The following is a 115,343-nucleotide window of genomic DNA, read 5'->3' as shown; positions in this document are numbered from 1 at the left end:
CCCGAGGGCGCATGGGGACGTGAAGCGGACGGCGAAGGTGTCTGGCAGCCCGCCTGGCAGCTGGCACCCGACGACATTGTGGGCAGCGTCGGAGCGGGTGATGCATTTTGTGCGGGCGTGCTGTTTGCCAGCCATGAAGGCGAGGATATGGTCTCGACGCTGAAACTGGCCCATACCTGCGCCTGTTTTAATCTGCGTGCCGCCAATGCGACAGACGGCATTCGCCCCTTGCGCGACATGCGTGAATGGATGGCTCAGGCGGTTTGTGTGGAAAGTCCCAGCCCTTCAGGTTTGACCACATCGGCAGAAAAAACATAGCCCAGCCCGCGGATAGTGCGGATCAGGCCGGGCTGATGCGGATTGGCTTCAATTTTACGGCGTAACCGCATGATCAGCACATCGATCGTGCGGTCAAAGACATCCATCGTCTCGCTGTGGGTCAGTTCTAATAACTGATCGCGCGTCAGGACCTTGCGTGCATGCCGTACCATGGCGCGTAACAAAGTATATTCCCCCTGCGTCAGAGGAACCGTTTCGCGTTGAGGATTGAGTAACTGGCAGCGTGCTTCATCAAGCACCCAGCCATTGAAGCGCCAGCCTGACTGCGCGTCATCACTGGTTGCGGCACGTCCGCTGCGTCTGAGGGCGGCGCGTGCGCGGGCCACGACCACGCGGGGATTGAATGGTTTAGCAATATAGTCGTCCGCGCCCATCTCCAGACCCACGACCATCTCCGATTCCGATCCCATGCCGGTCAGCATGATTACGAGGATATCAGGCCGTTGACGCTGCAACTGCTGGAGCACCAGCAATCCATTGGTATCAGGCAACATCATATCCAACATTACCAGCGCGATGTCCGGGTGAGCACTGACCATCGCCAGCGCCTCTTTACCCTGATGACAACGATAAACCCGTAAAGCATGTTCACTGAGCGCGTCCTGCAACAGATCGCAGACCGCAGGATCATCATCCACCACCAGAACTGCTGGCTTCATTGTGTGACCTCAATGTTACTAAAGAGTTAATTTCGAGTTTACACATTCCCCTTTTGCCTGCAGGTTAATGCGGCTGAAACGTGACCAGCGTCGCCTCACAAAGTGTTGAAGCGTGCGTCAGCACCCTTTTTTCGCCTTTTCGGCACCGAAAGGAAAACGTTTGCGCATTTAGGGGGCAATGCACCATAATCGCGCCCTGATTCGGTTCAGAATTCTCTTAAGGCTCGTTTGCGCTTATTCAGGTAATCGATTGCGTGTCGGACTGGCACAGCAATTGCTTAAGCCTTAGCAATTGCTCACATGACAAAGGAAAGCAACCCCGGTTTTTAACAGGCCTGCAACGGCGCGGGCCAGCCGTCGGCATTACCACAAACAGCATGATAATAACTTTGGCAAGAGAGCACGTACCTGAGTGACGTCTCTATCATCGAGAGATAATGATGTTAGAAAAACTATTTAAATTAAAAGCGCACAACACAACGGTTCGCACCGAAATCATCGCCGGGATCACGACCTTTCTGGCAATGGCTTATATCCTGTTCGTTAACCCCAGTATTTTAGGGGCGACCGGCATGGACAAAGGTGCGGTCTTCGTCGCGACCTGTCTGGCGGCAGCAATTGGTTCTGTGTTGATGGGACTGATTGCCAACTATCCTATCGCCCTGGCACCGGGAATGGGCCTGAATGCCTTCTTCACGTATACCGTTGTGCTGCACATGGGCTACACCTGGCAGATTGCGCTGGGCGCGGTATTCCTGTCTGCGGTTATCTTCTTTGCGTTATCAATCTTTAAAATTCGCGAATGGATTATCAAAAGCATTCCGTTGCCGTTGCGTGCGGGGATTGCCGCCGGTATTGGTCTGTTCCTGGCGATTATCGCGCTGGAAGGGGCGGGAATCGTCGTCGACAATCCGGCCACGCTGGTAGGAATTGGTGATTTGACCAAGCCTGGACCACTGATGGCGGTGTTAGGTTTTATCATCATCGTCGTGCTGGAGGCGCGCCGTGTGACGGGCGCGGTTTTGATTGGCATTCTGATCATTACCTTTATCTCCATGGGAATTGGCCTGACGCCGTTTGGCGGCGTATTTTCTGCCCCGCCGTCCATCGCCCCGACGTTTATGCATCTGGATATCGCGGGTGCGTTTAACGTGGGTCTGATTAGCGTGATTTTTGCGTTCCTGTTTGTCGACGTGTTTGATAACACGGGAACGCTGCTGGGCGTGACCAAACGTGCCGGACTGGCTGACGAAGAGGGCAACGTGCCTAAAATGGGGCGCGCGCTTGTGGCGGACAGTGCGGCGGCGCTGTTTGGTTCTCTGCTGGGAACGTCCACGACCACCAGCTATGTCGAATCGGCTGCAGGCGTCAGCGCCGGTGGCCGTACCGGATTAACGGCTGTGGTGGTGGCGGTGCTGTTTTTACTGGCGCTGTTCTTTTCACCCCTGGCTTCCAGCGTGCCGGTTTACGCCACGGCACCCGCACTGCTCTTTGTGGCTGTGCTGATGACCTCAGGCCTGGCCGAGATCGACTGGAAAGACATTACTACTGCGGCTCCTGTTACGGTGACGGCCCTGACCATGCCATTAACGTATTCCATTGCAAACGGTATCGCTTTCGGCTTTATCACCTGGACCGTGGTGAAACTGCTGAGTGGACGGACGAAAGAAATTAATGCGGCGCTGATTATTCTTTCCCTGCTGTTTGTCATTAAGCTCGGCTGGTTGAGTGCATAATTAACTTCACCGTTACAGCATAGTTAATATGCTGTAACGGTTTTAGCGTTATATTTCGCGTCGATGCATCACCAGGCTGCCTCAGCTTTTTCAATCGTTGTGCATTCTCTTCCAAAATGAATATGAACTGCCTTTTCTTCACGCCTTTCACCTCTTACTCTTCGACAACACCTTCTGAATAAGGCGGCACGCTGGTTTTATTTTGCGTTCTTATTCAATCAGGTAATGTTTATTGTGCGGGACTTTGCTTCAATAACGTCGAAGCAGGTCGTGAATAACGTTAACGGATGCATGTAATCCGCCTGTCAGGGACCGATAATGGGCAACCTTTGTATAAAACGGGATCGCGGAAAGCCAAACGTAATCGACCGTCATTGCGGGACGGGAGGCAAAACAATGGAAAATTTTGAAAAGCGCTTTGAGCGACTGGAGCAAGACAGCCATCAGATGAAAATTGATCTGGCGCTGTTCAGTGGGCGCGCGACGGCATTTGCGACGAAAACTGATCTTGAAATACTGCGCTCAGAGCAAACGCTGTTTCACGTTGAAATGCTTCAGCGATTCACTGGCCTGGAAGAAAATGTAGGACACGTCGCGAGTCAGTTTGCCGGTATTGAGAACAGGCAGGATCGTATTGACAGCAAAATTTTTGAAATCAATAAGGTATTAGTCGACGTTACTAACCGGTTTAACAGCATTGACGCCAGCTTCTCGGTTGTCATAGCGAAATTTGATGATACTGACAGCCGATTTGATGGGACAGATAAGCGGCTGGACGGACTTGGCTGTCGGTTCGAGGGTGTGGACAAGCGGTTCGACGGACTTGACTGTCGACTTGATGGCGTGGATAAGCGGTTCGACGGACTCGACTGTCGGCTTGATGGCGTGGATAAGCGGCTGGACGGACTCGACTGTCGGCTTGATGGTGTGGATAAGCGGCTGGACGGCATCGACAGTCGGCTTGATGGCGTGGATAAGCGGCTGGACGGACTCGACAGCCGGCTTGATGGCGTGGATAAGCGGCTGGACGGACTCGACAGTCGGCTTGATGGTGTGGATAAGCGGCTGGACGGCATCGACAGTCGGCTTGATGGCGTGGATAAGCGGCTGGACGGACTCGACTGTCGGCTCGATGGCGTGGATAAGCGGCTAGACGGAATCGACTATCGCCTTGATGGCATTGATAAACGACTCGACGGAATGGATCGTCGCTTCGACAAGGTGGATCAGCGATTCGACAAGGTGGATGAGCGATTCGATAAGCTGGATGCGCGATTTGAAAGCCTGAATAATCGCCTTATCTGGACATTTATGGTCCCGGCTATTCTGGCTGTGTTTGCCTGGTTTATAAATACTGCCGTACTGAACGCAGCCTGATTCAGCAGAAACGGAGAAGGGATGACGGCATTAATGTGAAAGAGACTCACCCTTAATACCGTCTTTGATTTTACTCTTTAACGGAACGGGGGTTCGTTAAACGTTCGCAGTTTACGCGAATGTAACTTGTCACCCTCAGCCCGTAACAGCTCTACCGCCTGAATCCCAATCTGCAGGTGTTCAGAGATGGCGCCGTCGTAAAAGCGATTCGCCTGACCGGGCAGCTTAATTTCGCCATGTAACGGTTTATCGGAAACACAGAGTAACGTGCCATAAGGCACCCGGAAGCGGTAACCCTGGGCGGCAATGGTGGCACTTTCCATATCCACCGCCACGGCGCGGCTGAGATTAAAGCGCAGGGCAGAAGCCGAGTAACGCAGCTCCCAGTTACGGTCATCGGTGGTGACGACAGTACCGGTGCGCAGGCGCTCTTTGACTTCTTCGCCGGGCATACCGCTGACCGATTTGGTGGCATCGTAGAGGGCGCGCTGAACTTCGGCGATGCTGGGAATCGGGATATCCGGTGGCAGCACGCTATCCAGTACATGATCGTCACGCAAATACGCATGGGCCAGCACGTAATCCCCAATACGCTGACTTTCGCGCAGGCCGCCGCAGTGACCTATCATCAGCCAGGCATGAGGGCGAATGACGGCAAGGTGATCGCAGATGGTTTTGGCATTGGAAGGACCCACACCGATATTGATCAGCGTGATGCCGCGACGATGCGGTGACGTCAGATGCCAGGCAGGCATCTGATGTTTTTTCCAGGCCAGATCGGACAGCATCGCGTCATTGTTTTCCGTGTCAGCCGTCAGGATGACATCTCCGGCGCATACCAGGCTGTCAAACGGGGTTGACGGATCGCGTACCTGTTCGATGGCCCAGCGGACGAATTCATCCACATAACGCGTGTAGTTGGTAAACAATACGAACGGCTGAAAATACTCCACAGCCGTGCCGGTATAGTGGCGCAGGCGTGCCAGCGAAAAGTCGGTGCGCAGCGCATCAAAGTGGGAAAGGGGAAAGGTGGCGTCAGCATGAAACAAGCCATCTGCCGTCTCATCCCCAATCTGCGAGAGTTCAGTCGTGGGAAAATGACGGGCTATGCCGGCGCTCATGGTCCGGTCCAGCGACAGGTCAGAGCCGTCTATTACATACGGGTAGGGAATCTCCTGCTGTGACGGGCCGACTTCGATGTCCACGTCGTACTCTTTTTCCAGCATCGCCAGCTGTTCTGAAATGTAATGACGAAGCAAAGCGGGGCGGGTGACGGTGGTGCTGTAACTGCCTGTATGTGTAAAACGGCCCCATGCACGCGTGCGATTCTGTTGCGGTCCGTCTCCCTGCCAGGTAATGCGTAATTCAGGATAAACAAACAGGCCTTGCTCACGCGCGGCGGGGTCCGGCAGCACGCCTTCTTCCGTGTAGGCCTTGATGGACGCACGAAGCGCATCGACGGCGTCATTGTAAAGTTGCTCAAGCGCATCGAGTGCCTGTTCGCGTGTCAGCTTTTTCCGTTGGGCTGGCATAACTTCTCCTTTCAGGTTCTTACCACAATGCTCCTCAGCTTAGCGGTTTTAACAACGGATTGGGTGAAGAATCTATGATCGCGCGCATTTTGCGGCTGCCTGTTATGGGCGAGGCTAGTGGGCATCATGCGGCACTGAGTAAAAAAACGGATTAACCCGACAACAGCAGGATGTGCACGGCAGCAATGGCTTTCGCTAAGGCAAGAGGGTGGACCGGAGCATGGCAGCACCGATTCGGCGCGACTAAAGGCGAGAGCAGAAAAGTGTGTAACGATGATTTAACAGGAATGCAAAACGTTTTGCATATTTCACTTTACGCTACCATCATTAGAGTTCTTTCCCGACATGTTCATATTTGGTACTCCTTTGCAAAATCCCGGCGTAGCAGTGGTGCAGGCGATTAAGCGCACGGCGTGGTATCCGAAACGTCGCGCTTACCGCACGCTGTACTGGCGTGAAATTTCGCCTCTTGCAGTTCCTATCTTTTTTGAAAATGCCTGTGTGCTACTGATGGGCGTGTTAAGTACCTTCCTAGTGAGCTGGCTGGGCAAAGAAGCCATGGCCGGCGTCGGGCTGGCAGACAGCTTCAACATGGTCGTCATCTCCTTTTTTGCCGCCATCGACCTGGGAACCACGGTAGTGGTCGCGTTTAGCCTGGCCAGACGTAATGGTAAACGGGCCCGCGCCGCAACACGGCAGTCGCTGGCAATGATGACGGTATTAGCCCTGGTGCTGGTTATCGCCATTGAGTTCTGGGGGCATCTGATTATTGACGCCATCGCAGGCGCAGCAGAACCGAAAGTGAAAGCGCTGGCACTCAGCTATCTGCAGGTTTCCGCATGGAGTTATCCGGCGGCGGCCATTACGCTGATTGGTAGCGGTGCGCTGCGTGGGGCAGGGAACACGAAAATACCGATGCTGATTAACGGTGGGATGAATATCCTTAACATCGTTATCAGCAGTGTGCTGATTTATGGCTGTTTTTCGTGGAAGGGACTGGGCTTTGTGGGGGCCGGATTAGGGCTGACAATTACCCGTTACATTGGCGCAATAGCGGTCATCTACGTGTTAATGATTGGCTTCAACGCCTCACTGAGAATTTCGCTGTCCAGCTATTTCAGGCGCTGGAACAGCAGTATTTTATTTGAAGTCTTAAGCATCGGTGTGCCGGCCAGTATTGAATCCGTGCTGTTTAACGGCGGGAAGTTACTGACACAGGTCTTTGTGGCGGGCATGGGTACCAACGAAATTGCCGGCAATTTTATCGCGTTTTCAATCGCCTCACTGATTAACCTGCCTGGTAATGCGCTGGGATCGGCGTCGACCATTATTACGGGAAAACGCTTAGGTAAATACCAGGTTTTTCAGGCAGAGCGGCAAATCAAGCACGTCTATCTGTTGGCTACAATCTGTCTGACAGGCGTTGCTGCACTGACCATACCGCTGGCGGGGCTGCTGGCACGCTTCTACACCAGCGATCCGGAAGTGATTAGCGTCACCAAACACCTTATCTGGCTGAATGCCCTGTTTATGCCGATTTGGGCCGCCTCCTGGGTGCTCCCCGCCGGCCTGAAGGGCGCGCGTGATGCCCGTTATACGATGTATGTATCGATGTTCAGTATGTGGTGCGCAAGGGTTGTTATTGGTTATCTGCTGGGCATTGAACTCGGTATGGGCGTGATTGGTGTCTGGCTGGGCATGTTCCTTGACTGGACGGTGCGCGGCGGATTTTTCTGGTGGCGACTGAAAAGCGGAAAATGGCTTAATAACTACCGCAAGATGCTCGCCAGGGCAGAATCCACCTGAATACCTTCAGCCACGCGTTTGTGAGAGGGGATGATGCGTGGCAGCTTCGCGCCGCGCATCATCACAGTCTGTTTTAATACTGCCACGCTTTTCATTTACCTGCCTCTACACAGGTTTCGTCATTCGTCAGGACGGTTCTGTGCCCAGTTTTCCCGCAAAGCGGACGAAATGCGTTCGAATCCAGGGCCGCGCGTATCGCCTTTGGGTAGGAATACTCTTAAATTTAACGCCATTGCTTCGTTTAACTCTTTGATTAATATGGGTTATTGATTTTGTTTCAGAAAGACCAGGCAGCCAAATTTGACTTAATTCCTCTTTTCAACTTACGCATCGCGTTTGAGCTGACGGTTTTCTCAGCGTTCAGGGCCATCCGGCACCTTAAAATATTCATCTGGCTTAAGCTTTTATACTAAAGGATAGGGGCGCTGAGACCATAGATGAGTATCAGACGTACGAAATGTGCAGGTTTCACCGTATTGTCATCTGTTTGAGTTAGTAAAAAACATAAATACTATTACTTAGTTACGTAACTGGGAGCTGTATTGAATTTTTCAAGGCAATATGTAAAGCTGTGTAAGATGTTAATAAATGGAAAAGAACTTTACACAGGCGAGCAGGATGTACAGGCTCGTGCGGTAGCTATGGTGCTGCATATTTTTTTGTAACCCATTGATTTATTGCTATTTGTGTGAGATCGACTGGAATTTAAGCAGGATGTTACCATTCTCCCCACACGAATAACGATTAACCAGCCCCGTTAAGTTTAACGATTACCTAACAAAAATCGTGTCTTACCAAAACATAATCAGGCTGCTTTAATACCGTTTGCTTTTAGGAATGGGTCAGTTTGCTGAATGTATTTGGTGAAATTCAGCCGACCCGCTTCTCCGGTCATCAGGTTTTATGAACTGTGCCTATACTGTTCATGCTCATCGTATAAAATTTACACTCAATCAACGCTCCTATTCAGGCAACTTGTATTGTTAATCAATGACTTGGCGTTATCTGGCGTCCAGTTGACGTTGTGCAACAATATGACGCGCTGACCACCGGCCAATGGCCACTTTTTTGGGTATTAATGGAACTAAATATGAAAAAAATGGTGAACTTTCGAATTGCATTAAGCCTGATGTTTGTTTTTGCTGTTGCAGGCTGTAAAACACCGCCAAAAATGACAGATGACACAATGGTCACCAATACCGTTGATGGCACTACCCTGATTCACCGTCATGCCGTAGCTGCGCCTGCACAGTTCACCGCCGTCAATGAGAGTTACCGTGCCCTGTATCCTGCCTCTGTGATGACACGCCCGGATTTTGGCGGCAAGGTCGTGGAAACGCTGAAAACGGGTGAAACCTATACCGTTGTGGGTCAGGTAGAAAATAACTGGCTGGCACTGGGCGAAGAAGCTGACGCGGTTTCACCACCCGCAACTGACGCGAAAGCCACCGACAGTAAGGGCGCCGCGCCTCAGGCACCGACTAATGCGGTCAAAGTCATTGGCTATGTGCCTTTCCGTGCAGTGGTAAAAAGCGATTTATACGACCAAACCATCAAAGCCGATCAGCCTAAGCGTCGTGCGCGTGCCGCCGCGAAGAAAAAGACCTGCGTCTCTGTTGATGGCAACAGCCAGGCCTGCCAGAACAGCAATAACGGTACCTGGATCATTAACTAAGTCAGGGGCAGGGAGGGGCAGATATGGCACATACCCACTTGCGCGCTGGCCTGAAAAAATGGCTCTGGCCCTTCCTGCTACTTCTGCTGACCGCATGCAGTAGCAGTAAGCCCGATATCGCGCGCTACAACCTGAATTTTCAGGCGCATCCCCCCATCAACGCCGGCGCGCCGCTCAAAGTGCGCGTCATGCTGTTGACGTCGGATGCCGAGTTTATGTCCGCTGATTTCTTCACATTACAGAATCAACCCGCGACCGCATTAGGCAATACGCTGCTCAACAGTCAGCAGTTTTTCCTGATGTCCGGTCAGCTCAGTAAAACGCTGAGTGCGAAAAGCCTGCCTGAGGCACGGTTTATCGGCATCATGGCGGAATATCAAAAGCTGGATGGCAAAGTGTGGCGGCTGGCGCTGCCTTTCCCGGACAGCGACAGCAGTTCATTCTGGCAGTTCTGGAAAAGCAATGATGGTGAGCTAAACGCCAACATTATTGTTGACGATGCCGGTATGCGTCCCGTTAAGCAATAACACCGTCCTCAAAGGATGATTATGAACAGAGCCGAAAAGGTTGTTTGGGCGGAAGGGATGTTTTTGCGTCCTCACCATTTCCAGCAGGCAGAAAATTTTCTGCAAAGCTCGCTGCGTGAATGGGGCCAGTCGCAACGTCCTTACATTTGGGGATTTTTCGATCTCGAATTTGATGAAGCGCTGTTACGGCAGGGCAAGCTGGCGCTCAATGCCGCCAGTGGATGTCTGCCGGATGGGACGTTTTTTGCTTTCAGCCAGCCCCAGCAAGGTCCAGCCCCATTAGACGTGCCCGCGAATATTGACCGGGCGAAAGTGGTGCTGGCCATCCCCGCGCGGCGTAATGGCCGCGAAGCGGTAACGTTTGAAGATGCGCCAGATTCTCTGGCGCGCTACCTCGCCTGGGAAGCGGAAGTCGAAGATGACAACGCGCAGGCTGTTGGCACCGCCACCGTCCAGTTTGGCAAGCTTCGCCTGCGGTTAATGCTGGAGCAGGATCTGACCGCAGAGTGGACGGCCATGGGCGTGGCGCAGATTGTTGAAAAACGCAGTGACAACCACATTCGTTTAGACAATGACTACATCCCTCCTACCTTAACGCTTGCAGGCAGTCGTCCGCTTCAGAGCATGATGACGGATTTGCACGGTATGATTCAGCAGCGCAGCCAGCAACTGAGCCAGCGCGCGCCAGGTACCGGGCGTTTTAACAGTGCAGATATGGTGGATTTCATGCTGCTGGCGCTCCTTAATCGCCAGTTGGGGCTGCACGCTCATCTGCAGCACCTGCCGTTACTGCATCCTGAAACGCTCTACAGCCACTGGTTACAACTGGCCGCGGAACTGGCAACCTGGACGCAGGCCCGTACGCCTGACGCGCTTCCCCTTTACGATCACGATGATCTGCAAGGTTGCTTTTCGCGCCTCACCCTGTTGCTGCGTCAGGGGCTGTCGCAGGTCATGGAAGAGAGCGCCATTCAGCTGCCACTGACGCAGCGTTCACACGGCCTGAACGTCGCCACCGTGCCAGACAACAGCATGGTGCGTGAATTTGGCTTTGTGCTGGCCGTCAAGGCAAGCGTTCCCGCCGATGCACTCAAAACCCATTTCCCGGCACAGATGAAGGTCGCGCCTGTGACCAAAATTCGCGATCTCGTGCAGTTGCAGCTTCCGGGGCTGGCCCTGAGAGCCATGCCTGGCGCGCCCCCGCAAATCCCCTGGCACGCGGGATACAGCTATTTTGAGTTGGATAAAAACAGCGAGCTGTGGCAGGAGATGGAACGATCGGGTGCCTTCGCGCTGCACCTTGCCGGTGAGTTTCCGGGCCTGAACATGGAGTTCTGGGCCATTCGCAGTCAGTCAGAATAATTCAAACTGAGCAGGCATGATGCAGGAACAAAACAAACCGAACAGTGATGCTTTTCAGCAGGAGTTAAGTCTGAGCCATCAGAACACGCTGGTGGCCGCAGCTAATCCGCTGATCAACGCCATTCCCCAGATTCGTCACTCGGTATCGCATGACGATCCAGCCCGTTTACGCCAGCAACTTATCGAACAGATTCGTCGTTTCGAGCTGGCCTGTCAGCAGTCGGGTCTGAGCTACGAAGTGATCGTTGGCGCACGTTACTGCCTGTGTACGGCGCTGGACGAAGCCGCTGCGCTGACGCCCTGGGGCAGCCGCGGTGTGTGGACCAGTAATGGCTTGCTGGTAACTTTTCACAACGAAACCTGGGGTGGCGAAAAGTTTTTCCAGCTGCTGGCTAAACTGTCACAAAATCCGCGACAGCATATTCTGTTACTGGAGCTAATTTATTTCTGTCTGGTGCTGGGGTTCGAAGGGCGCTACCGCGTACTCGACAACGGGCGTTCACAGCTGGACACCATTAAACAGCGCCTGCTGCAGATGATCCGAAGCGTCAGAGGAAGTTTTGCCGCTGCGCTTTCGCCGCATCCTACCGATCAACCGGTGTTGCGCAAACTGTGGCGACCGATGATTCCGCTGTGGGCCTGCGCCGCGCTGGCGGGCCTGGCGGCCTGCCTGTTCTACATTGTGCTTAACTGGCGGCTGGGGGATTACACCTCGCCGGTGCTGGCCAAAATTTATCAGACGACACTGCCCGAAGTGCAGATTCGAAATCCGGCACCGCCGCCGCCGCCGTCACTGAACCTGAAGTCCTTCCTCAAACCAGAAATCGATGAAGGCCTGGTCGCGGTGCGTGACGAGGCCGATCAGAGCGTGGTGACGCTGAAAGGAGACGGCTTATTCGCCTCTGGATCAACGGAAGTTCGTGGCCGTTATGATGCGGTGATTCAGCGCATTGCCGAGGCCATGAACAACGTCAGCGGGAAAATCCTGGTCGTGGGATACAGCGATAACGTGCCGATTCGCAGTGCACGTTTTGCGTCGAACTACGAGCTGTCGCTGGCTCGCGCTCAGTCCGTTCAGAACCTGTTGCAAAAACAGCTGGCCAATCCGTCACGTGTCAAAGCAGAAGGGCGGGGCGAAACGCACCCGCTGGTGCCTAATAACAGTGCAGAGAACCGCGCCCGCAACCGTCGTGTTGAAATCACGCTGCAGGTCGCACCTGACACGACGAAAGCTGAACTTAACGGCCTGGCAAGAGGGAACTAATCCATGCTGAATGTCCTGTTTTCGATACTGACCAGTCGCCTGGCGTGGGGCTTCGTCGGTATCACAGCGTTATCATTTATCATTTGGGTCATCGGCCCGGTGTTCTCGATAGTGGATTCCCGGCCGCTGGAGTCTGAACAGAACCGCATGATCAGTATTGCGCTGCTGTATGTGGTCTGGGGCCTGAGTCAGGCGATTCCACGTCTGTATAACTACTGGCTGAACCGCAAACTGATGTCCAGTCTGGAGACCAGCAAACCGGACGCACCTGAGGAAGAGCGCAAACGCCTGACCAGTGAGGATCAGGTGCTTGCCAGCCGCTTCTCTGAAGCGACAGAAATGCTAAAAAAGGCGCATTTTCAGCGCCAGAGCAGCAAAGGCGCCCCTTTCTGGGCGCAGCGCTTCAGCCATCAGTACCTGTACCAACTGCCGTGGTACATGATTATCGGTGCGCCTGGCGCGGGTAAAACGACGGCGCTGGTGAATTCCGGTTTGCAGTTTCCGTTGGCCGATAAATTTGGCAAAGCGGCCTTACGCGGTATTGGCGGAACACGAAACTGCGACTGGTGGTTTACAAATGAAGCTGTCCTGCTGGATACCGCAGGACGCTATACCACGCAGGAAAGTCAGCAGGAGCGTGATGCCAGTGAATGGCACCATTTTCTGGCGCTGCTGCGCAAATACCGTGGCCGTCAGCCTGTAAACGGCGTCATTGTGACACTCAGCGTGGCTGATCTGTTGTCGCAATCGCCCGACGCCATGCGTAATCAGGCGATGGCGCTGCGTCAGCGCCTGATGGAACTTCACGATCAACTGGGCATTCGCTTTCCGGTTTATGTGCTGGTCACTAAAGCTGACCTGTTAAAGGGTTTCCGCAGTTATTTTGCCAGCCTGGATAAAACACAGCGCGAACAGATCTGGGGATTTACCTTCCCATGGGCGAAAGCGTCGACAGCGGATTTCGAACTGAGCAGCCAGTTCCAGCAGGAATATGCTCTGTTGCAACAGCGGCTGGATGCCGGGCTGGCGGATGTTCTGCTGGCGGAAAGTGATGCGCAGGCGCGGGCAGAAAGTTATCTGTTCCCACAAGAATTTGCCGCGCTGCGCCCACAGTTGGCTGAAGCGCTGGATATTCTCTTTGCCCGTTCTGATTTCGAAACGCAGTTTGCGCCGCGCGGGATCTATTTCGCCAGCGGCACCCAGGAAGGGCTGCCATTTGACCGTGTGATGGGCGAACTGACGCGTGCACTGCACTTGCCGGGCCAGCAGCAGGGCGAGTCAGGTAGCTGGGACAAGGTGGATAAAGAGGCCCCGATTCCGCAGAACAAAGGCCAGAGTTTCTTCCTGAAAGGGGTGCTGGAAAACGTCATCTTTCAGGAGTCGGGCCTGGCGGGCAGCAATCGCTGGTGGGAACTCCGTAATCGCGTAGGGCTCTGGTCGGGCTACCTGGCCTTGCTTATCCTGGTGCTGATTGCGGGGACATTGTGGCTGATCAGCTATAACAAAAATAAAACTTATCTGCAGGAGATGGCGGCCAAAACGCCGCAGGTCGAGCAACTGGGTGACAAACTGCAAAAAGAGGTGAACGGTAACCTGTTTGCGCTGGTCCCTTATCTCAACACGCTGTTGCACCTGCCGGAAAGCGCGTCTTTTTCCCTGGAGCATCCGCCGCTGACGCGTCGCATGGGGCTGTATCGGGGTACCGAAGTGAGTGACGCCACGCAGGCGTTATACGATCGCGCACTTAAACAACTGTTGATGCCACAAGTGGCGCAAAATATTACCCGCTGGTTACGCAATGACAACGGCAGCGATGCCGATTACAGCTATGAAGCCCTGAAGGCTTATCAGATGCTGTATCAGCCAAAGCACTATGACGGTAAGTTTCTTCAGGCGTGGATGATGTTAAATATCTCCCGTGAACTGCCTCAGGATGTGACGCAGGCGGAGGTGAAACAACTGGCGTGGCACCTGCAGCAGTTGCTGGAAACACAGATCCAGTCCTCGCCCTATGCTAAGGATGACGCGCTGGTAAAGCGCGAGCAGGCGCTGATTAGTCAGATGCCGCTGTCACAGCGCGTTTACGGACGCCTGAAACGCCTGCTGGAACGCGATAGTGCATTGTCACCCGTGACCCTGGCTGCCCTGGGTGGGCCGCAAAGCGAACTGGTGTTCTCACGTAAAAGCGGTAAATCCGTGAATGAAGGCGTATCCGGACTTTTCACGCCCGACGGCTACTGGAACCACGTTGATAAAGAGATCGCCCCCGTTACGGATGCCCTCTACAAGGATGATATCTGGGTGCTGGGCGGCGAAACGGCCCATGAAGACAGCAAACAAACCGATATGGCGGTGCGTCAGCTGTATATTCAGGACTATATTCGCCAGTGGGAGCAGTTTCTCAGCGATATCCAGCTCAACAGCAGTGCCGATTTAACGCAGCGTATTAATACCGCACGTCTGTTATCCAGTAACCATTCCCCGCTGCGGCAACTGGTTATTAATTTGAGTAAACAGCTCACGCTGACGCGGGCACAACCTGACGACAAGAGCGCGAAAAATGCCGCAGCCGCGTCAGATAACAGTGCCACGCGCACGTTACAGGCACTGTTTACCTCGCCGCGCTCGAATGGTGAACAGGGTGCGGTGCAGCAAACGCCTGAACAAGCGGTAACGGCCCATTTCGCACCGATTATCGAACTGGCACAGCCATTACAGCAGGGCAGCAAAGTGCTGGCCGTGGATGATTTCCTGAAGCAGATTGACGACCTCTATCGTTACCTCACGGCCGTACAGGACGCGGCGAACAGCGGAATGCCACCGCCCTCCAGTGATGCGATCAGCCGTCTGCAGGCCAGCGCAGGCCGTTTGCCTGGCTCGCTGCAAAATATGGTCTCCGGTATGGCTGTCGGTGCCAGCAGTGATGCACAGCGTCGCGATATGGATAACGTCCGCAAGCGCATTACCATGGAAGTTGGCAGTTTCTGTCGCCAGGCGATTGCCGGCCGCTATCCTTTAGTGCGCAACGCGCGAAGTGAAGTCACGCCTGACGACCTGGCGCGCATGTTTGCGCCAGGCAGCGGACTGATGGACAGCTTCTTCCGGGACAATCTGGCCAGTAAAGTGGATACCACCCGCGCGGCATGGCGTTTCACGCCGGGCATTGATGGTAAAACGTTACCGGGGGGCGAAGCGCTGCTGCGTCCGTTCCAGCAGGCTCAGTCGATTCGCGATGCGTTTTTTGCCAATGGTGCCACCACGCCTTCTTTCCGCGTGACGTTGCGCACGGTAAAAATGGACAACGACATTCTTAATATGACGCTGGACGTGGACGGGCAAATCTTACGCTACAGTCATGGTCCACAGGCGGTGCAGTTAGTCAGCTGGCCCGGTCCGGGGGGAACCAGTCAGGTGCGCATGCAACTGGGCCTGACGAATGGCACGACCTCCACGCTGACCACCAGCGGGCCATGGGCGCTTAATCGCTTCTTTGACCGCGCACAGGTAACCTCGGTCGGTGGACTGACGCGCGAAGCCAGCTTTAATGTGGACGGCCATAATGTGACGTTGTCCTTTACGCCGGGCAGCATCAGGAACCCCTTCCAGCTCCCTGCATTTAGCTGTCCCTGAAACAGGATCTGACTATGACTCAATACGCAGCACCTGGCTGGTACGGCAAACTGCCCAGTTCGGGTGATTTCGTAAAACGACGTTTCCCCGATACCCTGCAGCGCCAGTGGTCGAACTGGTTTCAGGTAGGATTGCATCACTGGCAAACCAGTGCGGAAGGCGAGCATTCCGCGTCCCGGGCCTTTCTTAAAGCGCCCGTATGGAATTTTGTCATACCGCCCATGTTAGGTACGCAGCTGATTCAGATGGGCTGTCTGACCGCCGCCCGCGACAGCGTCGGGCGACATTATCCGCTCTGTGCGTTGCGCTACTTTACGCCGACGGAATGGGCCCCGTTACTGCTGGCCCGCGCCGGTGACTGGTATCACCAGATGGGCAATACCTTGTTGCGGGCGGTTCAGGAGGGTGGCACGCCCGAGCAGTTTGATCAGGCGTTGTTAAGTATTCCCCTTCCACAGCCTCAGGAAGGCGAAGCCTCATCGGATATCTTATCGGTGATCGGCAGCGGGGAGAATAATGCCTCCACCCTGAGCTGGAATTTGCCATCACAGAGTTTTGATCCCCAGTTTCAAAGCAGTTTTTGGTGGACCAATCAGAGCGACGGTTTTCCGCTTTATACCCATGTCCACAGCGGCAACCTGACAGCGCAGTTATTTTCGCTGTTATTCGATCCGGCGGGCGGTGCAAAGCCCGGGCGAAATGGACTTTATCCTCCTATGTTTGAATCCTGAGGCGAAACGGATGAGTATTGATATTGACACGTTGCTGATACCGGTAAGCCACGATAATCCCTGCGGGGATAACCTGGAATACGATGCGGATTTTCAGGCGATGGAACAGGCCAGCGTAGGCAAAGCCGAGCAGCAGTTCGGCAATACCATCATTCCGGCCGAACCGGCTGACTGGAACAAGGTCGAAAAGCTGGCACTGGATTTAATGAGCCGCAGCAAAGATTTACGCGTCATGCTCACGCTAACGCACGCCTGGACTCGTCTCAAAGGGTTGCCCGGCTATGCACAGGGGTTGCAACTGATTGAGCAGGCCATGTCGCAATACTGGGAAACCTTGTGGCCACGTCTGGAAGAAGATGGCCAGCCCGATCCCTTTTACCGCATCAATGCCCTGGCCGTGCTGGGCGACCAGTCAGCCCTGGCGGGCGCGGTGCGCCAGTCGTGGCTGCTGCGTTATGCTTCCGACGGGATTACGCTTCGCGATGCCGCTGCATTATGTGACGGCAGTAAAACGGAAGTGCCAGACTACCCTGGCGGCCTGCCGCGTCTTAATGATGAACTGGCGCGAGGCGAGCAACCCGGCGTTGCGGCCATTCAGGACATTGGCGAACGTTTGCAGCGCATTCGTAGCCTGGTGACTGAAAAGCTGGATGAAACGGCCTTACCGGATATGAGTCAGCTTCAGCGCAGCTTCGCCATGCTGAATGAGCGTTGCCAGGCCACCGATATCGGCGCGTTACAGTCTCTGGCAGCGGCCGTACAGTCTGCACCGGAAACTGAAAACCCAACCGCGCCCAGGGCAGCGTCGCGCGCCGCTACAGACTGGCGCAGTGCTCAGCTTAACTCGCGTGCTGAAGCGCAGTTAATGCTGGAAAAAGTGAAACAGTACTTTACGCAGCACGAGCCCAGCCATCCGGCACCGTTGATGATTGACCGTGTACAGCGCCTGATCGAACTCGACTTTATGGACATCATTCGCGACCTTGCGCCGGATGGTGTACATCAGTTAGAAAACATTTTTGGACGCCGCGACTAAGCTATCAGTGAAGTCTTAACGCAGCGAGACCTGCGCGCCTCCTGCGAGCCAGTAACCGCGCATTATTTATGGAGAGAACCATGCCAACAATGAAGTCCAGTGGGCAGAAATTTATCGCCCGCAATCGCGCGCCACGCGTTCAGATTGAATATGACGTGGAAGTTTATGGTGCAGAACGAAAAATTCAGCTGCCCTTCATCATGGGCGTACTGGCCGATTTAGCCGGTAAGCCGCTGGAGCCGCAGGCCAGCGTTGACGACCGCAAATTCCTGGAAATCGACATCGATAACTTCGATGAGCGCATGAAAGCCATGAAGCCACGCGCTGCATTCCAGGTCGACAATACGCTGAACGGCGACGGCAAACTGAATATTGACCTGACTTTTGAAAGCATGGACGATTTCTCCCCGGATGCCATTGCCCGTAAAGTCGAACCACTTAACAGCCTGCTGGAAGCACGTACTCAGCTTTCAAATCTGCTGACCTATATGGATGGCAAAAATGGCGCTGAAGAGCTTATCGGCAAAATTCTTCAGGATCCGACCCTGCTGCAGGCGCTGACGCATGTGCCTAAGCAGGCGGATGCCGCAGAAGGGAAGGAGGAGCAATAATGAATCAGACTTCTCAACAACCCCAGTCACAGGGCGATGCCAGTTTTAGTCAGGACGAGTTTAGTGCCTTACTGAACAAAGAGTTTCGTCCAAAGAGTGATCAGGCGCGCGAAGCGGTAGAAAGCGCGGTGAAAACGCTGGCACAGCAGGCGCTGGAAAATACGGTGACCGTTTCCAGCGATGCTTACCGCACCATTCAGGCACTGATTGCTGAGATTGATGAAAAGCTGTCTCAGCAGGTCAATCAGATTATTCACCATGAAGAGTTTCAGAAGCTGGAAAGCGCCTGGCGCGGTCTGAGCTATCTGGTGAATAACACGGAAACCGATGAGATGCTGAAGATTCGTTTCATGAGCATCTCTAAACAGGAGCTGGGCCGCACGCTCAAGCGCTATAAAGGCGTGGGCTGGGATCAAAGTCCGCTGTTTAAGAAAATCTATGAACAGGAATACGGCCAGTTCGGTGGCGAGCCGTTCGGTTGCCTGGTCGGCGATTACTACTTCGACCACAGCCCGCAGGACGTTGAGCTGCTGGGCGAGATGGCCCGCATCGGTGCGGCCGCGCACTGCCCGTTTATCACCGGTACCGCGCCAGGCGTTATGCAGATGGAATCCTGGCAGGAGCTGGCGAATCCACGCGATCTGACCAAAATCTTCCAGAATACCGAATATGCTGCCTGGCGCAGCCTGCGCGAATCGGAAGATGCGCGTTACCTGGGCCTGGTAATGCCGCGCTTCCTGTCTCGTCTGCCTTACGGCATTCGTACCAATCCGGTTGACAGCTTCGATTTTGAAGAGCAGACCGATGGCTCGGATCACAGCAACTACAGCTGGACCAACGCGGCTTATGCGATGGCGGCCAACATCAACCGTTCATTTAAAGAGTACGGCTGGTGTACCTCCATCCGTGGCGTGGAATCAGGTGGCGCAGTGGAAAACCTGCCCTGCCATACGTTCCCCAGCGATGACGGCGGCGTGGACATGAAGTGCCCGACCGAGATCGCCATCAGCGATCGCCGTGAAGCCGAACTGGCGAAAAATGGCTTTATGCCGCTGGTCCACCGTAAAAACTCAGACTTCGCCGCGTTTATTGGCGCACAGTCGCTGCAAAAACCGGCGGAATACCATGATGCGGACGCTACCGCGAATGCCCGTCTGGCTGCCCGTCTGCCGTACCTGTTCGCCTGCTGCCGTTTCGCTCACTACCTGAAGTGCATTGTGCGCGACAAAATTGGTTCATTCCGTGAGCGTGACGATATGGAACGCTGGCTGAATGACTGGATAATGAACTATGTCGATGGTGACCCGGCTAACTCTTCACAGGAAACCAAATCACGCAAGCCACTGGCTGCGGCGGAGGTGAATGTGGAAGAGCAGGAAGACAACCCTGGCTACTATGCAGCGAAATTCTTTCTGCGCCCGCATTATCAGCTGGAAGGATTAACAGTGTCGCTGCGTCTGGTATCGAAGTTGCCTTCGCTGAAGTCGAACGAGAATTAAATTTTTTTGCAATGTAAAGCACGTCCAGGTGGCGTGCTTTTCAGACGATTAAGCATGACTTTTTTCACTTCCAAAATTCTGTTGTCTGCAAAATAAACCTTTTCTGAAAATACGGGCTCCGGTAGAAGGTCTACGGGTTTCGACCGGGCTATAAAGGTATAATTGCAGGCTGCCTAATCAGATATTTTGCTGTTCCAGGTCGGCCAGATAAATAATTAGCTTAACTGTTCTGTTATCGCTGTGAGAATGGATAGGGGTTAAGTCATCAGCCTGCAACAGAATGAACGACATAATTAAATTTAGCGTATATACGACGGACGCCTTGTGTGCGTCAGCATTCATTTGACATACCGATACGGCAAAAAAATCTCCTGCTGTTGCAGTTTATTGTAGTGGGATCCTTCGGGAAGCCTGTAGCACTCCCGAAGTCGAGGCAAAAGTAAAATATGGACTGTTTTATTCAGCCCCATGCTTTTCTCTTTGCCATATAGATGCTTTTTCGAAAGCGACAACTTTTTCCATAACGAAGAGTAAATATTATGGCTATTGATATGTATTTGAAGGTAGACGGCATTACGGGTGAATCTAAAGATTCTAACCATACCGGCTGGATTGATATTACCTCTTTCTCTTGGGGCGCTAATCAGCCGGGTAATATGAGCGTGGGCGGCGGTGGCGGTGCTGGTAAAGTTAACTTCAACGACCTGCACATTAATGCCAAAATCGACAAAGCGGTAACTGCACTGCTGAAAAACTGTGCCAGCGGTAAGCACGTTTCTAAAGTTGAAGTGTCAGTTTGTAAAGCGGGCGGCACGCAAATCGAATACACCCGAATCACCCTGGAAGATGTGCTGGTAACCAACGTTCAGTTCGTGGGTTCAGAGCACGATGACACCCTGGGCGTAACTTATGCATTCCAGGCTGCGAAAGTGAAACAGCAGTACTGGGAGCAGAGCTCTTCTGGTGGTAAAGGTGCAGAAACCAGCGCGGGCTGGAACATCAAAGAGAATAAAGAAGCGTAAGAAAAAACGCCTCCTTATCGGGAGGCGTTTCTCGCTAAGTGGTTTTTTCTTTTTATGCGTTAGGCTCCCAGCCAATTTACAAGGATTTCTCTGGATCAGATTCATTGGGTGGAGATAGTAAATGAGTATTACAGGGTCAGTTGGTATAGGTGGCCGTAATAATTACGGCGATGTAAAAACGGTACAACGGCTTTTACAAAATAATGGTTTTCCCCAGCTTCGTGATGACGGCAGAATTGGGCCAAAAACTATCGAAGCTATCAAAAGTTACCAATCACGTTTCATGTCACGGCCAGATGGTTTGGTTGATGTTCATGGTCGGACCTGGAATAAATTATCTAATTCTGAAAAAACTAACCGAACGCAGCCCACACCAGAAGAAAATCGCCATCTCAATTCAGGTCGCTTAACTGTAAATGCAGGGCAAATAACTTTTGATGCAGAAGGTAATGATTGGCCTAACAGCCCAGGATTTAGTCGTCATATCCATTGGCCTAAAGGGGCTTCTGGCGTAACAATCGGACGTGGTTATGATATGGGTGGGCGTTCTGGTGAGACGGTGAAAATAGACTTGATCCAGGCTGGTGTTCCGCAGGAACAAGCTATTCTTCTGGCAAGAGGCGCTCGATTATCACCTTCACAGTCAGACAAGTTCGTAAAAGAACACCGTAATGAGTGTGGTATTATTACTCGTGAGGCTCAAGCTAAATTATTTGAAATGATATACCCTAAATATCTGGTTAGAGGGCAATCAATTTATCTTAGTAAAACTTCTGGCTTCCCAGAAAGAACCCCTTGGGAAAACCTTAAACCTCCTATAAAAGATATAGCTGTAGACTTTGTATATCAAGGGCTGGGTTTTGAAAGAACCATGAAAGCCTGCATGTACAACGATATCGATAAGTTAATAGATTTTATTGAAAATAATGCCCAAGTAAAAAGTTATGAGGGTGGACGCCAACGAGCAAATTATCTGAGAAAACATAAATAGGCGGGAGTTTTTATGTGCAAGCAATATATTTATAGTTTGGCTTTTGTTTTTTTTATATTTGGTCATTCAGCTTATGCGATGGATGATTGCTCTAAGGAAACAAGTGATCCTGCAGTGTTTACTTGTGCTGAAAAAAACAAAAACACTGCAGAGCAAAAGTTAAATAATGAGTACTCGGCGGCAAAGAAACGCATCGATAAAGTCTTTCAAAACGAAGCGGAAGTCAAAAAAGAATATTTGAATATATTTCTTGAGTCACAGCGAAGCTGGCTAAAATATCGCGATGGGCAGTGTAAGTTATTTGCGCATGTTGCCGATAAAAACAGTAATCCTTATACGGTATTTACGAATAATTGTATTGCAGAACTTGATGAGGCAAGAACTAAACAGTTGGAACAGATCCCATACGATTGATTTTTTTAATATGCACCTATTGTAATCCAGGTGCATATTATATTGTAACGCTTTAGTAACTCTATCTATTTTTATATCCCGCCTTTCTCCCCGAGAGACGCGCGATATAGATGTCGAAAAGCTAACCGCAGGAATCCGTGATGCGCTTTACGATAATAACCGCTAAACCCGGCCATCAACCGCCGCAAACCAGTTTTGATTTTCTTCCTCCCGGCGGCACAATTGGTCGTGGCGTGGATAACAATCTGGTACTGCCCGACGACGATCGCACGATTTCCCACCTGCAGGCGATTGTGCATATCACTGCTGAAGGTGAATGCCGCCTGACGAATAGCGGTAACGTGACGCGTGTGCTGTTAAACGATATCCCACTGGAGCAGAGCTCTTCTGGTAAAGGTGCAGAAACCAGCGCGGGCTGGAACATCAAAGAGAATAAAGAAGCTTAATAAGATGGGCCTCCATCAGGAGGCGCCCTTTACACTAATCTGTTAAAGCTGAGTCGAGAGGGATTTGACGTGACTACAATACAGATAAGCCAGTGCGTTGGTTTAAGACAACCTAATAAATCACGTGATGTTAAAACCGTTTAATCATTATTAAATTCCAATAAGTCTGTTACATCTCCTGGTAGTGAATTAAAAGTTGATGGTTTTTTGGGACCAAAAACTATTGATAAAATAAAAATACTCAAGGAAAAGATTGTGGGTCTTCGCAACCCGGACGGTATTGTTTCACCCCGGGGGCCTACAATGCGTAGGTTACATGGAAATATTACGCCGGTCAGCAATATAAAAATTAAGCCTCGATACTACAGCCTCTGCTGTTACTGATGAAATGTATGTTAGTATGGCGAAAGCATTAAATTGCGAACCAGCAGCAATAAAAGCAGTTGTGATGTCGGAAACCAAGCAAAGTCCATTCGATTCATCAGGTCGGCCGACAATTCTATATGAAAGGCACTATTTCAGTAGATTAACAAATCACAAATATGATGCAACTCATCCTGAAATATCAGGAAAGCCATACAATCATTATGGTAAATTTAGTGAACAATACGACAAATTAAACAAAGCAATAGCACTTGATCGTGCAGCAGCGCTCCAGTCAGCTTACTGGGGAGCATTTCAAATTATGGGTAGTAATTATGTCACTTCGGGTTACGAAAATATCGAAGAGTTTGTCAAAGGAATGAATACTATTCCGGGGCAGGTATACGCTTTTGTTAATCATGTTTCTCATACGCCGACTCTTTTGAATGCAATCCGAACGAAGAACTGATCAAGTTTTGCCAGATACAACAATGGTAGTGATTATAAAAAGAATAATTATGATGTTCATTTATCAAGAAATTATGACAGAGCCATGCATAATTAATTCAGGATTTTATATAATATGAAAATCTTCAATCTGGTATTGTCTTTACTTGTTATTAGCCCTATAGCGAATGCTTCCATAACTCTTTCTAAACCTCATTCAAATGATTATGAAAAGACTATTATTCAGGAAGCTCAGCATGAAGGTCTTGAGCGAGTTGAATTAGATAAAAATCAAACTTTCGATTTAATCAAAAATGGCAAAGTATTAGGTACTCTTGTACAAGGAAAAGGATGGGTAAGAGAAGTTCAGCCTGTATGTTTTATTGCCTGGACAAAGGATAGTAAAAAATCTGATCAGTTTATCCAAACAATCGGTCAAGGGGATTGGGAAACAGTAGGTTGCCATAAAGTTGATTCAGTTGGCCTTATTTCAAAAAAAGACGATCCTGCTACGAAAGTTGCGGTTATTTATACCACTGAAGCCCCTGATCACTATGCAAATGATTATTACATTTTGGGATTAAAAAGTGGTGATAACAGCATCTATTACGATCAGAGTGTTACTGAAAAGTTTCAAAATTCATATATAAAAAATCTCTCTGAACTGCGTAAGGCTTATCAAAAGTAATTTTAATTAAACCTCTTTAGCAAACCAATCAAGGTTATATGTTAATTTTAATTAAAGGGGTTTGCATATGAGATGTATGATTAAACTCCTTTGTACTATTAGTTGAAATTGATGAATTTTCCGCTATAGAAAATTTCTGCAACGATAGCAACGAGCAGTAAGTATACGCTTGTACAGAAAGAATCATTAATAAGACGAGAGGCAATTTAACAAAGAATGCCAGGCAATAAAATTAAGGATCAATGATTTTATTATAGCCCTTTCAAAAGCTAAGATAAGTCTCTGCAGCTTTTTACTGAATCACAGCGTCCATGGCTTAAATACCGCCATGAAGGATTGCGCGTTCGCCTCACTGACGGCGGATAAGAACTCTGCCGCGAGCATGGCATACAAAACACCTGTGAAGCAAGTCTGGACAAACAAATCATTAATAAGTTGAGAAGAATCCCTTACAGTTAATGTTGTATTTTGAAATATTTTCTTTTACTTTATCCCACTTTCAGGTGTCCATCATGCAGAGAACCGGTTATTTGTTACTTTTTATCGCGTCGTTGGTCATGTCCTTAAAGTGTTTTTCTGAACAGGAATATTCTTTAAATCTTAATGGTAAGTGGAAAGTTGAACATGTATATGTTGACGAGGATGTTGCCTCTGCGAAGCTGATAACGCTAATTCCTGATGATCCGAATCTAAAAGGACGTATATTTGAATTCACGTCGGATAAAATAAAGACGTCTATACAGCCAGATAGTGGCTGCGAGTTCCCAGATTATCATTCTATGAATGTGACAATATTAAATCATTTGATGAGCAGTACGACAGAAGGGGTGCAATACGACCCTGCTAAAAGCTATTCTCTGCCGGTCAAAGGAACGCTGAATATACATCCTTATAGTATTCATTGTCAGAATGGGAAGATCAGTCCTTCAGATGAGCATATTGAACACTGGCTTGTGAAACTTGATGTTAATTTGGTATTACTGAACTGGGATAACCAGTCTTATATATTACTAAAAAAGTTATCAGATAATGCCAGATTTTCACCTTCGTTCGCGTGCGAAAGGGCAACGAATGATAGTGAAAAAACGATTTGCCATGATCCAGATTTGTCTTCCTGGGATGTGAGTGTCGCCGAGGCATATAATATTGTATTAAAGCAAATTACAAATACAGGTTTAGATGCCAAGATACGTTTAGCTCAGTTCCATCAAAACCAAAAGCACTGGCTTGACGCCAGAAATGCGTGTTCTGCTAATTCTACCTGTATAAAGAAAAAAATGCAGGCTCGTGTTGCCGAACTTATTGAGCTTGCGAAGTCATAAATAAATGCCTTTTTAAACAAGCACGTTTCATGTCACGGTCAGATGGTTTGGTTAATGTTCATTGAAAAAATGGAGTGTACTCTCTCGCTCAGGTAACAATACCAGTAAAGTTTTACCTCTTGGGAAAGTCGATGATCCAAATGTTAATTCTGGCCGTCTTACCGTTAATGCGGGACAAATTACATTTGATGCCGAAGGTAATGACAACATTCATAGTCCTTATTTCAGTAGGCATATACATTGGCCAGGATATAACTCAGGGGTAACCATCGGAAGATGGTTACGAAATGGGCGGAAGAAGTTCAGGTTAAATTTATTCTGATCTTTTGACGGTGGGGGTTGAGCAAGCGCAGGCAGGGCGTCTTTCTTTAGGCTCTACAAAAAAAGGAAGTGCGGCACATGCCTGGGTTAAAAAATACAGGGATGAATGCGGCATCATATCACGTGAGTCGCAGGCAAGGCTCTTTGAGATTATTTACCCAATCTATGTAAGTCGTGGTAAATCTTCTTATCTATCTAAAACTGCCAGTCATCATGAAAGAACGGATTGGGATAAGCTGAAGCCCGCAATCAAAGATATTATTGTGGATTTAATTTATCAAGGTGCAGATTCGAAGATAAATATGCAGGCGGCTATGCATAATGATATCAATAAATTGACAGATTTTATTGATAGCTCAGCATATCTCCAAAAGTTTGAAAAGGGTCGTCATCGTGCTCGTTATCTCAGAAGTAGACGATAGATAAGAGGTTACATGAAAAAGATATTGCTTTCTACTTTGCTCATAGTTGGTATGCAAGTGCTTAATCCGGTTTATGCTTTAAGTGATTGCTCACAAGGAAATAATGATCAAGAAGTTTACTCCTGTGCAGAAAAGAATAAATCTGAAACAGAAGTGATGTTGAATAAGGAATATAAAGCGGCTAAATCAAGGGTTCAGGAGCTTTATAAAGGCAATGATGAGGAGCTTAATAAGTACATAAGCACGTTAACTGAAGCACAACGGGCATGGTTAAAGTACAGAGAAAATGATTGTGAACTTGCCTCTTTTGCAGCGGATAAAGGTAGTGATGCAAGTCTTTCTTATATCAATATCTGCCTGTATGAGCACAATGAACAAAGAATTAAAAAGTTAAAGATGATACCTTATCGTTAATTAAATTATAATAATCAATTCCTCTGGGGTGCATTTTTATTTTCAGCTGTCGTCAACTGAATATAGCATAGGATAAGTGATGTCTTTTAAAAGATTTGACCTTATTAATGCTTAAAAATAGATCGTAAATGTATGCACCTCTTTTTGGCAAGGCAAGGTTGGATGTTTTAGCTCGTATTAAAAATTTTACAGAGGCACCCTTGCAGTTCATGCTTTAAATCTTTCAAGTTCATCAATAGTCCATGAGTGGCAAACGGCAGGTGTAGGTGCTATTCGAGGATACTCAACTTACGTTGATGCAGCAGCTAAGGCCGCAAGATTCATGAAGTATGGAGGTTGGGTTGCTATCGGTTTCAGTGCATTGAACACAACTAATGATGTCTATAAAGGATGCACAGTTGATCGCGAGAATGAGTGTACAAAAGTTGCTGTAAAAGAATATTCGAAGTTTGCAGGAAGTACAGTGGCTGGTTTTTATGGTGGGGCGTTGTCAGCTTCACTTGCCACAGGCGCATGCGTTGCGTTGGGAGTGGCAACTGGCGGAGTGGGTGCCTTGGCTTGTGGTATAGTTGGTGGTGCCGCAGGTGGATATGGTTTTGGTGAAGCCGGTGGAAAAGCCGTGGACTTTATCATGGATAAGATCTTATGACATTATATGATATCACCATGTATACGATTATTTTTTTATTTTTCCTTATTGGTTTTTTGCATATTTATGCCTCTTTTCTTTTTAAGAAAAACAGTGAAAAATACGCTAAGATAATTCGTGACTTTAATAATGCAGGTCTCCAGCTTGATACTACTACTAAATTTTCAAGTAACTTGGGGTTTTATGCAAATTATCAAAAGATTTCATATTTATATCGCCTTCAAAAAGGTGTGAAAATGAAATTCAGACAAAATGAAGAAGTAAGGGAGGAAGCTTATAATTTTATTCAGTCGCAACCAAAAAATATGACAGCGTGGATCGCTGATTTAGTTGTTTTTTATAAAGTTATATTTGCCCTGACTGCGGTTTTTGGTTTTCTTTTGTTCTTCTTTGTTTACATGCTCAATTAGTTTGCAGAATAATTAAAGTGAGAAAATAAATCTCGAGCTGGTAATGATGTTTTTTTAGGTGTTTACGTTTTGCGGGCTTTACACTTTCACCTTTTAGGTCATTCCCGGATGATAGCGTTCTACTTCCGAAAATTAAAATTCATAACTTGGGTTAACAAGTATGTTGATATTAACCATAGTCAAACATTCCATCTTAACGACAGTAAAGAAGTTGAAGCGCTTATTCAGGAAAGCGCCTGAGTTAATACGACGTAATCTGTTTGTTTCATCGCTTGGTCTGAAAATGGAAAAGTTATAGACCATTTTATTGAGAAAATAGGCCCGGGTAAATGACTGTAGGCTGCCATTAGTAATAATGAGCAAGAAGCCTGCACATGTTTTAATGATGAAATGAACGTTACTGAGTTATCATTTAAACAATGAAGACCAGGCAGCACAATCCACTAAGCCTCTATATCCCGCCTTTCTCCCCGAGAGACGCGCGATATAGATGTCGAACAGCTAACCGCAGGAATCCGTGATGCGCTTTACGATAATAACCGCTAAACCCGGCCATCAACCGCCGCAAACCAGTTTTGATTTTCTTCCTCCCGGCGGCACAATTGGTCGTGGAGTGGATAACAATCTGGTACTGCCCGACGACGATCGCACGATTTCCCGCCTGCAGGCGATTGTGCATATCACTGCTGAAGGTGAATGCCGCCTGACGAATCGCGGTAACGTGACGCGCGTGCTGTTAAACGATATCCCACTGGAGCGGGGACGCCAGGTGGAATTGCAGGATGGCGACGTGCTGGGTATTGATGACTACCGCCTGCTGGTTAACGATCTTAATGGTGAACAGCAACCCCAGCCGTCGCCTGTGGTGACGGCTGCACCAGCCAAAGCGCCGGTCATGAACGATGCGCCACCGGTCGCTGCACCAGTCACTGCCACAGCAAGCACGGCGGCCATTCCGAGTGAAATCTGGGACAGCCTGGCAAAAGAGTTTTCCATTTCGGATGATTTGTCGAAGCGTAAAACGCCGGCCCCCGATATGCCAGATGCCAATCCGTTAACTTCGACGGCGGCGAACCGTAATCCGGAAGATCCGCTGGCACAGTTAATCAGCGATAAGCCGCTGGATATCGGGCAACAGCCTAAAACCAGCAGTCTGTTTGATGAAGGCGATGCGCTCTTTGCACAGGAAAGCATCTTTGATGATCGTACGCCGAGCACCTTATCAGCCCAGCAAAATGCTCAGGGACAGCCGAAAGTCGAGGCGCCATCGGGCGATCTGGATCCCCTGAATCTGTTTGGCAGTCAGAATACGTCCGACCCACGTCATCATGACGATCCCCTTGGATTAATGATGAGCGGCGCGGTACCGCTGGCGCAACCTGAGGTGCCGGTTACACAACCTGAAGCACGGCCAGCCCCGCAGAAACCGGCCCCGCAAACGCCTGAGCCTGCTCCCGAACCGCGTGACAGCGCGCCGGTTGAGCTGGCCGAGTTAAGCAGCTCACCGCTGTTTGATCACACTGAAACGCAGCCCACTCACGATCCCGTATTCGAAACCGAGCCGGAGCCTGCGCAGCCTGAAGGGGCGCAGAGTCCAATTGATTACGGTGGCATTACGTTACCGACGCCGCAGGCGGTTCAGCGTGCGCCTTCGCCGACGCCAAAAGGACGACTGCGTATTGATCCGGTTGCCTCGCACAACAATAACGGTGGGGCAGAGCAGACGACAGGAAACAGCAGTAGCGGTGATGCGTTGAAAGGTGAATTGCTGGATGCGTTGCTCGAAGGCATGGGTCTGCAGGATCTGCAACCAACCCCGCAATTCGACCGTGAGCAGATGCGGCAATTTGGCCAGATGCTGAGCATGTTTTCACAGGGAACGGTCGCGCTGCTCTCGTCGCGCTCAATTTTGAAACGCGGCGTGAAGGCGGATATGACGGTTATTCTCGACGACGCGAATAACCCGTTTAAACTGTTGCCCTCGGGCAAGACCGTGCTGATGCAGATGTTTGGAAGCCGCATGCCAGGCTTTATGCCACCACGTCAGGCGGTACGCGATGCGCTGATTGATTTGCAGGCCCACCAGTTGGGTATGATTGCCGGTATTCGTGCGATTATCGCCTCCATGCTGCAATCGTTTAATCCCGACCAGCTGGAAGAAGAGGCGCGTCAGAACGGATCAATCTCACGCATTGGTCTGCTCGGTAATCGCAAAGCCGCGCTGTGGGAACATTTTGTTCAGCGCTATGGCGAAACCGCCGGTGAAATCGAAGATGACTTCCATACCTTGTTTGGCGAAGCCTTCTTGCACGCGTACGACATGGAAGTAAATCAGTATAAAGACTCACAAACCCACACGGATGACGCATGAATATCTCTACTGCTTCCACGTCGAATCAGGGCGACCGCGCCACCAATCAGGATCAAACCGGTGAGCGCATCGGTGAACGTTCGGCCTGCTTTGTGGTGTGCGATGGTGTGGCAGGGTTTCCTGGCGGTGATGTGGCAGCGAAAATTGCGCGCAGCAGCCTGATGGAAGCCTTCGATGGCAATGCGCACCTGGATGCGCAAACTATCCGCGATTACGTCAATTATGCCAACGACGCAATCCGGCAACAGCAAAAAGCCAACAGTCAGCACAGTCGCATGGGCACCACGCTGGTGAGTTTGTTTATCGACAGAGACTATGAGCTGGCTTACTGGGCCCACGCAGGCGACAGCCGCCTGTATCTGTTTCGCCGAGGCTATCTCTATCATGTCACCACCGATCACAGCCTGGTGCAGCAAATGAAAGATGCCGGTCATCAGACCGAAGGCATCAACAGTAACCTGCTTTATTTCGCCCTCGGCATGGGCGATGAACAGCGTGATGCCAGCTATAGCGACGTGGTGCCTATTGAAGACGGCGACGCCTTTCTGCTGTGCACGGACGGCTTCTGGCATGGCGTCACGCTGGAACAAATGCAGCAATCGTTGCATATGGTGAACACGCCAGAAGAGTGGCTGACCCTGATGCAACAAATTATCAAAAACAGCCAACCGCAGGGTGGTCAGCAGGACAACTTCAGCGCCATGGCTGTCTGGGTAGGTTCCCCGGAAGACACCACTTTATTGCACTCGCTGTCAGATGCGGCGCAGTTTTTCCCTCTTCGAGATTGAGAACGCCAACATGAAATATGGATTAGTGGGCCTGGCTGCAATGCTGTTGAGTACCCATGCCTTTGCTGAGAACTATCGCATTGTGCAGTCGCCAACTCAGAAACTGGATGTCTGGATTGATGATGTTAAAGATAACCAGCTCGCAAGCTGGTGTAAGAGCACGGTGAACCTGCGCATTGTGACGCACGGGGATAAAGATCCTTCAGTATTAAATGATTTTCTGCCGCGTGTCGCCGGATTAATGGGCTCGCAATGTAAGCCGCTGCAACAACTGCACTGGACATTAACCGATACCGAAGGTGCCCAACTGGGTAACGGCAGTGCGGCAAAAGCGCAGCAGTGGAAAGTGGTTATCACACCGCCGGCAACCTCCCAACCTGCTTCAGTTGCCACTGCACAGCAGCAGGCACCGGTGACGCAGACGCAACCCGCCGCGCCGGTCGTGCTGAATTCTCCACCCGCCGATACCACGCCATGGCTGCAGTTCAGTTTGCTGGATGGCTGTCATTTCCGGACCTGGTGGCATCAGCCCGCGCAGTCAAGTGCCGTCTTCGTGCCCGCTAAGCAGGGCGTGACCTGTGGCAAAGATGGCTGGCTGAGCGGTCACAGTACCTTAACGGAAGTGGGAAAGGGCCAGAGCAAACCCGTCTCTGTCAGCTTCTTACAGGGTTTCCCGGTGGCGGGCCTGAGCGACAAACAACAGCTTGATGAGCTGACGATTACCACGGTCAACAGCGAGCGCATGGTGCTGAGTGATGAAAAATCGCCAGACAGCTGGCTGGTGCTGCCGTTCAGCCCACAATTCAACGGCTGGCAGGCGGTGAATCAGGTCGTTGTGGCGATGCCTGCCAGCGAAGCCGCAGATGAAAATGCCCTGCGGGCGCGCCTGCAGGAAGTGCGGAAAACCTGGTCACCCTGGCTGAGCAGCCCTGCCTCAATCAAAGTGCAGTTGGTGGAAAAACTCCATCCGGAACTGAAAGATCCGGCCGCCGCCGTCTACCGCACCATCAACTAAGGCATAAGGAGTTTGAATGGATTCTTTACAACAGCGTCTGGCTAACGCCTCTCTGGCAGAAAACCTGGCCAGCATTACCGCGCAAATCCAGGCAAACCCTGCGGATGCCGATTTACGGGCTGCCTTCGTCCAGCTGTTGTGCCTTGCCGGTAACTGGAAGCGGGCACAGACACAACTGAAATCCTGGCTGGCGATGCTGCCGCAGGCGCAGCCCACCGTTACCTTGCTGCAACAGGCAATTGCGGGCGAAGTATTACGTGAGGCTGTCCTGCGCGGCGAGGCCGATCCCCAATTGCCTGGCAGTGCCTGGCCCTGGTGCAATCTGATGCTGGCCGCGTTGAAAGCCGATATCGCCGGGGATAGCGTAGCAGGGGCGACACTGCGTGCTCAGGCGCTGGACAGCGCAGAAGCGAGTGCCGGTCGTGCCGTTGCGCAGGAGGGCGAAAGCCCGTTCGCCTGGCTGATGGACGGCGACAGTCGCTTCGGACCGATCTGTGAAGCGATTGCTAATGGTCGCTATTACTGGATCCCGTTTGCGGCGATCGCGGAAATGGAATTCCAGGCACCAGCAAGCGTGACGGATCTGGTCTGGCGTCATACGCGTTTGCAACTGGTGGATGGCAGTGAGCAAATCTGTCAGATCCCGGTTCGTTATCCTCTTCAGGAAGGCGCGGACGAACGCTTCCTGCGTGCCAGCATCACAGAATGGCAGGCACTGGACGGTGACGAAGGGCAGTTCATTGGGCACGGACAAAAAATGTGGCTCAGTGACGAGGCAGACTTTCCCTTACTGACGCTGCAACAGATGATTTTCAACGAAACTGAGTTACCTCATGAGTCGTAACGACAATTCATCCGGTGACGGCTATTCACAGCTGCATGGCGGCTATCGTTCGCGTAAAAATCGCGACACGCTGACCGCGCGCGATAAGCTTCAGTCATCGCTGCTGGACAGACTGACGGATGATGCACCCGAGAAAGCGACAGAATCGGGCAACAGTTCGGTGATTACCCACAGCACGCTGCGACGCAATGTACTGCGCGATCTTCAGTGGCTGTTCAACACCATTAACAATGAAGCACAGCACGATCTTAGCGGGTTGAATGAGGTGCAGCGCTCTGTGCTGAACTTTGGCGTCGCGCCGCTGGCCGGACAGAATATTTCTGACATTGAGTGGCAGGATATGCAGCGGAAAATGACCGATGCCATCCTGCATTTCGAACCGCGTATTATACCGCAGGGCCTGCAGGTGCGCTGCGTCAGCGATCTGACCTCTCTCAGCCTGCACAACGTTTTGTCGATCGAGATAAAAGGCCGGTTATGGTGCGTACCTTACCCGCTGGAGTTTCTGTTCCGCACTCAGGTGGATTTAGAGAGCGGCCATTTTGAACTACAGGATGCAGGTTAATCATGGACAGCAAGCTGCTCGATTATTACAACCGTGAACTGGCCTATCTGCGTGAGATGGGCGCGGAATTTGCTGCACAGTATCCGAAAGTCGCCGGACGGCTCGGGATGCGCGGCATTGACGTTGCCGATCCCTATGTCGAGCGGCTGATGGAAGGTTTTGCTTTCCTGACCTCCCGTGTGCAGCTAAAGATGGATGCGGAGTTTCCGCGCTTTTCGCAGCGCATGCTGGAAATGGTGGCGCCCGGCTATCTGTCTCCCACGCCGTCCATGGCCATTGCGCAACTGACGCCGGACAGCCGGAAAGGCGATATCAGCAATGGTTTTTTAGTGCCGCGCGGCACGATGATGGAAAGCCAGAACCTGAAAAAAACCGGTGTCACCTGCAGCTACAGCACGGCACATGATGTGATGCTGCAGCCGCTGCGCATCAGCGATGTCTCCCTGGGGGGCGTACCGGCGGATATTCTGCTGGGAGAACTGAAGGCACGCGGATCGTCCGGGGCGTCCAGTGCACTGCGCATCCGTATGACCTGCGAAGGCATTTCCTCGCTGAGCCAGCTCAGTCTGGACGACATTATGTTTTTCCTCAGCGGCCCGGATATTCAGGCGCTCAAGCTGATGGAGCTGCTGATGCAGCATCGTAGCGGCATTATTTTGCAGTCCGTGGAAGCAAAACCACAGCGCCAGTCGCTGCCAGACGATGCGCTGGAGCAGGAAGGCTTTTCGCCGGATCAGGCGCTGCTGCCGGATGACCTGCGTAATTTCGATGGCTATCGTCTGCTACAGGAATATTTCGCTTTCCCGGCACGTTTCCAGTTTGTCAGCCTGCGCCAGCTCGCGCCGTTTTTGCGCCGCTGCGACAACACACAGTCTTTTGACATCGTTATCCTGCTGGATAAAGCCGATGCCGCGCTGGAAAGCGTGGTCGACAATACGCACCTGGCGCTGCACTGCACGCCGGTGATCAACCTGTTCCCGAAAACGGCTGAGCGACTCAAAGTCAGTGACAGCCAGCATGAATATCATCTGGTGGTCGATAACATCCGCCCACTGGACTATGAAATTCATTCGGTGAAACGGCTGTTTGCCTCGGTGGAAGGGCAGCGTGAAGAGCAGATTTTCCGTCCCTTCTGGAGCACATTCAGCCACGATGGCGGCGATTACGGCGCCTATTTCTCGCTGCGTCGCGAACAGCGCACACTGTCCGAACATGCGCTGCGCTATGGCACCCGCACAGGCTATATCGGCTCTGAAGTATTTTTGTCGCTGGTCGATCAAAACCACACGCCATGGAACAGCGATATCCGTTACCTGTCTGCCGAGGTGATGTGTACCAGCCGCGATCTGCCGTTAATGCTGTTACAGCAGGAACAGGGCAACTTTGTTATGCCCGACTCAATTCCGGTCGGGCAGCTTACCTTATGCAAAGGGCCCACGCCGCCACGTCCCGCGCTGGCCGAAGGGCTGTCAGCCTGGCGGTTAATCAGTCATCTGCAGATGAACTATCTCAGCCTGATGGACAGCAGTGAGGGGGAAGGCGCGGCGGCCTTGCGCCAGATGTTGAGTCTGTATGCGAGCCTGGCGGAAACACCGCTGACGCGCCAGATCGACGGCATACGGCACTGCAACCTGAAAGCCGTGCACCGTCGCGTACCGGAACCGGGCCCGGTGGTCTTTGCACGCGGCGTGAGCATCGCGCTGGAAGTCGATGAACAGGCTTTTTCAGGTGCCAGTCCGTGGCTGTTTGGCAGCGTACTGGAGCGCGTCTTCTCTCGCCTCGTGGCGCTGAACAGCTTTACCGAATTCACCCTGAGCAGCCAGCAGCGCGGCGAAGTGGGCTACTGGCCACCGCGCATGGGTAAAAAGGCGCTGCTATGAGTGAAACGGCGCACATCATTCCCTTACAGCGGGCCGTTCGCCTGCCTGATGACTTCTGGCAGGCGGTCATGGCCGCCCCCTGGCGCTATGACCTGTTTCAGCTGTTGCGTAAGCTGGATGCCCAGAGCGGTCAGCGTTATGCCTTAGGTAAAGCGCCGCTGCCAAAATTTGAAGCCGTGCGCATCGGACAAACCCCTTCGCTGGCCTTTGCACCGTCCACCGTGTCACAGGTTAAACCGCGCGAGCAGGACGACCGTTATGACGTGGCCATCTACAGCTTTGGCTTGTTCGGCCCTAACGGCCCGTTACCGACGCACTTAACGGAATACGTTCGTGGCCGCATCGATCACCATCAGGATCACAGCCTGAGCGCCTTTGCCGATCTGTTCCACCATCGCGCCACCTTGCTGTTTTACCGGGCCTGGGCGAATGCTCAGCCCACCAGCTCGCTGGATCGCCGTGATGACCGACGCTTTCAGGATTACCTGGCCTGCGTGGCAGGCATTGGCTTACCGGCTCAGCAACAAGCCAGTTCGCTCAGCCTGCATGCGCGCCTGATGCTGTCCGGCCACCTCAGCCGTCACGGTCATGATGCCGGAGGCCTGGTGCGGATTCTGCGTCATTACTTTGGTGTGCCGGTGATGTTGCAGCAGAACGTGCCGCAATGGTTAGCGCTGGACAGCCGCGATCAGGCGCGGTTGTCAGCAGGACGCCACATGCCGCGGCTGGGTGAGTCCGCTTTCCTTGGCGTAGCCGTGCGTGATGTGCAGCATCGCTTCCGCCTGCGCATCGGGCCACTCAGTGCCGAGCAGTATGAACGTTTTTTACCCAATGCTCAGGGCGCGTGCGAAGTGCGCGACTGGGTACGTCACTATTTAGGGATTGAGATGCAGTGGGATCTCAGCCTGATCCTGGCGGCCGACGCCGTGAAAGGGGTAACCCTGGGCGGTGAGGCGCGGCTGGGCTATACCAGTTGGCTTGGACAGCAACCGCAGCCCATAGATCGTGAAGATTTTGCTTTTGAGGTTGAGGCCATGCCGTAACGGCGCAACCGCTTTCCCCGATATTTAGCCGCTTCTTTCATTAAAGAGAACCGATATGTCAGAAATCAGCCGTGCCGTACTATTTGGCAAACTGGATACGCTGTTATTTACCTCGCTTGAGAGTGCGACCGCCTTCTGCAAACTGCGTGGCAACCCCTACGTGGAGCTGGTGCACTGGCTGCATCAGCTCATGCAGCAGCAGGATGGCGATCTTCAGCAGGTGATTAAGCACTTTTCACTGGATGAAAACGCGCTGACGCGGGATATCGTCGCTGCCCTGGACCGCCTGCCGCGCGGCGCCAGTGCGGTCTCCGATCTCGCAGAACACATCGACAGCGCCGTTGAACGCGCCTGGGTTTATGCGTCGCTGAAATATGGCGCGAACCGCATTCGCGGCGGGCATCTTCTCATCGGGATGTTGAAAACCTTTAATCTGGCCAGCGTGCTGAAAGGCATCTCGCCGCAGTTTTCGCGCATCAATGCCGATGCGTTACTGGCGCAGTTTGATACCTTGCTGGCGAACAGCAAGGAGGTTCAGCAGGCTGTTGTGCCGCCTGCCGGTGAGGCCGCCGCGCCAGCGGCAGCGGGCACCAGTACGCTGTCGCAGTATGCACAGGATCTGACGGCCCGCGCACGGGACGGAAAAATCGATCCGGTCGCAGGCCGTGATGAAGAGATCCGCCAGATGGTGGATATTCTGATGCGCCGCCGCCAGAACAACCCGTTACTCACCGGTGAAGCCGGCGTGGGAAAAACGGCGGTGGTAGAAGGGCTGGCGCTGCGCATCGCGGCCGGTGACGTACCTGCACCGCTGCGCGACGTACAGCTGTGGCTGCTGGATATCGGTATGCTACAGGCTGGTGCGGGCATGAAAGGCGAATTTGAAGCGCGCTTACAGGCGTTGATCAACGAGGTGCAATCCAGTCCCACGCCGATTGTGCTGTTTATTGATGAAATTCATACACTGGTAGGCGCGGGTGGACAACAGGGCACAGGCGATGCCGCCAACCTGTTAAAACCCGCCCTGGCCCGTGGCCAGCTGCGCACGATTGGCGCAACCACCTGGGCCGAATACAAAAAATACATTGAGAAAGATCCCGCGTTAACCCGCCGTTTCCAGACCGTGCAGGTGCAGGAGCCGGATGAAGCGAAAGCGATCCTGATGCTGCGCAGCACCGTCAGTGCTCTGGAGAAACATCACCAGGTACTGCTTCTGGATGAAGCCGTCAGCGCCGCCGTAAAGCTGTCTCACCGCTACATTCCTGCCCGTCAGTTGCCGGATAAAGCCGTGGCGTTACTGGATACCGCCTGCGCCCGCGTGGCCGTCAGCCAGGGCGCTCAGCCGCCTGCGCTGGAAGATTGTCTGCACCGCCTGGCGGCGCTGGACATTGAAGCAGACATTGCGGAACGCGAAGCGAAAGTCGGGCTGGGCGATAAAACCCGTCAGGCCGCCATTGCTGCGCAACGCAGCGCACTGGAGGCCGAGCGTGATGCGCTGGACGCCCGCTGGCAGCAGGAGCGCGAACTGGTCGAAGAGTTGATTGCACTCCGTGCCCGCTGCGTGACGGAAGGAGAAGCCTCGCTGCGTGAGGCGCTGGATCACACCCGGCAGAAGCTGCAGGCGGTACAGGGTGAAGCGCCCCTGCTGTTTGCCGCCGTGGATGCCAGTGTGGTCGCAGCGGTGGTATCTGACTGGACCGGTATCCCACTGGGCCGCATGGTGAAGAACGAAATCGACGCTGTGCTGAATCTGGCCGATACGCTGAACCAGCGCGTGATTGGTCAGCGCCACGGTCTGGATCTGATTGCCAAACGCGTCCGCACCTCGCGCGCCCGTCTGGATAATCCCAACAAACCGGTCGGTGTGTTTATGCTCTGCGGCCCGTCGGGCGTGGGCAAAACCGAAACCGCGCTGGCGCTGGCTGAGTCGCTTTACGGTGGTGAACAAAACATAATCACCATCAACATGAGCGAGTTCCAGGAAGCGCACACCGTATCAACCCTGAAAGGTGCGCCTCCGGGCTACGTCGGTTACGGGGAAGGGGGCGTACTGACGGAAGCCGTCCGCCGTCGCCCTTACAGCGTGGTACTGCTGGATGAGATTGAAAAAGCCCATCCTGACGTGCATGAGTTGTTCTTCCAGGTGTTTGATAAGGGCTGGATGGAAGACGGGGAAGGCCGTCACATCGATTTCCGTAATACCATCATTATTCTGACCTCCAACGTCGGTACAGAACTGATCAGCGCTCTGTGCGCCGATCCGGAACTGATGCCGGAGCCAGAGGCTCTCAGCACCGCGTTACGTAAACCGTTGCTGGAGGTTTTCCCGCCTGCGCTGTTGGGCCGTCTGCTGGTGGTACCGTATTATCCGCTGAGTGATGAGATGCTGGCGGAGATTGTTAAACTTCAGCTGGGACGCATTGTCCGTCGGCTGGAAGAGAATCACGGTATTGAGGCCGTTATTGACGATTCGGTGGTCAGCCAGATCGTGCAGCGTTGTACGGAAGTGGAGTCTGGCGGTCGCATGGTCGACGCCATCCTGACCAATACCCTGTTGCCGCAAATGAGCCAGATACTGCTCAGCGCCCATGCCCGTGACGAACGTTATCGTCGTGTGCAGGTCAGCTGTGAGCAGGGCGAGTTTGTTTGCCAGTTTGCTGTCTAAAGCCGTTCGTTATCAGAGAGCGTTCGAATATGTCGGAACACGATAATCACCAGACTGTACCCAATGCGCTACCGATTGGTTACCGGTTCAATGAGTTTGAAATCAAGGAAGTCATCGGCGGCGGTGGCTTTGGCATCGTCTATCGCGCGTGGGATCACCAGCTGGAACGCGATATCGCCATCAAGGAGTTTATGCCGTCCTCACTGGCTGTGCGCAGCGACGATCTGAATCTGGTACTGCGCAGTGAACGGTTCAGCAAGACGTTCCATGCCGGCCTGAACAGTTTTATTCAGGAAGCCCGTCTGCTGGCGCGTTTTAACCATCCTAATCTGCTGCATGTACTGCGCTTTTGGGTGCAAAACGACACCGCCTACATGGGCACGGTGTTTTACAGCGGGACCACACTGTCAGCCCTGCGTGAGCGCAATCCGCAGCTGATCGATGAGAACTGGATTCGTCGCCTGCTGCCGCCCCTGCTGGGTGCGATTAAGACCATCCATGATGCGGGTTATCTGCATCGGGATATCTCGCTGGATAACATCCAGATTCAGAGTAACGGCGATCCGGTGTTGCTGGATTTCGGCTCCGCGCGCAAAACCATCGGTAACCTTTCGGATGAAAGCGAAACCATGCTGCGTCCGGGTTATGCGCCGATTGAGCAATACAGCGACAACGATGAAAGTGAACAGGGCGCGTGGACCGATATCTATGCGCTGGGTGCCGTACTACACACGCTAATCACTGGCGCTCCGCCGCCGGTGAGCGTGGTACGCAGTATTGAAGATAATTATCAACCGCTGGTTCAGCGTGCGCCGGCCGGCTACAGCCAGACCTTGCTGGCGGCAGTCGATCGCGCGCTGGCCCTGAAACCGGAAGATCGTCCGCAAAGCATTGACGCCTTTGCGGCCTCCCTGGTGCTGCCAGAAAAAGCGCCCGAACCGCTGCCGGAAGTGAAAAACACCGGGCCGGGCACGATGCTGGTGCCGGTAGAAGAAAACGACGAGGCCGCTGCACCGGCCACACCGCTGAAGAAACTGATGCGCAACCGCTTTGCGCTACCGGGCCTGGTCGCGGCGGGCGTGCTGGTGGGCGTGTGTGCAGGTTTACTGATGGCGGGCGGCGACAAACAGGACGCTGAACCGGCTGACGTTGCGCAGACGGAAACGGCCCCGGCAGCTTCCTCCGCATCGCAGGCACCAACGGAGCCCTCTGTTACACCGGCTCAAACCCAGACGGCGCCAGCACAAACGCAGACTGCCCAGGCCCAACCGGAAAAAGCGCAGGAGCCGGTGGCACCGCCGCCTGCGCCCGTCGCGCAGGTGTATATCAAATTACAGCCCGGCGAGCGCGTTGAGGTGAACGGCCAGCCGCAGGCGGTTGTACCGGCAGCCAATGGTTTTGCCGCACTGCAACTGGCACCAGGCAATTACACGTTTTCAGTGACAGGTCAAAGCGGCGAACGCGAACAGACGTTGACGATTAATCAGGAAGGCGTCTGGTTACTTGATCCTCATATTTAACAGGTATGTCTATGTTTTCACGTATTACTGTACAACTTCCCGCGCAGGGACTGCTGTTCCGTCGTCTGAGCGGCCGCGAGGCGCTGTCTGAATCGTTCGTGCTGGAAGCGGAGCTGCTTTCCACGGACGCGCGCATTGACCGCCAGTCGCTGCTGGGTAAACCGGTCACCTTCACGCTGCCGACGGACGGCCTGATGAGCGCGCTGAACCCGCGCTATATCAACGGCAAAATCACCCGGATTGGGGTACGCAGCGAGGAGCTGGGCGGTGTGCGCTATGCGGTCTACGGGCTGACGGTGGAGCCGGACCTGTGGCCGATGAAGCGCGACCGCAACCTGCGCATCTTCCAGAGCCAGACGGTGCCGCAGATTGTGCAGACGCTGCTGAAGGAGTACGCGGTGAACGTGGAGACGCGCCTGGCGGGCAGCTACCGGGTGTGGGAATACTGTGTGCAGTATCAGGAGAGCAGCTTCGACTTCATCAGCCGGCTGATGGAGCTGGAGGGCATTTACTACTTCTTCCGCCACGAGGCGGACAAGCACACGCTGGTGCTGTGCGACGCGCCGGATCAGCATCAGCCGTTCCCGGGCTACGAGACAATCGCGTACCACGTGACGCCGTCGGGCGGCAGCGTGACGGAGGAGGGTGTGAGCCAGTGGGCGCTGGCGGAGAGCGTGACGCCGGGCATCTACAGCACCGACGACTACGACTTCCGCAAGCCAAACGCGTGGATGCTGCAGGCGCGCCAGAATCCGGTGTCGCCGACGCCGGGCTCAGTGGACGTGTACGACTGGCCTGGCCACTTTGTCGAGCACGGTCACGGCGAATACTACGCGCGCGTCCGCCAGGAGGTGTGGCAGGCAGAGCATCACGAGGTGAGCGGAAGCGGAACGGCGACGGGTATCGCGCCGGGCTACACCTTTGCGCTGCTGAACGCGCCGCACTTCAGCGACAACGGCAAATACCTGGTGACGTCGGCGTACTATGACTTTGAAGAGAACAGCTACGCCAGCGGCGACGTGGGTGCCACGCGCCACAACATCGACTTCACGGTGCTGCCTGCCGCGGTGACCTTCCGTGCGCGCCCGGAAACACCGTGGCCGAAGACGCACGGCCCGCAGACGGCCAGGGTGGTGGGGCCGAAGGGCGAGAGCATCTGGACGGACAAATACGGCCGGGTGAAGGTGAAGTTTCACTGGGACCGTCTGGCGAAGGGTGACGACACGAGTTCATGCTGGGTGCGGGTGTCAAGCGCCTGGGCAGGCCAGGGGTTTGGCGGGGTGCAGATCCCGCGCGTCAACGATGAAGTGGTGGTGGATTTCATCAACGGCGATCCCGACCGTCCATTGATTATCGGGCGGGTTTACAATGAGGCCAGTATGCCGCCGTGGGCACTGCCCGCTGCCGCCACACAGATGGGTTTTCTGAGCCGATCGAAAGACGGCACGGCGGATACCGCTAACGCATTGCGCTTTGAGGATAAGGCGGGTGAGGAGCATTTGTGGATCCAGGCGCAGAAGAATATGGATACGCATGTTAAAAATGATGCCAGCCATTCCGTTGCCAATAATCACAGCCATTATGCAGGCGGAAATGAACTCTATCGGGTTGAAACCAACCGCGTACATGGCGTTAAAGGTGGTGAAGAGCGTTTAACCGGACAAGGAAAAATCGACAACGTTGTTGAAACCTACGTTCTTGGGTCAGGGACCAGGTTACGCCTTGAATGCGGCGAAAGCGCGATTGAACTTAATGCTAATGGTCATATTAATATTGTCGGTAAGGGTTTTAATCTGTTTGTGAGCGGTGATGGTCACATCACCACATCTGGCGGAAAACTTAATTTAAATACATCGGGTGCGAAGCCAGGCACGGGGGCTCCTGGGCCGGGCCATAAAGGCAATATTACTCAGGCTGTGGAGAGTCTTTTTCCCCCAAAGCAAAAGGGGCAGGCGGCCCCGGCGGCACCTAAAAGTAATCATCAAAAATCCTCTGGAGGGGGCGGACGGGTCAAAAATCAATCAGCGCCCGTTGCTCAGAAAGCACAGTCATCACAGTCCAATAAACTTGATGACAAGATTGTTCGTTCAATTATGAAGTCAGAAGGCGCTACAGGTGAACAAGGCGGCATACCAGAGATGTATGGATTCCGAAAAGGTTTCGGTCCTGCTTATGATGATATCGCGGCAGCGAGAAAGACTTATGGTCAGGGGAGTGAACAAGAGTTCAACATTGTCTCAAAATATATGAACGAGTCAGCCAGAAAGGCGGGAGCGCTCAATTTTACCGATCCCAGTAAACAGGCTGCTGTTATGTCTTTGGCTCACATGAGAGGTGTTGGTGGTTCTCAGGCAATACTGAATTCAATGAGTACAGGAAAAATCGTGAAATCCTCAACTCTGACTAATGACAGTATAAACTATATTGAAAAGATGAGTCCTTCTGATTTCCAGAATGATCTTTTAAGTGCACGTTTGAATTATGACAAAGCGATATATGGTTCAACAACTACTGTAAAAAATGGTGTCGCTCATAACTGGTGGGATTATTATTCGGGCGGTCTGACCAAGCGATACACTAAAGAAGCCGCAGAGTTCCTTAAATTTTCAGGTGAATGAAGATGAAATATAAAGTTAAATTTTTATGCTTCACATTTTTAATGTTCATTTCTTTATGCTTTGCAAACATCGCTAGCGCAGCAATTGATTTGAAAAGTTATAATGATATTAATAAAGTGTCAGGGGTTTTTGAAAATAACGATATAGTGGCAAAGTTGAAATCTTTGCTTAAATCAAACTATGATACTTTTAGCGGAAATTTTGATGTTTTCGGCGCTCCACATCTTACCCGCGATGGCGGACTTTTTGTTGAGGGGTGGCCTAAAGACTTATACCTTGAGCAGGCTTCGGCGTTTGTTATTCAACCAGATGGAAAAGTTTATGCCGCTTGGGTGCAACCAGACGATAATTATATTAGTTATGTAAGCGATGCGTCGAATGAAAAAAGTATACAACCAGATATAGAGCAATGGGCGAAAAGATTTAAGGAGTTGAAATTTAATGCTCATGCTCAAATGAAAGAAGGATCTGAAAACCATAATGAGACTTTCGAAACGGATAAGTTCAAAATAACAATTTCTTTCCTCTGTTCTTCTGCTAACCCCAATTGTAACGATGTTGAATACACAGGTGTAAGAAAATCTGATGGTGCCGTTATGACCTTAAAGGGTAAGGCGGTGAGAAGTGAGTGCAGTAAAGACGTTTGTCCTGCCTTAAGTTATAAATTTAAAAATCACGACACAACTTACATTCTCAATAAGCCAATCAATAACTTAACTGTCATAGTTAATAATAAAGTTGTCTTAAGTCAGGACGGTAAGTGGAGTAACTGATAAGCATATATATTAGCGTATCAACTGAATCTTTTTATATTGGGTGGACAAAATTTGCCTGCAGGTATAGCACTTTGGATCACCCTTATATGCATGATGCTTAGTCAGTGACGTAATGAAAAATACATGAGGTAGGCTATTTTTCAAGGGTAATTCAATAATTGTTGAAAGAGATGTGCCAGAATGCTAATTCGGTCTGAATATTTAAAATTAAGCTTACCCATAAAAAATGGTTACGTTGATAAACGAACGTTGAAATAAAGAAGATTATGATGGTTTTAATATTATGATTCTTCTGTCACTTCCTAATGTCTTTTCAGTTGCTGGTTTTGTGCAAACCTCGATAGTATAGCCTAAAAGGAAAGTATAATTTCAACCATGCTGATAATGATTTCAAAGCCAATGATGTTGTGCGACTGCCGTCTTATTCTTTCCCCTAGTAAAACGTGCGCTCTTAAAGGTGTTTTTGTTGTCCCAGGTGACAGACGTTATGCTTATACAGAATAAGAAGGCTACTATAGTTTAATGTATCTAAGTCGAGGCGTTAATGAAGTTAAAGAATAGAGCGAGAAAGACAGGTTGACTCAAGCCCACAAAGGCATTGCGCCGCAGTAATATAAATATACTTCGTTTATTTTCATTGAATATTTCATTTGTAAAGTCCTGAGTCTGCATAATGAGAATTATTAAATTACTCCTTATTTATCGGGTTAGTGTTAGTAAGATATCATGAAGGAAATTTTTGCCAGCCTGTTTTTTTTTAACGCTGTATTCATGTCATCTGCCTGCTACGGCGTTTTTTCGGGGCAATGGGGCGGACAGGAGAAAAATAATGACGGCACATTGTACTCAACGTTAACACTTAAACTGGAACAAAATGGTAACCAAGTTGTTGGAACTTATTGCTATGTTACAAGAAATGGGAAGAAAATAGATTGTCCTGAAGATGGAAATAAAAATATCACTGGCACAGCAAAAGGTAATCAGGCCAAGGTCTTTTTTAACACTGGTTTAGGTAGAGGAAAAGGAAGTGCGAATCTGATTCGTGAAGGTAATACAGTTGCATGGTTGTTGAATGAAAGCGCTTCGGAGGACGTTGTATATGCGCCTCTGAAATATACTTTGATCAAAGTAAATAGCAGTTATACAGAAGCGCAAATGAAGACGTTTTCTACACCAGGCTTTACCGTTGTTCTGTTAAACCGCTGCGGGGGGGGTTCAGTGTTTGCGACAGGGTTAAGTACATCGACTTCAGAAATAATGATGAAAAACAAATTATCCTTTCAGGGAAAACCATTAATTCGGAACAGCAGAGAAAAGTCGTAGGGATGATTTTTACAAATGCAGATGTTCAATATCTTATCAACTTTAACCCATTGACATTGAAAGTGATTAAAGCGGGAAAGGTTTTAGTTGCTCAGAAGGGGAAATGGCAATGATGCATTATATAGAAGTCTGTCTTTATTAATATACCAGGCATAATTGAATTTTAAAGATGAGAAGCGAAAATCATAGCGTAAAGAATAATTTGTAGTAGTAACTCTTGAAAAATATTGATGGCAAAATGATGCCAACACCACTTTCATTTGATACTCTTCTGCCTTTACCCTGATAAAAACATCATGTTCATAAATCGTCTTTTCGGCAGCTTTTTGTTTATGGCTGTCCTTATGTTGGTATCGTGCATTGCCAGGGCTGAATCCACTGCAGAAACCGTAGCTCCCGCTTTAAACGAGGGTGATTTTTCCGTTCTGCTCAACGACTACGCTTTCACCCCTGGTGACGCATGGAACAATCAGAGCTTCGTCCGTGCGGGCAAAGCCTTGAGCTCGGTTGTGGCCGGAGAAGTGGTCATTGATGAACAGCGATACAACTATTTCCAACACAGCTATGACGGCTTTGCGTTGTTCAGCGCAACGGCGGTGGGAAATGCCAGCCATACCATTCTGGCGGAGATTCTTGTGGACGCTGCCAGCGTGCCGACGGCTCGCAATATTGTGGTGGGCGATAGCGTGGAACAGGTCCGGCAAGCCTATGGCCCAGGCAAAGAAAGTGACAGCGATAATCAACACTGGCTTATCTACAGGCTGGGTGAGAAACAGTTGATGTTCGAAATTGACCAGCAAAAGGTCAGCCATATCATGTTGAATACCACTATGAGTGCCAAACAGCATGACATCAGCGCAGACCAGGCTGTCAGCGCGGCAACAGAAGCCATTCACACTTATCACCTGACAACACTCAGCGATCAATGTCTCAGGTATGATGTTGACGACAGCAGTGATAAAAGTTTCTTTATCATTACGGTTCGCGAAGACAACCATGACGTCATTTGTGGCGGCGATCCGGATATCTCTCCTCGTCTTTTCGACATTAAAGTGGCGCGTGATAACACTCAAATACTCACTAACGCCGATGATGCCGATGGCACATATCGAAGCCTGAATACGTCAGCCACACCCAATCAATAAACGGACACCCTATGAATTATCAGTTCAATGAAGGCGCATTTGCGCTGTTTCCTGCTGCGTGGCAGGACACCACCATGAATATTTTGCGGGATGAGGCCAGTGGGCTGGCATTCGTTGTGAGTCGTGGTGTCATTCCTGAAGGTAGCGATGCGGAGACGGAGTTCCAGCGTCAATGGGATACATTACGCAGTCAGATGGGCGCTATTCAGCAAACAGCGTTTGTACGGGTTATGGCTGGGATTGATAGCGCGCTACAGGCGCTGGAAGTTGAAACCGCCTTCGAGCGCAATGGACAAGCTGTGTGGCAGCGGCAGTTGGCTACTCAGGTTCCTGACAGCAACATTTTCATGATTTTTACCCTTTCCGCGATGCGTCCTTTCAATGAAGAAGATGGAGAGCGCTGGAAGAGTTTTAAACACAGTCTGATTCTGAACAATCCACGGAAAGCATAAGCTATGGATAACCATGCGGCCCGCGTGGGCGATGAGATCATTCACTCCAGCATTTTTGCTGATATCACCAGTATTGTCGCTGAGGGCGCAGCCTACGCCGTGATCGGTGCGGCGGTGGGCGCGGCGGCAACCGCCGCCGCGCCCCTGTTAGGTGCAGGGATGGCCGCGGCCGGTGTGGCCGCTATTGGTTCCAGCTGCCTGCTCAGTGGTATTCTGGGCGGCGTACTGGCCAATGCCGTTGGCCTCTCAGAGGACATCACTAAAGTAGCCGATGGGCTGGGAAACATGCTGTTCCCTCCTTCGCCCGCTGGTGTGATTGCCAGCGGATCAGAAAATGTTCTGGTGAACGGTCTTCTCGCGGCACGTGCGGCGGGCATGCTCGTATCCGGAGAAACTCCACCGCCGGAACCGCAGTCACCCAAAAGCTTTGCCGATTACGGCGGCATGTTGCTCGCTGCAGCCAGCCAGTTTGGCAGTGCGATGTGGCAGCCTACGGTTGCGTCAGCCGATGCCGGAACGTCTCCGCTGGAGCAGGACAAAGTTGTCTGCGAAAAACACGGCGCGCCGCAATATCTGGCCCAGGGTTCTAAGCAGGTTTTTATTAACGGGCAGCCAGCCGTTCGCGCCAAAGACAAAACCACCTGCGAAGCCACGGTAAGTGACGACGTTTCACCCAATGTCATCATTGGCGGTGAAACCGTGACGGTAAGAGAGATCAAAAGCGGTAAAGTACCAGGGCTGGCTTTAGCGATGATCGGCCTGTCCCTGATCCGCGGTCGACCCAGTCAGATTCTGAAAAACATGCCCTGTGCACTCGCCGGTGCGGCCGGGGGGATGATGGCCGATATGGCGATTAATGCGGCCTTTTCGTCGCTGTTTCCGGTTCATGCCTCGACTGGCGTCAAAGTCCTCAATGATGATGCCGAACGTGATTTCTCCCTTCCTGGCCGTTTTCCGCTCAGTTTCCAACGTAGTTACAACAGCCTGACGCAGCGCAGCGGATTATTTGGTCTGGGCTGGGCAACGGTGTTCGACAGCTATTTAGTGCTGGATGGCGCGCAGGCAACCTGGTTTGATGACAACGGGCGCGAGCTGCGCTTTGCGGTGCCGGGGGATAAAGAGGTGCTATATAGCATCAGCGAAGGACTGATGGTGCGCCGTAATGAAATGGGCGATATCGCTATTGCCGATGATGATGGTGCGGTTTGGCGGCTCTATAAACCTACCGCGGCGAATCCTCAGGTACTGCGTCTGGCTTCGCTCAGCGACGAATACGGTAACGCGCTGGAGATGGGCTGGGATGAGCAGGCGCGTCTTGTGCGTATTCATGATGCACCGTTGGCCATCGACGTCACACTGCATTACGGCGACAACCAGCACCCCCAGCGCCCGACCTCCGCCAGTCACTTTGATGGTGAACAGCACTGGCCGCTAGCGCACTGGGACTATACAGAACAGGGCCAGCTTGCCAGCGTCACCGATGCGGCTGGCATTACCTCGCGCCGTTTCCGTTATAACGACGATGGGTTAATGATCTGGCATCAGCTGCCGGGCGGACTGGAAAGTGAATATCGCTGGCAGAAACTGGATCACTGGCGTGTGGTCGAGAACCGCACCAATACCGGTGATGGCTGCCATATGCACTACGATCTGGAAGCAGGCATTACGCGGGTGTCGACCTATGACGGTCAACAGCGCGAACACCACTGGAATGCTGCGGGCCTTATCACCTGTTTCATTGATGAACGGGGCGAGAAGTGGCGTTATGAGTGGAATGAAAACGAACTCATGACGCGCCGCATCGATCCGCTGGGCAATGCGGTGAGCTTCACCTATGACGATCTTGGTAACCGTGTTGAAGAGAAAGATGCGGACGGCGGTGTGCAGGCAGTGCAATGGCTGTCCCACCGTTCTCTGCCAACGGTCGTTGCAGGCGCAGACGGCTCCACAACGAAATACTATTACGATCCCCATCATGGCCTTGAGCGTGTGGTCGATGCGCTCGGGCAAAGTACCGTTTATAAGCGGGATGAGTTTGGGCTGGTTATCGAAGAAATCGATGCGGCAGGCAACAGCTATCGTCGGGAGTTCAACGATGCAGGCCAGGTCATCCGTGAAACAGACTGCTCAGGGCTGACGACGCGCTACCGCTATCATCCGCTGGGTTGGCTCAGTTGTGTGACGGCGCCGGATGGTGAAGAAACCCGTTATCACTATGATGCAGCAGGCCGTCCTGTTTTGCTGGAGCGGGCAGAGGGCTGGGAAGAGCGGTTGCGCTGGAGTGACAACGGCCTGCCGCTGGCCCACGAGTCAGCCGATGGCAAACGCAGTGAATTCCGCTATGACAACGTCGGGCGCTTAATCGCGAACCGCAATGCCCAGGGGGAGACGGTTCAACGCAGCTGGGACAGCCGTAGCCGGTTAACGGCGCTGCAAAACGAGAACGGCGAGCAGTATCAGTTCGAATGGGGCGCAGATTCACTGCTGCTGGCCCAGACTGGACTGGACGGCGTGGCCACGCGTTATGAGTATGATGCTGCGGGCCGCACGTTAGCACGCACTTTTGCCGCCGGGCATCCTCAGGCGATTACCCATCGCTATCACTGGAGTCGGGCCGGACAACTGCTGGCGCGCACGACACCGGAAGGCCAGACGCGCTATCACTACCGTGGTGGTGGTCAGCTAAGTAAAGTGTCACAGCATCTGCCACTGTCTGACTCCGAGTGGAGCCAGCAGGCTGAGCAGGAGATTACGTTTACCTATGATGCGCTGGGCCGCATCGTGAGTGAACAGGGGGAGCAGGGCACACTGGCCTGGGAGTACGATGCGCTGGGTAATTGCACAGCCCTAACCCTGCCGGATGGCCGCAACCTGAAGCAGCTTTACTACGGTAGCGGTCATTTACTGAGCATCGCACTCGACAACCTGCCGGTGACCGAATTTACCCGTGACACATTGCATCGGGAACTCAGCCGCACGCAGGGCGGTCTGACCACGCGCAGTGAATACGATCGTCTTGGCAGACTGCGCCGCCGTGACGTTTTCAGGGGGGAAGCCCAGCGACCTGCACCGCGCGTCTGGTCCCGCCGACGCGACTTCGATTACGGCAACAACCTGATCCGTGAAGAGCGCGACGATAATCCGTTCAGCCAGACATTATGGCACTACGATAACGCTGGTCGTTTGTTGTCCCAGGAAGGCGCGCAGCCTGGTAATGAACACTGGCGCTGGGACGGTGCAGGCAACCCGCTGGATCGCCATGCCGCTTCCCACGTCATGCATAACCGCGTGACCGAACTGAACGGGATTCGCTGGCAGTACGATATCCATGGCCGCACCACTGAGAAGGATGACGGCCAGACCCGCTGGCGCTACCGTTACGATGGTGAGCATCGTCTGACGGATGTCATCAGCGAGCCGCGTGATCGCAACAAGCCACGCAACAAAGTGAGCTTCCGTTACGATCCGCTGGGCCGACGCATCAGTAAAACCTGCCAACAATCGTTACAGGGTAAGCCGTCTGGTCATGCTGTCACAACGCGGTTTGTGTGGGAAGGTTACCGTCTGCTGCAGGAAATCCACGACGATATTCCGCTGACTTATGTCTACAGCGACAGCCAGAGCTATGAGCCACTGGCCCGTATTGATGGCGTGGAAAGTCCGGAGATATTCTGGTTCCACTGCGCGGCTAACGGCACGCCAGAGCTACTGACCGACGTTGAAGGCCAGAAGACATGGGAAGGTGTGAACAGCCCGTGGGGCAAACTGCTGCGCGAATCGAATCAACGAATTCCGGTGGTAGAGCAGAACCTGCGTATGCAGGGCCAGTACCTGGACCGGGAAACGGGGCTTCACTATAATTTGTTCCGTTATTATGACCCGGACAGCGGCCGGTTTACCCAGCATGACCCGATAGGGCTGGCGGGGGGGATCAACCTTTATCAGTATGCGCCGAATGCGCTGGGATGGGTGGATCCGTGGGGTTTATCAAGACGTTGTAAAACAGATGAGAAGCCTAATAAACCTGATTTTTATGTTGGTCCAGCTGGGCCTAGCGCTACGTTGCCCGCAACAGGATATCGTTACATGAGGTATCTTAATGATGATGGTAGTATTAATGTTTGGGCAGTTAAGGTAATTGAAACTAAGTCAGCACCAGTAACTTACTTCGGGTTTAAAAAAATAAATTCTGGATATGGTGTGCGTGATGCCTTTCAAATAAAAGGAAAAGAGAATTTAGATCCATTGGATCCTTTGGACAAAACTTGGAGCGATGGACGCCTTAGAGGAGAATTTGATACATTACAACTTTACGAGAATGGTGTTCCACAAGTACGCCATCCACGAATGTTTGGCGACCAAAAAGATGCACCACTAGAGCCATTTACCGAGGCATATCCGGAATATGGCGCTGGAAAAATTGAACAAATGCATGCCGATAATAAAATAATTGAATTTGATAAAGTTGATATTTTGCCGGAGAGAGAATGATTGATCTATTTTCTTACAATGAAGCTTTAAATTTTCTTGAGGTTTTTTTTGATAAAATGATTAAAGACGAAAAGTCCCGGAAAGAAATGCAAATAATTCTTGATGGAAGTCGTGATAATAAAACGGTTTCAATTAGAGCAATTGACGTTTGCTTTAAAAATTATCGTAAGAAATTCGCTGATTATCGCCTACCAAATGATGAAGAGACTGAAGTTTGGAAACACTTAATAGATATTTGGCAATAGAGTGTTTTGTCAAAAAAACAAGAAGAGTAAAAGAAATGACTAAGGGTTCTGGTCTTTATCATTACAATGATGAAGCTATCAGCTATTTTGAAACTCAATTTGATCCTGGAAAACATAAAATTTTTTTGTACTTTTTCTGAAGTTCAACCATCCAGGTACATTTCTCATTTGAGCGGTGTATTCCTTAAGAATTAAGTTTTTTATTATCCTGGAGTTGTGTGAACTTTAAATAAAATTATCATTTTTTCCTTAAAGCTTATTGTAGATAGTATGATTTTATAGTATTGACTATTTAATCCCCCCTTCTTTTAATATTACTCATTTTTAACTTTAATTTTCGTACTTATATAAAGAAAAAGGGATGTGTGACTTGCCACTGGCTCGACAACTACCCATATGCATCAGTAAAACCCGCGAGCAATCGTTACAGGTAAGCAGTCTAACAACGCTGTCATAATACGATTTATATGCAAGGCTGCCGAATGCTGCATGAAATCCACGAAGGTATTTCGCTACGTCTACATCGAAAGCCAGAGCTATGTAAAACTGTTCTGAAAAGCTTGCATTTTTTCTGGTTCCATTGTGCTGCTAACGGCGCGTCAGAAATTTTTACTAATGTAAAGAACCATGAAAAGATGGAAGGGGTAACAGTCTATGGGAAAACTCGCTACGCGAAATTTGCATTCAATCCTTAAAGTTGGGATTATTGATATTTAGCGATTAAAGTAACTTTGATGAGCGATTTTTGTAGTGAAAATTGAAAATCTGAAAGTTAATGCTGGCGAATCAACTGTCGAATGGAGATACAATGGAGAGACTATTACAATGTTTTTTACAAACATCGACCAGTCCTTGATTGATTCCAGTAGAAACTTATTATTTGTTCTCGATAAAAAGGAAAGATTGCCTAAAAGATTGTCTGTAATAAACGGATCCGGAAAGGTTTTATCGACTTTTTTCTCTCCCGTTAATGGAGACTTCTATTATTTGACAATCACTCCTGAGAAAGAAGTTTTGGTAGTCTGTGTTTTTAGTGAGAAGCTGGATGGATGGAATGATTGGCATTTTTCGTTCAATCAGGATTCGGGGAAACTCGAACGCATTGCGCCTGCACGCTAATAGGAGTGAAGATAATAATTTTTTGGATTCTGTAAAGAAAAAATATGGTTGCTCATCAATCATAATAACCTTTAAGTTTTAATTGAATGATAAAACTGTAAAACCTAAAATTACAAATAAGTTATCATTCTGAATGCTGATAGTAGGAAATATCCAGTAATATTAAAATGTTAGTCGGTTATTTTCCCAAGATGTCGCGCAACTTGGTAAAGGGCACTGGTGCTGGGACGGTGCAGGCAACCCGCTGAATCGCCATGCCGCTTCCCACGTCATGCATAACCGTGTGACCGAACTGAACGGGATTCGCTGGCAGTACGATATCCATGGCCGTACCACTGAGAAGGATGACGGACAGATCCGCTGGCGCTACCGTTACGATGGTGAGAATCGTCTGACGGATGTCATCAGCGAGCCGCGTGATCGCATTAAGCCACGCAACAAAGTGAGTTTCCGTTACGATCCGCTGGGCCGACGCATCAGTAAAACCTGTCAACAATCGTTACAGGGCAAGCCGTCTGGTCATGCTGCCTCAATGAGGTTTGTGTGGGAAAGTTACCGTCTGCTGCAGGAAATCCACGACGATATTCCGCTGACTTATGTTTACAGCGACAGCCAGAGCTATAAACCTCTGGCCCGTATTAATGGCGTGGAAAGTCCGGAGATATTCTGGTTCCACTGCGCGGCTAACGGCACGCCCGAGCTACTGACCGACGTTGAAGGCCATAAGACCTGGGAAGGTGTGAACAGCCCGTGGGGCAAACTGCTGCGCGAATCGAAACAGCGAATTCCGGTGGTAGAGCAGAACCTGCGTATGCAGGGCCAGTACCTGGACCGCGAAACGGGGCTTCACTGTAATTTGTTCCGTTATTATGACCCGGACAGCGGCCGGTTTACCCAGCAGGAACCGACAGGGCTGGCGGGGGGATTAACCTTTATCAGTATGCGCCGAATGCGCTGGGATGGGTGGATCCGTGGGGGTTGAGTTGTAAAAAACTTGAAGGTAAATATAAAGAGATTGAGAAAAAACCTCTCCCAGAATCACTCGCTGCTACATTTACAAATAGTGATTATAAAACTGTTGTAACAACAGAAGATATTATTTTGTATAGGGTATATGGAGGGAAGGCTGAAGCAGGTGGTTCATTCCTTTCAACAACAAGCGCCGGTAGTCGTATTCAAGCTAAGATAGATGCTGCATTACTACCGGAATGGAAAAATACTCGACAATACGAAGCTACAATATTGGTACCTAAGGGGACAGTACTACAGATTGGTGAGGTTTCACCTCAAGTGACAAAGTCCGGGGCAATACGTAATGGGAAAGCTGATCAAATAATACTTCCTCGAGACTGGGAGCAGAATTGGATTTTAAACACTAGAAGAATTAGCACTCCATAGGACGTCTATATGAATACGAATCATGTAGTGAGAATTTTGAAAGATACACTGGCATTAATTAAGAACGAAGCCTTAATAAATGGGAAAAATAAGCTTAGTGATATCATTGGGAAATATGAGTTAACAATCCAGAAGATAGAGGGTGGTACTTTGAAGTATAATGAAATTCACAATTCAGTAAAAGCCTACCTTGAGATTTATAATGATTATGATAACCCTTTGCTTTTTAAGATGTCAGACGCTGAGAAAGCAGTGTCTATATACCTTGAAGTATAGTGATTGTCGATGATTTTAATGAGTGATAATTGTAGTTGGCTTAAGGTTATCAATAATCCGAATACGCTTAAATTGGTTGATAAGTGGTATTTTAATAGGTGTTGAAAAGTGAATCCTGAGCTCAGAAATAAGTGCGAGTATATTTTTAGCCTGAGCTAGAAAATAAGTCTGATGGGCTGGTGAAGTAATTATTACTTTAGCGACGGCGAAAGTAACTTTCAATTTTTTAGTGTAAGGGTTTTTCGACTGGTATAAATCTTTCCAATATGGAGAGTTTAAATTAATCTTAACGAAGAAAATAGAAGTGTGATTTTTGACAATGGATTAGTTATCTCCTCAATTTCAACTAAGCAGAAGTTGTTTATTATTGACGGTCTGCGCTGGGAGGCGTGGCCTGACAATGGTGATGATACCGTAAACTATCGAGCCGTTTTTAATATAAAAATAATAGACAAGGTGATATTTACCTCATCGTATTTTTATCTCATCAAGGTGATGTAAATGCCACAGTAGTAAGTTGGTGCTTTGCACCTGATAAGCTATTGATGGTAGAGAAAAATAAACCAGAAGGTAAAGTTACGCGAAAATTAAGAAAGTGGTTTGAAGTGCAATCTGATTGTAAGCTTCCCGTCTATGGCCCATGGGGACACATTGATGCAGTATATGATCCACATGACAGAACAGGTATGGTTACTTATAACTAATTTTCAGGTTTCGAAGATGTAAAGTCATGGGGGGAATATTTAAAATGGAATAACTTAAAGAATTACTATAAATAATTAAATTTCTTCTGCATGTTTTTGTGGTTTACCAATCAATACATTCATTTTTATATTTTTAAGTATTTCCATCCTTCTATATACAATAATCGGCAATATATTGATTTTCTTTTATTAAATTAAAGCTGGTAGGTGCTTTTTTACATGTGACTCATTTTAAAGAGATTTTTAAATTATTGATTTATAAGCTATAGATTATCATAATTTTTTACAATATGCAAAGTTAAGTATGTTTTGAAAGTGTGATAATCATCCTTGACGTAAGCTAAAAGAATGAATGATTTTGCATGTGGATGCAATTGTTATTTTCACGATTTGCATTAAGATTAACACTGACATAAGCTTACTAAATAAAAATGATAGGGTTAGGCTTCTGAAGCGTTTTCAATGTTTGATATTTTGAATTAATTGTTGAGATCATTTGGTTTCACACACTAACTGACTAGTCAAGTTGTCTGTTTTCCCAGATTTAAATGAATTTACGGGTTTTTTATGAATGAATTAATGTTCTCAGGATATGGCGTAGATATTATAAAAAGAAATGATGAGTATTATATTAGGTACGATAGCGGGACGATTGCTATGTATGAGATAAAATCAAAAATTTCATTTTACGAAGTATTAAAAGCTCAGAAAAGTGAACGTGATGCCTATGAAGTCATTATAGCCACCCAATCCAGAGAGGGAAGAGGACGGTCTCAATTTTGATTACTCACATATAGATGAAGTGAAAATTCCGGAGATATTCTGTTCCATTGCGCCACTGATAGCACGCCAGAACTTTTAACCGACGATGAAGGCCAGAAGACCTGGGAAGGTGTGAACAGCCCGTGGGGCAAACTGTTGCGCGAATCGAATCAACGAATTCCGATGGTAGAGCAGAACCTGCGCGTATGCAGGGCCAGTACCTGGACCGCGAAACGGGGCTTCACTATAATTTGTTCCGTTATTATGACCCGGACACTGGCCAGTTTACCCAGCATGACCCGATAGGGCTGGCGGGCGGGAACAACCTTTATCAGTATGCGACGAATGCGCTGGGATGGGTGAATCTGTGGGGCTTGGCCACCGAACCGCGGTTTTGTTATCTCAGTGAAAGAGACCCTTCAGCCAGGAACTAAATTAGATCGTTATGGTGGTTGGACTGAAAATGGTGTTATCAGAGATACAGGTACGTTCCTTTCTCCAGCAGGAGCTTCTTTTGAAGGTAGGGCGCTTCCGGATTATACATTGAAAAAACCTCTATCTACCTGTGAGGTATTGAAATCTTATGAAGTTGACGCCGGTCCAGCAATCCCATGGTTTGGAAAGGCAGGAATGAATAAACAATATGAAACAGCTGATAATGTCGAAAATCTGATTAGAAATGGAGTTTTGGAAAAAATTATGAAAAATGGTATTAAAGCTCAAGTTTTGTTACATGATGGTTTTGAGAATGATTTTATTCATAAAAAAAACGTCATTATATGCCCGTATTGTTCTGGAGAAGTCGTTTTTTCAGTATATGGTTCGAAAAGTTTTAATTCGGAAGATTTAGAGTTTAAACAGTTTTACTCCAAAAAAATAAGGGGAGTAAAAGAAATGACTAAGGGTTCTGGTCTTTATCATTACAATGATGAAGCTATCAGCTTTTTTGAAACTCAATGTGACTCTGGAAGGCATAATCTTTTGATTTTTTCAACTTTTTCTGAGATTCAACCAGCCAGGTATATTTCTCATTTGATTGGTATTTTCCTAAAGAATTAAAATATTTATTATCCTGTAGTTGTGTGAATTTTAGATAAAATTATCAATTTTTTCTTAAAGTTAATTGCGAATATTATGATTTATAGTATTGACTATTTAATTTCCCCTTCTCTTAATATTACTCAATTTTAACTTAAATTTTCGTACTTATATAAAGCAAAAGGGATGTGTGACTTGCCACTGGCCCGACAATTACCCAGATGTATCAGTAAAACCCGCCTGCAATCGTTACAGGTAAGCCGTATAACAATGCTGTCATAATACGATTTATATGCAAGGTTGCCGTCTGCTGCATGGAAATCCACGAAGATATTTCGCTACGTTTACATCGAAAGCCAGAGCTATGTAAAACTGTTCTGAAAAGCTTGCATTTTTTCTGGTTCCATTGTGCTGCTAACGGCGCGTCAGAAATTTTTACTAATGTAAAGAACCATGAAAAGATGGAAGGGGTAACAGTCTATGGGAAAACTCGCTACGCGAAATTTGCACTCAATCCTTAAAGTTGGGATTATTGATATTTAGCGGTTAAAGAAACTTTGATGAGCGATTTTTGTAGTGAAAATTGAAAATCTGAAAGTTGATGCTGGCGAATCAACTGTCGAGTGGAGATACGATGGAGAGACTATTTCAATGTTTTTTACAAACATCGATCAGTCCTTGATTGATTCCAGTAGAAACTTATTATTTGTTCTCGATAAAAAGGAAAAATTGCCTAAAAGATTGTCTGTAATAAACGGATCCGGAAAGGTTTTATCGACATTTTTTCTCTCCCGTTAATGGAGAATTCTATTATTTGACAATCACCCCTGAGAAAGAAGTTTTGGTAGTCTGTGTTTTTAGTGAGAAGCTGGATGGATGGAATGATTGTCATTTTTCGTTCAATCAGGATTCGGGGAAACTCGAACGCATTGCGCCTGCACGCTAATAGGAGTGAAGCTAATAATTTTTTGGATTCTGTAAAGAAAAAATATGGTTGCTCATCAATCATAATAATCTTTAAGTTTTAATTGAATGATAAAACTGTAAAACCTAAAATTACAAATAAGTTATTATTCTGAATGCTGATAGTAGGAAATATCCAGTAATATTAAAATGTTAGTCGGTTATTTTCCCAAGATGTCGCGCAACTTGGTAAAGGGCACTGGTGCTGGGACGGTGCAGACAACCCGCTGAATCGCCATGCCGCTCCCCACGTCATGCATAACCGCGTGACCGAACTGAACGGGATTCGCTGGCAGTACGATATTCATGGCCGCACCACTGAGAAGGATGACGGCCAGACCCGCTGGCGCTACCGTTACGATCCCCTTGGCGGGGCATCAGCAAACCCAGTGAGTCGTTGTTACAGGTCAAGCAGTCTGGTCACGCCGTAACAACGCGGTTTGTGTGGGAAGGCTACCGACTGCTGCAGGAAATCCACGACGATATTCCGCTGACTTAGGTTTACAGCGACAGCCAGAGCTATGAGCCACTGGCCCGTATTGATGGCGTGGAAAGTCCGAAGATATTCTGGTCCACTGCGCCGCGAATGGGCCGCCCGAGCTACTGTCCGACGTTGAAGGCCAGAAGAAGCAAGACTTAAACTGAAACCAGGAAAAATAATAGATATATGAAAAAAATGACTTTAGATGTAAATACTGGAGGTTTGCGGATAAATGAAAATGAGATAGAGCTTGAATCTTACGATTCCTTCATTAAATCCCATTTTTTTCAATTATCTGATGATTTGACATGCGTTGGTAAATATTTTTTCTTTGCTAAAGAAATCATCTGGCATAATGAACCATTTACTATAGAGTTTAGACCTGCAGTTTTTTCTTTTAAAAAAAGTGTTTATCTTATTAGCAAAAGTGGTGGTTATTTTCAAAGCCTTCACGATTGGAATAAAAAAGCTGACTTAAATATGCTGAAGGATGAAGAAAAAAGGTTATATGAATGGACTCGGAATAAATACCCCGGAAACTATGATGGTGAGATAAAAAATCCTCCCTATGGGTATATATGGTGCTTCCAGTGGGGTAATGTAGCGGTTCAATCAAACTCCAATACTTTTGAGTGCGGTATATATATAGAATGGAATTGAAGTAGTTGTTTTATTGAGTGTGTTGTTAATTTTTTTTTTGAGTTGTGAAAGGATTTCGCCTCAATAAAACCATCTGTTTTATGGTTATTGATTTTTGGGAGTATTGGGGATGTCGTATTAATGGTAGTCCACTAATCGGCTATTTTCTCAGGATGGCGCGCAGCCTGGTAAAGGGGACAGGTGCTGGGACGGTGCAGGCAATCCGCTGGATCGCCATGCCGCTTCCCACGTCATGCATAACCGCGTGACCGAACTGAACGGGATTCGCTGGCAGTACGATATCCATGGCCGCACCACTGAGAAGGATGACGGCCAGACCCGCTGGCGCTACCGTTACGATGGTGAGCATCGTCTGACGGATGTCATCAGCGAGCCGCGTGATCGCAATAAGCCACGCAACAAAGTGAGCTTCCGTTACGATCCGCTGGGCCGACGCATCAGTAAAACCTGCCAACAATCGTTACAGGGTAAGCCGTCTGGTCATGCTGTCACAACGCGGTTTGTGTGGGAAGGTTACCGTCTGCTGCAGGAAATCCACGACGATATTCCGCTGACTTATGTCTACAGCGACAGCCAGAGCTATGAGCCACTGGCCCGTATTGATGGCGTGGAAAGTCCGGAGATATTCTGGTTCCACTGCGCGGCTAACGGCACGCCAGAGCTACTGACCGACGTTGAAGGCCAGAAGACATGGGAAGGTGTGAACAGCCCGTGGGGCAAACTGCTGCGCGAATCGAATCAGCGAATTCCGGTGGTAGAGCAGAACCTGCGTATGCAGGGCCAGTACCTGGACCGCGAAACGGGGCTTCACTATAATTTGTTCCGTTATTATGACCCGGACAGCGGCCGGTTTACCCAGCATGACCCGATAGGGCTGGCGGGGGGGATCAACCTTTATCAGTATGCGCCGAATGCGCTGGGATGGGTGGATCCGTGGGGGTTGACAGGAAAAGATGTTACTACTTTTTATCATGCGGGAGATATCAAAGGCCCCATTGATCCTTCATTTGGTCAAGGAAACAAGGATTTTGATCCTGCAGATAAAGGCGGCTTTTATGTAACGACAGATAGAGCTCAGGCTGAAAAGTGGGCCCAGATGAGAACTGACAGGAATATGTCAATAACTCAATTTGATGTTCCAAATACTGAACTTGCTAAACTTGATATTAAAGTATTCGATTCAGCCAATAGCGAATGGGCAGATTTTGTTGCCCAAGCACGTAAAGGGACTCTATCGCATGGTCACGATGCAGTCAGTGGACCTATGCTCTTAAATTTGAGAGATTTTAAACGAGGCCGCCCACCAAAAGCCGGTGGGACACAGTTTGCAATCTATAGTCAAAAAGCTGCGGAATTATTTAATAAATTCAAAAGAGGATGTAACTGATATGGCTGGTACTGAGAAAATCAAAGATGGGTTGAAATACGTAAGTGAAAATAATTCTAACGAAACAGTTACAGTAAATTTTTACTCATGGGTTAATCTCATTAAAGGGATCATGATCTTTTATGGTATGAAGACTGAAGATGAGGCGCAGTCTATTATTGATGACAACCCTCTTTTTAACAATCCTCCCCATGATTATTTTGAGGCTTGCCTGTTAGGGCATGAAGATGAATATTATTGGGCTATGGTAATGTCTCATGGAGATAGATATTTTGAAAAGGGATTTAGTCGAGTGGCTCCTGATGATTATTATGAATGGGAGAGTAATTATTTAAAAGAGCATGGCCTTGCAAGTGAAACATTGATTTTTAGTGAGTAATATAGCGGTATAGGTTGGTAATATACTGCTTTGATTTTTCAGTTTACTTTATGTTTCAATGCTGAAAATAGCATTTCAATATATTTCCTTTGAATTAATTGAAATTTGAATGCAGTTTTTGTTATGTGTATTTTCAATGGTGTTGGTTGCTACTAATGTTTTTCTTATATTATATTTAGGGGGGTGCTGCCACAGAACGATTAATCCTCATCATGAGTCTGATAAGGTAATGACATAGGAAATTGATTTTTTGCTACTCTGCATATTTCGTTTAACACCAGAATTGACACGCTATATTTATTAGTCTCTCTGGTTTTTCCCTGTGAACAGATTTATTTTTTTGCTATGTTTTTTTGCATCAGTCCCGAATCTAATGTTGTTATTTAGTGTCTTTGTCCGCCAATAAATGTGCTTGTTTTATGCAATCAGTGTCTTATTACTACAGATATTACTGCGGTCTTAAGTTTTTGTGGAGCTCAAAAAATGCCAACTATTTACGTCCGGTCATCGCGTGGCACCACAGCGACGTGACAGCCGCTGTCGGAATGGAAAGTAACGTGGTGAACAATGCCTATGGCTACACAAACAGCCAGGGTCAGTTTAAGGATCAATCCAGACGCAATGGATATGGCGCTACCCTGAGTTGGAACGGGCAACGGGCTAATCCGGATTCAGGGGCGGTCATTAATCTCAGCACGGCGTATATGGATGCAACGGAAGAACAAAACTTCAGTGCCGGCCTGAACGGGTTGTGGCGCGACATCCAGCTTGGCTATATCTATATCTATATCTATGCGCGTAATGATCTGAAAGCGTTCACAATACAGCCAATGAACGGTGCCAGCCTGAACGACGTTATTCCAGGCAATTATGCCATTCATACCCTTCACTCCTCATACCACTTTCGCCATGTTCTGAACATGCAAAATTTCGATGTCTACCTTGGTGCTTGCTGGTCACAAATCAATGCTGAACGGCACAGCGGCGATAACGAACGCTACGGTACACGTGTCTGGTTCTAATACCCTTTCTGATCGCCAAACCGCCGCACCAGATAGGGATGAAACGGCATTTTTACATGGGGCGTCCGTCTGAGATAAGAGCAAAACCATGTAGCCACTCACGCCCAAAAAAATTTCATTTTCCTCGCTTGAAATCCCACTAAATGATCCTATAAATGTCTGTGAGCAGCGGGGGAGGTCCCCACGCCGATGAGCTTTTGAATGAACCATTAATTCAGGAGGTTATCACTATGGCATTACGTAATTTTCCCGTATTTCCTTCTATCGCAGATTCTGCCTTTTCAGACCGGTTTAACCGTATCGACAGGCTGTTCAGCCAGTTGACCGGTGATGCGCCCGTGTCGGTTTCTCCCTCTTACGACCTGAAACAGGTTGATAACGAACACTACGAACTGACCGTCAGCGTGCCGGGCTGGAAAGAAAGCGAGCTTGAAATCGAAGTAGCAGGCGGTCGTCTGACCGTGACCGGACAGAAAGAGGAGGTCAGCGATAACGATACGGAAAAAGAAGGGCAGAACAGCGGTTGGCTGCACCGTGGTATCAGTCGTTCAGACTTCCGTCTGAGCTACAGCGTGCCGGAACATATGAAAGTGACCACCGCACGCCTGCAGGACGGTTTGCTGCGCGTCGGCCTGCACCATGAGATACCGGAAAGCGAGAAGCCTCGTCGCATTCCGATCGAACACCGTACGGCGGAAGCCATTGAACATCAGGCCTAATGGCAGGTTAACGAAAAAGCGGAGGGCGCTGACGGCGTTCTCCGCGCTTTGTCATCAAGGTGCCAGAGAATCAGGAGGCGGTAATGAAAGTCATCAGCGTGCCCGAAGATCGTGCTCTTTATCCCAAACTGGTTGGCGAAACCGTAATGGCGGCAAAGTTACAGTTAGGCCGCACCCGGTTGTCGGTGAATTACAACAAAGTGCCTGGCGGTATCATGCCGGTGCTGGTGGTGGATTTCTACAACGAAAAAGGCAAACTTTACTCCCTGCGTTACAACCTGCCGCCCGATACACCAGAGCGCACTGAACGTCGATTGTCGCTGTTAATGCGGCTGATTGAGAAAGAGGCCAGTGAGGAAAAGCTGGCTGAGGCGGTGTAAAACCGATAAGTGCAACCAAAACGAAGAGGAGGTGACGATGCTCAACACACTCATGCTACATACCTCGTTGGGTGCTGGCATGCTAGCGATGACGGCCAGCCTGTTTCACAACCGTTTTAAATAAGCCGTTTTCGTTTTCTCTCTTCAGGGTGCCGACATCGCGGCACCCTGTTTCATTTGTGCCCGCCGCTTGTCTTTCTGTGCCTCAATTGTTATGTTATAACATATCTATTTGTAGGGTGAAAAACATGCCGTCGTCCAGAGCGTTACCTCAATCCGATCCTGTTTTGCAGGTCAACATTGCGCAGTTGAACCGAACGGACGGCGAACCGCTCTTGCATCACATTCACTTCAGCGTCAGAGAGGGAGAGCGGCTGGTCATCATCGGGCCAAACGGCAGTGGCAAGACGTCATTACTGCGGGCAATGTGCCGTGAGTTATCGTCACCGCCACAGGCGATTCAGCTTAACGGCGCATGTCTGGCAACGTTTTCACGGCAACAGCTTGCCAACTGCATAGCCGTGATGGCGCAGAATGATATGCCCGATCTCAGGCTGTCGGTTGAAGAGTACGTTGCGTTGGGCCGTATTCCGCATCTACGCGCCTGCCCGGCAGGAGTAAATCAACGGATCGTCCAGGAGTCCATTGATGAAACCGGTCTTTCAGCACTAAAAACACGCCCGCTGGCTGCGCTGTCCGGGGGAGAACGACAACGTGCTGCACTGGCGCGCGTGCTGGCGCAAAAGCCGTTATTGATCTTACTGGATGAACCGACGAACCATCTTGATCCGCTGGCCCGCCAGCAGCTACTGGCACTCATTAAAAACAAAGGGATTACGGCAATAGCGGTACTGCATGACCTGTCCCTGATTGATACGTTTGCCGATCGTGTGCTTATCCTGTCGCAGGGCGAGCAAATTGTGTGTGATCACCCGTCGCGCGCGCTGACGTCGCGCTATCTCCAGCCCGTGTTCGGCTTAAACAGCTTTACCGTAAAACATCCTGCCAGCGGTAAGCGCTTACGTATTTTTGAGGTGCCCGACTGTGCATGATGCATTGAGTAAAATCGGTTTTGCCGCGTTTCTGGCCGTGACGCCAGCCATGTGGGCCAGCGCAAGTGATTTTCCTGTCACCATCGACAGTTGCGGCCAGCCCGTGACGTTCACCTCGCCGCCTGCGCGAGCCGTGATTAACGACCTCAATATGGCAGAAATGGCTTTTGCGTTGCATCTGCAGAACCGTATTGTCGGTCTCACCGGCATTAGTGGCTGGTACAAGATGACGCCGGCCTTTAAGCAGGCCATGGGATCCATCCCTGAGCTGGCACTCAAATATCCCTCACTGGAAACGTTGCTGGCCGCGAGCCCTGATTTCTTTTTTGCTGGCTGGAATTACGGGATGAAAGTGGGCGGTGACGTTACGCCTGCTTCACTGCGTCAGTACGGCATTAAAACCCTGGTGCTGAGTGAAAGCTGTGTCTTTACGCAGAAGGACAAGCAGAAAGCGACGATGGATCTGCTCTATAACGACGAGATTAAACTGGGCAAAATTTTTGGCAAGCGGGCCGAAGCCGAGGCGCTGGTGACGGACTGGAAGCAGCAACTGCAGGCCTTACCTCAGCGTCCGGCTGACACGCCGCCTCGAAAAGTCTTCGTTTACGACTCAGGCGAAGACAAACCGTTCACCAGCGGACAATATGCCATGCCGACCGCCATCATTGAGGCCGCCGGAGGTAAAAACGCGATGGAAGCGCTGGAGATGAGCTGGGGCACCACCTCCTGGGAGAGCGTGGCGGCCACGCAGCCGGATTTTATTATCTTGCTGGACTATCAGACCGGCAGTGGGGCAGAGGCACTGCGCCACTTCCTGGAAAATCATCCGCTTATGAAGCTGACGCCTGCGGTAAAACACCATCGCTACCTGAAGTTACAGTACGCTGAACTCACACCGGGGCCGGCCAATATTCAGGCCGTAGAGAAGCTGGCTCATGCGCTCTATTCGCCGGATGCGCCGTGAATCGATCGCCGCATCGTTATCCAGCAATAATGAGTGCGTCCTGCCTGCTGCTGGCGATCCTGATGCTGATCAGCACGGCGGAAGGCACCGTGTCATTGTCTTTAACGCAGGTGCTGTCCGCACTCGACATGGCAGACGCGCCCGTCTCTGAAATGGTAACCCGAATCGTGATCGACCTACGGTTACCGCGCACGCTGCTGGCCGTGATGACGGGGGCTGGCCTGGCCATCGTCGGGGCATTGTTGCAAACCACCACCCGTAACGATTTAGCCGATCCGTTTTTATTTGGTCTGTCCTCTGGGGCCTCAGCCGGTGCTGTACTGGTGATTACCCGCTTTGGCGATCGGCTGTCGGCGTTAACCTTGCCCGTTGCCGCTTTCGCGGGTGGGCTGTTTTCAGCCGCCGCCGTCATGTTGCTTTTTCATTTCAAAAAGCAACGTTCAGCAGAGCACTTGATTCTCTGCGGGCTGGCCGTGTCATTTCTGTTTGGTGCGGTGACCAGCTATTTGATTTTTTCAGGCGACCAGCGCGCGGCCAGCTCGGTGATGTTCTGGTCACTGGGCGGGCTGGGATTAGCCAGCTGGCATAATCTGCCTTATGCACTGGTAAGTCTGGCACTACTGACAGGGTTTGTGGCGCTGCGCGGGCGGCAGTTGGATGGATTGCTGGCGGGCGAGCAAACCGCACTCTCGCTTGGTATTCACGTCAACCGGTTACGCATCGAGGTGTTTCTTTGCTGTGCGCTGGCAACCGCGTTGCTGGTGGCCCTGACCGGCGTCATTGGCTTCGTGGGACTGATGGTGCCGCACCTGTGCCGACACGTAACGGGTGTGAAACACCGGTTGCTGATCCCACTGTGCGCGCTCTGGGGCGCCATTTTGTTGTGTGCTGGCGATATTGCCAGTCGGACGCTGCTGGCCCCGCAGGAGCTGCCCATTGGCATTATCACGGCCGGTATCGGCGGGGGATTTGTGATTGTGCAACTGATGCGAAACAGGACGTGAAGGTCAAACCGGCCACCTTATAGGGTGAATATAAAGTGGCCTTGTCCCGGAAGGGGCCTTATCATCCGCTGCATCACTGGCTACAGACAGGCAACGCATAACAGATCGTGACGCGTTTATGCCTTATGCGGTATCAACGTACTGTGCAGGTATGGCTTGTCGTTCCTGACCCACTGCGCCTGATCTGCGAAATTCGCCGTAGGTTCCCCGGGGCCATGCCACCTTCCCGCTCAACGTTATGCCACCGTCTCATTCTCAAGCTTCTGCCTTTTCCGCAGATTCGGAAAGAGCATCATCCAGAGCCCAACCACCACCAGTGTCCCGACACCGCCAATGACGGCGGCGGGCACCGCGCCCATCCATGCCGCGAGCAGCCCGGATTCAAACTCACCCAACTGATTTGAGGTATTGATAAAGATGGCATTAACCGCATTGACGCGGCCGCGCATCGTATCGGGTGTATCCAGCTGAACCAGTGCGCCACGGATCACCATGCTCACCATATCGAAACCGCCCAGCGCGGCCAGCGCCAGCAGAGAAAGCCACAGTTTTGTTGAGAGCGCGAACAGCAGCGTCGCCAGGCCAAAACCGGCCACTGAACCAAACATAATCATGCCAACATGTTTTTCCAGCTTATGGCGGCTGAGCCAGACGCCGACCAACAGGGCACCCACTGACGGCGCACCGCGTAACAGGCCAAGTCCCCATGGCCCGGTGTGCAGAATATCCTGGGCGAAGACAGGGAGCAGGGCGGTCGCCCCGCCCAGTAACACGGCGAACAGGTCGAGCGATATCACGCCCAGAACATCCTTGCGTTCGCGAATAAAGCGTACGCCCATAAACATGTTCGACAGCGTCATCGGCACACGTTCCTGAGGAGGGCGTTCATAACGTAAGCAACCCACCAGTATCAGCGAGAATAAATAAAACAGGGCTGAAACCCCGTAAACCACCTCGGGACCGGCTATATACAGCAGGCCACCCAGCGTTGGCCCGACGATCACCGCCGCCTGACCGCCAACAGAGCTGGCCGCCATGGCGCGCGCCAGAATCGGTGGCGGGACCAGCGCCGGCAACATAGAGGTAATGGCTGGCCATTCCAGGGCTTTCGCCAGCGAAATCAGAAAGACCAGCCCCCAGATTTCAAGTTTGTCTGCCCAGTGCAATAGCGTCAGCGCTACCAGGCCGAGCAGCGCGGCCCACTCAATCAGTTGGCCGATAACCACGATACGGCGGCGGTCGAACTGATCGGCCAGATGTCCCGCCGGCAACGCCAGAAGCACTGAGGGCAGGAACTGCATCAGGCCAATCATGCCTAACGCCATCGCGCTGTGGGTTATTGCATAGATTTGCCAGCTGACGGCCACGGAAAACATCTGAAAACCAAATGAAGAACAGGTTCGGGCGAGCCAAAACGCCACAAATGACCTGTGTTGCAGCAGCGAGTCTTCGCCTGTTGAAACGCCTGTACGCATCCTGATTCCTGTCCCGAAAAGCCTTGCGGCAAAAGTGGTTGCCTCAGTCTGATTGATGACCGTGATGCGGTCTGGTTTTTTCTGACTAAAGCATGGCGATGTTACTGTCTGGCGGTCCGCGCGATATTCACGACATGGGCAGCGTCAGTCAGCACAGATAGAGCCCTAAATATTAGCATGCTCAATATTCAGTTTAATAAATCAAAATATCGACAAGATGTGATTTTAACCCGCTGAATAATGGGGAGTTGCCGGATTACTTTTTATCATTCACCACAGAAAATGTACGAGCCGATCGGAAGGGACGTGACTTATCAGAGCTATTGGTCTTTCGTCGACGCAGCGATGATAAGATACGATCCAATGTTTTTTGACCGTCAGGCAAAGCCGTGTCAAAAAGCAAATAAAGGCGGGCTCGCAGGGCATAACGCTTTTTACGGCGTAAAAGACGTTAAAGCCCGCCCGACTGTTTCATTCATGGCCCGGGCTCATAAGGCGGCGTAAGACGTCAGCAAAGACGTTGGCAGGCTGACTCGATGTCGTCGCAGAAGTTCCCGCCAGGCCTTCGTTTCGCCGTCACTGACGCAAAAGGCGCAGACGGAGGAGATGATGTCCCTGAGTGTGCTACAGTGTTCAGGCACTTTTTTTCCTTGGGTTTTCAGAGGTCCCAGCTAATGACGAATAAACAGGGTGTTTTAATTGTTAACCTTGGAACACCAAAAGAACCCACGACTGCTGCGGTTAAAACATTTTTATCGAAATTTTTGCACGACTACAGAGTGGTCGATTTACCCCGGATCCTGTGGTGCCCGATCCTGCATGGCGTAATTATCCCGCTACGCGCCAAACGCGTGGCTAAATTGTACTCCTCTATCTGGATGGACGAAGGTTCACCGCTGATGGTCTACAGCGTCCGTCAGGCGCGCGCACTGGAAGCGTTGACGGGCATGCCTGTTGAGCTGGGCATGAGTTATGGCGAGCCGAGCATCGGGGGCGCTATCGACAGGCTGCTGGCGAAAGGTGTCGATAAAATTATCGTTATTCCTTTGTATCCACAGTTTTCCTCGTCCACCGTGTCATCCGTTTTCGACAGCGTGAGTCGTCACCTGCAGACGATGAAGAACCGCTACACACCGGCGATCAACTTCATCAACGACTATGCCGATCATCCTGCTTATATCGATGCGTTAAAAACGTCCGTGCTTGAATCGTTTGAGGCCAATGGCGTGCCGGATGCCTTACTGGTCTCCTATCACGGTATACCAGTCAGGTTTTCAAACGAAGGCGACAAATATCAGGAACGTTGTGCGTTAACGACGAAATTACTCACCGACGCCCTGAACATGCCTTCGCTAAAAGTAGTGATGACCTTCCAGTCACGCTTCGGCAGGGAACCCTGGTTGACGCCCTATACCGATGAAACCATTAAAAATCTGCCTGCGGAAGGCGTGAAAAGCCTGCAGGTAATCAGCCCGGGCTTTGCGGCAGACTGTCTGGAAACGCTGGAAGAACTGGATGAGCAGAACAGGGAAATCTTTATGCATGCGGGCGGGACGTCCTTTACCTATATTCCTGCGCTCAATGATAAACCTGTTCATATTGAGATGCTGCGCCAGCTGGCGGAGGGCGCGAAATAGCGTGCTGCGGTCCGTCACTTGTTAAAGACCAGTAGCGACAAAGCCAGAATGCGTTCATTCTGGCTTTGTGTTTTTTATTAACCTGCAGGATTTTATTATGCCAGATTGCTAAATTTGGCCGTAAAGCAACGCGTGGAAAGAAGACAGAGAAAGGCGATCGGCTGAAAAGCAAAAAGCCTGCTCGTAAGCAGGCTTTTTTAATTCTGGCTCCTCTGACTGGACTCGAACCAGTGACATACGGATTAACAGTCCGCCGTTCTACCGACTGAACTACAGAGGAATCGTGTGAACGAGGCGAATAGTAACGAGGTCGGCTCAGGGTGTCAACAGTATAAAAGCGTTTAGCATTCAACTGGCTAGCTTTAAAGCAATGCGTCTGCAAAGCAGGCGATTTAGTCGTGAGCGGCTCCTGTTCTGCTTAACGGGTCCTGCTGATAAAAGTGCTGAAGATGACGGTACATGGCCGGGAAACGCTCCGCCAGCAGGGCCGGGGCCGTAAAAAAATACTCGGATAATACCGCGAAACACTCTGCCGGATCGCTGGCGGCATAAGGATCGATGCTGGCGGCCTGCTCACCGACACTTTCCACTTCATGTTCAATCCCGGCCATCGCGCTACGCAAATCTTTTTCCCATTGGGCAACCCCACGTAGCGGCATCATTGGCACGCCGCTGGTATAACCGCTACCGCGCGCATCCAGTTTGTGCGCCACTTCATGAATGACCAGGTTGTAGCCGGAAAGATCGAAGGAGTCCTGAATATCCAGCCAGTTGAGCACGATTGGCCCTTGCGTCCAGCTTTGCCCGGCATGGACGGCAGGGGCGTGATGGACCAGGCCATGCTCATCCTGCCACAGGTCATCCACATTGAAAGGCTCGGGATAAATGAGCACTTCGTGAAAGCCGTCCAGCCAGTCGAGCCCCAGCTTCAGCACCGGCAGGCAGAACAGCAAAGCAATGCGCACGGTACGCAGCGCATCAAGCTGACAGCCTTCAAGCGGAACCAGTTTTTTTTGCTGCAGAAAATGCTGAGCCATGGCCTGCAGCGACTGACGTTCATCGTGGTTGAGGAGAGTAAAAATCGGCTGTGTCAGCCCGGCCTGCCAGGGCAGGTCAGTCAGATCCGTATTGCTGTGTGTTTTCCATGGCCATTTAAACATCGTTGGTTCCGCACTGAATGCTGCAATTGCAGAACCCTGAGCGACCAGACAGTAAAATGCCAGCATCAAAACGGCATGCTGGCATCGTCAGGCTTCAGGGATGAAGGAGCAATATTCAACCTGTTAGCAAGGAAATTGTCTGTGATTCAGCCCACAAAGCGCAGGCTAAGTTGATTCGCGCGTGGCACGCTCGAACTCAATAACCCAAACCCACGGGTTAACCTGCCAGCTGGTTGCCCCATACTGTTTTTGCCAGGCTTTGCGGTAGGCTTCTTTGGGCAGTTCAGAATTGACGTTCATGGTAAAGAAGTTGTTCAGGAAGTGCGAGTCGGTCTGCACACCTTCCGCCATAATGTCGTCTTCACTAATATCCTGAATCTGCTCTGCACGCACATCCGTAATAATCAGGTCGATGCGGCTTGCCCAGCGCGGCATATGAATGGCTGTTTGCCAGCCAAACTGCTCGGCGTCCGGTCCGCCTGACGTATGTTGGCCCAGTTCATTGCTGTCCGCCCGGTACTGGCAAAAGTCCGGCGAGCGAAACGGGGTGGGATCGCGTTCATAATCCGCCAGCGCATGTTCAGGCACGATGGGGCCACGCCAGGTTTCGCGGACCCAGAGCTTGTCGCCAGGCATGCCGTAAGGACAATGATAACGAATGTCGTTCATGGCCATCATTTTGTCACCGTGCAGGTGATTAGCCTGCACATCAAAGGCATGTACCCCTTCATGATGATCCTGGCCTGGACCAAAAGCCTGCGTTTTCATTATGCGCCGGGTTTGGGTTTGTTGGCCAACCAGCAGGGCTCGGACCCGCTGTTCGGAAAAAAGAATCGGCCGCTCTTTCATGGATTACCTCTTTTTATTAGTCGATCCCGGTTACTGCTGAAACAAAAAGGGCACCTAAATGGTGGCAATATCATAAAAAATATAAATCATTATTCCTGATAATTGGCCACCGTGTGGTTCGCTCAGTTGTGATGATTTTTAATCCACCGGACAGGAGTGGATAAAAAATCATCAGCACTGCTGTTAACGCGTATTACCGGACATCTGATAGTGAGAATACAGTACGTTATATCGGCAAAAATAGGAACCTTTTCAGATTTATCCATCTATAATTTTCGCCGATTTTATTGTTTTTTACATTTTTATTATGACATTAATTCCCTCACTCTGAGATAAAATAGCGCTGATTAATCATTATTAATATTAAACTATTCATCCTGCCTAAAACTGAATCAGTCAAGGCTGAAAAAGCAGCAAATGCATGTTTTCCTGGTAGCAAATTGCCATAAAAATGATCAGCGTCTCATTTTTAAGAGGAATTTAAAGGTCCCGACCGGCTTTTTCCTTAGCGATGTAAAGAAAATGTCATTAGCCATTCGTTATGATGACAAAGCCTATTCGCGTAACAGGTCGTCCATTGAGACGAAAATAACCCTTACAGGAAAAGATTATGTCACTTGCACTTTGGCAGGCTCGCTATGAAACCTGGTTTGAAAAAAACTGGATTCATGATGATGGCGCACACGATATTGCGCATTTACGTCGGGTCTGGATGAGCGCGCAGCGCATTATGGCAGGTACATCTGCCGACCCCCTGATCGTCCTGACTGCCTGCTACTTTCATGATGTGGTGAACTTACCGAAAAACCATCCTGAACGTCATAAGGCTTCCACTTACGCCGCCAGCGAAACGCAGCGTATCCTGCAGCAGGACTTTACGGATTTTCCTGCCGAATTAATCGGTGGAGTGATGCACGCGGTTCAGGCACACAGTTTTAGCGCGGCCATCACGCCTGAAACCCCTGAAGCGAAAATTGTTCAGGATGCCGATCGGCTGGAATCGCTGGGTGCAATCGGGCTGGCCCGGGTGTTTTACACAGCCGGTACGATGAACCGTCCTCTGTTCAACAGTGAAGACCCGCTGGGGAAAGCGCGTGAACTTAATGATGTGAAATGGACACTGGATCACTTTCAAACCAAGCTGTTACGGTTGCCTGAAACGATGCAAACCGAAGCAGGGCGGAGACTCGCAGAACACAACGCGGACTTCCTGGTACGCTATATGGCCAAGTTGTGTGCTGAGCTGCAGGGTAATCTGGTTAGTCTGGATGAGGCAGTACTTCGTGATTTTAGTCCTTTACATGCGGAATATTAAATTTTTATGACAGTATAGGAATCGATACAGTCATCCGGTAGCGTGGAAGCAATAACAAAAAAGGAGTGAGGAAATGACCGAAACTGTTAATTTGACGATTAAAATTGATCCTGCATTGAAAGAACACATTAAACAGCTGGCGCTTGAAAACCAGGTATCAATGAGTCAGGAGATCGTGCAACGTCTGCAGGCCAGCCTCGAAGCACCTTCTCAGCCCGCCATCGACAGTCAGAACACGGAAGAAGGCGCGTCGGATGCTTTAAGTTCCAGTGAAATCAAACAACTGCGTACGCTGCTTAAGAAGCAGAGTAAGAAAAAGAAATAATGGTTATCGGTTGTTCTCGCGATGAAAGCCGCCTTTGATAAAGGCGGCTTTTTTATTCAGAGCGCGTATTCAGACGGCAATGCGAAATTGTTGCACGCTTTCGGCCAGGCGTGAGGCCTGATGTTGTAAGGTATCGGCGGTACGCACCTGCCGCGCCGTAAGCCCCTCGTTAGTATGCAGTTCCTTGTCCAGCGCCACCACTTCGGCGGCAATGCCAGACACGCGGCGACTTTGTGCTGTGGCGTTTTCCTCCAGTTCTTTTAACTGGGTGACCACGGCGCTGACCGACTGGCTGATTTGGTAAAACAAGGCTTCCAGTGACTTCACCTTGTTGAATCCCTCAGAAATATGCAGCTGTGTATTGTTCACCAGCCCGTTAATCTGCTGAGCCGACTCGCCGCTTTTATTCGACAGGGTACCCATCTCTTTTGCCACGACGCTAAAGCTGCGTCCATAAACCCCTGCATGCGCTGATTCAATCGCCGCATTCAACGCCAGCAGACGCGTTTGCAGTGAAAGACCGTCCAGCAGCTCGACAATGCCGGCGATTTCCCCTGAGGAATCGACGATGTGGCGCATCTGCACCTCCATTTCATCGACCTGACTGGCGCACTGCTGCATCAGTTCATCCGCGACATGTGCCTGCTGTGCGGCCTGTTGCGAAAACAGCGTACTGTTTTCAACCTCTTCCGAGACACGATGCAGGCGCTGCGAAATATGACTAAAGCTGCTGTTTTGCACCTTATAGTGCTCGCTTACCTGGTCATTGGTATGCTGCATTTCCCGCGCACCCTCCGCCACGCTGGCGGCTATGGTATTAATTTCTGCCACAATGGTGCGCAGCCCTTGCCGCATATCCGCCACCGCGTTAAACAATCCGGCGGTTTCTAACGATTGCAGACGAGGCGGTTGCGGGCAACTGACTAAGTCGCCAGTGGCAATAGCCTGCAGCTGGCGGCTGGCCAGTCTTAAAGGAATAATCACGCCGCGCAGCAGCAAAACCCCACCCGTCAGCAACAGCGTAAACAGCAGCCCTGTGACCAGCAGCGACAGGTTACGGCTGGTGGTCAGCGTCTCCAGTGTCAGGTTGTTGACGGCAGAAAGCTGTTTGTTGGCTTGGGTGATTTCGTTAAACCAGGCGCTGTTAAACTGCTGTTGATAAGCCTGCATCGGCACCATAAAGAACGCATCGATATTATTGGCTTCCAGGCCTTTAAGCTGCTCTTCAAGGCCCTGGGTTAACATCATGAAACCCTGCTCAAGCTCCCCCTTGGGAACGGCATGGTACTGAGCAAACAGCTGTTCTGCATGCACGAGTGAGGATTTTGCGGTTTCCGCCAGGCTCTTCCAACTGTCCACAGATCCACTTTTCTGATCTTCCATCAGATAAATGCCTGCCCGGTGGCTGTTATCGCTGGCCGTCAGCAGCTCTATGCGAGCGTGATCGAGCAGCGCCAGCCGGTCGCGCATGGCACTCGCCTGCGTCAGGTTCACTTTGGTATGGCTGACCTGCGCGGTCAGCAGAACAATCCCGATGGATTGCAGCAAACAAAACAGCACAACGAACAGCATAAAATTGCCGCGCAGGCTGGTAAGCCAGGTGGGCACCGGGGGCAGTTTGACGCGATAGCGACGCTTCAGACTGCGCAGGGATAACAACGTGAGAGGTGACATCATTCTACCCATCAAGTGAAAAAGCAGCAGTATTCTGGGCTTGTATGACGAGGTTGTGACAATATCGCCTGGCAGCGGGAAAAGAGGAGAAAGGTTGCGCCTAAGCGCAACTTTTAGCGTGTTTTATGCTGTAAATCGCGGATGTAGGGCAGGAGAAGCTGCGCCACGGCGGCAAAAACGGGGACGACAACGGAATTACCAAACTGTTTATACGCTTGCGTGTCGGAGACCGGAATGCGAAAAGGCTCACTGCCGGCATCATCGAAGCCCATGATGCGTGCGCATTCACGGGGCGTAAGACGACGGGGACGATGCGCCATATTGGTGGCATCAAGGAAATCACGCTCGCCTTTATCCGCGTCCCAGCCGCGATCGATCAAAATCTCAGAGCCATCTTTATAGTAGCGGGCAGACAGGGTGCGCACGCAGCACTGCAGATTGCGCGGATCGTTCAGACCAAAGCCAAAGCCATTCCCCAGCGCTTTATGCTTTTTGGCATACTGATACAGATAACGCCACAGCACCGGCGACAGGATGTACTTATCATCAGGTGCGGCTTCCAGCAAACTTTGCAGGCTGGGCACCTGGGCAGGGAAAAAGCGTTTGATGTCGCGCAGGGTAAAATTCTCGCAGCCGGCAATGTCCCGTCGAATGCCCACCAGCACAATACGCTCGCGGTGTTGAGGCAAGAAATGGCGGGCATCAATCACTTTCGGATCCGGTGCACTGGCATCGGCATCCGCGACGGCATAGCCCAGCTCATCCAGCGTATCCATGATGATGGCAAAGGTCCGGCCTTTGTCATGGCTTTTAAGGTTCTTCACGTTCTCCAGCACGAAGAAGGGCGGTTTTTTGGCGGCAAGAATGCGTGCTACATCAAAAAACAGCGTACCCTGCGCCTGGCATTCGAACCCATGCGCCCGACCCAATGCATTCTTCTTACTGACGCCAGCCAGCGAAAAGGGCTGACAAGGAAAGCCTGCCAGCAGCACCTGATGATCGGGGATGGCTGCATCAATGGAGGAGTAGATCGCTGCTTCATCGTATAGCCCGGCAGGCTGCGTGACCTGGCGGATATCGGTATTGAAGTGGTGCTCAAGCGGATCGCTGTAATGGTTGGCCCGGTACGTGCGAATCGCCTCTTTATTCCACTCACTGGTAAAGACACATTTTCCACCAATGCGCTCAAATCCGCGACGAATCCCCCCGATGCCGGCAAACAGGTCAACAAAACGAAACGCAGGTGCATCATAATGCGCAGGACGAGACGGCAATAAGCGTTCGAACAGATCCCGCTCCGCAGTGCTCAGTGCGGGCAGCGTGCTTTTACCCTGACGAATACGGTTGATGAGCGTCGGTGACCAGTGCGCAAAGCCGGCCTGATGCAGTCGGGCAACGATATCCCTGACGGAATAGATCGACAGGACCTGGTGTAACAGATTCAGTTCATCGGAATGCAGAGCTGCAGAAAGAAGAGGTTCAGCGGTTGCGACGGCGTGCATGCAAATATCCTTAACAGTGAAGCGCCTATGCTATCACTCCTTGCCCGATGAGGAAATCCGCCTGACGCGGCGGCGGTGTGCTGTAAAACACGCGAGTGTAAAAGTCAGGACAGGTAGCACCGGACGCGTGATTACCGTCCGGAAGCGGCAAAAAAATGGCCGCTTTTGTCCAGGTGGCTTTCGCTTTTCAGGACGGCGACTAAAGTTGAAAGAGTAGCCTTTAAGGAGATGCTATGGCCGACGTTCACTCCAGCGAAACGCGCAGCAAAAACATGCGTGCTATTCGCCAGCAGGACACTGCGATTGAGCAACGCATCGCACTGTTGCTTAAAGATCGCGGATTCACTTACCGGGTTCAGGACAAAAACCTGCCAGGGCGGCCTGATTTTGTCCTGACCGCTCATCAGGCCATTATCTTTGTGCACGGCTGCTTCTGGCATCGTCATCACTGCTATTTGTTTAAGATACCCGCCACGCGCACCGAGTTCTGGACAGGCAAGATTAACAGCAACGTCGAACGAGACCATCGCTATGTACGGCAGTTACGTGAGAGCGGCTGGAAGGTTCTCATCATCTGGGAATGTGCACTGCGTGGCAAACTCCGTCTCGACGACGACGCGTTGCTTGAACGACTGGAAGAGTGGTTACTGGCGATGAATGACAGTGCTGAAATCGATCATCAGGGCATTCATCATTATCGTGAGCAGGAATGATCGGGCCTTGCTCATCAGTAACATAACATGTTAGATAGACGCTTTTCCGTGACCGGGAGACCGAGATGAGCAGCATAAAACTGACGGTTAAACGTCTCTACCAGATTCGTGATGAGCGCATGGTGAATACCAAAGCCACCGCCAGAATTTATGTGGGCGAAACGCTGGTGGCCACGGAAGAAATTACCGGCATGACGGAAAGCCCGGTCAGTAAATACCTGCATAGCGAAGGACTGGCTGGGCAAGCGGTGCGCGTCGAATGGGATTGTGAGGGCATCGCAGAGATGACGGTAACGGAAATCGAACGATGCCCATGTTGTCAACATAACGAACCGGAATAGTCACAACGCACGCATCGTGTGCCGTTGGGCTTCGTCGAGGATGAGGCTTCCACTGTTTGCGATGTAAGTCGTTGTCGATGACCGAATAAGGGACATATTTTGGCAGGAACCAGTTTATTAACGTTGCTGGATGATATCGCCACGCTGCTGGATGATATCTCTGTAATGGGCAAAGTCGCGGCAAAGAAGACGGCGGGCGTTCTGGGTGACGATCTGTCACTGAATGCGCAACAGGTCAGTGGCGTAAAAGCCAATCGCGAACTGCCGGTCGTGTGGGGCGTGGCCAAAGGCTCGTTTCTGAACAAGCTGATTTTGGTGCCGCTGGCGCTGATTATCTCGGCATTTGCGCCGTGGTTAATCACGCCGCTGTTGATGATTGGCGGCGCTTACCTTTGTTATGAAGGTGTCGAGAAAGTGCTGCACAGCCTGCAACACGACAAGCAGCAAAATTCACCGGAGGCCCGTCAGCAGCGTCTGGATAACCTGGCAAAGCAGGACCCGCGTGAATTTGAAAAGAAAAAGGTTAAAGGGGCTGTGCGCACCGATTTCATTTTGTCCGCCGAAATCGTCGCGATTACGCTGGGCATCGTTTCGGAAGCACCGCTGCTGAATCAGGTTCTGATCCTGGCGGGCATTGCCATTCTGGTCACGATTGGCGTTTACGGTATTGTGGCGGGCATCGTGAAAATCGATGATCTGGGATTCTGGTTAAAGCAAAAATCGTCACGGGTGGCCCAGTCAGTTGGTGCCGTGCTGCTGGCTGCGGCACCCTGGCTGATGAAAATATTAACCGTGGTGGGCACGCTGGCCATGTTCCTGGTGGGAGGGGGCATCATTGTTCACGGGATAACGCCTTTGCACCACTTTATTGAAAATGCTATCGCTCCGTTTAGCGGTCTGGTATCAGGGCTGCTGAGTAACGGCGCTAACCTGGTGATTGGTTTTATCATTGGGTCGATCGTGCTTTTAGTGGTTAACCTTATTGCCAAACTGCGTGGGTAATCGGTATAACAGCGCCTTCTTTTACGCGTTCTGGGGAGAAAACAATGAGCGACGATATGTTTGAATTCGATATAGATGCTCAGTTAGAGCAGGCCGAAGCCAAGGCAGAAAAAAAGGCGGCCGAAGTGCCTGACGACCTGAGTGACGAAGCGGATTGCGAAGGCTGCAAAATCTGATTCATCCTCCCTCTGAAGCGGATAGCCTCTTATCCGCTTTATTCCTTTCCAGGATAACCTTCTACTTTATTCTGAATTTGCCCTTTTTCTGCGCGCCTTAACAGCAGCAACTTTTTTACCATGCTATAAATAAATATTAAGAATTAATGTCAATGGATAAAGAGGGCGCAACATGGTTTTTGCAATCAGTGATGAAGTGCAGCATAAGGACGGCGGGCAAACGATGGTGGTGACCGGTCATGCCAGTGGCATGGTAGAGTGTCGCTGGTATGATGGTTATGCGGTCAGAAGCGAGGCGTTTCGGACAGACGAGCTCAGCCACACCCGTGAGTCACAACCGCAGTTAACGTCCTGATTGCAAATGACCGGGCCGGTGTTGTACACCTGGCCCGTCTGTCTTCCTTCCAGGCATCACGTCACGTAATAGCCTGTCTTCCACCTATGGCACGCTAGACGTTACCGTCATTATCCTCTTCTACCGCCTTGTAAATTCGTTGCAGAATATCCGGGAAGGCAGACTGAACCCGACTCCAGCTTGGGATAAACGGCTTGTCATTTGGGCGTTCTATAAAGGACTGACCCGCATCCAGGATAGCCTGGGTAAACATCTCGACCGCAGCCTCTTCCACGTGCTGATCGAATTTCAGTCCGTTCATGGCGGCCTCATGATTGTAGATTTCCATCATATCTAACGCGTTGCGATAGTAGGTGGCTTTCAGCACGCGGAAGGAGTCGCTGGTGAGCGGCACGCCCATGGTGGCAAGTTTACGTAAAAGCGACTGAACAATATCGTTGCTCATGCGCTTCAGGCCGCCTGTTCCGTCATCCTCTGCCAGCGGCTGATGCTTGTGGTCATAATTATCCGCAATCTCAACCTGGCACGACTGGCGTGTGGTGTAATTGCGATAGATCTCGGAGAGCACGCCAATCTCCAGGCCCCAGTCACCCGGAATTTTAATCCCGTTAAGGACATGAGTACGCATGGCGAACTCGCCGGAGAGCGGGTAACGGAAACTGGAGAGGTAATCAAGGTACTCCGAGTGACCATACACTTTTTGCAGGGAACGCAGCAGCGGCCCGACTAATAAACGGCCCACGCGACCATTGAGTTTGCCGTCGGCGACACGCGCATAAAATCCTTTACAAAACTCATACTGAAACGCGGGATTCGCCAGCGGATAAAGCAGACGTGCCAGCATACCGCGCTCATAGGTAACAATATCGCAATCGTGTAGCGCGACACAGCTGGTGCGGTCGGAGGCCAGCGTATAGCCGGTGCAGAACCAGACGTTACGCCCTTTGCCCGGATTCGTCGGCGACAAACCTTCTTTGTCCAGTTCCGCGTCGATCGCCTTCAGGCGGGGACCATCATTCCATAAGATCCGATGGCGCTGCGGCAGGCGAGAAAAGAACTCGCGGGCATGGAGGAACTGATCGCGATCGGCCCGGTCAAGGCCGATGACAATTTCATTCAGATACGGCACTTTCGCCAGTTCATCGACGATTTTGCTCAGTGCCGGTCCTTCCAGCTCAGAAAACAGGGAGGGCAGAATTAACCCCATTTTGCGTTTACGCGCAAAACGCACCATCTCTTTTTCCAGCGATTCGACGCTGCGGTGCGTGAGATTATGAAAGTTAGTAATTACGCCATTCTGAAAGAAATCACTCATTGCATCATCCTTATGGGGTTGCCCGAGGAACCACAGCCGTTCATGGCTGCGTTAAAAAATGGTCCAGACCTTCGCGCCAGCCTTCAGGGCCGTGATGCGTTGTATGATAAACCTGCCCATCATTACGCGTTAACGTGACAGGGTTTTTGCTGAAGCCTTTAATCACGATGGCATAATCGACCGCATCGAGCATAGGTGCATCGTTAGGGCCATCACCCAGTCCAATCGTGATCAAATCCTGATGGCTGTAATGCGACAGTAATTTATGCAGGGCATGGCCTTTTCCGCTTCGGGCCGGCATCACGTGCCAGAAGCGGCCGCCCTGGGTAAGCGTCAAATGGTAGTCAGCCAGCGCATGGCGAAAACGGTCTAACGCCTCGTCGGTATCGCGCCAGACGATAACTTCGGAGGCATCGCGCTGGCGGGCGAGCGCGGCCTCGGCGTCCGGTAAACCTGTCATTGCCGACACGTCGCTGTCGCTAAAATCCTGAAAGCCGCTAAAGCGGAACTGCTGTTTCATCGCGCTAAGAATCCGACAGATGGCGACGTAGTTCAGCTTATCGTCAGGGATACGAACGGGTTTGTCCTCGCGGAAGTAGAGAACCGCGCCGTTTTCGGCGATAAACGGCGTACCGCTAATCCCGATTTTTCGTTGTAGCGGCAGAATTTCCGCCGCCGTCTTGCTGGAGCAAATCACCACAGGAACCTGATGCTGGCTGAAGGTCTCCAGCCATGCTGTGGCGGCATCCCAGTTGTAGTCGTGGTGGTCAAGCAGCGATCCATCGAGGTCGGTCACGATCATCAGCGATTCATTCAGGTTGGGCATCCAGGTCTCCTCCACACGGCTCACGTTAGCCACGGCATCTGTTTAGTGTAGTTGAGTCCTGAAAAGGCCCGAGGTTCCGTACTCATGCAGACAGAACCAGGAGGATTCTTAAAACCCGATAGGACAAAAAGCGGGAGCGGTCAGAATGTGCACGACGCATGGCGCGCACGCTGCGGCTTGCGTAGGCAGGAGGAGAGCAGGAGCAGAATGAGATGAGCGAAACGTGCATCGCAGAAGCTTGTTTTCATTACCGGAACAGCTACTCTGAGAAAGCAGTATGTCTTCCCTGGTGTAACGATTTGAATACTTGCCTGGCCTGTGCCGGGTATTTTTTTGCCTGCTATTCCGCCCGGCGAGCGATCCCGCTAGCGATTGATCTCACTGTAGCGGCAATCGTGAATGTCCATCTCACACTGCTCCGCAGGTTCACGGCACGGCGCTGTCGGCCCGCCAGCATTTTTTTCAGCCTGCGCAACCTGAGGCGAAAAATAGTCCTGTACCTGTCCTGCCGTGTCACGCTGGATGGCATGAAGAAGCGCATCCATTTCACTGTCCCGATCACTTTGGTTTTCATCTGAAGCGAGAAAATGCGTCATAGTCTGCCTCCAAAGAGCAACGTGAATACTGAGTATAGAACGGCGGGCTGACAGCAGGGAAGGGTAAAAAAAAGCCCGCGCTGCGCGGGCAAAATAATCCTTGTTACTTTGGGTGTGTTGTTTTCCTGGGGTAGGAAAGCAACGCAATGAAGTGTAACGATTCTCGTGTTAAACGTCCGGCTGTGAAGTGTCAGGAAAACGAAAAAAACCCTGACTCAGATTTACCTGACTTTTCCTGTAACCCTTCAGAAAACGGCTATATTGGTAAGCAAAACGGTTTTTCTCAGTACCTAAAGGAATGGTTATGGACTTACTTCGAATTCTTATCGCTATTTTACTTCCACCACTGGGCGTTTTCCTGCAGGTCGGTTTTGGCGGCGCGTTCTGGCTGAACATTTTACTGACCTTGTGCGGCTACATTCCCGGCATCGTCCATGCCGTGTGGGTGATTGCCCGCCGTTAATGCCTGCATTCGTCCTACGCTTCCATTACACTGTTATCAGGAACGTTTCTGGAGAGTAACAGATGAAGGTAGACGATCGCGTAAGCGTTAAAACCGACGGTGGACCCCGGCGAATCGGTACGATCCTGGCGGTAGAACCTTTTAACGAAGGGACGATGTTTTTGGTGGCGCTGGACGATTACCCGCAGGGGATCTGGTTTTTTAACGAGAATAATCACCGGGACGGCGTTTTTGTAGAACCCTGGGTTCCCGCCTGATTATCGGTCAGTCTGATGAAAACGCCCGCGATGTCTGAGGATGTCGCGGGCGTTTACTTTTATCTGTCCTGTCACAAATGTCACAGGACAGGGGCGTGCGCTTTGGTCAGAACGTTTCCCAGTTTTCATGACCGGAGGTAGTGGCTACCGGACGTAGCACGGGTGAGCTCGCTTTCGGTGCCACGTCTTTAACATCGGGAGTTTTCGCGACCGGTGTGTCGACTAAGCGAAATGCGGAAACCGCTTTCGTCAGTTTACCCGCCTGATCTTCCAGTGATGCCGCCGCCGCTGAGGCTTCTTCAACCAGCGAGGCGTTCTGCTGGGTCACGTTATCCATTTCCGTTACCGCCTGGCTCACCTGCTGAATACCGCGGCTTTGTTCATCCGAGGCGGCAGCAATCTCAGACATGATATCGGTCACGCGACGCACCGCTTCGACAATTTCACCCATCGTACTGCCGGCCTCGCCAACCTGATGCGAGCCACTGCTGACTAACTTCACAGACTCGGCAATCAGGGATTCAATTTCCTTCGCGGCCTGGGCGCTGCGTTGTGCCAGACTACGGACTTCACTCGCAACAACCGCAAAGCCACGTCCTTGCTCCCCTGCGCGCGCCGCTTCGACGGCGGCGTTCAGCGCCAGAATATTGGTCTGGAAAGCGATGCTGTTAATCACATTGGTGATCTCAGCAATTTTCTTCGAGCTGCCAGAAATATCGTTCATGGTTTTCACTACACCACTGACCATGTCGCCACCGTTGCGTGCTTTATCTGATGCATCGGCTGCGAGTTGGCTGGCATGGTGCGCGTTATCGGCGTTCTGTTTCACCGTCGCCGTTAACTGCTCCATGCTGGCTGCGGTCTGCTCAAGGGCGGCGGCTTGCTGCTCCGTCCGCGAGGAGAGGTCGGTGTTACCGGCTGAAATTTCACTGGAGCCTTGATAAATGGCGATAGCGCCTTCACGCACCGAACCGACCGTTCTGACTAACGATTCCTGCATGCGCTGCAGATTATCCAGTAGTAAGCCGATTTCGTTACGACCGTGCGGTACTGAAGGGGCGGTTAAGTCACCCTGAGCGATACGCTCGATATGGGCAACCGATTTGCGTAAAGGCGTGATCACGACCCGACGGAGAAAAACAAAGGTCAGCAGCACCAGCACCAGCGCAGCCACAAACGCACCACCCATGGAAATAAAACCAATACGTGACTGTTCGGCAGCCTTGGCGTTAATGAAATCAGAACGGATATCCCGAAGTTTGATCGCCTTGACCAGCACAGCGTTATAAGCGTTATCCAGTTTACGCGTGGTGTCGGTTTCCTGGGCAATGATGCTTTCGAAACTGCCCTGTTTACCGGCATCAATCATCGGCTTCAGGCCTTTTTGAACATACTCTTTGAAGCGAGTAGTGAGCTCTTCGTCCAGCCTGACGTCTTCGGGGGTTTTATTCTTGCGGTTCAGGTAGACGTTGAGGCCATTTTCAGCCTGCTTAATACGCTCATCCGTTGCGGCAAGGTTGGCATTGAAATCATCCATCTCACCAATACGCGCGGCCGCACCGGCCTGGATGATATTCAGTCGGGCAGAGCGGAGGTTTGAGGAGCTGTCGATCAGACCGTTGCGGACCTGAATTTCCTCAGTCGCATCTTTCAACGACTGATTACTCAGGATGAGGAAGTAGCTGGAAATGCCTATACAGAGTGCGAACAAAAATAATATCCCGCCGAAAATCAAACTAAACAGCGGGACCAGTCTGAGATTTTGCCAAAAACTGACGTTGTGATGTCCTTCATTAATCAGCGTTGTGTTCATTTCCTTGCTCTCTTAAGGGGGCCTGATGAAAAAAAACATCGGCAGGAGCAGGAAAAGGTTTATGCTGAAAATTGAGATCTTGATCGCTAATCACTAAAAAAAACCGGCCTTTTGGGCCAGTTCTGTGAGGCGGCAAACTATCTTACGTTAACGTAAATACCAGAGGTCACGTTATCGGTTAAGCGCACGACATGGTAAATAACCTGCTTGTTGTGCGTTTTAATTTTCCGCTTAATGTTTCCTTTATGGGAAGAGACCGTCTTCGCTTTAATTTGCATTTTGTCGGATATCTGGATGGTATCATGACCCGACATCCACATTTTCAGCATATTTGACTCAGTCTGGCTCAACGTCAGAGGGTGAACGTCCAGCCCTGAGGAAATACGCGGAGACATGTTAAGTTTCTTTTGCAAATACGTGCTAAGGAGAGAATCCAGCGTTGAAGGTTTAATGGCTTTCGACGTAATAATTAAATTTTTTCGGACATACAGATATTCTTCAAAATGAATATTACTGATGGCCATAAAAATAAAAAACAGTGTTTCGGGATGCTGATTAATAATGCTGCGAATGCGCTCGCTTGAGTCGGTTTCGTGAATGAAACAGTCTTCATTAATAAACACAACACCTGGTTTCAACTGCTCACATCTTTGCTGTAATTGCTCAATATCGGAGACAGAAGTAATATTTTTCTTCTTCACTCCTTTAGAAGACATATAGTCCGATAATCCCAGGCGTGTGTAGTTGCAGGAATCCATAATAATCGTTGGCATGTTAGCGACCCTCACCAATTTGTTATCCGTTTAAATCAACGATGAATTACGCGTTGCGGTACGAGAAGATTTCCAAAGCGCTTTTTTTTATTCTGCTGATGCAGCGTGGCAACGGGCAAACGCCCGTAAAAGTCTTCTTCCTTGACCCGTTCTGCAAAATTTTTTCTTACTCTGGCCCCACACCTGGCGTCGAATCCACATCGGGTATTGATGTAAAGTCGTACCGGCGCGAAACACCGTTTTTGGGAGCAATGTCACTATCGCTGAAAACCCAGAGTTTTCTGATAGGACAAGTCTTAAAAACATTTGTTTCACGAAAGTGTAAGGCTGAAGAGTGAGTTGACAATGCCGGAAAAAACATTTTCTGACAAGAAAAATCACACAATATTTTTTCTTGTTTAATTTCAATGCATTGCCGATTTTATCACCAAAACAACCCTGTCGATGACTCTGTGTACCGCCCGACTAAAATACGCGATGCGCGGTTTAATAAGAATTATTTTAAGACTTATCGCACATTTATCAGAATATCCTTAGTTGATTTCTGGAAAATATGGTTTGAAAAATGCCCGGATAGTTGTGAATTTCTTAAGTATGGAAAAGGAAAAATAGTTAGATACTTAATGTTCAGGAGGGGGACAGTTCGGTGAGGAACTGGGCCAGAAGATCAAATATTTCGCCGAACAGGTGCTCACAGAACGGGGCGAGAAGGGGCATCAGCAGGCTGATCGTCAAAATGCCGACTGATAAGGTAATCGGGAAGCCGATCGCGAAGATTGATAACTGTGGTGAAAGACGGTTTAACAAACCCAGGACCATGTTTAGCGTGAGTAGCAGAACGATCAAGGGTAACGCTAACATCATGCCATTAAGGAAAATCATGCCGCCTGATTTTGCCAGCGCCATAAAAGCATTAGCTTCAAGTGGTGTTCCACCTACAGGAAGTGTATGAAAACTGTCCGCCAACAGTGAGATAAGCCACAAATGCCCGTTGAAGGATAAAAACAGTAACATGGCCAGCATGTCGAGAAAACGCGCAAGGACCGGCATATTAAGCCGACTGGCGGGATCAAAAAACGTCGCAAATGACAGACCCATCTGCAAACCAATCAGTTCACCGGCCGCCCGGACAGCTGCAAAGGCAAACTGCATCGTAAAACCAATGGCGATACCAATCAGCATTTGCTGAATCAGCAGCATGAAACCGGCCGGCGAAAACAGGGTGACGTTCACCGGCGGTAACAGCGGGACCAGCAGCCAGGTGATCATGGCCGCCAGGCCGATTTTCACCCGTTTGCTGATGGCGCGCTCACTCAATACCGGCGCTGTCGCAATCAGCGCCAGAATGCGCACCAACGGCCAGAAAAACTGGCTTATCCAGTGAACAAGCTGGCTGCTGTCGAGCGTAATCATCAGCCGATGATATAGGGCAGGTTAGAAAAAACGGTGCGGATATAATCCAGCAAGACGTTTAACATCCAGGGACCGGCAACGACGCCCGTGGCCGCCACCGCAATAATCTTAGGAATGAAAGACAGCGTTTGTTCATTAATCTGGGTCGCTGCCTGTAGCAAGCTCACCAGTAAACCGCTGACCAGGGCGGCCAGCAGCATCGGAGCGGCCAGCAGCAACGCGACGCGCATCGCCTCCTGGCCCATTACCATTACCGATTCAGGTGTCATGAATATCTCCTGTGCAATTCACAAGATCAGGAATAGAAACTTTGTGCCAGCGATCCAACCAGCAACTGCCAGCCATCCACCAGAACAAATAACATTAATTTAAAGGGCAGGGCGATGGTTGCCGGCGGCACCATCATCATACCCAGCGCCATTAATACGCTGGCCACGACAAGGTCAATAATTAAAAAAGGAATAAAGACGGTAAATCCAATCTGGAAGGCGGTCTTTAATTCACTGGTCACATAAGCAGGTAATAAAATACGCATCGGCACGGCTTCCGGCCCGACAATAGGAGGCGTATTTGCCAGACGGGCAAATAACGCTAAGTCAGCTTCACGCGTTTGACGCAGCATAAATTCGCGCAGGGGTTGTGCGCCTTTATCAATGGCCACATCCATACTGATTTTATCCTGACTGAAAGGCAGATAGGCATCCTGATAAATTTTATCAAAGGTAGGTGCCATAATAAAAAAAGTTAAAAAGAGCGTCAGGCCCAGTAATACCTGATTGGGCGGCGCAGAGGGCGTGCCCAGCGCATTACGCAGCAGACCAAAAACAATAATGATGCGGGTGAAGCTGGTCATCATTAACAGAATGGCCGGCAGAAACGTCAATGAGGTAATAAATACCAGCGTTTGTACCGGAAGTGACCAGCTCTGGCCACCATTGGCTAATGGCTGGCTTACCAGGCCTGGTAACTGGGCGTGAGCAACCGGTGCCAGCAACAGCAGCGGCAGAAAAGGGAGCAGTCGACGCATCATGGGTTTTTTCCGGGACGTTTAACCAGATTCTGTAATAACTGACGAAAATCCTGCGGCGCTGCCTTTTCCGCGGTGTCTACATCGGGTGAACCCGGTGGCAACGTATGCAGGTGGGTAATTTGCTGTGCCGTTACGCCCAGTACCAGACGGGCATCTGGCGTATCAACGATGACGACGCGCTCGCGCTGACCGACCTGGACACTGGCCGTGAGCGTCAGCTCACGGCTGCCGACTTTTTTCGGCGCAAAGCCCATACGACGGGCCAGCCAGGCGCATGCCAGAATCAACAGGATAATAACAACCAGAACACCACTTACCTGAGTCAGTACAGAGCCCGCAGAAATGGCGGGCGTCTGCGGCGTAGCCGGTTGGACAGTATGATTCTGGTTATTCATATTAACGGCTCAGACGGCGCATACGTTCTGAAGGCGTAATGATGTCGGTGATACGCACACCATATTTGTCGTTAACGACCACGACTTCACCCTGCGCAATCAGGTAACCGTTAATCAGGATATCCAGCGGCTCGCCTGCGAGACCATCCAGTGAGACCACAGAACCCTGTGTCAGACGCAGCAGTTCTTTGATGGTCATCTTGGTGCGGCCCAGTTCCACAGTCAGTTTTACCGGGATATCCATAATCAGGTCAATATCCTGCAATGAGCCTGAAGTGTTGCTGCTTTCAAACGATTTGAAAACGTCATCACTCTGTGAGGTGCTGGCACCAGAGCCCACCTGCTCATTCATTGCTTCAGCCCACAGATCGTCCGCAGAGATGGTGTCATCGGACGGTTTCTTGCTGTCAGTCATGGGGCTGTTCCTCGTTAAGCGAATTCAAAATCGGGTTAATCAAATGTTCTACACGCAGCGCATACTGACCGTTAAGTGTACCGTACTGGCTGGTTAAAACAGGCACACCGTCCACGTGGGCAATAATGCGCTCGGGTTTTTCAATCGGCAGGACATCGCCGGGTTTCAGCTGCAACACGCGTGACAGACGCAACGACGTTTCAGCAAAATGGGCAATCAGTTCCAGTTCAGAATGCTGAACCTGCTTCACCAGATTGTCCCGCCAGTGTGTATCTTCTGACCGCGAGTTTTCCAGCGGCGGATTCACCAGCATTTCACGCAAAGGTTCAATCATCGAAAACGGAATACAGATGTTGAACTCACCGACAAGGTTGCCAATCTCGACCTGGAACGGCGTGTTGACAACGATATCGTTAGGCGATGTGGTGATGTTGGTGAACTTCACCTGCATTTCCGAACGGACGTACTCGACATCCAGAGGATAAATCGCTTTCCACGCATCGCTGTAGCCATCAAGCGCCAGTTTCAGCATACGACGAATGACGCGTTGCTCGGTATGCGTGAACTCACGTCCTTCTACTTTAGTCGGAAAACGCCCATCTCCGCCAAAAAGGTTATCAACGGCAATAAACACAAGGCTCGGTGAAAACACGACCAGAGCCGTGCCGCGCAGCGGCTTCAGGTGGATCAGGTTCAGGTTCGTTGGCACCGGCAGGTTGCGGGCAAACTCATGGTATGGCTGAATCTTGATCGCGCCCACGCTGATATCCGGGCTACGGCGCAGCAGGTTAAACAGCGCCATACGGAAATGACGGGCAAAACGCTCGTTAATAATTTCCAGCGCCTGTAAACGCTCGCGCACCACGCGGCGCTGGGTATTGGGATCATAAGGGCGAATATCGCCCTCTGGCCCGTTTTGTTTCTTTTCTTCTTCCGCGCTGCCACTGTCGCCGTTTAATAGCGCGTCAATTTCAGCCTGGGAGAGAATGCTGTCGCCCATTGATTCACCTCAAAATGAAGGCGGTAAACAGTACGTCGTCTACGACCTGCGGAGGTTGACCTTTCACCAGCGGTGGTGCCAGCGCCTGTTTGATTTGCTCAACAAGCGCTTGCTTTCCTTGCTCTGTCGCCAGCGCAGCAGCGCTCTGGCGAGAAAGCAGCAGTAACAGACGACTGCGAACCTCAGGCAGATAGTCACTCATCCGACGACGCGTTTCTTCATCCGGCAGACGCAGAGTAAACCCTACGTACAGTACACGGTCTGGATCGTTGTCGGGATTGACCAGGTTAACCGTAAATGTATCAAGTGCAAAAAAGACCGGGGCGGGAGGCGGTTCAACTTTCGCGACCTCCGGCTTATCGCCCTCATGTTTATTCATTATTCGCCAGACTGCATAGCCTGCCACGCTGCAAGCGGCCAGCGTTACGATCAGCAACACTGGAATCAGGATTTTACGTTTGCGACCTTTAGCTTTCGCGTTATCAGACATTTTAGCAGTTACTTCCTGTGAATTATGGGCGAGCCTCTCGGCTCACCTGAACAGATTATCGCGTGTCTTAAGTCAAACAATGGCAAGAAAAGACACGGGTTTTACGCTTACCTTCAGCGTTTGTCGCTGTCAGGCAAAGGTGTCGACGGCGCCCTTACCGTTTAACCGGGCCTGAAGAGCCTGCGGTACGGCAATCGGCGTGATGTCGTTATCACTGTCCTGGGTCAGAGAGAAGCTGCCGTGCTGTCCGTCGCGACGCGCCTCTTGCTGATGCTGGAAGCTTTGCCCTTGCGCGAAACTGTCACTGCTGACCTGACTCTCACCCAGGTTAATACCATTTTCAGCCAGCGCAGTGCGCAGCTGAGGAAGCGCGGCTTCCAGTGCAGCCCTGACATGGCTGTGACCTGAAACCATATTTAACTGTGCCTGATCGTTATTCAGTTTCAGGCTGATCTGGATCGCACCGAGATCTTCTGGATGCAGGCGTAACTCCGCATTCTGCTGGCCGTTACGACTGAACATCACAATTTGTTGACTCAGGGCCTGCTGCCATTCATTGCTACCCAGGTGGGCATTCAGCATCGGCGTAGACGGCGTGTTCATCGACGCAGAGGCCGTGAAGGGTTGCATAACGCTGCTGGCGCTGGTTATCGGCGCGGCAATCATCGTCTGATTATCGCTGGCTGCAGTGTTTATCGGACGCTCATCCTGCTTGTTGACGCTGCTCAGTATCTGCTGAAAACTGGCGTCTGTCGTCAACTGTGCCGGTGTCGATGCGGTTTGCGTCGTGGCTGCGGGCGTTACCCCACGGCTGGCCTGGTCAACGTTACTGGCCAGGCGACCGGCGTCCTGCACCTTGCTGTTTTTCGCGTCTTTGTCATCACCGCTCAGTGCCGTGGTCACCGCCTGCGTCAGTGCCGATAAGGCCGAACGCGGTCCGGCATCGCGTTGCATATCCACGTCACGCGTCGTCGTGCTGTCTTTCACGGCCTGTTGCAAGCCGGTTGCCGGTAACATGGCAAACAGCGCCTGAATATTTTGCATATCGCTGCTGTTCAGCGCGGCCTCTTTCGCGTCACCCTTATCATCGGCTGATTTTGTACCGGCTTTAATATTTTCCGGTTTAAACAGCGCACTGAGTGCAGTCGGGTTTTCCAGCGAAGAGATCAATGCATTCAACGACGTGGCAACCTTGCTGTCGTCATCAGCGACGCTATTTTTTTCTGCTGCAACTGTGGTTTTACTGTGCAGTTTCGCCAGGGAAAGCAACTGATTTCCCAGCGTAGTGATAAAGTCCTTCGGTAGCGCCTCGCCACCGCTCAGCAGATCGGTTGTCCCCGATGTTTCAGCGGTGCCGGTTGTTTTCGTTGTCAACGCAATGTTTGGCAGCGTAATCATTCGCCTTTCCTCAGTGCAGCCCGTTGGGCAAATTCATCCATCCGTTTCTGGTCGAGACGGTTTTCTTGTCGTAATGCATTTTCTTCTGCCCGGGTAATCAGCGTCTGATAGGCATTGAGACGTTGTTGTTTTTCACGCCAGTTAACCAGTGCCTGTTCAAGCCGTTGATTCCATTGCTGCAACTGACTGCGGTGTTGCTCAATGGCTTTTTCCAGCGTCTGAATGAACTGGTGATAGTTCGTCCAGCGGTTGCTGGCAATACCGCTGGACATGTCGCTGTTCAGCTTGTTGCGGTATTCATCCTGATAGTCAAGCAACATACTGAGCTGCTCGTTTGCAGCCTGCTGGCCACGCCGCATATCGCCTAACAGCACGGCGGCGCGTTCAAGATCCTGTTCCGCCAGGTCACGCAAAGTGTCAATGGCATTGACTGTTTTCATTACGATGTCCTCATATCAAACGCGCGAATTAACCGAACAATGCATGTAAATGCAGGCAGGCATCGTCGTACTCACTGCGCTCAAAAATGCCTTGTTGCAGGAAGGCTTCCATCTGCGGATAAAGCTGAATGGCTTTGTCCAGCATCGGATCGCTACCGGCGGCATAGGCACCGACGCTGACCAGATCCCGGTTGCGCTGGAAACTCGAGAGCAACTGTTTGAACTGGCGCACGCGTGCATAATGGTTTTCATCAATCAGTGACGTCATGGCACGACTAATTGAGGCTTCAATATCAATCGCCGGATAATGGCCGGCTTCGGCCAGACGACGTGACAGCACAATGTGGCCGTCAAGAATGGCACGCGCAGAGTCAGCAATCGGGTCCTGCTGATCGTCGCCTTCGGTCAGCACGGTATAAAACGCCGTGATCGAGCCGCCGCCATCGATGCCGTTACCCGCGCGTTCAACCAGGGCGGGCAGTTTGGCAAATACGGAAGGTGGATAACCTTTGGTGGCCGGCGGCTCACCAATCGCCAGCGCGATTTCACGTTGCGCCATGGCATAACGTGTCAGCGAATCCATGATTAATAAAACATGTTTACCGCGATCGCGGAAATCTTCCGCAATGCGCGTGGCGTAAGCGGCACCCTGCAGACGCAGTAGCGGTGAGACATCTGCCGGCGCGGCGATGACGACCGAACGCGCGCGGCCTTCAGCACCTAAGATGTTTTCAATAAAGTCTTTAACTTCACGGCCACGTTCACCGATTAAGCCCACCACGATCACATCGGCCTGGGTATAGCGCGCCATCATGCCGAGCAGCACACTTTTACCCACGCCTGATCCGGCGAACAAGCCCATACGTTGTCCCCGGCCAACGGTGAGCAGGGCGTTAATCGCCCGAACGCCGGTGTCCAGCACATCGGTAATAGGGGTGCGCTGTAAAGGGTTAAACGGCGGTGTGTTCAATGGGGCACGGTAGCCCGTTTCCGGGGAAGGCAAGCCATCCAGTGGGCGGCCGCTGCCATCAAGCACCCGGCCTAACAGCTGTGGCCCCAGCAGCAGCTGTTTACCTGAATGAGGGTTATCGCCGGTGGTGCGGGCATAAACGCGCGCGCCGGGCAGAATGCCGTCCACTTCTTCCAGCGGCATCATCAACAGTTTCTGACCGTTGAAGCCTACGACTTCGCTTTCAATTTCGCTAATCGTTTTACCGTCATTACGTTCAATCACACAGGTCGAACCGAGCGGCAACTGCAGGCCGGTAGCTTCGAGAACCAGGCCGGTGGCACGCGTCAGCCGTCCATAGCGACGAACAGGTTGCACCTGCGCAATACGACTTTCGAAGGCATCAAGCGAGCCCAGCCAGCGGTTCAGACGAGTGGTCATTAAAACTCTCCAGGTGCGGCAAGACGGCACAGTTCCTGCCAGCGGGTTGCCACGCTGGCGTCAAGATCGCCGTCTTCGGCACTGAGCTTGCAGCCGCCGGGGTGCAGTGTATTGTCAGCCAGTAAACGCCAGCCGTGCAGATCAAGCGTTGGCCCCAGTGTTTGTTCAATCCTCAGCAGGTCATCAGGATGCACCCGAAGCTGCGGCTTACCGCTAAACATGGGCTCCTGCTGCAGTAAGCCCTGAATCTGGCGCAGCAACGCACTGCCATCCACCGTAGTGGCCTGACCAATCACTGAACGCGCGGCTTCCAGAGCCAGCTGCATCAGGCGGGCAGCAATGACGCTGTCCAGCGATTCCAGCGTATTTTGAAATTCCGTCACCAGCTGCTGCATTCGCGCCTGTAAGGGAGCCTGCTGTTGCTGCGCATCAGCAAGGCCTTGCTGAAAGCCCGCGTCATAGCCGGCTTTCTGACCTTCATTAAACCCCTGCTGATGGCCTTCGCTGTAGCCTTGACCGTGGGCTTCTTTACGCAACTGCTGCTGCATCTGCTCAAACTGCTGTTGCTGTTCGTCTTCTTCTGATTCGAAGAATTCGATTTCGGGTTCAGCCTGAATCGTCGCGGGCTCTTCAGGACGCCCCAGTTCTACAGGCTGCCACAGTTGCCAGGGGCGGGCGGAAAATGCATCAGACATAGGTTTCCTCGCCGCCACCGATTACCATCTCGCCGGACTCTGCCAGACGACGCACCACCAGCAGGATCGCTTTCTGTTCGTTCTCTACTGCAGACATACGTACCGGACCACGGTTGGCCAGATCGTCGCGCAGGATATCGGCCGCACGGGCTGACATGTTTTTGAGGAACTTCTCGCGCAGCGGCTGCTCGGCACCTTTCAGGGCGATCAGCAACTGCTCGGATTCCACTTCCTGCAACAGACGCTGGATACTGCGGTCGTCCACTTCCACCAGGTTTTCGAACAGGAACATCTCGTCGATAATTTTCTGTGCCAGTTCGCCATCGAAGTCGCGTACCGCTTCGATAACCGCTTCTTCCTGCTGCGTTTTCATCAGGTTGATAATTTCGGCCGCCGTTCTCACGCCGCCCATCTTCGCACGCTTGAGGTTGGTACCGTCGAGCAGACTGTTAAGGACTTCGGTCAGTTCTGCCAGCGCTGCCGGCTGCACACCACCGAAGGTAGCAATACGCAGCATGACGTCATGACGCAGGCGCTCATCAAACAAGGCCAGAATATCGGCAGCCTGACCCCGTTTCAGGTGGACCAGGATAGTCGCGATGATCTGTGGATGCTCGTCGCGAATCAGATCGGCTGCGGCCTGCGGTTCCATGAAGTTGAGCGTTTCCATACCACTGGTGGTATCGCGGGTTTCAAGGATATCTTCCAGCAGGCTTGACGCACGCTCTTCACCCAACGCCCGGGTCAGCACGGAGCGCAGGTAATCGTTCGAGTTGAGGCTCAGTGCCGCGAACTGCTCGGCATCGCCTTCAAACTCACGCAGCACTTCGGTCAGTTGCTTATGCGAGACCTGACGCATGCTGGCCATCGCGGCACTCAGATGCTGAACCTCACGCTGGTTCAGGTGCTTAAAGACTTCCGCCGCGCGTTCTTCACCAATGGTCATCATCAGAATGGCGCTTTTTTCAGTACCGGTCAGACTCATAGTTCGTTACTCATCCATTCGCGAATCACCAGCGCAACAACGCGCGGATCGTTTTCAGACATGTCGCGGATACGCTGGCTCATGACTTCAGCGCTCATGCGGTTATTAGATTTACGTTCCTGCTCAAGTTCATCTTTGCTGAGCTGGACGCTGTAAGCTTCCTGATCGTTCTGCTGAGCAGCACGGGCAGCCTGAGCTTCTGCAGCGGCCTGCTCTGCGGCTTTCTTACGCAGAACATGCGGACGCACCATTTTGCGATACAGGATGAACGCCACCAGCGCAACCAACAGCCATTTACCTGCACTAATCAGCTGATCAAAGAACGACTGTTGTTGCCAGAAGGGCAGTTCAGTCGATACAGGCTCGGTGGTATTAAACTGCGAGTTCACCACGTTGACAGTGTCGCCACGTGTCTGTGAATAGCCCATGGCTTCGCGCGTCAGGTCTTCAATCTGCTTCAGCTGCTGCTCATTCAATGCAATTGCTTTGCCTTTATCGTCTTCGCGATAGTTCACCACCACGGCAACAGACAGGCGCTGCACGTCACCCACATTCATCTTGGTATGACGAATGGTACGATCCAGCTCATAGTTCACCGTATCATCACGGCGCGAGTTGGTCGGTACACTGCTGGTAGAGGCTGTGCTGGTCCGTTGACCATTGGCCGCATTGTTCTGACCATTGGCATTCTGGCCATTGGCCGCATTGTTATTGGCCGTATTGATCGGGGCCGTATTGGCTGGCGCAGGCTGGTTAGACAGTGCGCCCGGTACGCCGCCCGGATAAGGGCTGCCCGTCTGCTCGCTGGTGCTGGTCTGCTGAGAGCGAATAGACGCGTTTTTCGGATCGCCGTTCGGCTGGTACTTCTCATCCGTCTGTTCACTGGTATCGAAGTTAATCTGTGCCGTTACCTGCGCATGGACATTGCCCTGGCCCAGAATCGGGTTAAGGATCGCTTCGATACGTTGCTGGTAACGCGCTTCGACTTCGGCGGCATATTTCAGCTGTGCATCGTTCAGATCACGGCCTACTGCGTCAGAACGGGTTAACAGATGACCGCTCTGATCGACCACGGTCACGTTCCCCGGCGGTAAACCGGCCACGCTGCTGGAAACCATGTGCGTGATGGCCTGAATCTGACCTTCATCCAGCGCACGGCCCGGCTGCAGAGTTAACGTCACAGACGCGGAGGGCGCTTTTTGCTCACGTACGAAAAGGGTTGGTTTAGGCATCGCCAGATGGACGCGCGCCGTTTTCACCGGCCCCAGAGATTCGATAGTACGTGCCAGCTCGCCTTCCAGTGCGCGCTGGTAGTTCACCTGCTCGCTGAACTGGCTGATACCGAACTTTTCTTTATCCAGCAGTTCAAAACCGACGTTGCCACCTTTAGGCAGGCCCTGTTCAGCCAGACGCAGGCGCAGCTCATGCACCTTATCTTCCGGCACCATTAATGCACCGCCGTTATCCGCGAAACGATAAGGGACATTCATTTGCGTCAACTGCGTGACAATGGCACCCCCGTCCTCATTGGACAGGTTGCTGAACAATACGCTGTAGTTCGGTGTTTTGGCCCAGAGCACCAACGCAAAAACCACAGCGATAGCGGCTGCGGCTGCGACGATTAACGGAATACGTGGATTGGCACGCAGGCGAGCGAGAAGGTCACCAAAGCCTTTCGTTTCTTCATTTTGTGTGGCGGCTGCACTCGCATTCATGACCGATTCCTGCCTGACGTAATTGACCGGGTTAGTTGTGATGGCAAAACAGACTCCCTGACCTGCTTAAATAAAATTTCTACTTCAATGCCTGGCATTATTTGATGAAACGCAAAATTCGATGGGTGAATAAGCCACGGTTTTTAGCGTCATTTAGCGGCTTTGTCTTATTGACAATGTGTTAACTTCTCCCCACGTCAAAAATCTTCATCTTTTTTAATGAGGTAGCAACCATGTCAATTCAGGCAATCGACGGTGTTTTACAGCAGTTACAGATGACCTCGCTTCAGGCCAATAACAAAAGCGATGAGGTCAACAGCCATATCGATTTTGGCGCGACCATGAAAGCCGCTCTGGACAAAATCAGCGAAACCCAGACCACTGCCCGTAGCCAGGCGCAGGCGTTCGAAATGGGGAAACCCGGTGTCGCTTTAAACGATGTGATGGTCGATCTGCAAAAATCGTCTATCTCCATGCAGATGGGGATTCAGGTCAGGAACAAGCTGGTTTCGGCCTATACCGACATCATGAACATGCAGGTGTAGTCGGGAAAACGGGTCTTTATTATCAGGTATATGCCTGGCGGCGTTGAGTTGGGACAAGAGCGACACAGAATGTGGCTTTACCAAAAGCGCCTTCTTGTTGCTTTATACGTGTTCAACGATGCAATCGTACACCTGATAACCTTTCCTGATGCGTTCAGGCCATGCCAGCCGCGCGCGGTAGCCGAGTTGGGCCTGTCAGGGCCGCGTCTGAGACGCGATTGTCGCACCACAACCTGCATCATCCCTTTACTTCAGACATCTACCTGTCGGTGTTTATTCTCCTTTTCTTGCCGAAAGAAAATATATCCTGCATCTTTATCCTTCGCTTCCGTGCAGGCGTTCACTATGACATTTTCGCTGTGCCGGTTACGGCTGCATGACGCCATCCGCTAAAGTATTTTCAGCACGGTTCCTGCGTCAAAAAATATCATTTCTAATGTTGTAATTTTTCTACGACTTTTAAAAGAAAAATTAGTTAGCTTAATAACTAAAAATATCCCTGAAGGTGGGAAGTAAAAAATGAAATACTGAAAGCAAAAGATGTAATCTGGTATGTATTCGTAAGCCAGCAAAACCTGTTTACCTTAACGGCGACGCGGGTTGCGACAGCAGCGTAACAGGCACCACGCGGCTTGCATCCCCGGTTACACATCAAACGGAAATATTCCTCTTCTAATCTAATTAAAATATTTAACTGTTTAAATCTGTCGCCTGATATTAATGTCAGCATTCTTTCTGCTCACGGATATATCAACATGAGATACTTAATTCAAACACTTCTCACGAACTCAAAAAGTGGTGAGCAGATTAAATATGAAGTCTATTCGGAAAACCGGAAGTCAGATTTTATAGATAAAATTCCGGAAGGTTCCTGCACAGTGATTTCTTACAAACTGACTGAGGGGACGATTCAGTTGCTGGATCGGGATGTGAATCTGCAACCGTTATTCGATGCCCATCGACCGGCGCAGGATGTTTTTTATCCAGACGGCCCTCACCGGATTAATCTTGAGATGCTGGTCGATTATTTAAATCAGCAAGCCTGATCATGTGCAGAGGGGGCCCGCTCCGGTATCCGGCGGTTTTCTGCGCCTGCGATCCGTGTGAATAAAGGGCCAAAGCCTGTTGCCCGCCCGTCCCTGACCGTTGCCAGGCGAGCAGCCCACATGCCAGGCCAGCTGGGTTAACGAACAGGGAGGTATGGCTTCTCATCCTGCTGGCCTTAAAATAACGACTGCACCGGCTTCAAAGCATGGTGCAGATCACCGTCTGCCCCGGTTAAGTGGGCAGACGGTGACATGTCATGATGCTTTGAAAGGATCCTTTTTATCATCCTGACTGTCATCATTTTTTCTGGGCACTTCACCGTGATCTTTCGGTGCATCGTTTGCGGGATGATCATCTTCCTCGTAGGCATTTCCCGCATTAGGTGCGGCTTCGGGTAATCCTTTGCTGACATCGCCTTCATGTTTACGTTTATCGTTACTTTGGTTGTGCATCGTTTGCTCCTCTTTGTCGTCCTCTAAGTCTAGACCAGCACAACAAAGCTGTGAGCGGAGACCCGTCAGCATATTTATCATCACGTAAGGACGGGGTATGACACCGCCGTTTTCCGCCTGACCACGGCGAAGAAGCCATGTCCTGTAAAAGTGACTTCCGATTATTCCTAATGCAAAACCGCTATATTGTCCTACCTTTAAATCCCCAGACGATATTTTCATTGGAAAAACAACCAAAAGGAAACACAGCATGAGTGATTCAATCGAAACCAAAAGCAAAACCGATTATCTGCGTGACGTGGCATCCCAGTTGAAAGAAATGCGCCACTATGCGCAAACGAACACTGAGACGCTTTCCGCCCATTGGTTAGCCTTTGATGCCGGTGAATACAAGGATGAAGGGAATGCGGCCCGTATTGACGCATTACTGAATAAGCAGGGAACGTTGCTGGAAGATCTGGAGAAAGCCATTCAGGATATTGAAATTGAAATCAACCACAGTGAGCAGGAGAGTTAAGGTATCTCCCGCCAACTGAGGGGTGGCGATTAACGGATTAATCCGCCACCAGCCAAAACTCGGCTTCATCAAACATTTCTTCCACCAGACGCGCGACAGTGGCTTTATCATTCTTGCTGAGGTCGGTTTCTATCGCGTTACGTTCCATCGGTTTCACCTTGACCTCGATGTCAGGAAAAACACGATGCACACGCTTTTCAAGCTCTGCCAATATCATGTCGCGCGCCCCTGGCAGGCCCGCGACATTACGCTTATCGTAAATTAACTCTACAAACATAATAACCATCCCTTCAGGGCAAAATCGCGTTGCCATTTTACTGTAAATAAAAACAGTATCAAGCTGATGTTTGCATGAATCCGTTTTTTAGGTCCCGCGTAGAAAAGCATTTTTATCTGGTTTACTCTGAGGGCGCTCTTAACGATATATGCGCTCACTCACCGGGAGAAGTGCAATGCGACAATTGGTTATTGATATTCTGCTTAAACTGGCAAAAATGGATGTCGATGCAAAGGAACTGACTGCTCAGGTCGAAGCGCAGTCATTGCTGGTTGCCGCTTTATTAGTCCAGGCGAAACAAGATAATGCGTTAACGATTTCTGAGACGGTGCAGGATGCCATTGTCACGGCATCGCGTTCCTCATCAGAGTTCATGCAGTCTGATATTGATCTGTTGCTCACGCACCTCAACCGATTACTGGCCGTGGCTAAGTATGTTGAGGTGAGGGGAAAGCTCGAACAAGAAGAGTGATGGCTAACGCTGGCGGCAGAGGGGTTTTCTGCCGCCAGCGAGGCCGTATCAGGGGCATTAACCGTTTGTTGTCACGACGCTGCGCAACGCCATCGCCGTTATTCTTCCTGTCCGCACAGCTGAGGTATAGCTAAAGCTCGTTCTTAATACAAAATTCTTCCCAACTCATTCCCAGAGATTCGGCATGCGATCGGAGATAGGCTTCGATGGCTTCGGCGGCGACGGCTTTATCCGGCTCTGCCAGTTGAATCGAAAAAATCATACCATCAAGATTTTTCTGGCGTAAAAAGGCGGCATAAATGCGTTCGGCGTGCCACTCGCGCAATTCACGCAGGGACATATTGGCGGCACGGGCATCCTGTTCGGTCAGTTCATCGAGTGCGGCCTGAAAATCGGCATGGGCAGTGAAGAACATTTGGCGTGCCTGGGCATAATAAGCTTCTGGAGTTTTCATGACAAATCTCTGAGATGTAATGCAGGGCGACAGTGTAGCCTGTTGTGCCTCCCTTGTCAGGCCGGAGTGGACAGGTTCATTCACAGCGATAAAAGCGGGCAGGGAAGGGAATAAACATCACCCGGTGCGTGATGAATCCAGGAAAAGCGCGCTTTACGTTGATTTCATCCCTCAGATATCTTGCACATCTGGCAGTAAAAATTATAACGTAGCCGCCATTAACCGGATTTAGGGATCAAAGATGAAAAACTGGATGCTGATTGCCACACTGGCGCTGAGTGGCTGCGCACAAATAAACAGTTATCAAAGTGCGGTGCAAACGCCGGCCCCGGCAAATTTACAAGGCAACTGGCAGACGGTTGGGCCGCAGAGTAACCTGATTAGCGACAAGGCGATTGGGAGTCTGATTATCAACGCGGACGGCAGTACGCTGGATTGCCGGCAGTGGCAACGGGTCATTGCGAAGCCAGGCAAATTGACGCAGCTGAATGGCGATTATGTCAATGTTACGCGTCAGTTACGCATCATGACACTGGATCTGGATGGCGGTGAGCTGGATTACGACGGGCTTACGTTGCGTAAGGTCGATCGACCCACGGTGGAATGCCAGAAAGCTTTACAGGAAGCGGCCCAACATCCCGGTGTGGATGTGATTCAGAATATCGAACCCGAGATTATGCGTCCGGTTCTGAACAAATAAATGACGCAAAGCGGTCTTAAGGACCGCTTTGCGCTGATGCGCAGGCTGTTACCGCGCCAGAAAAAGCAGCGGACCTGTGGTTTTATGCCTCAACAACCCAGACACTCACGCTGCCTGCATTACAGCGAAACACGGCGCTGCCGGCGTCGTCCGTCGTAACGGTATCGGATTGATGTCCCAGATAGTCATACCATACTTTCCCGGCATATCCTTCTCCCATTGAAATCTGTTTTTCCCCCGCTTCGCCATTCGACATGATCACAATACAGCCCGGCTTTTCAGCGGTTCCGCTGCGGCTGAACGCGACGCAGTTAGGATGGTCGAAGTAATCGGTTTGCGCGCCCCAGCCAAATTGCTGACGGGCACGAATCAGCCCTTCGAGTTCAGGAATGACCGGCATATCGACCTGATGCATTTCACCGTCTCCGCCTTCATCCTCATAGTGGGCACCGAACAGGTCCGGATAAAAAATGGTCGGAACGCCTTGCTCGCGCAACAGAATCAGCGCATAAGCCAGCGGCTTAAACCAGGCTTCAACGGGCGCTTCCAGAGACTGCAGCGGCTGTGTGTCGTGGTTGGCCACGATAGTCACGGCATGCCACGGGTCGGCTAATACCAACGAGTTATCAAAAATTTTGCTCAGGTCATAATCGCTGCCGGCTTTAGACGCCTGATGAAAATTCATATGCAGCGGGGCGTCAAACAGCAGCGTTTTGCCTTCCACCTGATTGATATATTCCTGCAACTTTTCGGTTTCAAAGGACCAGTATTCCGCCACAATAAACAGCGGTTCGTTAGCGACGTCCTGAATATGTTCGATCCAGTCTTTGTAAAACCAGGCCGGGATATGTTTTACCGCGTCCAGACGAAAGCCGGTGCAGGGGACCTGCTCCATGACCCAGCGCGCCCAGTATTTGAGTTCTTCGCTCACCGCCTTATTGCGGAAATCAACATTGGCGCCCATCAGATAATCAAAGTTACCTAACTCGTTATCCACCTGGTCGTTCCAGCCTTCAGCGGTGTAATCGTTGATAATTTTGAACACGCCGTTTTCATCGGGATTTTCAATATGGTCGACCCCGCTAAAACACTTATGATCCCAGATGAATGTCGAGTATTCGCCTGCCCGCGCCGGAAACGTAAACTTTGTCCAGGCTTCGCATTCCACGACCTCGGGATAAATTTCATCACGATTATCCGGGTTAACGCGATTTACGCTCACCTGTTCTTTCTCGTCCGCGCCCATTTTATGGTTGAGAACCACATCCAGCAGCACGCCAATGTTGTGGCTGCGCAGCGCATTGACGGCAGCCAGCAACTGCTGCTTATCACCATATTTGGTGGCGACGCTGCCTTTTTGCTCAAACTCGCCTAAATCGAAGAGATCGTAGCTGTCATAACCCACCGAGTAACCACCGGACTCGCCTTTATAGCAAGGGGGCAGCCAGACCATGTTGATGCCGATGTCATTAAGCAGGGCCGCTTTTTCTGCGACTTCCGGCCACAGCGTGCTGCCATCGGGATAATACCAGTGGAAAAACTGCAAAAGGGTTGGGTTGTGCATGACAAACGTCCAGTCAGAGGAGAGGGAACTGGAAGTATGGGATAAGAGTGAAGAAATTACGCGGGTAAACTAAAAAAAGAGTGTTTACCCGCATAAGTCGGCCTTTACTGGTCTTTTGGGTAAAGGATATTACCCGCCATCTTGCCGTAAGAAGAGACAATGTTGTGTTGCTGCGTTGAGGTCGTGACCAGCGAGCGCAGTTCGCTCATACGTTCACCCAGCAACGTCTTCAGCGTGGTTTCATTCTTCAGAATTTGCTCAAGTACCGGGCGAATTTGTGCCCGCTGTAATGCTGACAGCGCACTGGCATCGTTATCACGCGCAACACGCTCGACGCTACTAACGTAAGTTGATTCGCAACTAAGCAACTCATCCCATTGTCCCTGCCGGGCATTTTCCAGCATGGCATTACTGAGCGTGAGTAAGTGTTGATATCCTTTTAGCAGCTCGAGTGGATGACTCATTAAAAGGTATCCTGCTGTGGCTGGTAATTAGGGCCAATCTGTTTCCACGCATCCGCAATATTATTGAGTAAGCTTTCGACTTCCGTAATGGCCTCAAGGTCGTTGTTCAGGTTAGCCTGTAACAGACGACGGGTCATATATTCATACAGATCGTCGAGATTAGCGGAAATTTCACCGCCAACCTCATGGTTCAGGCCTGCGCGCAGCCCGTTAGTAATGATATTAATGGCCTTAGATAAGGCGTTACCTTTACCGGGAATATCGCCTTGCTCAATTAAAATGGCAGCTTTTTTCATGGCGCTCAGGGCGCCATCAAAAAGCAGCACGACCAGCTGATGTGGGCTGGCGCTTAATACGGCGCTTTCCACACCTACCTGCGCATAGGCCTGAATACCGGACTTAGCGTACATGCTTACCACTCCTGTTATAGTTTGGCGAACTGCTGGGTCAAATAGTTACCGGTCTGGGTCATGGAGCTGACCAGGGTAGACAGACTGGTAAACTGTGTTTTGTAACGCGCCATGGTCGCCGCAATCTGGCTGTTTACTTCGTCGTACTGATCGGACAGTTTCTTCAGTGAGGTATTAATGCCGTTAGTGGCATTTTGTACCTGTCCGTCACTGGCCAGTATCTGCGTCAGTTTGTTATTTGCCTGTGTGGCAAACCCGGTTGTTTTACCGTCACCCGTCAGAAAGTTCAGGACATCTGTCGGTTGATTGGTCAGGGCTTTGTCCAGTTTGGTGCTGTCCACAGTCAGCTTGCCGTTAACGTCCTGCGTGATCCCTAGTTGTGACAGACTGGTCAGGTTTCCGCTGGCTTGTGCGCTGGACAGTTGACTGCGCAGGCTGGTCTGGATGTTACGTAAGGTATTATCACCCAACAGATCGCCGTTACCGGAACTTTGCGACTCACCCGCTTTCACCGCGGTATATTTCGTCTGGTTACCAATAGTGGTTTGCAGGGAGTTGTAGGCATCCACGTAAGCCTGGATTGCCGCTGTCATTGGCTGATTGTCTGTGGCGACGGTCAGCGTTTCCGGTGTATTTGCAGCGGTGGTTTTCGTCAGGTTGAGCGTGACACCTTCAGGCGCGTCCGTGACGGTATTGCTGCTGCGGGTGATGGACACGCCGTTAATTTTTAACTGCGCATCTTTAGCGGCAACCTGTTCGGTCATCGCGTTGCTGCTGCCACCCGAACTGTAATTAATATACTGGGACAGCGTGCCGTCGTCCGTACTGACCGTCATCGCATTCGCTGTGCCACTGTCGCGTGCAGTCAGAGACAGATAATAGGTATTATCGTCTGCTTTAATAATACTGGCGTTTACGCTGCCTTGCTGTTTATTAATCGCATCGCGAATATCAGACAGGCTGGTTTGATCTTTGCTCAGTGTTACCGTGAGCGGCGATTTCTGCCCAGACTGGGAAATCGTAATCGTGCGAGATGCCAGGCTCTGATCACCTAAGTCGGTATCTTTACTGCTGGCTGATTTTGACAGCAGCGATTGCGAAGAGGCGAGTTGAGTAACCTCAATAGAATAGTTACCGGCGGAGGCTTTGCTCGCCAGCGTGGCAGTGAAAGCGGTATTCGTGCTGGTGACTTTCGTAGCCGCAATCGTCGAGGCATTTTGCAATGCCGCCGCCGCGGTCTGCAATTTTGACAGGCCGGTTTTCACCACGCCCCAGGCGGTAAGCTGAGCGTTATAGGACGCCTGCTGCTTAGTAATAGGCGTCAGTTTAGTCTGCTCAGCGGATTCCAGGCTGCTGTAGAGAGTATTCAGGTCGAGGTTCGTACCAGCACCGAGTGAACTTACACTTGCCATGCTTTAATCCTTTACGAGTTTACGTTAAGTGAAATGGGTATCGGCAGCGAGTGGCAAAAGATTAGCCTGTTTCTGAAAAAATTGATGGCTGAATAAAACCCCTTTCTTTAATTGTCTTCCCGGATTTGGCTGGCGAAAAATTACTGAATTTTTTTTCTAAAGGTTGAACGAGGGCTGACGATAATCAGGTTGTCGGTAAGCTAGCCGAATTCAGACGCCTAATATGGCTCAATTTTTTAAAGGAAAAACATCATGGCAGTGATTAACACTAACACCCTGTCGCTGGTTACCCAGAACAACCTGAGCAAGTCACAGTCTTCTCTGGGTACTGCAATTGAGCGCCTGTCTTCTGGCCTGCGTATCAACAGCGCAAAAGACGATGCAGCCGGCGAAGCTATCGCTAACCGCTTCAGCTCTAACATCAACGGCCTGACCGTTGCAGCCCGTAACGCCAACGACGGTATCTCTCTGTCGCAGACGGCTGAAGGCGCCCTGACTGAAGTGAACAACAACCTGCAGCGTGTACGTGACCTGACCGTTCAGGCGCAGAACAGCTCTAACTCAGCATCTGACATCGACTCAATCCAGGCTGAAGTTAACCAGCGTATGCAGGAAATCGACCGCGTCACCAAGCAGACCGATTTCAACGGCATCAAAGTTCTGAACACCGGTTCAGGCAGCACCACTTATAACTTCCAGGTTGGCGCAAAAGACGGCGAAACCATCGGTATCACCATCAGCTCAAGCGACGGCTTCGACCTGGCAGCAGCGGGCCAGTCTGGCACCACTCAGAACACCAGCTCAACAACCGGTCAGACCGTTAACGGTAACGCGCGTACCACTTCAGCTATCGGTTTCGACGTGCTGAAAGGCGCAGTAACCGGCGGTACCGGCGGTACTGCAGCAGGCACCACACCGCTGGCCGACATTGACAAGGCGATCAAAGCCGTTGACAACCAGCGCAGCCTGCTGGGTGCGTCTCAGAACCGTTTTGAGTCCACCATCAGCAACCTGAACAACACCGTGACCAACCTGACCGCTGCCCGCAGCCGTATTCAGGATGCGGACTACGCAACGGAAGTGTCAAACATGTCCCGCGCGCAGATCCTGCAGCAGGCCGGTTCTTCTGTACTGGCACAGGCTAACCAGGTGCCACAGACCATGCTGTCTCTGCTGCGTTAATCGCCGCACAGCCCGTCTGATTAAAAGCGCCCCCAGTGATGAGGGCGCTTTTTTATTGTTGATGGATCCAGCAGACGGTTGTATTTTCCGGGTATGACAGTCTGCCCGAAGCTCTCTCACAGGGCTGTCTGACTGTCGTTTGACAAACTAAGGTTCGCGCAATGCTTATTGTCGATGGGGCAATGATTGTTTGCGCTGAGTTAATGTCATCAGAAAGCGTAACAGCGACAGCACTATTTTTTGATAACCACGCCATTCCGCCAGGATGCCTTCCTGTCTCATTAAAATAAAAGCCGTCATTCTCTCTAAAGTTTTAGCCCCGACGGGCGATAACAATAGTGAAGGCGATAAAGCCGCAGGATTAACACCTGACCCCCGACATTATTTATGAAGGATAATTATCATGGCCGTTATTAACACCAATACCCTGTCGCTGGTTACCCAGAACAACCTGAGCAAGTCACAGTCTTCTCTGGGTACTGCAATTGAGCGCCTGTCTTCTGGCCTGCGTATCAACAGCGCAAAAGACGATGCAGCCGGCGAAGCTATCGCTAACCGCTTCAGCTCTAACATCAACGGCCTGACCGTTGCAGCCCGTAACGCCAACGACGGTATCTCTCTGTCGCAGACGGCTGAAGGCGCCCTGACTGAAGTGAACAACAACCTGCAGCGTGTACGTGACCTGACCGTTCAGGCGCAGAACAGCTCTAACTCAGCATCTGACATCGACTCAATCCAGGCTGAAGTTAACCAGCGTATGCAGGAAATCGACCGCGTCACCAAGCAGACCGATTTCAACGGCATCAAAGTTCTGAACACCGGTTCAGGCAGCACCACTTATAACTTCCAGGTTGGCGCAAAAGACGGCGAAACCATCGGTATCACCATCAGCTCAAGCGACGGCTTCGACCTGGCAGCAGCGGGCCAGTCTGGCACCACTCAGAACACCAGCTCAACAACCGGTCAGACCGTTAACGGCAACGCGCGTACCACTTCAGCTATCGGTTTCGACGTGCTGAAAGGCGCAGTAACCGGCGGTACCGGCGGTACTGCAGCAGGTACCACACCGCTGGCTGACATTGACAAGGCGATCAAAGCCGTTGACAACCAGCGCAGCCTGCTGGGTGCGTCTCAGAACCGTTTTGAGTCCACCATCAGCAACCTGAACAACACCGTGACCAACCTGACCGCTGCCCGCAGCCGTATTCAGGATGCGGACTACGCGACGGAAGTGTCGAATATGTCACGTGCTCAGATCCTGCAGCAGGCCGGTTCTTCTGTACTGGCACAGGCCAACCAGGTGCCACAGACCATGCTGTCTCTGCTGCGTTAATCGCCGCACAGCCCGTCTGATTAAAAGCGCCCTCAGAAATGAGGGCGTTTTTTTTGCCAAATCGGTTAAAAAAATTTAAGTAATGTATAAAGTTTGTCCCCCGTTCGACGATAACAATAATGAAGGCGATAAAGCCGCAGCCCAAATCTGAACCCTATCATCATGAAGGATAATTATTATGGCAGTCATTAATACCAATACCCTGTCGCTGGTTACTCAGAACAACCTGACCAAATCTCAGTCATCACTGGGTACGGCGATTGAGCGCCTGTCTTCTGGCCTGCGTATCAACAGCGCAAAAGACGACGCAGCCGGCGAAGCTATCGCTAACCGCTTCAGCTCTAACATCAACGGCCTGACCGTTGCAGCCCGTAACGCCAACGACGGTATCTCTCTGTCGCAGACGGCTGAAGGCGCCCTGACTGAAGTGAACAACAACCTGCAGCGTGTACGTGACCTGACCGTTCAGGCGCAGAACAGCTCTAACTCAGCGTCTGACATTGACTCAATCCAGGCGGAAGTTAACCAGCGCATGGAAGAGATCAACCGCGTTACTCAGCAGACTGACTTTAACGGTATTAAAGTGTTGAATACCGGTTCAGGTTCTCAGACGTATAACTTCCAGGTTGGCGCAAAAGACGGCGAAACCATCGGTATCACCATCAGTGCAAGCAACGGTTTCAACCTGTTCAATACCTCTGGTGCGACTGCTCAGACAACCGGTCAGACTATCAATGGCAACGCGCGTACTACCGCGGCTGAAGGTTTTGACGTGATGAGCGGGACCGTAACAAGCGGTGGCACCACCGATGGTTCACCTCTGGCGGACATCGATGCGGCCATCAAAGCGGTCGACAACCAGCGCAGCCTGCTGGGTGCGTCTCAGAACCGTTTTGAATCCACCATCAGCAACCTGAACAACACCGTGACCAACCTGACCGCAGCCCGCAGCCGTATTCAGGATGCGGACTACGCGACGGAAGTGTCGAACATGTCCCGCGCGCAGATCCTGCAGCAGGCCGGTTCTTCTGTACTGGCACAGGCCAACCAGGTGCCACAGACCATGCTGTCTCTGCTGCGTTAATCGCCGCACAGCCCGTCAGATTAAAAACGCTCTCAGAAATGAGGGCGTTTTTTTTAATCGGTCTAATTAGCCCGCTTTGCTATAGCTTTTCCCGCCCTAAGTTAATGCCCAAAAATTTACAATAGTCTGAAACAGGTAAGGTACTTACGTGCAGGATAGTGCTATGCACAACCAGAGGATGTCAGATGAACAGGCTTTTAATAAGCATTGACCGAGTTGAGCAGTTTTCTCTTCACGTGAATGAGGCGCTCGATATCATTGATGTTTTTTTACCCTGGGGATGGCAGGTGGATATTGTCACCAGTACCTATGGTAAAACGCTGTCGTTTGAACTGGAAAAGTACAAATCCAACCCGGCTTTCCGCATTATCAGTGATAAGCAAGGCACGCTCGCTGATGCTTATAGCCTCGTCTGGGTCTATAAGGGTTTTATTGCACAAAAATTGTTACCCGTGCTGGAAACGTTAACAGGCACGGCCCCGGTTATTTTCCGCCACTTTTATGATTACCATGACATTTATATGCCGTGGGGCGCTGAGCTGGAAAATCAGCTCGCCTCCCTGTCATTGAGTTTGTCACCAGTGGTGTCAGAACGTTTGCTGCAAAACGGACTGCTATCCAGTCAGATCGCTGTTTTGCCGTTTACCGTTCCTTCCGCATTCAGTTGCTATCCATCTCGTAATGCCCGCACTGCGCTCAAACGCATACTTTATTACGCCCCGGATATTTCCGCCGAAATGTATGAGCTGCAACAGCAACTGAAAAGTCAGTCCATTACGCTGGAATGGTTTGACTGTAGCCAGCCTGTGAGTCGGATTGAGCCTGAGTGGCTGGATCACTACGATATGGTCATGGGTGGCGATGAAATTGTGGCCAAGGCGTTAATACTGGGGATTCCGGTATTTTTAGCGTCTACAACCGGTGTGGAAGGTTATCTGAACGCGCATAACCTTCAGGAGTTTGAACAATCGCATTTTACCGTGGTGAATCTGCAGTTTTGCCCGGAGACGGAGGAGTGGATCGCCGCACTCAAACGGGGTTTCAGTGAAGCCGTGGCATGGACCCGGGCGAACCAGGGCCGCTTTGGCGATAAATGGACGATGCCTGCTGCGATCCAGACTATCCTCAGCCAGCTCCCTGCGCCCAAACGCTGGTCCATGGATGACCCGGCGCAACATGCGTTACGCTTTCACAGACAGTCCGTCCTGTCCTGGGCCGATAAAAATTACTCTATTGAGCAGTGGCTGAAAGACAGGTCAATTACCGAAGCCCGACGCGCAGCATTACAGTCATTTATTCAGTCTGTGCCCGAAAGTGGCGACATCGGGATCGTGATCATTGATGAAAACGGCGATGCCGCAGCCTGTGAACGTTCCCTTGCCGCCGTCAGGCAGCAAACATTGCCGCCCGCGACGGTCATGTTACTGAGCGATGTCGACATTGCGTTAAATGAGGGGACGATAAGCGCCTGTGCCTCAGGCTGGGTCGCTGAACTTAACGAGGTCGTTTATCACCAAACCGGGCCAGCCGCGCTGCTGCTGGTGATGGCAGGGGATGAGCTTTTGCCTGACGCGTTGCTGTTGCTGGCAGAGCAGCGTTTGCGACGCCCGGAAACGGCTGTGTGGTATGTCGATGAAACCTTTAATGATGATATGAATGAGCCGGGAGCGATTCTTCGTCCCGATCCCAATATCGATCTGTTAAGAAGTACGCCTTACGTAGGCCGCACGTTGCTGTTTGACCGCCGGAAAGTGCAGGCGGCGGGGAAGGGCGAGGATGCCGTCAATCCTCTGATCATGTATGAATGGCTGTGGCGTTGCATTGAAAATCAGGGACCGGGCGCGCTTGGACATGTGTCAGATGTCGTAGTCAGAGGCCAAAAAGAGAACGGGCGCTGGCATGAAGCGCAGTCCTGTGAAGCCGGCTATCGGCGCGTTGTCGAGGCGCATTTACAGCGTTTAGGGATAAAAGTATCACTTGATGCCGGCGTGAATCCCGGTTTTGCACGGGTGCGCTATCAGTGGGACACGCAGCCTCTCATTTCCATTATCGTCCCCACGCGTGACCATGCCGCCTTACTCCGTGCCTGCATCGATACGTTGATGGAGAAAACGCGTTATCCCTATTATGAATTACTGATCGTCGACAATCAGTCCGTGGATGCGCAGGCCTGTACCTTTCTCAACGATCTCGACAAACTCAATATCGAACAGATTAAGGTACTGCGTTACGACGCGCCGTTTAATTTCGCCGCCATGCATAATCGCGCGGCAGAGCAGGCGAAGGGCGATGTCCTGTTGTTCCTGGATAACGACTGCCAGATTACGCAACCTGACTGGCTGGATGCGCTGCTGGAGCATGCACTGCGGCCAGAGGTCGCATTAGTCGGGGCGCGCCTTGAATACCACGATGGCCGGGTTCAGCACGGCGGTTATCTGCTGGGTGTACAGAACGGCGTTGACAGTCCGTGGGAGGGGATGCAGGAACATGCCAGAGGTTTCCAGAGCTATCTGCAAACGGAGCACAATCTTGCTGCAGTGAGTGCGTCCTGCATGATGGTCCGCAAAGACGTGTTCTTTAGTCTGGGTGGCTTTGCTGAGAACGATTTCCCGCTTTACTTCGCGGATGTCGATTTGGGGTTACGTGCGCAGCAACAAGGTTACTTAAACGTCTGGACGCCGTGGTCGCGTGTTCGCCATATGGGCGGTGCAACGCGGTTGATGCCAGAAAAGTTCAACGTACAGGAAAGGCCGTTTCAGCATGACTATAGTCGGCTTCGTCAGCAGTGGCGCGCCACGCTGTTAAAGGATCCCAGTAACCATCCGCTGATGCAGCGGGCAGGTAAACCGTTTACGCTGGGTGCAGGGACGGCGCGTTTTCAGCAGCCGCTGCCGGGCAGGCCACTGCCTGTCGTGCTCGCACACCATGTCGACTGGCAGGGATGTGGCAATCACCGCATCCTGCAACCGTTCAAGGCCATGGAAAGTCAGTTGCTGCTTGAGGGCGGACTGACTCAGCAAATTCCCGGCGTAATGGAAGTCGCACTTCTACAGCCTGATATTATTGTGCTGGAGTCGCTGAGTGGCGGCCGTTTCCCGTCGGTCATGGCGCAATATCGCGACGTTTGCGATGCCAAAATTGTGGTTGAGTACGACGACTACCTGCTCAACGTACCGGTAAAAAATGGCAACCGTAACCAGTTCCCTAAACAGATTGTCAAAAATCTTCGCAAAGTAATGGAGTGCGCGGACTGGGTGGTTGTGTCAACCGCACCGTTAGCGGATGCCTACAGCCGTTTCCATCATGACATCCGCATTGCACAGAACCGTCTCGCAGAAGGTCAGTGGGGCCATTTGACCAGCCAGCGCGGCGTGGGGCGTAAAGTGCGTATCGGCTGGGCGGGCGGCAGTACACATGCCGGTGACCTGCAAATTTTGCTGCCGCTTATCAAGGAGCTGGAAGACAAGGTTGAATGGGTTTTCATGGGAATGAAACCGCGGGGCGTGCACTGTGAGTTCCACACTGGCGTGCCGTTTGATATGTACCCCGAAAAGCTGGCCAGCCTGAACCTGGATCTGGCGCTGGTGCCGCTCGAAGTCAACCAGTTCAATGAATGCAAAAGTAATTTGCGGTTACTGGAGATCGGCACCTGTGGCGTGCCGATCATTGCCACCAGTATCGAACCCTATCGTTGTGGCCTGCCCGTCACGCTCGTTGAAAACCGCTTTAAAGACTGGATGGGCGCTATACGCGCGCACCTTGCGGATATGGATGCCACTCGTCGTCTGGGCGATCAACTTCGCGCGGCGGTCCATCAGGACTGGTACCTGAGGGAGCAGGGATTAAACGAATGGCAGAGAGGTTGGCTTTCTGCCTGAGACAGTGGCGGCGCGTCGTCCTGATGATGACGCCGTCGTTACATGACCGGACATAACGTCTCCATAGAGACACACAACGTTCAGGCAACGCCAGCTTTTCATTGTCGCGCCTGTAGAAAAAGAGGCTGTTATGCGTGGGTTCACCTTTCCTTACTTACTTCTAGCACCGGATTACATCGAATCTTCATCCGGCGTTCAGGTTATCCATCAGCTCTGTCACATGATTAATGAACAGGGCGGTAAAGCCTGGATGGTTAATTGCCGCGTGAATCCAGAATGGAATACGCCGGTGATAAACAGTGAAGACTGGAAAGTTATTCAAAACAGCGGGCAACCCTGGATTGCCATTTACCCTGAAATCGTATCGGGTAATCCTCTTTCCGCGCCCGTATGTGTTCGCTATATGCTGAACCGGGAAGGCGTGATCATGAATAACCGGATCCATGAAGGACCGGATGATTTATTTTTCTGGTACCGCAATGAGTTTGCTGAAAAAGCCGTTGACCCACAAATATTGGGAATCGAATCCTTTGATCTGCAATTATTTTGTGACGACAACCCGCAGAAAGACCTGAATATCCTCTACCTGAATCGTGTGCCTGAGTCGGTCGTTGATTTCAGCCAGCTACCCGCGGATACCAAAATCTTGTCCATGGCAAACCCATTGACGCTGAAAGAACTTGCCGTTGTGCTCAAGCGTACGCGCGTATTTTATTCGTATGAGTCCTCGGGCACCTGCGCAATGGCGATTTTATGCGGAAGTCCTGTAGTTGCGTTAACCGCACCGGGTTATGAAAAGTATGCCATTACGCAGGAAACCGTGCGTGACAACGGTGGCGCTGGATTTTGCTGGGAAAACACCCAGGAAGCTATTGATACCGAGCGCCAGAATTTATGGAAGATGCGAGACTATTTTCTGGTCCGACGCGCGCGAAGTCAGCAACAGTTTGAAAACTTCGTTACGTTGACACAAGAAAAGGCCGAACAACGTGCCGCGCAGGATAAGCGACACGCTTTGAATGACTGGCTGTATAAGCGGCAACTTCCGGCTCCTGCTGAAGAGGTGCAGAGTCCTTCATCACTGCCACTCCTCAGAATGCTGATTGCCGTCCAGCCAGGCAGCGAAGCGGACAGGACCTCGACGCTGAATGCCTTATTGCCTCAGTTAGATCAGGTAACAGGATGCGCCGTTTTACTGGCGACGCCGCAGGAAACGTGCCACGTTTCTGACGATCGTGTCTTTCAGATTCGGTCTGATGTGTGGCTGAATGAAATGAATTGTCATCTGGAGCAGAACGTTTACGACTGGATATACGTCGTTCCTGCCGGGTGTCAGTTTACAGCGGAAAGTTTACGACTCCTTGCTGAGGCCTTGCACAGCAGAACGGGATGCGCCTTTGTTTACGCGGATGAAGGCCTCTCTGACAAGGAAGGGAAAATTCATCCTCATTTTAAGCCTGCATTTTGCCCGGACCTTTTTCTGAGTCAGCCTTCACTCTACCTTAAGCGCGGGATCTTCGCGCGAAACGCCTTGATGGCTATCGGCGGGTTTAATGCTGATTTATCCGCGTGCTATGAGCTGGATGCGATTACGCGACTGTTAGCTACGCGCGATAGCAACGTGTTTGGTCATGTTTCAGAGGTCTTTACCGTGACGCCTCTGAACAGCTGTGTGGCACAGGATCTGCAGCAGGAACATGCTGTGTTGCAATCTTATCTTCAGCAGCAGGGCTTCAGCCAGGGTGTAGTGGAGCACCAGCCGGGTAAGCCGTGGCGGTTAAAATACAGCACGGAGCCGGTTATTTCGCTCAGCATCATACTTGTCGCTGGCACAGATATCCATCAACTGCAGTGTTGCATCACTACGTTATTTGAACAAACCCATCAACCGGTATGCCAGTTGATTGTTATTGTGACGCCGGCGACCTCTGAGGCCATCACGGCCTGGCTGACGACAAATTTGTCAACAGCGTCGGTTAACATCAACATCCTGAAAAGTCATGGCAGCCAAACCCAGGAAGCGGCGATTAATGAGGCAGTAGGGCAGGCAGAAGGCGAGTTTCTGCTGTTGTTGGATCCCCGTGTTTTATTTGTCAGCCGCGGCTGGCTGGAGGCGCTGGCATGTCATGCCCTTCGGCATGATGTTGTCTGCGTCGCGCCTCATATTATCAACCTGGACAGTCAGATCTTATGTGCCGGAGAAATTCTTGGGGTCAGGGGCCTGGCCTTCCCCGTTGGTTATGCCGAAAGATGGGGCAATGCAGGCTACCTGTCACGCTATCAAAGCGACTGTAGTTATTCGACGTTGGCCACAGACTGTCTGTTAATCAGAAAAGACAGATGGCTGGAGGTCGGTGGATTTGATACGGCTTATACACAACCTCTGCTGGCCAGACTGGACCTGAATCTGCGACTGGTTCAGCTGGGCGGTCGGGCAATATGCACACCTTACAGCGTTGTAGCGAAACAGGAAGCCGTGACGGACTTTCCGCCACAATATGCGTTGTCGCCTTCACAGGAACTTGACCGTTTCTATCACGCCTGGCTCCCTGTTCTGGCAGATGATCCGGCTTATAATAAAAATTTAAGCCTGAACAGAACCCTTTTTACCGCAGACAGCACGTTAGTCACGGGCTGGAGCCCGCTCAAACCTGGCGAAACACGCACCGTCATTTTTATCGCGCAGGATCAGAATGATACTGGCGTGCAGCGATTTACCACCGCGCTGGACAGGCTGACGAATGCCGGTGGCGTCAAAAGCGTGCTTATTGAACAGATACCCTCCGCGCCAGAATTATTGCGGCATCATCCTGACGAGCTCGTTATCAGCGGCGAACTGACGGATCTCGCCTGCCAGACAATCAGGCAACTCAAAAACGCCATAACCTGCCGTGTTCATTATCTTATTCAGGACGATCCGAATGCGCGGAAATATAAAAAATTAATTGAAGATAATGTTATCGATAACTGGCTAACGTACAGCGATGCACTGGCCAATTGGCTCAAAAAGCGCCATAAACCTGTCGTTATTCTTCCCAATGTTTTAGTGCAACCCTGTCAGGATAGGGTTAAGCAGAAAAAAGACAAATGCCGTGTCGTGTGTTTCACATACGATCTCAGGAAGAAAGATTGTGAATTACTGACTCCAGCGATAACGACAAGTGCGGAAAAGCTTGACTGGATTGTCATTGGGCATTGTCCGCCGGAATGGCTGCCTTACATCAGGGAAACGTACCGTTTTCAGACTGAGGCCCGCCTGGTCGCGCAGTTGCTGCATTGTGACGCCGATATCGCCGTGCTTCCGCGCTGCAACAATGATGAAAACCGTTACAAAGATAACAACGTACTCACGCAGTTAGCGGTAATGGGGATACCGGCGATGTATAGCGATCATCCTACATTCGGTGAGTCCGTTCCCGGCTGGAGAGTAAAACATAACCCGAACGCCTGGAAAGAGGCTATCGCAACGCTTTGTGCTGATACGTCGCTGAGTGACACGCTCAGTCAGCAGTTGAAAGAAAAAGCGTATAACGAGGTAAACCAGGACGCGCTTATGACACTTTTCGGCCGGATACAGGCGTTATCTGAAGCCACTCAGGCATAAATGACGTGCAGAGACAGCGCGCCAGATAAAAGCCCTGTACGCATTCAACAATTATTTAAGGTCAGGAAGTTATCCGATGAAGATAAACAAACCCTCATCAAATGTGCTGGTGACAAGTCCTCTTCTGCCGCCCCTGGAAGAGTTCCTGCCTTATTTAGAACGTATCTGGGACAGTAAACAGCTCACAAATGGTGGTCCGTATCACCAGGAGCTGGAACGGGCCCTTGCCGATTATCTCGGTGTCGAGCACCTCAGTTTGTTCGCGAACGGTAC

At 51.0% G+C, this 115,343-nt stretch carries 102 protein-coding genes, 1 tRNA gene and 7 pseudogenes (2 of these 110 running past the window's edge); 77 read left to right on the top strand and 33 right to left on the bottom strand.

Translation table 11 applies throughout. The features are described from left to right. Positions 1-318, top strand: partial view of a carbohydrate kinase family protein gene (locus G5574_RS04595; protein WP_058701633.1) — the end only. The gene continues 735 nt to the left of window position 1, outside the view; the window shows 318 of its 1,053 coding nt (coding positions 736-1,053); its start codon lies beyond the left edge, outside the window; the stop codon is at positions 316-318. On the opposite strand, the gene G5574_RS04590 is transcribed toward G5574_RS04595, so the two are convergent. Next, the gene (locus G5574_RS04590) at positions 255-998 is read right to left on the bottom strand and encodes a response regulator (protein ID WP_033739476.1); all 744 of its coding nucleotides are present in this window, start codon (positions 996-998) and stop codon (positions 255-257) included. The two genes, G5574_RS04595 and G5574_RS04590, sit on opposite strands and share 64 nt — an antisense overlap. Before the next feature lie 437 nt (positions 999-1,435). Between G5574_RS04590 and G5574_RS04585 the strand changes: the two genes are divergently transcribed. Both G5574_RS04585 and G5574_RS23620 read left to right on the top strand, forming a co-directional pair. After that, positions 1,436-2,734 (top strand): NCS2 family permease, encoded by a 1,299-nt coding sequence (locus G5574_RS04585; protein WP_216850766.1) that lies wholly within the window; start codon positions 1,436-1,438, stop codon positions 2,732-2,734. Positions 2,735-3,130: 396 nt separating this feature from the next. Then, positions 3,131-4,111: a hypothetical protein gene (locus G5574_RS23620; RefSeq protein ID WP_244964669.1), complete on the top strand. Its 981-nt coding sequence runs from the start codon at positions 3,131-3,133 to the stop codon at positions 4,109-4,111. 77 nt (positions 4,112-4,188) lie between these two features. Here G5574_RS23620 and G5574_RS04575 read toward each other — a convergent pair whose 3' ends face one another. Next, positions 4,189-5,643 carry an AMP nucleosidase gene (locus tag G5574_RS04575; RefSeq protein WP_033742179.1) on the bottom strand — a complete coding sequence of 485 codons (1,455 nt, stop codon included), beginning with the start codon at positions 5,641-5,643 and terminating at the stop codon, positions 4,189-4,191. Positions 5,644-6,033: 390 nt separating this feature from the next. Between G5574_RS04575 and G5574_RS04570 the strand changes: the two genes are divergently transcribed. The 53 genes and pseudogenes from G5574_RS04570 to G5574_RS04310 all read left to right on the top strand — a co-directional run bounded on the left by G5574_RS04570 (position 6,034) and on the right by G5574_RS04310 (position 65,742). Then, positions 6,034-7,449, top strand: coding sequence for an EmmdR/YeeO family multidrug/toxin efflux MATE transporter (locus tag G5574_RS04570; protein ID WP_039338298.1), 1,416 nt, complete (start codon positions 6,034-6,036; stop codon positions 7,447-7,449). A 1,078-nt stretch (positions 7,450-8,527) separates the two neighbouring features. Beyond that, positions 8,528-9,124, top strand: a complete 597-nt coding sequence (locus G5574_RS04565) for a hypothetical protein (protein WP_033742175.1) — start codon at positions 8,528-8,530, stop codon at positions 9,122-9,124. Between the two features lie 23 nt (positions 9,125-9,147). Beyond that, positions 9,148-9,651: a type VI secretion system lipoprotein TssJ gene (tssJ, locus tag G5574_RS04560; RefSeq protein ID WP_050504999.1), complete on the top strand. Its 504-nt coding sequence runs from the start codon at positions 9,148-9,150 to the stop codon at positions 9,649-9,651. A gap of 21 nt (positions 9,652-9,672) precedes the next feature. Further along, positions 9,673-11,013, top strand: coding sequence for a type VI secretion system baseplate subunit TssK (tssK, locus tag G5574_RS04555; RefSeq protein ID WP_033742173.1), 1,341 nt, complete (start codon positions 9,673-9,675; stop codon positions 11,011-11,013). Positions 11,014-11,029: 16 nt separating this feature from the next. Next, positions 11,030-12,277: a DotU family type VI secretion system protein gene (locus G5574_RS04550; RefSeq protein ID WP_080752842.1), complete on the top strand. Its 1,248-nt coding sequence runs from the start codon at positions 11,030-11,032 to the stop codon at positions 12,275-12,277. Between the two features lie 3 nt (positions 12,278-12,280). Continuing rightward, entirely contained in the window at positions 12,281-15,907 is a 3,627-nt protein-coding gene (gene tssM, locus G5574_RS04545; protein WP_033742169.1) for a type VI secretion system membrane subunit TssM, read from the top strand. Between the two features lie 14 nt (positions 15,908-15,921). Further along, on the top strand, positions 15,922-16,638 hold the full coding sequence (tagF, locus tag G5574_RS04540; protein WP_033742168.1) for a type VI secretion system-associated protein TagF: 717 nt from the start codon (positions 15,922-15,924) through the stop codon (positions 16,636-16,638). A gap of 10 nt (positions 16,639-16,648) precedes the next feature. Next, the gene (tssA, locus tag G5574_RS04535; protein WP_033742167.1) at positions 16,649-17,674 is read left to right on the top strand and encodes a type VI secretion system protein TssA; all 1,026 of its coding nucleotides are present in this window, start codon (positions 16,649-16,651) and stop codon (positions 17,672-17,674) included. 80 nt (positions 17,675-17,754) lie between these two features. Beyond that, positions 17,755-18,285, top strand: coding sequence for a type VI secretion system contractile sheath small subunit (gene tssB / locus G5574_RS04530; protein ID WP_033742165.1), 531 nt, complete (start codon positions 17,755-17,757; stop codon positions 18,283-18,285). After that, positions 18,285-19,784: a type VI secretion system contractile sheath large subunit gene (tssC, locus tag G5574_RS04525; RefSeq protein WP_033742163.1), complete on the top strand. Its 1,500-nt coding sequence runs from the start codon at positions 18,285-18,287 to the stop codon at positions 19,782-19,784. Before tssB ends, tssC begins: the two co-directional genes overlap by 1 nt. 539 nt (positions 19,785-20,323) lie before the next feature. Then, a complete protein-coding gene (locus G5574_RS04520; protein WP_033742159.1) occupies positions 20,324-20,806 on the top strand; it encodes an Hcp family type VI secretion system effector in 483 nt (160 codons plus the stop codon). A 121-nt stretch (positions 20,807-20,927) separates the two neighbouring features. Continuing rightward, on the top strand, positions 20,928-21,797 hold the full coding sequence (locus tag G5574_RS04515; RefSeq protein WP_110268301.1) for a peptidoglycan-binding protein: 870 nt from the start codon (positions 20,928-20,930) through the stop codon (positions 21,795-21,797). 12 nt (positions 21,798-21,809) lie between these two features. Then, positions 21,810-22,211, top strand: a complete 402-nt coding sequence (locus G5574_RS04510; protein WP_052133231.1) for a lysozyme inhibitor LprI family protein — start codon at positions 21,810-21,812, stop codon at positions 22,209-22,211. A gap of 140 nt (positions 22,212-22,351) precedes the next feature. Continuing rightward, positions 22,352-22,591: pseudogene (locus G5574_RS04505) on the top strand (FHA domain-containing protein); the annotation flags it as partial. A 454-nt stretch (positions 22,592-23,045) separates the two neighbouring features. Then, positions 23,046-23,585, top strand: a pseudogene (locus G5574_RS23615) (N-acetylmuramidase family protein). An 18-nt stretch (positions 23,586-23,603) separates the two neighbouring features. Continuing rightward, the gene (locus G5574_RS04495) at positions 23,604-24,155 is read left to right on the top strand and encodes a hypothetical protein (RefSeq protein ID WP_110268302.1); all 552 of its coding nucleotides are present in this window, start codon (positions 23,604-23,606) and stop codon (positions 24,153-24,155) included. A 512-nt stretch (positions 24,156-24,667) separates the two neighbouring features. Then, complete coding sequence (locus G5574_RS04490) at positions 24,668-25,477, top strand: lysozyme inhibitor LprI family protein (protein ID WP_164482121.1); 810 nt, start codon at positions 24,668-24,670, stop codon at positions 25,475-25,477. Positions 25,478-25,809: 332 nt separating this feature from the next. Beyond that, complete coding sequence (locus G5574_RS04485) at positions 25,810-26,220, top strand: lysozyme family protein (protein ID WP_164482120.1); 411 nt, start codon at positions 25,810-25,812, stop codon at positions 26,218-26,220. A 12-nt stretch (positions 26,221-26,232) separates the two neighbouring features. Continuing rightward, entirely contained in the window at positions 26,233-26,634 is a 402-nt protein-coding gene (locus G5574_RS04480; protein WP_164482119.1) for a lysozyme inhibitor LprI family protein, read from the top strand. Between the two features lie 208 nt (positions 26,635-26,842). Further along, positions 26,843-27,283, top strand: a pseudogene (locus G5574_RS04475) (hypothetical protein); the annotation flags it as partial. After that, complete coding sequence (locus G5574_RS04470) at positions 27,280-27,693, top strand: hypothetical protein (protein WP_164482118.1); 414 nt, start codon at positions 27,280-27,282, stop codon at positions 27,691-27,693. The pseudogene G5574_RS04475 and the gene G5574_RS04470, both read left to right, overlap by 4 nt. A gap of 520 nt (positions 27,694-28,213) precedes the next feature. Beyond that, the gene (gene tagH, locus G5574_RS04465; protein ID WP_164482117.1) at positions 28,214-30,064 is read left to right on the top strand and encodes a type VI secretion system-associated FHA domain protein TagH; all 1,851 of its coding nucleotides are present in this window, start codon (positions 28,214-28,216) and stop codon (positions 30,062-30,064) included. Then, positions 30,061-30,852 (top strand): PP2C family protein-serine/threonine phosphatase, encoded by a 792-nt coding sequence (locus G5574_RS04460; RefSeq protein ID WP_039338221.1) that lies wholly within the window; start codon positions 30,061-30,063, stop codon positions 30,850-30,852. The genes tagH and G5574_RS04460 overlap by 4 nt, the downstream gene beginning before the upstream one ends. A gap of 10 nt (positions 30,853-30,862) precedes the next feature. Beyond that, the gene (locus G5574_RS04455; RefSeq protein WP_244964668.1) at positions 30,863-31,867 is read left to right on the top strand and encodes a hypothetical protein; all 1,005 of its coding nucleotides are present in this window, start codon (positions 30,863-30,865) and stop codon (positions 31,865-31,867) included. A 16-nt stretch (positions 31,868-31,883) separates the two neighbouring features. Next, entirely contained in the window at positions 31,884-32,711 is an 828-nt protein-coding gene (locus G5574_RS04450; protein WP_110268310.1) for a type VI secretion system accessory protein TagJ, read from the top strand. Further along, a complete protein-coding gene (tssE, locus tag G5574_RS04445) occupies positions 32,701-33,276 on the top strand; it encodes a type VI secretion system baseplate subunit TssE (protein WP_033742150.1) in 576 nt (191 codons plus the stop codon). The genes G5574_RS04450 and tssE overlap by 11 nt, the downstream gene beginning before the upstream one ends. 2 nt (positions 33,277-33,278) lie before the next feature. Next, the gene (tssF, locus tag G5574_RS04440) at positions 33,279-35,156 is read left to right on the top strand and encodes a type VI secretion system baseplate subunit TssF (protein ID WP_164482115.1); all 1,878 of its coding nucleotides are present in this window, start codon (positions 33,279-33,281) and stop codon (positions 35,154-35,156) included. Next, on the top strand, positions 35,153-36,199 hold the full coding sequence (tssG, locus tag G5574_RS04435; protein ID WP_164482114.1) for a type VI secretion system baseplate subunit TssG: 1,047 nt from the start codon (positions 35,153-35,155) through the stop codon (positions 36,197-36,199). Before tssF ends, tssG begins: the two co-directional genes overlap by 4 nt. A gap of 55 nt (positions 36,200-36,254) precedes the next feature. Further along, a complete protein-coding gene (gene tssH, locus G5574_RS04430; protein WP_033742143.1) occupies positions 36,255-38,864 on the top strand; it encodes a type VI secretion system ATPase TssH in 2,610 nt (869 codons plus the stop codon). Positions 38,865-38,893: 29 nt separating this feature from the next. Beyond that, positions 38,894-40,384, top strand: a complete 1,491-nt coding sequence (locus tag G5574_RS04425; RefSeq protein WP_033742141.1) for a serine/threonine protein kinase — start codon at positions 38,894-38,896, stop codon at positions 40,382-40,384. A gap of 11 nt (positions 40,385-40,395) precedes the next feature. Continuing rightward, positions 40,396-43,002 carry a type VI secretion system Vgr family protein gene (locus G5574_RS04420; protein ID WP_164482113.1) on the top strand — a complete coding sequence of 869 codons (2,607 nt, stop codon included), beginning with the start codon at positions 40,396-40,398 and terminating at the stop codon, positions 43,000-43,002. A 2-nt stretch (positions 43,003-43,004) separates the two neighbouring features. After that, positions 43,005-43,775, top strand: a complete 771-nt coding sequence (locus G5574_RS04415) for a hypothetical protein (protein WP_033742132.1) — start codon at positions 43,005-43,007, stop codon at positions 43,773-43,775. 729 nt (positions 43,776-44,504) lie between these two features. Beyond that, positions 44,505-45,101 (top strand): hypothetical protein, encoded by a 597-nt coding sequence (locus G5574_RS04410; RefSeq protein WP_164482112.1) that lies wholly within the window; start codon positions 44,505-44,507, stop codon positions 45,099-45,101. 344 nt (positions 45,102-45,445) lie between these two features. After that, positions 45,446-46,246 (top strand): hypothetical protein, encoded by an 801-nt coding sequence (locus G5574_RS04405; protein WP_244964667.1) that lies wholly within the window; start codon positions 45,446-45,448, stop codon positions 46,244-46,246. An 11-nt stretch (positions 46,247-46,257) separates the two neighbouring features. Beyond that, positions 46,258-46,698, top strand: a complete 441-nt coding sequence (locus G5574_RS04400; protein ID WP_164482110.1) for a DcrB-related protein — start codon at positions 46,258-46,260, stop codon at positions 46,696-46,698. A gap of 3 nt (positions 46,699-46,701) precedes the next feature. Further along, positions 46,702-51,189 (top strand): RHS repeat-associated core domain-containing protein, encoded by a 4,488-nt coding sequence (locus G5574_RS04395; RefSeq protein ID WP_164482109.1) that lies wholly within the window; start codon positions 46,702-46,704, stop codon positions 51,187-51,189. Beyond that, complete coding sequence (locus tag G5574_RS04390; RefSeq protein ID WP_164482108.1) at positions 51,186-51,434, top strand: hypothetical protein; 249 nt, start codon at positions 51,186-51,188, stop codon at positions 51,432-51,434. Before G5574_RS04395 ends, G5574_RS04390 begins: the two co-directional genes overlap by 4 nt. Positions 51,435-52,184: 750 nt before the next feature. Continuing rightward, positions 52,185-52,553, top strand: coding sequence for a hypothetical protein (locus G5574_RS04385; RefSeq protein WP_244964666.1), 369 nt, complete (start codon positions 52,185-52,187; stop codon positions 52,551-52,553). A 166-nt stretch (positions 52,554-52,719) separates the two neighbouring features. After that, a pseudogene (locus G5574_RS04380) lies at positions 52,720-53,951 on the top strand (RHS repeat domain-containing protein); the annotation flags it as partial. A 9-nt stretch (positions 53,952-53,960) separates the two neighbouring features. Further along, positions 53,961-54,227 (top strand): hypothetical protein, encoded by a 267-nt coding sequence (locus tag G5574_RS04375; protein WP_164482107.1) that lies wholly within the window; start codon positions 53,961-53,963, stop codon positions 54,225-54,227. A gap of 1,271 nt (positions 54,228-55,498) precedes the next feature. Beyond that, positions 55,499-55,714: a hypothetical protein gene (locus G5574_RS04370; protein WP_164482106.1), complete on the top strand. Its 216-nt coding sequence runs from the start codon at positions 55,499-55,501 to the stop codon at positions 55,712-55,714. Positions 55,715-55,718: 4 nt separating this feature from the next. Beyond that, positions 55,719-56,073 (top strand): annotated as a pseudogene (locus tag G5574_RS23975) (RHS repeat-associated core domain-containing protein); the annotation flags it as partial. 25 nt (positions 56,074-56,098) lie between these two features. Next, the gene (locus tag G5574_RS04360) at positions 56,099-56,752 is read left to right on the top strand and encodes a TNT domain-containing protein (RefSeq protein ID WP_164482105.1); all 654 of its coding nucleotides are present in this window, start codon (positions 56,099-56,101) and stop codon (positions 56,750-56,752) included. 1,091 nt (positions 56,753-57,843) lie between these two features. Continuing rightward, a pseudogene (locus G5574_RS23605) lies at positions 57,844-58,321 on the top strand (type IV secretion protein Rhs); the annotation flags it as partial. Positions 58,322-58,361: 40 nt separating this feature from the next. Continuing rightward, positions 58,362-58,835, top strand: a complete 474-nt coding sequence (locus tag G5574_RS04350) for a hypothetical protein (protein ID WP_164482103.1) — start codon at positions 58,362-58,364, stop codon at positions 58,833-58,835. Between the two features lie 127 nt (positions 58,836-58,962). Continuing rightward, positions 58,963-60,222, top strand: a pseudogene (locus tag G5574_RS23600) (RHS repeat-associated core domain-containing protein); the annotation flags it as partial. A 1-nt stretch (position 60,223) separates the two neighbouring features. After that, a complete protein-coding gene (locus tag G5574_RS04340) occupies positions 60,224-60,601 on the top strand; it encodes a hypothetical protein (RefSeq protein ID WP_164482102.1) in 378 nt (125 codons plus the stop codon). 419 nt (positions 60,602-61,020) lie between these two features. Continuing rightward, positions 61,021-61,623, top strand: a complete 603-nt coding sequence (locus G5574_RS04335) for a carbohydrate porin (protein ID WP_280530484.1) — start codon at positions 61,021-61,023, stop codon at positions 61,621-61,623. Positions 61,624-61,853: 230 nt separating this feature from the next. Then, positions 61,854-62,342, top strand: a complete 489-nt coding sequence (locus G5574_RS04330) for an Hsp20 family protein (protein WP_033742122.1) — start codon at positions 61,854-61,856, stop codon at positions 62,340-62,342. A gap of 83 nt (positions 62,343-62,425) precedes the next feature. Then, positions 62,426-62,722, top strand: coding sequence for a hypothetical protein (locus G5574_RS04325; RefSeq protein WP_033742120.1), 297 nt, complete (start codon positions 62,426-62,428; stop codon positions 62,720-62,722). Positions 62,723-62,970: 248 nt separating this feature from the next. Then, positions 62,971-63,774 carry an ABC transporter ATP-binding protein gene (locus tag G5574_RS04320; protein WP_164482101.1) on the top strand — a complete coding sequence of 268 codons (804 nt, stop codon included), beginning with the start codon at positions 62,971-62,973 and terminating at the stop codon, positions 63,772-63,774. Between the two features lie 49 nt (positions 63,775-63,823). Further along, complete coding sequence (locus G5574_RS04315; RefSeq protein WP_164483196.1) at positions 63,824-64,738, top strand: ABC transporter substrate-binding protein; 915 nt, start codon at positions 63,824-63,826, stop codon at positions 64,736-64,738. A gap of 29 nt (positions 64,739-64,767) precedes the next feature. Beyond that, positions 64,768-65,742, top strand: a complete 975-nt coding sequence (locus tag G5574_RS04310) for a FecCD family ABC transporter permease (protein ID WP_164483195.1) — start codon at positions 64,768-64,770, stop codon at positions 65,740-65,742. Positions 65,743-65,978: 236 nt separating this feature from the next. Here the strand turns inward: G5574_RS04310 and G5574_RS04305 are convergent, their stop codons facing one another. Next, positions 65,979-67,217 (bottom strand): MFS transporter, encoded by a 1,239-nt coding sequence (locus G5574_RS04305; protein WP_033742113.1) that lies wholly within the window; start codon positions 67,215-67,217, stop codon positions 65,979-65,981. Between the two features lie 674 nt (positions 67,218-67,891). Between G5574_RS04305 and hemH the strand changes: the two genes are divergently transcribed. Then, positions 67,892-68,854, top strand: a complete 963-nt coding sequence (hemH, locus tag G5574_RS04300) for a ferrochelatase (protein WP_006119604.1) — start codon at positions 67,892-67,894, stop codon at positions 68,852-68,854. A gap of 204 nt (positions 68,855-69,058) precedes the next feature. On the opposite strand, the gene G5574_RS04295 is transcribed toward hemH, so the two are convergent. The 3 genes from G5574_RS04295 to G5574_RS04285 form a co-directional block, all read right to left on the bottom strand. Beyond that, positions 69,059-69,134: transfer RNA gene (locus G5574_RS04295), tRNA-Asn, on the bottom strand. Between the two features lie 112 nt (positions 69,135-69,246). Further along, a complete protein-coding gene (gene mtfA, locus G5574_RS04290) occupies positions 69,247-70,014 on the bottom strand; it encodes a DgsA anti-repressor MtfA (protein ID WP_174250595.1) in 768 nt (255 codons plus the stop codon). Between the two features lie 165 nt (positions 70,015-70,179). Continuing rightward, positions 70,180-70,863, bottom strand: coding sequence for an ASCH domain-containing protein (locus G5574_RS04285; protein WP_033742103.1), 684 nt, complete (start codon positions 70,861-70,863; stop codon positions 70,180-70,182). Positions 70,864-71,473: 610 nt separating this feature from the next. Between G5574_RS04285 and G5574_RS04280 the strand changes: the two genes are divergently transcribed. Beyond that, entirely contained in the window at positions 71,474-72,178 is a 705-nt protein-coding gene (locus tag G5574_RS04280; protein WP_039338268.1) for a phosphohydrolase, read from the top strand. Between the two features lie 73 nt (positions 72,179-72,251). Further along, complete coding sequence (locus G5574_RS04275; protein WP_006119599.1) at positions 72,252-72,503, top strand: Arc family DNA-binding protein; 252 nt, start codon at positions 72,252-72,254, stop codon at positions 72,501-72,503. 69 nt (positions 72,504-72,572) lie between these two features. On the opposite strand, the gene G5574_RS04270 is transcribed toward G5574_RS04275, so the two are convergent. Together G5574_RS04270 and dcm are read right to left on the bottom strand one after the other, a co-directional pair. After that, a complete protein-coding gene (locus G5574_RS04270; protein WP_033742097.1) occupies positions 72,573-74,189 on the bottom strand; it encodes a methyl-accepting chemotaxis protein in 1,617 nt (538 codons plus the stop codon). A gap of 101 nt (positions 74,190-74,290) precedes the next feature. Then, positions 74,291-75,679, bottom strand: coding sequence for a DNA (cytosine-5-)-methyltransferase (gene dcm / locus G5574_RS04265; RefSeq protein ID WP_164482100.1), 1,389 nt, complete (start codon positions 75,677-75,679; stop codon positions 74,291-74,293). A 233-nt stretch (positions 75,680-75,912) separates the two neighbouring features. On the opposite strand from dcm, the gene G5574_RS04260 reads away from it, so the two are divergent. From G5574_RS04260 to G5574_RS04245, 5 genes are all read left to right on the top strand, one after another. After that, positions 75,913-76,392 (top strand): very short patch repair endonuclease, encoded by a 480-nt coding sequence (locus G5574_RS04260; RefSeq protein ID WP_058701674.1) that lies wholly within the window; start codon positions 75,913-75,915, stop codon positions 76,390-76,392. Positions 76,393-76,457: 65 nt separating this feature from the next. Then, on the top strand, positions 76,458-76,733 hold the full coding sequence (locus G5574_RS04255; RefSeq protein ID WP_006119595.1) for a hypothetical protein: 276 nt from the start codon (positions 76,458-76,460) through the stop codon (positions 76,731-76,733). A 99-nt stretch (positions 76,734-76,832) separates the two neighbouring features. Continuing rightward, positions 76,833-77,735: a DUF808 domain-containing protein gene (locus G5574_RS04250; RefSeq protein WP_054633597.1), complete on the top strand. Its 903-nt coding sequence runs from the start codon at positions 76,833-76,835 to the stop codon at positions 77,733-77,735. Positions 77,736-77,779: 44 nt separating this feature from the next. Beyond that, entirely contained in the window at positions 77,780-77,911 is a 132-nt protein-coding gene (locus G5574_RS23865) for a hypothetical protein (RefSeq protein ID WP_006119592.1), read from the top strand. A 172-nt stretch (positions 77,912-78,083) separates the two neighbouring features. Further along, on the top strand, positions 78,084-78,266 hold the full coding sequence (locus G5574_RS04245; protein WP_033742091.1) for a YodC family protein: 183 nt from the start codon (positions 78,084-78,086) through the stop codon (positions 78,264-78,266). Positions 78,267-78,360: 94 nt separating this feature from the next. On the opposite strand, the gene G5574_RS04240 is transcribed toward G5574_RS04245, so the two are convergent. From G5574_RS04240 to G5574_RS04230, 3 genes are all read right to left on the bottom strand, one after another. Further along, complete coding sequence (locus G5574_RS04240) at positions 78,361-79,581, bottom strand: glycosyltransferase family protein (protein WP_033742089.1); 1,221 nt, start codon at positions 79,579-79,581, stop codon at positions 78,361-78,363. A gap of 40 nt (positions 79,582-79,621) precedes the next feature. Then, the gene (locus G5574_RS04235) at positions 79,622-80,407 is read right to left on the bottom strand and encodes a mannosyl-3-phosphoglycerate phosphatase-related protein (RefSeq protein WP_110269028.1); all 786 of its coding nucleotides are present in this window, start codon (positions 80,405-80,407) and stop codon (positions 79,622-79,624) included. Between the two features lie 365 nt (positions 80,408-80,772). Next, positions 80,773-81,003: a DUF2525 domain-containing protein gene (locus G5574_RS04230; protein WP_033742085.1), complete on the bottom strand. Its 231-nt coding sequence runs from the start codon at positions 81,001-81,003 to the stop codon at positions 80,773-80,775. A 304-nt stretch (positions 81,004-81,307) separates the two neighbouring features. Between G5574_RS04230 and G5574_RS04225 the strand changes: the two genes are divergently transcribed. Together G5574_RS04225 and dsrB are read left to right on the top strand one after the other, a co-directional pair. Further along, entirely contained in the window at positions 81,308-81,466 is a 159-nt protein-coding gene (locus tag G5574_RS04225; protein WP_006119587.1) for a YqaE/Pmp3 family membrane protein, read from the top strand. Between the two features lie 62 nt (positions 81,467-81,528). After that, complete coding sequence (gene dsrB, locus G5574_RS04220; protein WP_006119586.1) at positions 81,529-81,723, top strand: protein DsrB; 195 nt, start codon at positions 81,529-81,531, stop codon at positions 81,721-81,723. A gap of 106 nt (positions 81,724-81,829) precedes the next feature. Here the strand turns inward: dsrB and G5574_RS04215 are convergent, their stop codons facing one another. The 15 genes from G5574_RS04215 to fliF form a co-directional block, all read right to left on the bottom strand. Next, positions 81,830-83,536 carry a methyl-accepting chemotaxis protein gene (locus G5574_RS04215; RefSeq protein WP_110269027.1) on the bottom strand — a complete coding sequence of 569 codons (1,707 nt, stop codon included), beginning with the start codon at positions 83,534-83,536 and terminating at the stop codon, positions 81,830-81,832. A gap of 137 nt (positions 83,537-83,673) precedes the next feature. Further along, entirely contained in the window at positions 83,674-84,309 is a 636-nt protein-coding gene (rcsA, locus tag G5574_RS04210) for a transcriptional regulator RcsA (protein ID WP_006119584.1), read from the bottom strand. Between the two features lie 627 nt (positions 84,310-84,936). Beyond that, a complete protein-coding gene (gene fliR / locus G5574_RS04205) occupies positions 84,937-85,722 on the bottom strand; it encodes a flagellar biosynthetic protein FliR (protein WP_110269026.1) in 786 nt (261 codons plus the stop codon). After that, positions 85,722-85,991, bottom strand: a complete 270-nt coding sequence (fliQ, locus tag G5574_RS04200) for a flagellar biosynthesis protein FliQ (protein ID WP_033742083.1) — start codon at positions 85,989-85,991, stop codon at positions 85,722-85,724. Before fliQ ends, fliR begins: the two co-directional genes overlap by 1 nt. 26 nt (positions 85,992-86,017) lie before the next feature. Beyond that, complete coding sequence (gene fliP, locus G5574_RS04195; RefSeq protein ID WP_164483193.1) at positions 86,018-86,749, bottom strand: flagellar type III secretion system pore protein FliP; 732 nt, start codon at positions 86,747-86,749, stop codon at positions 86,018-86,020. Beyond that, a complete protein-coding gene (fliO, locus tag G5574_RS04190) occupies positions 86,749-87,147 on the bottom strand; it encodes a flagellar biosynthetic protein FliO (protein ID WP_033742082.1) in 399 nt (132 codons plus the stop codon). The genes fliP and fliO overlap by 1 nt, the downstream gene beginning before the upstream one ends. A 1-nt stretch (position 87,148) precedes the next feature. After that, positions 87,149-87,562: a flagellar motor switch protein FliN gene (gene fliN / locus G5574_RS04185; RefSeq protein ID WP_006119577.1), complete on the bottom strand. Its 414-nt coding sequence runs from the start codon at positions 87,560-87,562 to the stop codon at positions 87,149-87,151. Continuing rightward, the gene (gene fliM / locus G5574_RS04180) at positions 87,555-88,562 is read right to left on the bottom strand and encodes a flagellar motor switch protein FliM (protein ID WP_006119575.1); all 1,008 of its coding nucleotides are present in this window, start codon (positions 88,560-88,562) and stop codon (positions 87,555-87,557) included. Before fliM ends, fliN begins: the two co-directional genes overlap by 8 nt. Before the next feature lie 4 nt (positions 88,563-88,566). Further along, positions 88,567-89,052 carry a flagellar basal body-associated protein FliL gene (gene fliL / locus G5574_RS04175; RefSeq protein WP_006119574.1) on the bottom strand — a complete coding sequence of 162 codons (486 nt, stop codon included), beginning with the start codon at positions 89,050-89,052 and terminating at the stop codon, positions 88,567-88,569. 129 nt (positions 89,053-89,181) lie between these two features. Further along, on the bottom strand, positions 89,182-90,450 hold the full coding sequence (locus G5574_RS04170) for a flagellar hook-length control protein FliK (RefSeq protein ID WP_164482099.1): 1,269 nt from the start codon (positions 90,448-90,450) through the stop codon (positions 89,182-89,184). Continuing rightward, positions 90,447-90,890 (bottom strand): flagellar export protein FliJ, encoded by a 444-nt coding sequence (gene fliJ, locus G5574_RS04165; RefSeq protein WP_033742078.1) that lies wholly within the window; start codon positions 90,888-90,890, stop codon positions 90,447-90,449. Before fliJ ends, G5574_RS04170 begins: the two co-directional genes overlap by 4 nt. A 28-nt stretch (positions 90,891-90,918) precedes the next feature. Next, positions 90,919-92,280 (bottom strand): flagellar protein export ATPase FliI, encoded by a 1,362-nt coding sequence (fliI, locus tag G5574_RS04160; RefSeq protein ID WP_033742076.1) that lies wholly within the window; start codon positions 92,278-92,280, stop codon positions 90,919-90,921. Next, positions 92,280-92,975, bottom strand: coding sequence for a flagellar assembly protein FliH (gene fliH, locus G5574_RS04155; protein ID WP_033742075.1), 696 nt, complete (start codon positions 92,973-92,975; stop codon positions 92,280-92,282). The genes fliI and fliH overlap by 1 nt, the downstream gene beginning before the upstream one ends. Further along, a complete protein-coding gene (fliG, locus tag G5574_RS04150; protein ID WP_006119564.1) occupies positions 92,968-93,960 on the bottom strand; it encodes a flagellar motor switch protein FliG in 993 nt (330 codons plus the stop codon). Before fliG ends, fliH begins: the two co-directional genes overlap by 8 nt. Continuing rightward, entirely contained in the window at positions 93,957-95,675 is a 1,719-nt protein-coding gene (gene fliF, locus G5574_RS04145; RefSeq protein ID WP_164482098.1) for a flagellar basal-body MS-ring/collar protein FliF, read from the bottom strand. Before fliF ends, fliG begins: the two co-directional genes overlap by 4 nt. Before the next feature lie 233 nt (positions 95,676-95,908). Here fliF and fliE point away from each other — a divergent pair, with 233 nt between their 5' ends. After that, positions 95,909-96,220, top strand: a complete 312-nt coding sequence (fliE, locus tag G5574_RS04140) for a flagellar hook-basal body complex protein FliE (protein WP_006119561.1) — start codon at positions 95,909-95,911, stop codon at positions 96,218-96,220. Positions 96,221-96,975: 755 nt separating this feature from the next. After that, on the top strand, positions 96,976-97,266 hold the full coding sequence (locus G5574_RS04135; protein WP_033742072.1) for a hypothetical protein: 291 nt from the start codon (positions 96,976-96,978) through the stop codon (positions 97,264-97,266). 255 nt (positions 97,267-97,521) lie between these two features. Here G5574_RS04135 and G5574_RS04130 read toward each other — a convergent pair whose 3' ends face one another. Then, positions 97,522-97,719 carry a hypothetical protein gene (locus G5574_RS04130; protein ID WP_006119494.1) on the bottom strand — a complete coding sequence of 66 codons (198 nt, stop codon included), beginning with the start codon at positions 97,717-97,719 and terminating at the stop codon, positions 97,522-97,524. 250 nt (positions 97,720-97,969) lie between these two features. Between G5574_RS04130 and G5574_RS04125 the strand changes: the two genes are divergently transcribed. Beyond that, the gene (locus G5574_RS04125) at positions 97,970-98,236 is read left to right on the top strand and encodes a hypothetical protein (RefSeq protein WP_006119493.1); all 267 of its coding nucleotides are present in this window, start codon (positions 97,970-97,972) and stop codon (positions 98,234-98,236) included. A gap of 37 nt (positions 98,237-98,273) precedes the next feature. Here G5574_RS04125 and G5574_RS04120 read toward each other — a convergent pair whose 3' ends face one another. Next, positions 98,274-98,513 carry a DinI-like family protein gene (locus G5574_RS04120; RefSeq protein ID WP_033742070.1) on the bottom strand — a complete coding sequence of 80 codons (240 nt, stop codon included), beginning with the start codon at positions 98,511-98,513 and terminating at the stop codon, positions 98,274-98,276. 175 nt (positions 98,514-98,688) lie between these two features. Between G5574_RS04120 and iraP the strand changes: the two genes are divergently transcribed. Further along, positions 98,689-98,985: an anti-adapter protein IraP gene (gene iraP, locus G5574_RS04115; RefSeq protein WP_006119490.1), complete on the top strand. Its 297-nt coding sequence runs from the start codon at positions 98,689-98,691 to the stop codon at positions 98,983-98,985. 130 nt (positions 98,986-99,115) lie between these two features. On the opposite strand, the gene G5574_RS04110 is transcribed toward iraP, so the two are convergent. Beyond that, positions 99,116-99,439 (bottom strand): DUF6388 family protein, encoded by a 324-nt coding sequence (locus tag G5574_RS04110; protein WP_006119488.1) that lies wholly within the window; start codon positions 99,437-99,439, stop codon positions 99,116-99,118. Positions 99,440-99,680: 241 nt separating this feature from the next. Between G5574_RS04110 and yedD the strand changes: the two genes are divergently transcribed. Next, positions 99,681-100,139 (top strand): lipoprotein YedD, encoded by a 459-nt coding sequence (yedD, locus tag G5574_RS04105; protein ID WP_006119487.1) that lies wholly within the window; start codon positions 99,681-99,683, stop codon positions 100,137-100,139. An 82-nt stretch (positions 100,140-100,221) separates the two neighbouring features. On the opposite strand, the gene amyA is transcribed toward yedD, so the two are convergent. The 4 genes from amyA to fliD form a co-directional block, all read right to left on the bottom strand. Beyond that, positions 100,222-101,703 carry an alpha-amylase gene (gene amyA / locus G5574_RS04100; RefSeq protein ID WP_033742066.1) on the bottom strand — a complete coding sequence of 494 codons (1,482 nt, stop codon included), beginning with the start codon at positions 101,701-101,703 and terminating at the stop codon, positions 100,222-100,224. Between the two features lie 104 nt (positions 101,704-101,807). Next, positions 101,808-102,167 carry a flagellar protein FliT gene (gene fliT, locus G5574_RS04095; RefSeq protein WP_033742064.1) on the bottom strand — a complete coding sequence of 120 codons (360 nt, stop codon included), beginning with the start codon at positions 102,165-102,167 and terminating at the stop codon, positions 101,808-101,810. Next, on the bottom strand, positions 102,167-102,577 hold the full coding sequence (gene fliS / locus G5574_RS04090; protein WP_054633605.1) for a flagellar export chaperone FliS: 411 nt from the start codon (positions 102,575-102,577) through the stop codon (positions 102,167-102,169). Before fliS ends, fliT begins: the two co-directional genes overlap by 1 nt. A 14-nt stretch (positions 102,578-102,591) precedes the next feature. Continuing rightward, the gene (gene fliD / locus G5574_RS04085; protein ID WP_033742060.1) at positions 102,592-103,989 is read right to left on the bottom strand and encodes a flagellar filament capping protein FliD; all 1,398 of its coding nucleotides are present in this window, start codon (positions 103,987-103,989) and stop codon (positions 102,592-102,594) included. A gap of 252 nt (positions 103,990-104,241) precedes the next feature. On the opposite strand from fliD, the gene G5574_RS04080 reads away from it, so the two are divergent. The 6 genes from G5574_RS04080 to G5574_RS04055 all read left to right on the top strand — a co-directional run. Continuing rightward, complete coding sequence (locus G5574_RS04080; protein WP_006119482.1) at positions 104,242-105,171, top strand: flagellin N-terminal helical domain-containing protein; 930 nt, start codon at positions 104,242-104,244, stop codon at positions 105,169-105,171. 403 nt (positions 105,172-105,574) lie between these two features. Next, positions 105,575-106,504: a flagellin N-terminal helical domain-containing protein gene (locus G5574_RS04075; protein WP_006119482.1), complete on the top strand. Its 930-nt coding sequence runs from the start codon at positions 105,575-105,577 to the stop codon at positions 106,502-106,504. Positions 106,505-106,682: 178 nt separating this feature from the next. Beyond that, positions 106,683-107,588, top strand: a complete 906-nt coding sequence (locus G5574_RS04070; protein ID WP_039342628.1) for a flagellin N-terminal helical domain-containing protein — start codon at positions 106,683-106,685, stop codon at positions 107,586-107,588. Between the two features lie 185 nt (positions 107,589-107,773). Continuing rightward, positions 107,774-111,466 (top strand): glycosyltransferase, encoded by a 3,693-nt coding sequence (locus G5574_RS04065; protein ID WP_164482097.1) that lies wholly within the window; start codon positions 107,774-107,776, stop codon positions 111,464-111,466. A gap of 130 nt (positions 111,467-111,596) precedes the next feature. Then, entirely contained in the window at positions 111,597-115,070 is a 3,474-nt protein-coding gene (locus G5574_RS04060) for a glycosyltransferase family 2 protein (RefSeq protein WP_164482096.1), read from the top strand. A 76-nt stretch (positions 115,071-115,146) separates the two neighbouring features. Then, positions 115,147-115,343, top strand: partial view of a DegT/DnrJ/EryC1/StrS family aminotransferase gene (locus G5574_RS04055; protein WP_164482095.1) — the beginning only. 946 nt of this gene lie beyond the right edge of the window; 197 of the gene's 1,143 nt are visible here — the first part of the coding sequence; the start codon lies at positions 115,147-115,149; its stop codon lies beyond the right edge, outside the window.

The sequence above is a fragment of the Pantoea stewartii genome, assembly GCF_011044475.1.
Taxonomy (GTDB): domain Bacteria; phylum Pseudomonadota; class Gammaproteobacteria; order Enterobacterales; family Enterobacteriaceae; genus Pantoea; species Pantoea stewartii.
The sequence above is the reverse complement of the archived record's forward strand: the minus strand, read 5'-3'. Positions and strand labels throughout refer to the sequence as shown.

Coding starts and splice junctions, on each gene's coding strand:
- amyA (WP_033742066.1), bottom strand. CDS start 101,703: ATGCACAACCCAACCCTTTTGCAGTTTTTCCACTGGTATTATCCCGAT.
- G5574_RS04315 (WP_164483196.1), top strand. CDS start 63,824: ATGTGGGCCAGCGCAAGTGATTTTCCTGTCACCATCGACAGTTGCGGC.
- tssC (WP_033742163.1), top strand. CDS start 18,285: ATGAATCAGACTTCTCAACAACCCCAGTCACAGGGCGATGCCAGTTTT.
- tssF (WP_164482115.1), top strand. CDS start 33,279: ATGGACAGCAAGCTGCTCGATTATTACAACCGTGAACTGGCCTATCTG.
- G5574_RS04255 (WP_006119595.1), top strand. CDS start 76,458: ATGAGCAGCATAAAACTGACGGTTAAACGTCTCTACCAGATTCGTGAT.
- fliF (WP_164482098.1), bottom strand. CDS start 95,675: ATGAATGCGAGTGCAGCCGCCACACAAAATGAAGAAACGAAAGGCTTT.
- G5574_RS04470 (WP_164482118.1), top strand. CDS start 27,280: ATGACATTATATGATATCACCATGTATACGATTATTTTTTTATTTTTC.
- hemH (WP_006119604.1), top strand. CDS start 67,892: ATGACGAATAAACAGGGTGTTTTAATTGTTAACCTTGGAACACCAAAA.
- G5574_RS04080 (WP_006119482.1), top strand. CDS start 104,242: ATGGCAGTGATTAACACTAACACCCTGTCGCTGGTTACCCAGAACAAC.
- tssE (WP_033742150.1), top strand. CDS start 32,701: ATGAGTCGTAACGACAATTCATCCGGTGACGGCTATTCACAGCTGCAT.
- G5574_RS04395 (WP_164482109.1), top strand. CDS start 46,702: ATGGATAACCATGCGGCCCGCGTGGGCGATGAGATCATTCACTCCAGC.
- tssK (WP_033742173.1), top strand. CDS start 9,673: ATGAACAGAGCCGAAAAGGTTGTTTGGGCGGAAGGGATGTTTTTGCGT.
- tssM (WP_033742169.1), top strand. CDS start 12,281: ATGCTGAATGTCCTGTTTTCGATACTGACCAGTCGCCTGGCGTGGGGC.
- G5574_RS04305 (WP_033742113.1), bottom strand. CDS start 67,217: ATGCGTACAGGCGTTTCAACAGGCGAAGACTCGCTGCTGCAACACAGG.
- iraP (WP_006119490.1), top strand. CDS start 98,689: ATGCGACAATTGGTTATTGATATTCTGCTTAAACTGGCAAAAATGGAT.
- G5574_RS04340 (WP_164482102.1), top strand. CDS start 60,224: ATGGCTGGTACTGAGAAAATCAAAGATGGGTTGAAATACGTAAGTGAA.
- G5574_RS04235 (WP_110269028.1), bottom strand. CDS start 80,407: ATGCCCAACCTGAATGAATCGCTGATGATCGTGACCGACCTCGATGGA.
- G5574_RS04245 (WP_033742091.1), top strand. CDS start 78,084: ATGGTTTTTGCAATCAGTGATGAAGTGCAGCATAAGGACGGCGGGCAA.
- G5574_RS04325 (WP_033742120.1), top strand. CDS start 62,426: ATGAAAGTCATCAGCGTGCCCGAAGATCGTGCTCTTTATCCCAAACTG.
- G5574_RS04550 (WP_080752842.1), top strand. CDS start 11,030: ATGATGCAGGAACAAAACAAACCGAACAGTGATGCTTTTCAGCAGGAG.
- G5574_RS04450 (WP_110268310.1), top strand. CDS start 31,884: ATGGATTCTTTACAACAGCGTCTGGCTAACGCCTCTCTGGCAGAAAAC.
- fliO (WP_033742082.1), bottom strand. CDS start 87,147: ATGAATAACCAGAATCATACTGTCCAACCGGCTACGCCGCAGACGCCC.
- tssB (WP_033742165.1), top strand. CDS start 17,755: ATGCCAACAATGAAGTCCAGTGGGCAGAAATTTATCGCCCGCAATCGC.
- G5574_RS23865 (WP_006119592.1), top strand. CDS start 77,780: ATGAGCGACGATATGTTTGAATTCGATATAGATGCTCAGTTAGAGCAG.
- tagF (WP_033742168.1), top strand. CDS start 15,922: ATGACTCAATACGCAGCACCTGGCTGGTACGGCAAACTGCCCAGTTCG.
- G5574_RS04495 (WP_110268302.1), top strand. CDS start 23,604: ATGAAAATCTTCAATCTGGTATTGTCTTTACTTGTTATTAGCCCTATA.
- rcsA (WP_006119584.1), bottom strand. CDS start 84,309: ATGCCAACGATTATTATGGATTCCTGCAACTACACACGCCTGGGATTA.
- tssJ (WP_050504999.1), top strand. CDS start 9,148: ATGGCACATACCCACTTGCGCGCTGGCCTGAAAAAATGGCTCTGGCCC.
- G5574_RS04130 (WP_006119494.1), bottom strand. CDS start 97,719: ATGCACAACCAAAGTAACGATAAACGTAAACATGAAGGCGATGTCAGC.
- G5574_RS04320 (WP_164482101.1), top strand. CDS start 62,971: ATGCCGTCGTCCAGAGCGTTACCTCAATCCGATCCTGTTTTGCAGGTC.
- tssH (WP_033742143.1), top strand. CDS start 36,255: ATGTCAGAAATCAGCCGTGCCGTACTATTTGGCAAACTGGATACGCTG.
- G5574_RS04480 (WP_164482119.1), top strand. CDS start 26,233: ATGAAAAAGATATTGCTTTCTACTTTGCTCATAGTTGGTATGCAAGTG.
- G5574_RS04335 (WP_280530484.1), top strand. CDS start 61,021: ATGCAATCAGTGTCTTATTACTACAGATATTACTGCGGTCTTAAGTTT.
- G5574_RS04125 (WP_006119493.1), top strand. CDS start 97,970: ATGAGTGATTCAATCGAAACCAAAAGCAAAACCGATTATCTGCGTGAC.
- G5574_RS04390 (WP_164482108.1), top strand. CDS start 51,186: ATGATTGATCTATTTTCTTACAATGAAGCTTTAAATTTTCTTGAGGTT.
- G5574_RS04280 (WP_039338268.1), top strand. CDS start 71,474: ATGTCACTTGCACTTTGGCAGGCTCGCTATGAAACCTGGTTTGAAAAA.
- G5574_RS23620 (WP_244964669.1), top strand. CDS start 3,131: ATGGAAAATTTTGAAAAGCGCTTTGAGCGACTGGAGCAAGACAGCCAT.
- G5574_RS04070 (WP_039342628.1), top strand. CDS start 106,683: ATGGCAGTCATTAATACCAATACCCTGTCGCTGGTTACTCAGAACAAC.
- G5574_RS04225 (WP_006119587.1), top strand. CDS start 81,308: ATGGACTTACTTCGAATTCTTATCGCTATTTTACTTCCACCACTGGGC.
- G5574_RS04135 (WP_033742072.1), top strand. CDS start 96,976: ATGAGATACTTAATTCAAACACTTCTCACGAACTCAAAAAGTGGTGAG.
- fliM (WP_006119575.1), bottom strand. CDS start 88,562: ATGGGCGACAGCATTCTCTCCCAGGCTGAAATTGACGCGCTATTAAAC.
- yedD (WP_006119487.1), top strand. CDS start 99,681: ATGAAAAACTGGATGCTGATTGCCACACTGGCGCTGAGTGGCTGCGCA.
- G5574_RS04170 (WP_164482099.1), bottom strand. CDS start 90,450: ATGATTACGCTGCCAAACATTGCGTTGACAACGAAAACAACCGGCACC.
- G5574_RS04425 (WP_033742141.1), top strand. CDS start 38,894: ATGTCGGAACACGATAATCACCAGACTGTACCCAATGCGCTACCGATT.
- fliD (WP_033742060.1), bottom strand. CDS start 103,989: ATGGCAAGTGTAAGTTCACTCGGTGCTGGTACGAACCTCGACCTGAAT.
- dcm (WP_164482100.1), bottom strand. CDS start 75,679: ATGCACGCCGTCGCAACCGCTGAACCTCTTCTTTCTGCAGCTCTGCAT.
- G5574_RS04415 (WP_033742132.1), top strand. CDS start 43,005: ATGAAATATAAAGTTAAATTTTTATGCTTCACATTTTTAATGTTCATT.
- fliH (WP_033742075.1), bottom strand. CDS start 92,975: ATGTCTGATGCATTTTCCGCCCGCCCCTGGCAACTGTGGCAGCCTGTA.
- G5574_RS04060 (WP_164482096.1), top strand. CDS start 111,597: ATGCGTGGGTTCACCTTTCCTTACTTACTTCTAGCACCGGATTACATC.
- G5574_RS04230 (WP_033742085.1), bottom strand. CDS start 81,003: ATGACGCATTTTCTCGCTTCAGATGAAAACCAAAGTGATCGGGACAGT.
- G5574_RS04455 (WP_244964668.1), top strand. CDS start 30,863: ATGAAATATGGATTAGTGGGCCTGGCTGCAATGCTGTTGAGTACCCAT.
- G5574_RS04575 (WP_033742179.1), bottom strand. CDS start 5,643: ATGCCAGCCCAACGGAAAAAGCTGACACGCGAACAGGCACTCGATGCG.
- G5574_RS04520 (WP_033742159.1), top strand. CDS start 20,324: ATGGCTATTGATATGTATTTGAAGGTAGACGGCATTACGGGTGAATCT.
- G5574_RS04590 (WP_033739476.1), bottom strand. CDS start 998: ATGAAGCCAGCAGTTCTGGTGGTGGATGATGATCCTGCGGTCTGCGAT.
- G5574_RS04410 (WP_164482112.1), top strand. CDS start 44,505: ATGAAGGAAATTTTTGCCAGCCTGTTTTTTTTTAACGCTGTATTCATG.
- G5574_RS04215 (WP_110269027.1), bottom strand. CDS start 83,536: ATGAACACAACGCTGATTAATGAAGGACATCACAACGTCAGTTTTTGG.
- G5574_RS04460 (WP_039338221.1), top strand. CDS start 30,061: ATGAATATCTCTACTGCTTCCACGTCGAATCAGGGCGACCGCGCCACC.
- fliN (WP_006119577.1), bottom strand. CDS start 87,562: ATGACTGACAGCAAGAAACCGTCCGATGACACCATCTCTGCGGACGAT.
- G5574_RS04310 (WP_164483195.1), top strand. CDS start 64,768: ATGAGTGCGTCCTGCCTGCTGCTGGCGATCCTGATGCTGATCAGCACG.
- G5574_RS04565 (WP_033742175.1), top strand. CDS start 8,528: ATGGAACTAAATATGAAAAAAATGGTGAACTTTCGAATTGCATTAAGC.
- G5574_RS04270 (WP_033742097.1), bottom strand. CDS start 74,189: ATGGGTAGAATGATGTCACCTCTCACGTTGTTATCCCTGCGCAGTCTG.
- G5574_RS04275 (WP_006119599.1), top strand. CDS start 72,252: ATGACCGAAACTGTTAATTTGACGATTAAAATTGATCCTGCATTGAAA.
- G5574_RS04400 (WP_164482110.1), top strand. CDS start 46,258: ATGAATTATCAGTTCAATGAAGGCGCATTTGCGCTGTTTCCTGCTGCG.
- G5574_RS04405 (WP_244964667.1), top strand. CDS start 45,446: ATGTTGGTATCGTGCATTGCCAGGGCTGAATCCACTGCAGAAACCGTA.
- fliG (WP_006119564.1), bottom strand. CDS start 93,960: ATGAGTCTGACCGGTACTGAAAAAAGCGCCATTCTGATGATGACCATT.
- G5574_RS04260 (WP_058701674.1), top strand. CDS start 75,913: ATGGCCGACGTTCACTCCAGCGAAACGCGCAGCAAAAACATGCGTGCT.
- fliS (WP_054633605.1), bottom strand. CDS start 102,577: ATGTACGCTAAGTCCGGTATTCAGGCCTATGCGCAGGTAGGTGTGGAA.
- G5574_RS04585 (WP_216850766.1), top strand. CDS start 1,436: ATGATGTTAGAAAAACTATTTAAATTAAAAGCGCACAACACAACGGTT.
- G5574_RS04515 (WP_110268301.1), top strand. CDS start 20,928: ATGAGTATTACAGGGTCAGTTGGTATAGGTGGCCGTAATAATTACGGC.
- fliI (WP_033742076.1), bottom strand. CDS start 92,280: ATGACCACTCGTCTGAACCGCTGGCTGGGCTCGCTTGATGCCTTCGAA.
- G5574_RS04240 (WP_033742089.1), bottom strand. CDS start 79,581: ATGAGTGATTTCTTTCAGAATGGCGTAATTACTAACTTTCATAATCTC.
- fliR (WP_110269026.1), bottom strand. CDS start 85,722: ATGATTACGCTCGACAGCAGCCAGCTTGTTCACTGGATAAGCCAGTTT.
- fliQ (WP_033742083.1), bottom strand. CDS start 85,991: ATGACACCTGAATCGGTAATGGTAATGGGCCAGGAGGCGATGCGCGTC.
- G5574_RS04510 (WP_052133231.1), top strand. CDS start 21,810: ATGTGCAAGCAATATATTTATAGTTTGGCTTTTGTTTTTTTTATATTT.
- tssG (WP_164482114.1), top strand. CDS start 35,153: ATGAGTGAAACGGCGCACATCATTCCCTTACAGCGGGCCGTTCGCCTG.
- tssA (WP_033742167.1), top strand. CDS start 16,649: ATGAGTATTGATATTGACACGTTGCTGATACCGGTAAGCCACGATAAT.
- mtfA (WP_174250595.1), bottom strand. CDS start 70,014: ATGTTTAAATGGCCATGGAAAACACACAGCAATACGGATCTGACTGAC.
- G5574_RS04375 (WP_164482107.1), top strand. CDS start 53,961: ATGAATACGAATCATGTAGTGAGAATTTTGAAAGATACACTGGCATTA.
- G5574_RS04075 (WP_006119482.1), top strand. CDS start 105,575: ATGGCCGTTATTAACACCAATACCCTGTCGCTGGTTACCCAGAACAAC.
- fliJ (WP_033742078.1), bottom strand. CDS start 90,890: ATGAAAACAGTCAATGCCATTGACACTTTGCGTGACCTGGCGGAACAG.
- G5574_RS04370 (WP_164482106.1), top strand. CDS start 55,499: ATGAATGAATTAATGTTCTCAGGATATGGCGTAGATATTATAAAAAGA.
- G5574_RS04350 (WP_164482103.1), top strand. CDS start 58,362: ATGAAAAAAATGACTTTAGATGTAAATACTGGAGGTTTGCGGATAAAT.
- dsrB (WP_006119586.1), top strand. CDS start 81,529: ATGAAGGTAGACGATCGCGTAAGCGTTAAAACCGACGGTGGACCCCGG.
- G5574_RS04285 (WP_033742103.1), bottom strand. CDS start 70,863: ATGAAAGAGCGGCCGATTCTTTTTTCCGAACAGCGGGTCCGAGCCCTG.
- G5574_RS04120 (WP_033742070.1), bottom strand. CDS start 98,513: ATGTTTGTAGAGTTAATTTACGATAAGCGTAATGTCGCGGGCCTGCCA.
- G5574_RS04420 (WP_164482113.1), top strand. CDS start 40,396: ATGTTTTCACGTATTACTGTACAACTTCCCGCGCAGGGACTGCTGTTC.
- fliP (WP_164483193.1), bottom strand. CDS start 86,749: ATGCGTCGACTGCTCCCTTTTCTGCCGCTGCTGTTGCTGGCACCGGTT.
- G5574_RS04110 (WP_006119488.1), bottom strand. CDS start 99,439: ATGAAAACTCCAGAAGCTTATTATGCCCAGGCACGCCAAATGTTCTTC.
- tagH (WP_164482117.1), top strand. CDS start 28,214: ATGCGCTTTACGATAATAACCGCTAAACCCGGCCATCAACCGCCGCAA.
- fliL (WP_006119574.1), bottom strand. CDS start 89,052: ATGTCTGATAACGCGAAAGCTAAAGGTCGCAAACGTAAAATCCTGATT.
- G5574_RS04065 (WP_164482097.1), top strand. CDS start 107,774: ATGAACAGGCTTTTAATAAGCATTGACCGAGTTGAGCAGTTTTCTCTT.
- G5574_RS04490 (WP_164482121.1), top strand. CDS start 24,668: ATGCAGAGAACCGGTTATTTGTTACTTTTTATCGCGTCGTTGGTCATG.
- fliE (WP_006119561.1), top strand. CDS start 95,909: ATGTCAATTCAGGCAATCGACGGTGTTTTACAGCAGTTACAGATGACC.
- fliT (WP_033742064.1), bottom strand. CDS start 102,167: ATGAGTCATCCACTCGAGCTGCTAAAAGGATATCAACACTTACTCACG.
- G5574_RS04330 (WP_033742122.1), top strand. CDS start 61,854: ATGGCATTACGTAATTTTCCCGTATTTCCTTCTATCGCAGATTCTGCC.